This is a genomic window from Promicromonospora sp. NPDC023805, from assembly GCF_040639635.1.
Taxonomy (GTDB): domain Bacteria; phylum Actinomycetota; class Actinomycetes; order Actinomycetales; family Cellulomonadaceae; genus Promicromonospora.
In genome coordinates this window covers 1-112,208 of the sequence record NZ_JBFAAH010000007.1, presented here as the reverse complement: position 1 = coordinate 112,208, position 112,208 = coordinate 1, and the positions used below count along the sequence as shown (strand labels likewise).

105 protein-coding genes and 1 riboswitch (1 of these 106 running past the window's edge) are annotated in these 112,208 nt (G+C 70.7%); of the genes, 45 read left to right on the top strand and 60 right to left on the bottom strand.

All coding sequences use genetic code 11. From position 1 onward, the window contains the following. The 9 genes from AB0F70_RS09670 to AB0F70_RS09630 all read right to left on the bottom strand — a co-directional run. On the bottom strand, nucleotides 1–287 hold the beginning of the coding sequence (locus tag AB0F70_RS09670; protein WP_357446793.1) for an alpha/beta fold hydrolase. The gene continues 535 nt to the left of window position 1, outside the view; the window shows 287 of its 822 coding nt (coding positions 1–287); its start codon is at nucleotides 285–287; its stop codon lies beyond the left edge, outside the window. Next, nucleotides 284–1,501 carry a lyase family protein gene (locus AB0F70_RS09665; RefSeq protein WP_357446790.1) on the bottom strand — a complete coding sequence of 406 codons (1,218 nt, stop codon included), beginning with the start codon at nucleotides 1,499–1,501 and terminating at the stop codon, nucleotides 284–286. Before AB0F70_RS09665 ends, AB0F70_RS09670 begins: the two co-directional genes overlap by 4 nt. Beyond that, nucleotides 1,494–2,183 (bottom strand): protocatechuate 3,4-dioxygenase subunit alpha, encoded by a 690-nt coding sequence (gene pcaG, locus AB0F70_RS09660; protein ID WP_357446787.1) that lies wholly within the window; start codon nucleotides 2,181–2,183, stop codon nucleotides 1,494–1,496. Before pcaG ends, AB0F70_RS09665 begins: the two co-directional genes overlap by 8 nt. After that, nucleotides 2,176–2,976, bottom strand: a complete 801-nt coding sequence (gene pcaH, locus AB0F70_RS09655) for a protocatechuate 3,4-dioxygenase subunit beta (RefSeq protein WP_357446783.1) — start codon at nucleotides 2,974–2,976, stop codon at nucleotides 2,176–2,178. The genes pcaG and pcaH overlap by 8 nt, the downstream gene beginning before the upstream one ends. Then, nucleotides 2,973–4,826 carry a TIM barrel protein gene (locus AB0F70_RS09650; RefSeq protein WP_357446780.1) on the bottom strand — a complete coding sequence of 618 codons (1,854 nt, stop codon included), beginning with the start codon at nucleotides 4,824–4,826 and terminating at the stop codon, nucleotides 2,973–2,975. Before AB0F70_RS09650 ends, pcaH begins: the two co-directional genes overlap by 4 nt. Nucleotide 4,827: 1 nt before the next feature. After that, nucleotides 4,828–5,679, bottom strand: coding sequence for a shikimate dehydrogenase (locus AB0F70_RS09645; protein ID WP_357446777.1), 852 nt, complete (start codon nucleotides 5,677–5,679; stop codon nucleotides 4,828–4,830). 49 nt (nucleotides 5,680–5,728) lie between these two features. Continuing rightward, nucleotides 5,729–6,781, bottom strand: a complete 1,053-nt coding sequence (locus AB0F70_RS09640) for a DctP family TRAP transporter solute-binding subunit (protein ID WP_357446773.1) — start codon at nucleotides 6,779–6,781, stop codon at nucleotides 5,729–5,731. A gap of 63 nt (nucleotides 6,782–6,844) precedes the next feature. Continuing rightward, entirely contained in the window at nucleotides 6,845–8,119 is a 1,275-nt protein-coding gene (locus AB0F70_RS09635) for a TRAP transporter large permease (RefSeq protein ID WP_357446770.1), read from the bottom strand. Next, nucleotides 8,119–8,706 carry a TRAP transporter small permease gene (locus tag AB0F70_RS09630; protein WP_357446767.1) on the bottom strand — a complete coding sequence of 196 codons (588 nt, stop codon included), beginning with the start codon at nucleotides 8,704–8,706 and terminating at the stop codon, nucleotides 8,119–8,121. Before AB0F70_RS09630 ends, AB0F70_RS09635 begins: the two co-directional genes overlap by 1 nt. A gap of 173 nt (nucleotides 8,707–8,879) precedes the next feature. Between AB0F70_RS09630 and AB0F70_RS09625 the strand changes: the two genes are divergently transcribed. From AB0F70_RS09625 to AB0F70_RS09585, 9 genes are all read left to right on the top strand, one after another. Further along, the gene (locus AB0F70_RS09625) at nucleotides 8,880–9,872 is read left to right on the top strand and encodes a LacI family DNA-binding transcriptional regulator (protein ID WP_357446764.1); all 993 of its coding nucleotides are present in this window, start codon (nucleotides 8,880–8,882) and stop codon (nucleotides 9,870–9,872) included. A 144-nt stretch (nucleotides 9,873–10,016) separates the two neighbouring features. Beyond that, entirely contained in the window at nucleotides 10,017–11,048 is a 1,032-nt protein-coding gene (locus tag AB0F70_RS09620; RefSeq protein ID WP_357446761.1) for a hypothetical protein, read from the top strand. 103 nt (nucleotides 11,049–11,151) lie between these two features. Further along, nucleotides 11,152–11,718, top strand: a complete 567-nt coding sequence (locus tag AB0F70_RS09615; RefSeq protein ID WP_357446758.1) for a helix-turn-helix domain-containing protein — start codon at nucleotides 11,152–11,154, stop codon at nucleotides 11,716–11,718. Further along, the gene (locus AB0F70_RS09610) at nucleotides 11,715–12,473 is read left to right on the top strand and encodes an ABC transporter ATP-binding protein (protein ID WP_357446755.1); all 759 of its coding nucleotides are present in this window, start codon (nucleotides 11,715–11,717) and stop codon (nucleotides 12,471–12,473) included. The genes AB0F70_RS09615 and AB0F70_RS09610 overlap by 4 nt, the downstream gene beginning before the upstream one ends. Further along, nucleotides 12,470–13,261, top strand: a complete 792-nt coding sequence (locus tag AB0F70_RS09605) for an ABC transporter permease (protein WP_357446752.1) — start codon at nucleotides 12,470–12,472, stop codon at nucleotides 13,259–13,261. Before AB0F70_RS09610 ends, AB0F70_RS09605 begins: the two co-directional genes overlap by 4 nt. Nucleotides 13,262–13,349: 88 nt before the next feature. Beyond that, nucleotides 13,350–14,642 (top strand): glycosyltransferase, encoded by a 1,293-nt coding sequence (locus AB0F70_RS09600; RefSeq protein WP_357446749.1) that lies wholly within the window; start codon nucleotides 13,350–13,352, stop codon nucleotides 14,640–14,642. A 124-nt stretch (nucleotides 14,643–14,766) separates the two neighbouring features. Further along, entirely contained in the window at nucleotides 14,767–15,750 is a 984-nt protein-coding gene (locus AB0F70_RS09595) for a helix-turn-helix domain-containing protein (protein WP_357446746.1), read from the top strand. Between the two features lie 158 nt (nucleotides 15,751–15,908). Beyond that, the gene (locus tag AB0F70_RS09590) at nucleotides 15,909–18,248 is read left to right on the top strand and encodes a hypothetical protein (protein WP_357446743.1); all 2,340 of its coding nucleotides are present in this window, start codon (nucleotides 15,909–15,911) and stop codon (nucleotides 18,246–18,248) included. A gap of 264 nt (nucleotides 18,249–18,512) precedes the next feature. Beyond that, entirely contained in the window at nucleotides 18,513–19,178 is a 666-nt protein-coding gene (locus AB0F70_RS09585) for a lytic transglycosylase domain-containing protein (protein ID WP_357446740.1), read from the top strand. On the opposite strand, the gene AB0F70_RS09580 is transcribed toward AB0F70_RS09585, so the two are convergent. From AB0F70_RS09580 to thiO, 6 genes are all read right to left on the bottom strand, one after another. Further along, complete coding sequence (locus tag AB0F70_RS09580; RefSeq protein ID WP_357446736.1) at nucleotides 19,166–20,050, bottom strand: HAD family hydrolase; 885 nt, start codon at nucleotides 20,048–20,050, stop codon at nucleotides 19,166–19,168. The two genes, AB0F70_RS09585 and AB0F70_RS09580, sit on opposite strands and share 13 nt — an antisense overlap. A gap of 64 nt (nucleotides 20,051–20,114) precedes the next feature. Beyond that, nucleotides 20,115–20,798, bottom strand: coding sequence for a hypothetical protein (locus AB0F70_RS09575; RefSeq protein ID WP_357446733.1), 684 nt, complete (start codon nucleotides 20,796–20,798; stop codon nucleotides 20,115–20,117). Nucleotides 20,799–20,836: 38 nt separating this feature from the next. Beyond that, nucleotides 20,837–22,066, bottom strand: coding sequence for a ThiF family adenylyltransferase (locus AB0F70_RS09570; protein ID WP_357446730.1), 1,230 nt, complete (start codon nucleotides 22,064–22,066; stop codon nucleotides 20,837–20,839). After that, entirely contained in the window at nucleotides 22,063–22,896 is an 834-nt protein-coding gene (locus tag AB0F70_RS09565) for a thiazole synthase (RefSeq protein ID WP_357446727.1), read from the bottom strand. The genes AB0F70_RS09570 and AB0F70_RS09565 overlap by 4 nt, the downstream gene beginning before the upstream one ends. 2 nt (nucleotides 22,897–22,898) lie before the next feature. Next, a complete protein-coding gene (gene thiS / locus AB0F70_RS09560) occupies nucleotides 22,899–23,168 on the bottom strand; it encodes a sulfur carrier protein ThiS (protein ID WP_357446724.1) in 270 nt (89 codons plus the stop codon). Continuing rightward, nucleotides 23,165–24,388 (bottom strand): glycine oxidase ThiO, encoded by a 1,224-nt coding sequence (thiO, locus tag AB0F70_RS09555; protein WP_357446721.1) that lies wholly within the window; start codon nucleotides 24,386–24,388, stop codon nucleotides 23,165–23,167. Before thiO ends, thiS begins: the two co-directional genes overlap by 4 nt. Further along, nucleotides 24,378–24,481, bottom strand: a riboswitch (TPP riboswitch). It overlaps the preceding gene by 11 nt. Nucleotides 24,482–24,572: 91 nt before the next feature. On the opposite strand from thiO, the gene thiE reads away from it, so the two are divergent. After that, complete coding sequence (gene thiE, locus AB0F70_RS09550) at nucleotides 24,573–25,220, top strand: thiamine phosphate synthase (protein ID WP_357446718.1); 648 nt, start codon at nucleotides 24,573–24,575, stop codon at nucleotides 25,218–25,220. Nucleotides 25,221–25,264: 44 nt separating this feature from the next. On the opposite strand, the gene AB0F70_RS09545 is transcribed toward thiE, so the two are convergent. The 5 genes from AB0F70_RS09545 to AB0F70_RS09525 form a co-directional block, all read right to left on the bottom strand. Beyond that, complete coding sequence (locus AB0F70_RS09545) at nucleotides 25,265–27,505, bottom strand: RICIN domain-containing protein (RefSeq protein ID WP_357446715.1); 2,241 nt, start codon at nucleotides 27,503–27,505, stop codon at nucleotides 25,265–25,267. A 111-nt stretch (nucleotides 27,506–27,616) separates the two neighbouring features. Then, entirely contained in the window at nucleotides 27,617–28,978 is a 1,362-nt protein-coding gene (locus AB0F70_RS09540) for a sugar ABC transporter substrate-binding protein (protein ID WP_357446712.1), read from the bottom strand. Between the two features lie 64 nt (nucleotides 28,979–29,042). Continuing rightward, nucleotides 29,043–29,864 carry a carbohydrate ABC transporter permease gene (locus AB0F70_RS09535; protein ID WP_357447040.1) on the bottom strand — a complete coding sequence of 274 codons (822 nt, stop codon included), beginning with the start codon at nucleotides 29,862–29,864 and terminating at the stop codon, nucleotides 29,043–29,045. Nucleotides 29,865–29,956: 92 nt separating this feature from the next. Beyond that, entirely contained in the window at nucleotides 29,957–30,829 is an 873-nt protein-coding gene (locus tag AB0F70_RS09530; protein WP_357446709.1) for a sugar ABC transporter permease, read from the bottom strand. Continuing rightward, nucleotides 30,826–32,943 carry a beta-galactosidase gene (locus AB0F70_RS09525; RefSeq protein WP_357446707.1) on the bottom strand — a complete coding sequence of 706 codons (2,118 nt, stop codon included), beginning with the start codon at nucleotides 32,941–32,943 and terminating at the stop codon, nucleotides 30,826–30,828. Before AB0F70_RS09525 ends, AB0F70_RS09530 begins: the two co-directional genes overlap by 4 nt. 164 nt (nucleotides 32,944–33,107) lie before the next feature. On the opposite strand from AB0F70_RS09525, the gene AB0F70_RS09520 reads away from it, so the two are divergent. Continuing rightward, nucleotides 33,108–34,223, top strand: coding sequence for a substrate-binding domain-containing protein (locus tag AB0F70_RS09520; RefSeq protein ID WP_357446704.1), 1,116 nt, complete (start codon nucleotides 33,108–33,110; stop codon nucleotides 34,221–34,223). Nucleotides 34,224–34,278: 55 nt separating this feature from the next. On the opposite strand, the gene AB0F70_RS09515 is transcribed toward AB0F70_RS09520, so the two are convergent. After that, entirely contained in the window at nucleotides 34,279–34,620 is a 342-nt protein-coding gene (locus AB0F70_RS09515; RefSeq protein ID WP_357446701.1) for a hypothetical protein, read from the bottom strand. 1 nt (nucleotide 34,621) lies between these two features. Between AB0F70_RS09515 and AB0F70_RS09510 the strand changes: the two genes are divergently transcribed. Both AB0F70_RS09510 and AB0F70_RS09505 read left to right on the top strand, forming a co-directional pair. Then, nucleotides 34,622–34,756, top strand: a complete 135-nt coding sequence (locus AB0F70_RS09510; RefSeq protein ID WP_357446698.1) for a hypothetical protein — start codon at nucleotides 34,622–34,624, stop codon at nucleotides 34,754–34,756. Between the two features lie 252 nt (nucleotides 34,757–35,008). Further along, on the top strand, nucleotides 35,009–41,029 hold the full coding sequence (locus AB0F70_RS09505; RefSeq protein WP_357446695.1) for an Ig-like domain-containing protein: 6,021 nt from the start codon (nucleotides 35,009–35,011) through the stop codon (nucleotides 41,027–41,029). Nucleotides 41,030–41,051: 22 nt separating this feature from the next. Here the strand turns inward: AB0F70_RS09505 and AB0F70_RS09500 are convergent, their stop codons facing one another. The 4 genes from AB0F70_RS09500 to AB0F70_RS09485 are packed head-to-tail and all read right to left on the bottom strand — an operon-like array spanning nucleotide 41,052 to nucleotide 44,887. Next, nucleotides 41,052–41,858 carry an ABC transporter ATP-binding protein gene (locus AB0F70_RS09500; protein ID WP_357446693.1) on the bottom strand — a complete coding sequence of 269 codons (807 nt, stop codon included), beginning with the start codon at nucleotides 41,856–41,858 and terminating at the stop codon, nucleotides 41,052–41,054. 10 nt (nucleotides 41,859–41,868) lie between these two features. Further along, complete coding sequence (locus AB0F70_RS09495; protein WP_357446690.1) at nucleotides 41,869–42,894, bottom strand: iron chelate uptake ABC transporter family permease subunit; 1,026 nt, start codon at nucleotides 42,892–42,894, stop codon at nucleotides 41,869–41,871. Then, nucleotides 42,894–43,895, bottom strand: coding sequence for an iron ABC transporter permease (locus AB0F70_RS09490; protein WP_357446687.1), 1,002 nt, complete (start codon nucleotides 43,893–43,895; stop codon nucleotides 42,894–42,896). The genes AB0F70_RS09495 and AB0F70_RS09490 overlap by 1 nt, the downstream gene beginning before the upstream one ends. Further along, nucleotides 43,895–44,887: an ABC transporter substrate-binding protein gene (locus AB0F70_RS09485; protein ID WP_357446684.1), complete on the bottom strand. Its 993-nt coding sequence runs from the start codon at nucleotides 44,885–44,887 to the stop codon at nucleotides 43,895–43,897. The genes AB0F70_RS09490 and AB0F70_RS09485 overlap by 1 nt, the downstream gene beginning before the upstream one ends. Nucleotides 44,888–45,096: 209 nt before the next feature. On the opposite strand from AB0F70_RS09485, the gene AB0F70_RS09480 reads away from it, so the two are divergent. Together AB0F70_RS09480 and AB0F70_RS09475 are read left to right on the top strand one after the other, a co-directional pair. Then, nucleotides 45,097–45,318 carry a hypothetical protein gene (locus AB0F70_RS09480; RefSeq protein ID WP_357446681.1) on the top strand — a complete coding sequence of 74 codons (222 nt, stop codon included), beginning with the start codon at nucleotides 45,097–45,099 and terminating at the stop codon, nucleotides 45,316–45,318. Nucleotides 45,319–45,418: 100 nt separating this feature from the next. Continuing rightward, on the top strand, nucleotides 45,419–45,841 hold the full coding sequence (locus tag AB0F70_RS09475) for a BlaI/MecI/CopY family transcriptional regulator (RefSeq protein ID WP_357446678.1): 423 nt from the start codon (nucleotides 45,419–45,421) through the stop codon (nucleotides 45,839–45,841). Between the two features lie 26 nt (nucleotides 45,842–45,867). On the opposite strand, the gene AB0F70_RS09470 is transcribed toward AB0F70_RS09475, so the two are convergent. From AB0F70_RS09470 to AB0F70_RS09455, 4 genes are all read right to left on the bottom strand, one after another. Further along, a complete protein-coding gene (locus AB0F70_RS09470) occupies nucleotides 45,868–46,521 on the bottom strand; it encodes a DUF5134 domain-containing protein (RefSeq protein WP_357446675.1) in 654 nt (217 codons plus the stop codon). 203 nt (nucleotides 46,522–46,724) lie between these two features. Continuing rightward, the gene (locus AB0F70_RS09465; protein ID WP_357446672.1) at nucleotides 46,725–47,960 is read right to left on the bottom strand and encodes an FAD-dependent oxidoreductase; all 1,236 of its coding nucleotides are present in this window, start codon (nucleotides 47,958–47,960) and stop codon (nucleotides 46,725–46,727) included. After that, nucleotides 47,957–48,154 (bottom strand): ferredoxin, encoded by a 198-nt coding sequence (locus tag AB0F70_RS09460; RefSeq protein WP_357446669.1) that lies wholly within the window; start codon nucleotides 48,152–48,154, stop codon nucleotides 47,957–47,959. The genes AB0F70_RS09465 and AB0F70_RS09460 overlap by 4 nt, the downstream gene beginning before the upstream one ends. A gap of 29 nt (nucleotides 48,155–48,183) precedes the next feature. Further along, entirely contained in the window at nucleotides 48,184–49,395 is a 1,212-nt protein-coding gene (locus tag AB0F70_RS09455) for a cytochrome P450 (RefSeq protein ID WP_357446666.1), read from the bottom strand. Between the two features lie 233 nt (nucleotides 49,396–49,628). On the opposite strand from AB0F70_RS09455, the gene AB0F70_RS09450 reads away from it, so the two are divergent. Then, complete coding sequence (locus AB0F70_RS09450) at nucleotides 49,629–50,279, top strand: TetR family transcriptional regulator (RefSeq protein ID WP_357446663.1); 651 nt, start codon at nucleotides 49,629–49,631, stop codon at nucleotides 50,277–50,279. 62 nt (nucleotides 50,280–50,341) lie between these two features. Here the strand turns inward: AB0F70_RS09450 and AB0F70_RS09445 are convergent, their stop codons facing one another. Next, on the bottom strand, nucleotides 50,342–51,211 hold the full coding sequence (locus AB0F70_RS09445; RefSeq protein WP_357446660.1) for an HAD family hydrolase: 870 nt from the start codon (nucleotides 51,209–51,211) through the stop codon (nucleotides 50,342–50,344). Nucleotides 51,212–51,517: 306 nt separating this feature from the next. Here AB0F70_RS09445 and AB0F70_RS09440 point away from each other — a divergent pair, with 306 nt between their 5' ends. After that, nucleotides 51,518–52,726 carry a helix-turn-helix transcriptional regulator gene (locus AB0F70_RS09440; RefSeq protein ID WP_357446657.1) on the top strand — a complete coding sequence of 403 codons (1,209 nt, stop codon included), beginning with the start codon at nucleotides 51,518–51,520 and terminating at the stop codon, nucleotides 52,724–52,726. 26 nt (nucleotides 52,727–52,752) lie between these two features. Here AB0F70_RS09440 and AB0F70_RS09435 read toward each other — a convergent pair whose 3' ends face one another. The 3 genes from AB0F70_RS09435 to AB0F70_RS09425 form a co-directional block, all read right to left on the bottom strand. Beyond that, a complete protein-coding gene (locus AB0F70_RS09435; RefSeq protein ID WP_357446654.1) occupies nucleotides 52,753–53,286 on the bottom strand; it encodes a flavoprotein in 534 nt (177 codons plus the stop codon). A gap of 156 nt (nucleotides 53,287–53,442) precedes the next feature. After that, a complete protein-coding gene (locus tag AB0F70_RS09430; RefSeq protein ID WP_357446651.1) occupies nucleotides 53,443–54,720 on the bottom strand; it encodes a glucuronoxylanase in 1,278 nt (425 codons plus the stop codon). A 224-nt stretch (nucleotides 54,721–54,944) separates the two neighbouring features. Beyond that, nucleotides 54,945–56,531 (bottom strand): alpha-L-arabinofuranosidase C-terminal domain-containing protein, encoded by a 1,587-nt coding sequence (locus AB0F70_RS09425; protein ID WP_357446648.1) that lies wholly within the window; start codon nucleotides 56,529–56,531, stop codon nucleotides 54,945–54,947. Nucleotides 56,532–56,703: 172 nt separating this feature from the next. Between AB0F70_RS09425 and AB0F70_RS09420 the strand changes: the two genes are divergently transcribed. Next, the gene (locus AB0F70_RS09420) at nucleotides 56,704–57,753 is read left to right on the top strand and encodes a LacI family DNA-binding transcriptional regulator (RefSeq protein ID WP_357446645.1); all 1,050 of its coding nucleotides are present in this window, start codon (nucleotides 56,704–56,706) and stop codon (nucleotides 57,751–57,753) included. Between the two features lie 30 nt (nucleotides 57,754–57,783). Here AB0F70_RS09420 and AB0F70_RS09415 read toward each other — a convergent pair whose 3' ends face one another. Beyond that, a complete protein-coding gene (locus tag AB0F70_RS09415) occupies nucleotides 57,784–59,190 on the bottom strand; it encodes a deoxyribodipyrimidine photo-lyase (protein ID WP_357446642.1) in 1,407 nt (468 codons plus the stop codon). Nucleotides 59,191–59,350: 160 nt separating this feature from the next. Here AB0F70_RS09415 and AB0F70_RS09410 point away from each other — a divergent pair, with 160 nt between their 5' ends. Continuing rightward, nucleotides 59,351–60,142 carry a glycosyltransferase family A protein gene (locus AB0F70_RS09410; protein ID WP_357446639.1) on the top strand — a complete coding sequence of 264 codons (792 nt, stop codon included), beginning with the start codon at nucleotides 59,351–59,353 and terminating at the stop codon, nucleotides 60,140–60,142. Here AB0F70_RS09410 and AB0F70_RS09405 read toward each other — a convergent pair. Next, on the bottom strand, nucleotides 60,124–60,705 hold the full coding sequence (locus AB0F70_RS09405; protein WP_357446636.1) for a DUF2231 domain-containing protein: 582 nt from the start codon (nucleotides 60,703–60,705) through the stop codon (nucleotides 60,124–60,126). The genes AB0F70_RS09410 and AB0F70_RS09405 overlap by 19 nt on opposite strands. A 173-nt stretch (nucleotides 60,706–60,878) precedes the next feature. Between AB0F70_RS09405 and AB0F70_RS09400 the strand changes: the two genes are divergently transcribed. Both AB0F70_RS09400 and AB0F70_RS09395 read left to right on the top strand, forming a co-directional pair. Then, nucleotides 60,879–61,319, top strand: coding sequence for a ribonuclease domain-containing protein (locus tag AB0F70_RS09400; protein WP_357446633.1), 441 nt, complete (start codon nucleotides 60,879–60,881; stop codon nucleotides 61,317–61,319). Between the two features lie 85 nt (nucleotides 61,320–61,404). Beyond that, entirely contained in the window at nucleotides 61,405–61,815 is a 411-nt protein-coding gene (locus AB0F70_RS09395) for a barnase inhibitor (protein ID WP_357446630.1), read from the top strand. A gap of 26 nt (nucleotides 61,816–61,841) precedes the next feature. On the opposite strand, the gene AB0F70_RS09390 is transcribed toward AB0F70_RS09395, so the two are convergent. Both AB0F70_RS09390 and AB0F70_RS09385 read right to left on the bottom strand, forming a co-directional pair. Next, nucleotides 61,842–62,657 carry a hydrolase gene (locus AB0F70_RS09390; protein WP_357446627.1) on the bottom strand — a complete coding sequence of 272 codons (816 nt, stop codon included), beginning with the start codon at nucleotides 62,655–62,657 and terminating at the stop codon, nucleotides 61,842–61,844. Between the two features lie 20 nt (nucleotides 62,658–62,677). Beyond that, nucleotides 62,678–63,568 (bottom strand): SDR family oxidoreductase, encoded by an 891-nt coding sequence (locus AB0F70_RS09385; RefSeq protein WP_357446624.1) that lies wholly within the window; start codon nucleotides 63,566–63,568, stop codon nucleotides 62,678–62,680. A gap of 97 nt (nucleotides 63,569–63,665) precedes the next feature. On the opposite strand from AB0F70_RS09385, the gene AB0F70_RS09380 reads away from it, so the two are divergent. The 3 genes from AB0F70_RS09380 (at nucleotide 63,666) to AB0F70_RS09370 (ending at nucleotide 64,956) form a co-directional block, all read left to right on the top strand. Further along, nucleotides 63,666–64,142, top strand: coding sequence for a MarR family transcriptional regulator (locus tag AB0F70_RS09380; protein ID WP_357446621.1), 477 nt, complete (start codon nucleotides 63,666–63,668; stop codon nucleotides 64,140–64,142). A gap of 72 nt (nucleotides 64,143–64,214) precedes the next feature. Then, nucleotides 64,215–64,535, top strand: coding sequence for an SMR family transporter (locus tag AB0F70_RS09375; RefSeq protein WP_357446618.1), 321 nt, complete (start codon nucleotides 64,215–64,217; stop codon nucleotides 64,533–64,535). Nucleotides 64,536–64,569: 34 nt separating this feature from the next. Next, the gene (locus AB0F70_RS09370; protein ID WP_357446616.1) at nucleotides 64,570–64,956 is read left to right on the top strand and encodes a multidrug efflux SMR transporter; all 387 of its coding nucleotides are present in this window, start codon (nucleotides 64,570–64,572) and stop codon (nucleotides 64,954–64,956) included. On the opposite strand, the gene AB0F70_RS09365 is transcribed toward AB0F70_RS09370, so the two are convergent. Then, on the bottom strand, nucleotides 64,944–65,603 hold the full coding sequence (locus tag AB0F70_RS09365; RefSeq protein ID WP_357446613.1) for a GAF domain-containing protein: 660 nt from the start codon (nucleotides 65,601–65,603) through the stop codon (nucleotides 64,944–64,946). The genes AB0F70_RS09370 and AB0F70_RS09365 overlap by 13 nt on opposite strands. Nucleotides 65,604–65,814: 211 nt before the next feature. On the opposite strand from AB0F70_RS09365, the gene AB0F70_RS09360 reads away from it, so the two are divergent. Beyond that, on the top strand, nucleotides 65,815–66,834 hold the full coding sequence (locus tag AB0F70_RS09360; RefSeq protein WP_357446610.1) for an SGNH/GDSL hydrolase family protein: 1,020 nt from the start codon (nucleotides 65,815–65,817) through the stop codon (nucleotides 66,832–66,834). Between the two features lie 143 nt (nucleotides 66,835–66,977). Here the strand turns inward: AB0F70_RS09360 and AB0F70_RS09355 are convergent, their stop codons facing one another. From AB0F70_RS09355 to AB0F70_RS09345, 3 genes are all read right to left on the bottom strand, one after another. Next, nucleotides 66,978–67,922 carry a glycoside hydrolase family 6 protein gene (locus tag AB0F70_RS09355; RefSeq protein ID WP_357446607.1) on the bottom strand — a complete coding sequence of 315 codons (945 nt, stop codon included), beginning with the start codon at nucleotides 67,920–67,922 and terminating at the stop codon, nucleotides 66,978–66,980. A gap of 187 nt (nucleotides 67,923–68,109) precedes the next feature. Beyond that, nucleotides 68,110–69,900: an ABC transporter ATP-binding protein gene (locus tag AB0F70_RS09350; protein WP_357446604.1), complete on the bottom strand. Its 1,791-nt coding sequence runs from the start codon at nucleotides 69,898–69,900 to the stop codon at nucleotides 68,110–68,112. After that, nucleotides 69,893–71,509, bottom strand: a complete 1,617-nt coding sequence (locus tag AB0F70_RS09345) for an ABC transporter ATP-binding protein (RefSeq protein ID WP_357446601.1) — start codon at nucleotides 71,507–71,509, stop codon at nucleotides 69,893–69,895. The genes AB0F70_RS09350 and AB0F70_RS09345 overlap by 8 nt, the downstream gene beginning before the upstream one ends. A gap of 232 nt (nucleotides 71,510–71,741) precedes the next feature. Here AB0F70_RS09345 and AB0F70_RS09340 point away from each other — a divergent pair, with 232 nt between their 5' ends. From AB0F70_RS09340 to AB0F70_RS09310, 7 genes are all read left to right on the top strand, one after another. After that, the gene (locus AB0F70_RS09340) at nucleotides 71,742–71,975 is read left to right on the top strand and encodes a hypothetical protein (protein WP_357446598.1); all 234 of its coding nucleotides are present in this window, start codon (nucleotides 71,742–71,744) and stop codon (nucleotides 71,973–71,975) included. Nucleotides 71,976–72,120: 145 nt separating this feature from the next. After that, on the top strand, nucleotides 72,121–72,270 hold the full coding sequence (locus tag AB0F70_RS09335) for a hypothetical protein (protein WP_357446595.1): 150 nt from the start codon (nucleotides 72,121–72,123) through the stop codon (nucleotides 72,268–72,270). A 121-nt stretch (nucleotides 72,271–72,391) separates the two neighbouring features. Then, entirely contained in the window at nucleotides 72,392–73,504 is a 1,113-nt protein-coding gene (locus AB0F70_RS09330; RefSeq protein ID WP_357446592.1) for a PhnD/SsuA/transferrin family substrate-binding protein, read from the top strand. Beyond that, the gene (locus tag AB0F70_RS09325; RefSeq protein ID WP_357446589.1) at nucleotides 73,501–74,355 is read left to right on the top strand and encodes an ABC transporter permease; all 855 of its coding nucleotides are present in this window, start codon (nucleotides 73,501–73,503) and stop codon (nucleotides 74,353–74,355) included. Before AB0F70_RS09330 ends, AB0F70_RS09325 begins: the two co-directional genes overlap by 4 nt. Further along, on the top strand, nucleotides 74,331–75,134 hold the full coding sequence (locus AB0F70_RS09320) for an ABC transporter ATP-binding protein (protein ID WP_357446586.1): 804 nt from the start codon (nucleotides 74,331–74,333) through the stop codon (nucleotides 75,132–75,134). Before AB0F70_RS09325 ends, AB0F70_RS09320 begins: the two co-directional genes overlap by 25 nt. Next, on the top strand, nucleotides 75,131–76,492 hold the full coding sequence (locus AB0F70_RS09315) for an LLM class flavin-dependent oxidoreductase (protein ID WP_357446583.1): 1,362 nt from the start codon (nucleotides 75,131–75,133) through the stop codon (nucleotides 76,490–76,492). Before AB0F70_RS09320 ends, AB0F70_RS09315 begins: the two co-directional genes overlap by 4 nt. A 1-nt stretch (nucleotide 76,493) precedes the next feature. Further along, nucleotides 76,494–77,567 (top strand): LLM class flavin-dependent oxidoreductase, encoded by a 1,074-nt coding sequence (locus AB0F70_RS09310; protein ID WP_357446580.1) that lies wholly within the window; start codon nucleotides 76,494–76,496, stop codon nucleotides 77,565–77,567. 42 nt (nucleotides 77,568–77,609) lie between these two features. Here AB0F70_RS09310 and AB0F70_RS09305 read toward each other — a convergent pair whose 3' ends face one another. Continuing rightward, complete coding sequence (locus AB0F70_RS09305; RefSeq protein WP_357446577.1) at nucleotides 77,610–78,020, bottom strand: hypothetical protein; 411 nt, start codon at nucleotides 78,018–78,020, stop codon at nucleotides 77,610–77,612. Nucleotides 78,021–78,054: 34 nt separating this feature from the next. Between AB0F70_RS09305 and AB0F70_RS09300 the strand changes: the two genes are divergently transcribed. Further along, nucleotides 78,055–78,639 carry a LysR substrate-binding domain-containing protein gene (locus AB0F70_RS09300; protein WP_357446574.1) on the top strand — a complete coding sequence of 195 codons (585 nt, stop codon included), beginning with the start codon at nucleotides 78,055–78,057 and terminating at the stop codon, nucleotides 78,637–78,639. Nucleotides 78,640–78,720: 81 nt separating this feature from the next. Here the strand turns inward: AB0F70_RS09300 and AB0F70_RS09295 are convergent, their stop codons facing one another. The 4 genes from AB0F70_RS09295 to AB0F70_RS09280 all read right to left on the bottom strand — a co-directional run bounded on the left by AB0F70_RS09295 (nucleotide 78,721) and on the right by AB0F70_RS09280 (nucleotide 84,547). After that, the gene (locus tag AB0F70_RS09295; RefSeq protein ID WP_357446571.1) at nucleotides 78,721–81,366 is read right to left on the bottom strand and encodes a family 78 glycoside hydrolase catalytic domain; all 2,646 of its coding nucleotides are present in this window, start codon (nucleotides 81,364–81,366) and stop codon (nucleotides 78,721–78,723) included. A 23-nt stretch (nucleotides 81,367–81,389) separates the two neighbouring features. Beyond that, nucleotides 81,390–82,295, bottom strand: a complete 906-nt coding sequence (locus AB0F70_RS09290; protein ID WP_357446568.1) for a carbohydrate ABC transporter permease — start codon at nucleotides 82,293–82,295, stop codon at nucleotides 81,390–81,392. Next, nucleotides 82,292–83,107 carry a sugar ABC transporter permease gene (locus AB0F70_RS09285; RefSeq protein ID WP_357446565.1) on the bottom strand — a complete coding sequence of 272 codons (816 nt, stop codon included), beginning with the start codon at nucleotides 83,105–83,107 and terminating at the stop codon, nucleotides 82,292–82,294. The genes AB0F70_RS09290 and AB0F70_RS09285 overlap by 4 nt, the downstream gene beginning before the upstream one ends. A gap of 159 nt (nucleotides 83,108–83,266) precedes the next feature. Next, on the bottom strand, nucleotides 83,267–84,547 hold the full coding sequence (locus AB0F70_RS09280; RefSeq protein WP_357446562.1) for an extracellular solute-binding protein: 1,281 nt from the start codon (nucleotides 84,545–84,547) through the stop codon (nucleotides 83,267–83,269). A gap of 246 nt (nucleotides 84,548–84,793) precedes the next feature. Between AB0F70_RS09280 and AB0F70_RS09275 the strand changes: the two genes are divergently transcribed. Continuing rightward, complete coding sequence (locus tag AB0F70_RS09275; protein ID WP_357446559.1) at nucleotides 84,794–86,197, top strand: RICIN domain-containing protein; 1,404 nt, start codon at nucleotides 84,794–84,796, stop codon at nucleotides 86,195–86,197. Nucleotides 86,198–86,253: 56 nt separating this feature from the next. Here AB0F70_RS09275 and AB0F70_RS09270 read toward each other — a convergent pair whose 3' ends face one another. From AB0F70_RS09270 to AB0F70_RS09230, 9 genes are all read right to left on the bottom strand, one after another. Then, a complete protein-coding gene (locus AB0F70_RS09270; protein ID WP_357446556.1) occupies nucleotides 86,254–87,321 on the bottom strand; it encodes a LacI family DNA-binding transcriptional regulator in 1,068 nt (355 codons plus the stop codon). Nucleotides 87,322–87,523: 202 nt separating this feature from the next. Beyond that, nucleotides 87,524–87,901, bottom strand: coding sequence for a metal-sulfur cluster assembly factor (locus tag AB0F70_RS09265; protein ID WP_275007227.1), 378 nt, complete (start codon nucleotides 87,899–87,901; stop codon nucleotides 87,524–87,526). A 10-nt stretch (nucleotides 87,902–87,911) separates the two neighbouring features. Continuing rightward, entirely contained in the window at nucleotides 87,912–88,391 is a 480-nt protein-coding gene (sufU, locus tag AB0F70_RS09260; protein WP_357446552.1) for a Fe-S cluster assembly sulfur transfer protein SufU, read from the bottom strand. A 43-nt stretch (nucleotides 88,392–88,434) separates the two neighbouring features. After that, on the bottom strand, nucleotides 88,435–89,805 hold the full coding sequence (locus tag AB0F70_RS09255; RefSeq protein WP_357446549.1) for a SufS family cysteine desulfurase: 1,371 nt from the start codon (nucleotides 89,803–89,805) through the stop codon (nucleotides 88,435–88,437). Nucleotides 89,806–89,847: 42 nt separating this feature from the next. Continuing rightward, nucleotides 89,848–90,618, bottom strand: a complete 771-nt coding sequence (gene sufC, locus AB0F70_RS09250; protein ID WP_357446546.1) for a Fe-S cluster assembly ATPase SufC — start codon at nucleotides 90,616–90,618, stop codon at nucleotides 89,848–89,850. A 37-nt stretch (nucleotides 90,619–90,655) separates the two neighbouring features. Continuing rightward, nucleotides 90,656–91,000, bottom strand: a complete 345-nt coding sequence (locus AB0F70_RS09245) for a non-heme iron oxygenase ferredoxin subunit (protein ID WP_357446543.1) — start codon at nucleotides 90,998–91,000, stop codon at nucleotides 90,656–90,658. Next, nucleotides 90,997–92,214 carry a Fe-S cluster assembly protein SufD gene (gene sufD, locus AB0F70_RS09240; RefSeq protein WP_357446540.1) on the bottom strand — a complete coding sequence of 406 codons (1,218 nt, stop codon included), beginning with the start codon at nucleotides 92,212–92,214 and terminating at the stop codon, nucleotides 90,997–90,999. Before sufD ends, AB0F70_RS09245 begins: the two co-directional genes overlap by 4 nt. Nucleotide 92,215: 1 nt before the next feature. After that, complete coding sequence (gene sufB / locus AB0F70_RS09235) at nucleotides 92,216–93,652, bottom strand: Fe-S cluster assembly protein SufB (RefSeq protein ID WP_357446537.1); 1,437 nt, start codon at nucleotides 93,650–93,652, stop codon at nucleotides 92,216–92,218. After that, nucleotides 93,652–94,416: a helix-turn-helix domain-containing protein gene (locus AB0F70_RS09230; protein ID WP_357446534.1), complete on the bottom strand. Its 765-nt coding sequence runs from the start codon at nucleotides 94,414–94,416 to the stop codon at nucleotides 93,652–93,654. Before AB0F70_RS09230 ends, sufB begins: the two co-directional genes overlap by 1 nt. 299 nt (nucleotides 94,417–94,715) lie before the next feature. Here AB0F70_RS09230 and AB0F70_RS09225 point away from each other — a divergent pair, with 299 nt between their 5' ends. The 6 genes from AB0F70_RS09225 to AB0F70_RS09200 all read left to right on the top strand — a co-directional run bounded on the left by AB0F70_RS09225 (nucleotide 94,716) and on the right by AB0F70_RS09200 (nucleotide 102,076). After that, on the top strand, nucleotides 94,716–96,296 hold the full coding sequence (locus AB0F70_RS09225) for an RNA-guided endonuclease TnpB family protein (protein ID WP_357446531.1): 1,581 nt from the start codon (nucleotides 94,716–94,718) through the stop codon (nucleotides 96,294–96,296). Nucleotides 96,297–96,367: 71 nt separating this feature from the next. After that, the gene (locus tag AB0F70_RS09220) at nucleotides 96,368–97,396 is read left to right on the top strand and encodes an ABC transporter ATP-binding protein (RefSeq protein WP_357446528.1); all 1,029 of its coding nucleotides are present in this window, start codon (nucleotides 96,368–96,370) and stop codon (nucleotides 97,394–97,396) included. Continuing rightward, a complete protein-coding gene (locus AB0F70_RS09215) occupies nucleotides 97,393–98,190 on the top strand; it encodes an ABC transporter permease (protein WP_357446525.1) in 798 nt (265 codons plus the stop codon). The genes AB0F70_RS09220 and AB0F70_RS09215 overlap by 4 nt, the downstream gene beginning before the upstream one ends. A gap of 128 nt (nucleotides 98,191–98,318) precedes the next feature. Next, nucleotides 98,319–99,545, top strand: coding sequence for a S8 family peptidase (locus AB0F70_RS09210; protein WP_357446522.1), 1,227 nt, complete (start codon nucleotides 98,319–98,321; stop codon nucleotides 99,543–99,545). Nucleotides 99,546–99,768: 223 nt separating this feature from the next. Then, complete coding sequence (locus tag AB0F70_RS09205) at nucleotides 99,769–100,971, top strand: S8 family peptidase (RefSeq protein ID WP_357447037.1); 1,203 nt, start codon at nucleotides 99,769–99,771, stop codon at nucleotides 100,969–100,971. 181 nt (nucleotides 100,972–101,152) lie between these two features. Continuing rightward, a complete protein-coding gene (locus AB0F70_RS09200) occupies nucleotides 101,153–102,076 on the top strand; it encodes a COX15/CtaA family protein (RefSeq protein WP_357446519.1) in 924 nt (307 codons plus the stop codon). Nucleotides 102,077–102,134: 58 nt separating this feature from the next. Here AB0F70_RS09200 and AB0F70_RS09195 read toward each other — a convergent pair whose 3' ends face one another. Both AB0F70_RS09195 and AB0F70_RS09190 read right to left on the bottom strand, forming a co-directional pair. Then, nucleotides 102,135–102,839 (bottom strand): response regulator transcription factor, encoded by a 705-nt coding sequence (locus AB0F70_RS09195; RefSeq protein ID WP_357446516.1) that lies wholly within the window; start codon nucleotides 102,837–102,839, stop codon nucleotides 102,135–102,137. After that, nucleotides 102,836–103,699 carry a histidine kinase gene (locus AB0F70_RS09190; protein WP_357446513.1) on the bottom strand — a complete coding sequence of 288 codons (864 nt, stop codon included), beginning with the start codon at nucleotides 103,697–103,699 and terminating at the stop codon, nucleotides 102,836–102,838. Before AB0F70_RS09190 ends, AB0F70_RS09195 begins: the two co-directional genes overlap by 4 nt. Nucleotides 103,700–103,831: 132 nt before the next feature. Between AB0F70_RS09190 and AB0F70_RS09185 the strand changes: the two genes are divergently transcribed. The 3 genes from AB0F70_RS09185 to AB0F70_RS09175 are packed head-to-tail and all read left to right on the top strand — an operon-like array spanning nucleotide 103,832 to nucleotide 106,094. Continuing rightward, nucleotides 103,832–104,581 carry an ATP-binding cassette domain-containing protein gene (locus AB0F70_RS09185; protein WP_357446510.1) on the top strand — a complete coding sequence of 250 codons (750 nt, stop codon included), beginning with the start codon at nucleotides 103,832–103,834 and terminating at the stop codon, nucleotides 104,579–104,581. After that, nucleotides 104,578–105,366 (top strand): ABC transporter permease, encoded by a 789-nt coding sequence (locus AB0F70_RS09180; protein WP_357446507.1) that lies wholly within the window; start codon nucleotides 104,578–104,580, stop codon nucleotides 105,364–105,366. Before AB0F70_RS09185 ends, AB0F70_RS09180 begins: the two co-directional genes overlap by 4 nt. Next, nucleotides 105,363–106,094, top strand: a complete 732-nt coding sequence (locus AB0F70_RS09175; protein ID WP_357446505.1) for a hypothetical protein — start codon at nucleotides 105,363–105,365, stop codon at nucleotides 106,092–106,094. The genes AB0F70_RS09180 and AB0F70_RS09175 overlap by 4 nt, the downstream gene beginning before the upstream one ends. A gap of 17 nt (nucleotides 106,095–106,111) precedes the next feature. Here the strand turns inward: AB0F70_RS09175 and AB0F70_RS09170 are convergent, their stop codons facing one another. Then, the gene (locus AB0F70_RS09170) at nucleotides 106,112–107,287 is read right to left on the bottom strand and encodes an FAD-dependent oxidoreductase (protein ID WP_357446502.1); all 1,176 of its coding nucleotides are present in this window, start codon (nucleotides 107,285–107,287) and stop codon (nucleotides 106,112–106,114) included. Nucleotides 107,288–107,355: 68 nt separating this feature from the next. Between AB0F70_RS09170 and AB0F70_RS09165 the strand changes: the two genes are divergently transcribed. Continuing rightward, entirely contained in the window at nucleotides 107,356–108,036 is a 681-nt protein-coding gene (locus AB0F70_RS09165) for a TetR family transcriptional regulator (protein ID WP_357446499.1), read from the top strand. 133 nt (nucleotides 108,037–108,169) lie between these two features. After that, entirely contained in the window at nucleotides 108,170–110,131 is a 1,962-nt protein-coding gene (locus AB0F70_RS09160) for a glycoside hydrolase family 48 protein (protein WP_357446496.1), read from the top strand. A gap of 92 nt (nucleotides 110,132–110,223) precedes the next feature. On the opposite strand, the gene AB0F70_RS09155 is transcribed toward AB0F70_RS09160, so the two are convergent. Then, nucleotides 110,224–111,213 (bottom strand): hypothetical protein, encoded by a 990-nt coding sequence (locus AB0F70_RS09155; protein ID WP_357446493.1) that lies wholly within the window; start codon nucleotides 111,211–111,213, stop codon nucleotides 110,224–110,226. A gap of 63 nt (nucleotides 111,214–111,276) precedes the next feature. Continuing rightward, a complete protein-coding gene (locus AB0F70_RS09150) occupies nucleotides 111,277–111,987 on the bottom strand; it encodes a DUF4230 domain-containing protein (protein ID WP_357446490.1) in 711 nt (236 codons plus the stop codon). Between the last annotated feature and the right edge of the window lie 221 nt (nucleotides 111,988–112,208).

Sequence of the window (112,208 nt, the reverse complement as noted above, 5' to 3'; positions counted from 1 at the left end):
CCCCCGGAGTCGCCGCGCCGTGCCTGCGCCCGCTCGACCACGCCGAGGACGGCGGTCGCAAGGTCGCCGACGGTGAGCCCGTCGAGCTCACCAGGCGTGGGCGACGGGGCGGTGCCGTGGCCGGGCAGGTCCCAGCCGACCACGTCGAGATCAGCACCCAGCAGTCCCGCCACGTCGGACCAGAGCGCCGCTACCGAAGTGCCCAGCGAGGGCCCGAGGACCAGCAGCGGACGCGTCGCGTCACGCAGCGTGAGCTCGACGGCACCCAGCCGGGGCCGCACGGTCACGGCTCCTCGCTCGGCCGGCCGAACCGGCCGAGCACCCGGTCCACCACCGCGGCGGCCGCCGCGACGTCGGGCGCCCGTCCGACGTCGGTCAGGCCCTCGCGCAGGTTCCGGTCCACGGCGTCGGTGTCCACCTCGAGACCCTCCAGGAGCTCAGCGACCGCATGCGCCGACGCCACGGTGTGCCGGGCGAGCTGCTGCAGGGCGGGCCACTCGGCGTGCCACGCGCCGTCGGACCGCTCGTCGACGGCGAGACCTGCTGCCGCCAGCACCTGCGCCGCCAGGTGCGGTGCGGCGATCGCCGAGCGCCGCACCAGCACCGACAGCACGGGGTTGCGTTTGTGCGGCATCGCCGACGACGCCCCGCGGCCCGGCGCGGGCGGCTCCCGCAGCTCGCCCACTCCGGGCCGGACCCCCTGCAGGACGTCGTTCGCTACCTTGCCGAGCGCCGCGCACACCTCCGCGAGCGCCGAGGCCAGCCGGACGAAGGGCGTGCGCGTGACGTGCCACGGGCCGGGGCCGACGGGTAGCCCGAGCTCGTCGCCCCAGGCCTCGACCAGCGCGAACGGGTCGCAGTCGGCGACGGGGTCGCCGTCGGCCAGGTCGCTCACGCCGGACAGCTCGCCGGCCGCTCCGCCGTAGGCCAGCGGGAGGGCCTCTGCGGTCTCCGCGAGGAAAGCCCGGGCCGGGTCGAGGCCCTGGAGCCAGCCCGCGAACCGGGCGCCCAGCGTGGTCGGGACGGCGGCCTGGGCGAGGGTGCGGCCGAGCGTCGGCCGGCCGCGGTGGTCCTCCGCGAGGCGGGCTGCGGCGGTGACGGCCCGTCGGAGGTCGGCGTCGGCGTGGCGTGCCGCGTCGCGGAGCAACAGGACGAGGGCCGTGTCGAGCACGTCCTGCGATGTCAGCCCGGCGTGCACGAGCGGGGCGAGGTCAGGTCCCGCCGCGTCGCGCAGCTCGGCGACCAGCGGGATCACCGGATTGCCCCCGCCGGCGCTCGCGCGGGCCACCCGGGTGGCGAGGGCAAGCGCGACCTCGTCCGGACCGGCCAGGCGTTCGACGACGGCGTCCAGCCCGTCGCCGCCTCGATGCCTCGTGAGGACGCGCACCCATGCAGCCTCGGTGCGCAGCATCGCGCGCAGCACCGCTACGTCGTCTGTCATCGCGGCCGGGGACCCGGGGCCGAGGTCCGCGCCGGGGGTGAGCAGGCCGACGTCAGGCATCGATGCCGTCCTGTCCGGCCGCGGCGGCCGGATCGCCGGCGAGGGCGTGCGTGCGGACGTGCGCGCGGTCGTACGTGAGGAACACGGTCTCCTCCTCCCCTGGTGGTCCGCCCTGGAGGCGGATGTCGAAGCGCAGCGAGCAACTGACGCCGTAGCGCAGCGCGCCGTCGGCCTCGCCGCGTGCGAACAACGTGGCCCGTCGCTCGGGTTCGAGCGAGGCGAGCAGCGGGTCCTGGCCCGACGCTCCGGCATCCGGCAGGTAGGCGCGTGTGAACAGGCGGTCCTGCAGGCCGCGCGCGAAGACGGTCACGGCGAAGAACGGTGTCCGGCCCGGCTCGGTAGCGCCCGGGCGCAGCGTGCGGAACCAGTACCCGCCCTCGCGGTCGGTCTCGGCGCGGCCCCAGCCGGTGAAGGTGCCGTCGCGCAGGATCGAGCCGCTCCGGCGCACGACGGCGCCCGCCGGGTCGGCCTGCCAGATCTCGATCAGCGCGTCGGGGACCGGCGCGCCCGCGCCGTCGTACACGGTCCCGTGCAGACGGACGGCGCCCGGGGTGCCCGCCTCGACCAGCTCGTTGCCGTGCGGGTAGGGCAGCGCGTAGCCGAAGAAGGGGCCGACGGTCTGGCCGGGTGTCGGTGGCAGCAGGGGCTTCGGCGACAAGGGCTTCGTGGCGGGCTCACTCATCGCCGTCCTCCGGTTCGGTCCAGGTGCGGTGCGACCCGGTCAGGACGATGTCCCAGCGGTATCCAGTGGCCCACTCGTGCTCCGAGACGTCGTGGTCGTAGGCCGCAACGAGCCGGTCGCGGGCTCGGGCGTCCTGGATCGACTGGTAGATCGGGTCCAGGGCGAAGAGCGGGTCCCCGGGGAAATACATCTGGGTGACGACACGCTGGGTGAGCTCCCGCCCGAACAGCGAGAAGTGGATGTGCGCGGGGCGCCACGCGTTGAAGTGGTTCTTCCATGGGTACGGGCCGGGCTTGATCGTCTGGAACCGGTACCAGCCGTCGTCGTCGGTCAGCATCCGCCCCACGCCGGTGAAGTTCGGGTCGATCGGCGCCGGGTGCTGGTCGCGCTTGTGGACGTACCGGCCTGCGGCGTTGGCCTGCCAGACCTCCACGAGCTGGCGGCGTACCGGTCGGCCCTCCCCGTCGACCACCCGGCCGCGCACCACTATCCGCTCGCCGATCGGCTCGCCGTGGTGCTGGACCGTCAGGTCCGCCTCGAGCGCGCCGATGTCCCGCTCGCCGAAGACCGGGGCGAACAGCTCGATCGTCTCCGGGTCGGCATGGTGCAGGTCCTTGGTCGGATGCCGCAGCAGCGAGCTGCGGTAGGGCGGCCAGTCGAGGCGCGGGCCGGACTCCGCCGGCGCGCCGCGGTCCAGGCCCTGCTCGTAGGCGCGGTGCGCGGCCTCGATCTCGGCGCTGAGCCGCGCCTGCGAGTCGAGCGCCGGGGGCGGTCCGGAGGCGTCCGGCGTCATCGTGTCCCCCTGTCGAGCCGGTCCTGGGCGGCGAGCAGGACCGGGGTGTTGTCTCCCGCGTAGACGTCGTACCCGCCCACCCGCTGCACCACCTCGAAGCAGACGCGGCCGATGCGCGGCGTGTAGAAGTGCCAGAACTCGCCGGTCACTGACCGGTCGAACATCAGCTGGTGCTCGCGCAGGAGGGCCAGCGTCGCCTCGTCGAGCCCGAACCTGGCTCGCAGGTCGTCGTAGTAGTTGTCCGGCACGGGCACCGGGCGGAGCCCCCGGTCCCGGGCTCGCCGGGCGACCGCTACGACGTCGGTGCAGGCCAGCGCGATGTGCTCGGGATGCGACACCCCGACGGGCGCGACGTTCAGAGAGATGCGGACCGCGCCGCTCGGGGTGCGCATCACCTGGCTGCGGACCAGGCCCTGCGGTCCGGCGGCCTCGGTAGCCGTCGGCTTCTCCAGCCCCAGCACGCTGGTGTAGAACAGCACCGCCTCGTCGTGGGCGTCCCAGCCGTGCGAGACGTTGACGTGGTCGATCCCGGTGATCTCCCCCGCGCCGCCGGTCCGGCCGCGGTCGAACTCGGCGGCCCAGGCGGGCTCCTCGCCCGCCGCCGTCCGGTCGCGGCGGTCGTTGAGGAACACCTCCAGCCCGCTGGGTGCCACGAACCCGGCGAGGTCCTGCTCGCCGTCCTGGGTCCTGCGGGGGGCGGCGCGGACCGCCAGGGCGCGGGCCCGGTCGCCGGCCACCGCGGCGTCGGCCACGCCGAAGCCGATGCCCGCCAGGTGCGGGTCCAGGTCCCGCGCGTGCTGCTCGTTGAGCACTATCCGTGCGTCGCCGGACGACCACAGCCGGACCGGCTTGGTGCGGTGCTGGCCGCTGAAGGTGAGGCCGATCTGGTCGAGCAGCACCTCGACCCCGCTCGTGTCCTCCGCCTTGATCTCCACGTAGTCGTACCCGGTGGGCACGTCGACGTCGGCGATCCGGTGGAGGCTCGCCCGGCCGTCCCCGCCATCCCTGGTGGCAGCGGGCTCGCCGTCGTCGGCCAGGAGCCGGGCCGCCCGGTCCTCGAGCCAGACCAGGGAGCGCAGCGCGTGCTCGGCGGTCCGGCCGGTGTCGGTCTGCCGGAAGACGTCGTTGAAGACCTCCAGCGAGAGCGGGCCGGTGTAGCCCGCGCGGACCAGGTGGGTCACGAACCGGCCGAGGTCCCACACGCCCTCCCCCGGGAACAGGCGGTGGTGCCGGCTCCACGAGAGCACGTCCATGGTGAGCGCGGGCGCGTCGGCGAGCTGGACGAAGAAGATCTTCTTACCGGGGATGTCCTCGATGCCGGCCGGGTCGTGCCCGCGGGAGAGGATGTGAAAGCTGTCGAGGCACACCCCGACGGCCTCGTGGTCGGCGAGCTGCACGATCCGCCAGGAGCGGCGGTAGTCGTCGACGTACCGGCCCCAGGCCAGCGCCTCGTACGCGACCCGGATCCCGAAGGATGCGGCGAGGTCGCCCAGGCGGCGCAGCTGCTCGGCGGCGACCTGGTCGGAGCCGACGGTCGCCGTGCCCACGTTGCTGCAGACCAGCACGGTGCCGATACCGAGGCGGCGCATCGTCGTGAACCGTTCCCGTGCCCGGCGCAGGTTCTCCTCCAGCAGGTCCGGGGTGACGCCCTCGAAGTCCCGGAAGGGCTGGTAGAGGTCGAGGCTCAGGCCGAGCCGGTCCGCGAGCGCCCGGATCTCCTCCGGGCTGCGGTCGTTGACGACGAGGTCGGGCTCGAAGATCTCGACGCCGTCGAACCCGGCGTCGGCGCACGCGTAGAGCTTGTCCTCCAGGCTGCCGCTGAGGCAGACGGTGGCGATCGACCGGCGCATGTCAGCCCTCCGTGACGAGCTGGTCGAAGTGGGCGTGCATCCGGTCGACGTCGGGTTCGAGGCCCGTGATCAGGCGCAGGCTCTCCACCGCCTGGCCGACGGCCATCCCGCCACCGTCGAGCGTCGGCAGGCCGCGGGCCCGTGCGCGCCGGAGGAGCTCGGTATCCAGCGGCCGGTAGACGACCTCGGCGACCCACGTGTCAGGGCCGAGCCGGTCGACGTCGAACGCGACACCCGGGTGCTCGGCCATGCCCACCGGCGTGACGTGGACGACGCCGTCAGCCCGGGGCAGCCAGGCGTCGAGCGAGCCGCCGCTGCCGCGCAGCGCGCCTGAGAAGCGGTCGACCATCGCCTCGACCGCCGCCGGGACGACGTCGTGCACGACTACCGGGTCGAACCCGAGGTCGAGCAGCGCCGACGCGGTGGCGAGCCCGGCACCCCCCGCGCCGACCTGGAGCACCGTGCCGCCGGACCGGCCACCGGACCGACGGTCACCGAGAAAGCCCTCCAGGGCGGCGCGGAAGCCGGTGACGTCGGTGTTGTGCGCGGTCCGCCGGCCGTCACCGAGCAGCACCAGGTTGGCGGAGCCGAGACGGCGCACGACCGGGCTGAGGTCGGCCACGTGGCCCAGCACCGCCTGCTTGAACGGGTGGGTCACGTTGGCCGCGTCGAAGCCTGCGGCCTCCAGCCGTCGCAGCTCGGCGCCCAGGTCCACCTCGCGGCGTCCGCTGAGGTCGACGGTCCGGTACTCGTAGTCCAGGCCGAGCCGCCGCGCCTCCTCCATGTGCAGCGCGGGCGACAGCGACGGCTTGATGCCGTTGCCGAGCAGGGCGACCCGGTAGCCGCTGCTCATGGCGCGCCCGTCCTCTGCGCTCGTGGTACGGGCGCTGGTGGTACCGGCGTCACTGTGCGGAGCCCCGGATGGCCTCGTAGACGGCCAGCGAGTCGCCCTCGAGGTTGGCGCGGAACCACTCGTCGGTCTGCTGCGCGAACGCCTCCTGGTCGACGTCGTCGACGATCTCGACGGAGCCCTCCTGCACCCACTTCTCGAGGATCTCCCGCTCGGCCTCCTCGACACAGCCGGGCATCTGCTCGACGGCGGCCGCCACTGCCGCCTCGAGCGCGGCCCGCTGGTCGTCGTCCAGCTCCGAGTCGAAGGTCGGCGCGGCCACTATCAGGTTCGAGTTCTGCCCGTGGTCCGACATGCTCACGTAGTCCTGCACCTCGACCAGGTTGCTGGCGGAGATGTTGGTCAGCGGGTTCTCCTGACCGTCGACCACGCCCTGCTGCAGGGCCAGGTACAGCTCCTCGTAGGCGACCTCGGTGGGTTCCGCGCCGAGCGCCTGCGCGTTGAGCAGGTGCTGCGCGGACCCCGGGAAACGCATCCGCAGCCCGTCGAGGTCTTCGGGCTCCCGGATCGCCTCGTTCGCGGTGAACTGCCGTGCGCCGGCCGACCACGCGCCGAGGATCGACACGCCCCCGGAGGCGTCCTTGAAGTCCTGCTCCAGCTGGTCGGCCGAGCCGTCGGTGAAGAACCGGACCAGGTGGGCGCCGTCGTCGAACACGTAGGTCGCGTCCACCACCCCGGCCGGCTCGTAGACGGCGGCCAGCGCCGAGGCACCCTGGATGTCGATGTCGACGTCGCCCGACTGCACCGACGCGATCCGGTCGGCGTCCCCGCCGAGCTGGCTGTTGGGGTACACCTCGACAGTGAGGCCGACGTCGGCGGCCTCTGCCTCCTCCTTGATGACCTCGGCGCCACAGGTGTGCTGCGGCTGGTCCTCGGTGTAGCTGTGGGCGAGCGTCAGCTCGACCTGGCCGCCTCCGGCGTCCCCGCCGGGGTCGTCACCAGCGCCGCCGCAGGCGGTCAGCAGCACCAGGGGCAGGGCCACGGCCGCGCTCGCCGCGGCGGTCCTGGAGCGATGCAGTCTGGAGCGGTTGTGATAGAGGTTCATGACGGGTCCTCTCGGTTCGTACCGACGTCGTCGTCGGCTGGGTTGAAGGAGCGAGCAGAGCAGCTAGAGCCCGAGCTGTGCCGGCAGCCAGGTGGCGATGCCGGGGAAGAAGATGATCAGCAGGCAGACCAGGATCAGCGGCACGATGAAGGGCAGGACGCCCCAGAAGACCTCGCCGACCGGTACCCGCTGGGTCGAGCTGAGGACGAAGAGCACCGTGCCGACCGGCGGCGACAGCAGCCCGATCATCAGCGAGATGATCATCACGACGCCCAGCACGAGAGGGTCCACCCCGAGGGCCAGGGCGATCGGCATCAGGATCGGCACGACCAGCACGAGGATGGGCGTCGCGTCGCCCACCGTGCCGAGCACCAGCATCAGGAGTAGGACCAGCAGCAGGAAGACCGTGCCGTCGTCGGTGATCCCGAGCACGAGCTGGGACAGCGCCTGCGGCACGCGCTCCAGGGCGAGCACGTACCCGAGCAAGGCGGCCGACGAGACGATGAGCATGATCGATGCAGTGCTGAGCGCCGTCTCGACGAAGATCTTCGGCAGGTCCCTGACCTTGAGCTTCCGGTACCCGAAGCCGAGCGCCATCATGTACGCGGCGCCGACCGCCGCGGCCTCGGTCGGCGTGAAGAGCCCGCCCAGGATGCCGCCGAGGATGACCACCGGCGCCCCGAGGGGCAGCACCACGCGCTTGCCGGTCTCCGCGACCCGCGCCCAGGAGAACCCGATGTGCCGGATGTCGGGCTGGCGGCGCACCAGCAGGAACACCACCACGCACAGCCCGAGCACCATCAGCAGCGCGGGCACCACGGACGCGGCGAACAACGCACCCGTCGAGACCGCAGCTATCCCGGCGAAGATCACCGCCGGGATGCTGGGCGGCATGACCGGCGCGATGAGCGCGGACGCCCCCACGACGCCGAGGCCGAACCGCCGGGAGTACCCGGCGCGCAGCATCGGCGGGATCTCGACCTTGCTCAGCGCCGCGGCATCGGCCACCGCGGACCCGCTCATCCAGGAGAAGCCGAGGCTGACGCCGACGCTCACGTAGCCGAGCCCGCCGCGGACCCTGCCGAACAGCGCGAGGGCGAAGTCGAAGAGCCGGTCCGCGATGCCCGCATGGTTGGCGACCACACCGAGCAGGATGAACAGCGGGACCGCCAGCAGCACGAAGTTGCCTGTCGCGTCGGCGACCAGCCGCATGGGCAGCCCGAGCGACTGGCCCTCGAGGAGCAGGTAGCCGAGGCCGGGACCGAGGAAGGCGAACGCGACAGGGACGCGCAGGGTCAGCAGCGCCATGATCGTCACGACGAGCAGGAGCGAGGTCATCACGGCACCTCGACTTCCGTGGCGTCTCCTGTGGCGGGCATGCCGAAGCGGGCGACCCGCACCGTGCCGACGGCGGCCCTGATCGTCGCGCTCACCAGGCCGATCAGCGCTATCCCGTACACCCAGGACATCGGCAGGCCGAGCGCGGGCGAGGTGAGGAAGCCGGCCGAGTACACCAGCTCCCAGCACGCCCAGGCGAACGCACCGGCGATCAGCGCCACCAGGGCCATCGCGAAGGTCTGCACCACCCGCACCACGACAGGGCTGGGCAGGGTGTCGATCAGCTCGATGGCGATGTGGCCGTTGCGGGTCACGAGCACCCCGGCCGCGACGAACGTCAGCCAGATGAGCGCGAACTGCGACAGCTCGCCCGCCCAGACGATCGACGGCACGGGCAGGTAGCGCTGCGCCGCCTGGAACAGGATGAGCCCGAAGATCATGGCCGCGGCGAGGCACGTGATGCCGAGCTCGACGGCGGTGAGCAAGCGGACGAGGCTACCGATGCCCCGTCTCGTGCCGCGCTCCCCCGGCGGACTCTCAGCCAGGTTCTCCGGCGGGTTCTCCGGCGGGTTCTCAGCCGGGCTCATGCGTGGTTCACGTACATCGTGACGGTCCCCTTCCGTCCGGCAGCACACAGCGGTGTGGTGCGGTCATCACCACACGTCGGCGTGTGGCGTCGTCACTGCGGCGACAGTAGAAACCGCCCGACAACTTGTGCAAGCAGTTGCCAAAATTGCCGCGCGTATGGCTAGATGCCCAGGTGCAGCCCACGATCTACGACGTCGCGAAGGCGGCGGGCGTGGCCGCGTCGACGGTCTCGCGCACCTTCAACAAGCCCGGCCGGGTCAACGAGGCGACCCGGCAGCGGGTCCTCGCCGCCGCGTCCGAGCTCGGGTACCAGCACAGCCCGCAGAACCGCGCGCTGCCGGGCGGGCGGCACCGCACGATCGCGATGGTCCTGTCCGACATCACCAACCCGCACTTCTTCGAGCTCATCCGCGGCGCGGAGCAGCGCGCCAGGGCGTCCGACGTCACGCTGGTCATCGTCAACGCCGAGGAGTCGCAGCGGGTCGAGGAGGGCCAGATCCGCGACCTGGCCCCGACCGTCGACGGGTTCGTCCTCGCAGCGAGCCGGCTCGCCGACGACGACCTGGTCGCCCTGGCCGGCAGGCACCGCGTGGTCCTGCTCAACCGTGAGCTCACCGGCCTGACCAGCGTGGCGCTGGCCGTGGGCGCGGGCTGCCAGCAGATCCTGGAGCACCTGGCCTCGCTCGGCCACCGGAGCCTCACCTACTGCGCCGGACCGCCCGGTTCCTGGATGGGCGCCGTGCGGTGGGCGGCGCTGAGCGCCGGGGCCGAGGAGCACGGCATGACCGCGCACCGGGTCGGCCCGTACACGCCGAACGTCGCGAACGGCGGGGTCGCGGCCGACGGCGCGCTGCGCACCGGCGCTACGGCGATCGTCGCGCACAACGACCTGCTGGCGTTCGGCGTCATCCGCAGGCTCACGCAGCGCGGCGTCCGCGTGCCCGACGACGTGAGCGTGGTCGGGTTCGACGACATCTTCGCCGCCGACTTCGTCCACCCGTCGCTGACGACGCTCGGCGGGCCGGGCGCGCATGCCGGCCGGCTGGCCGTGGAGCTCCTGATCGACCAGTTCGCCGGGCGCTCGGTGCAGGACGCCGAGCAGATCAGGCTGCCTACCGAGCTGGTGCTGCGCGAGTCATCGGGTCCGGCGCCGCGCGAGTCCTGACGGCGTCGTCCTGCTGAAGATCCTCATGATCATCTTGACCGCGGGACACCACCGGCCACAGATTCGATCCCGATTGGCCCGGCGCTCTCACGCCGTCGCGCACCGGAGCTCGACGGCGGGCGCCCGGGCCGGACTGGAGTCGTCGTGGAACCGAACCGCGTGGACCGAGCTGGATCGAACCGAGCGAGACCGAACCGGCCGGCATCGAACCGAGATCCCGGGCTGGACCGGCGCAGCCTGCTCCTGGGCGCGACGGTGCTCGGCTCAGCCGCCGCCCTGGGCATCGCCGCCCCGGCCCGAGCGGCGGTGCCGGGCTTCCCGTCCTTCACCCGCCTCGGCGCAGCCATGGACAGGTCGGCGCTCGCCTACAACCCCACCGACGAGATCATCTTCCCCTCGATCCTGCACGTCGCCGGGAGGGTGCCGAACCCGTTGGGCGCCTGGTACATGTACTACGCCCCGCACGACCCGCCCGGCGGGATCTGCCTCGCGTACGCCGACTCCCTCGCGGGCCCCTGGCGGGAGCACCCGGGCAACCCGATCATCGCCCGCACCTGGTCGCCGCACTACTCCGTCAGCCACGTCTCGAGCCCGCACGCGGTCTGGAACGCCGCCGACCGCAGGGTCTACCTGTACTTCCACGGGGAGAACACCACCACCAGGGTGGCCACCTCCGCCGACGGGCGCGGCTTCGCCTACGGCGGCACGGTGCTCACCACGGGGATGCTGCCGTCGAACGTCAGCGAGGCCTCCTACGCGCGGGTGTTTCCCCACCCCTCCAGGCCCGGCATGTACGTGATGCTGTTCATGGGCAACCAGGCGGGGACCCGGAAGATCTTCATCGGCTGGTCGCAGCGGCTGGCCTCGGGCTGGCAGTTCAAGCCCGACCCGCTGATCTCGCCCGCCGCGGGCGAGGGCGGCCAGCTCTCCGGGGCCCACTACTGGTCCCGCAACGGCGGCGGCCACGTGGTCTACCACAGCGGCAGCGGCTCGATCCACGTCGCCCACGTGGGCACGAGCTTCGACCGCGAGAACCACCTCGGTGTCCTGTACACCGAGCCGGTGGCTACCCGGGCCGCGGCGCCGAGCTTCGCCGAGGAGGGCGGCCGGCTGCACATGTTCTACGAGGCCGGCCAGCGCGGGAACACCAACATCGCCATCGCGCGCGCGAACTGATCACTCTGCTCCGGCCCGGCCCGAGGGGGCGCCGGGCCGGAGCGGCGACGTCCCGGGCCCGACAGGCCTTGGCCGCGCCAATGTTAGTGACTAACATTATGGGATGGTCACACCCCGCACCCTCCGGACCAGGGCCCGCATCCTCGATGCGGCGCTCGATCTCTTCGAGCGCCAGGGCTACGACGCCACGACGGTGAACCAGATCGCGGAGGCCGCCGGAGTCACCCCGATGACGTTCTTCCGGCACTTCCCGACGAAGGACGCCGTGCTGGTCACGGATCCGTACGATCCGCTGATCGCTGAGGCCGTCGGCGCCCAGCCGACCGGTCTTCCGCCCTTGGAGCGCACCCGGCTCGGCCTTCTCGCCGCCCTCGGCGACATCACGCCCACCGAGGACTCGACGGCGAGGCGCCGCGTGGCCCTGGTCGCCACCTCCCCTTCGCTGCGCGCCGCGATGACGATCAGCACCGAGGCCACCCAGGACGCCATCGTCGAGCGGCTCGTGGCCGACGGCGTCGATCGCCTCGACGCCGCGATCTCAGCGTCCGCCTGCCTGGCCGCCACCACCGCGGCTCTCCTGGCCTGGGGCTCCGCGCCCAGCGACGTCACGCTCGCTCGTCTCGTCCGCCGCGCCCTGGCACAGCTCGCCCCGGCAGGAGCGGCCTCATGACGGCGCCCGCCCTCCAGCTCGACGACGTCTCGCACACCTTCGACGGCAGAGCAGCCCTCGACCGCCTCACGCTGACCGTCCTGCCCGGCCGGGTCACGGCTCTGATCGGCCTCAACGGCGCGGGCAAGACGACAGCGCTGCGCGCGCTGACCGGCCGCCTGCGCCCCACGTATGGCGTGGCCAGGATCCTCGGCCACGACCCGGCCGGCATGCCCGTGGACACCGCCAGACGGTTCGGCCACGTGGTCGACACGCCGTTGGTCTACCCGGAGCTGACCGTTACCGAGAACCTCCGCTGCGCCGCCCGCCTGCACGGCCTGGCGCGGCACGCCGCCGCAGCAGCCGCTGACGCCGCCGTCGGGCGGATGGGGCTGGACCCGTGGCGCCACACCCGGGCCGGCGCGCTCTCGATGGGCAACCGCCAGCGCCTCGGGATATCCGGCGCGACCCTCCATCGACCCACGGCGCTGATCCTCGACGAACCGACCAGCGCCCTCGACCCGCAAGGCGTCGTCCTGGTCCGCGAGCTGGTCCGCGGCCTGGCCGACGACGGCGCGGCGGTCCTCGTCTCGAGCCACCACCTCGACGAGGTCGCCCGGGTCGCCGACGAGATAGTCGTGCTGCACGGCGGGCGCGACGTCGGGCGGCTGGAGCCCGGGGGCACGGATCTGGAGCAGCGGTTCTTCGCCATGGTCCTCGATGCTGACACCCGAGCAGCGGACTCTCGCAAAGCCGGCAGCGGGAGCCTGACGTGACCGCCGGAACCGCGCTCCGCGCCGCCCTGGCCGTCGAGACGCTCAAGCTGCGCCGTTCGACCGTCGCCCGCGTCGCGACGGCACTGCTCGTGCTCCTCGTTCCGCTCGGCAGCGTCGGGATGGTCGCGCTCGCACGGTCACCGCAGGCCGTCGGTCCGACGGCGGCCAAGCTCGCCGACTACGCGGCCGGCGATCTCGCCACGACACACCTGCTGGTGTGCGGCCAGGTCCTCTCGGTCGCCGCCCTGGCCGCCGGCGGGTTCTTCGTCGCCTGGTCGTTCGGGCGCGAGCTGGAGAGCGGCACCGCCGGGGCACTGTTCGGGCTGGCCGTGCCGCGCGGCACCGTCGCACTGGCCAAGTGCCTGGTCGCGCTGGCCTGGATCACGTCGTGCGTGGTGCTGGCCGTCGCCGTCACGACGGCTGCCTCGGCGCTCGTCGCCGGGGTATCGGGCGATTCCTTCCCGACCTGGGCAGGGGTGCGGAACGCCGTCGCCGCCGGGCTGCTCGGCGGTGGCCTCGCCCTGCCGTTCGCCTGGGTGGCGACCGTGACACGCAGCCAGCTCGGCACGGTGGGCGCGCTGGTCGGCATGGTCGCGCTCACCCAGATCGTGGTGCTGCTCGGCGGCGGCACCTGGTTCCCCTACGCCGCGCCGTCCCTGTGGGCGGGCATGGGCGGGGCGGACGCCGCGGCCGCCGTCGGCCCGCCTCACCTGATGCTCGCCGCCGCGATGGCCCCGCTCGGCGCCGCAGCGGTCGTCAACGCCTGGCGGCGCCTGACGAACGTGTGACGCGGGTGATGGGGAGGTCTACAGTCATTACTGGTGTGCCGGGAAGCCTGGTCGGCGGTCATTTTGTCGACCCTGAAGGAGCTTTCCGATGAAGGCGCTGATCATGACCTTGGGCACCCGCGGTGACGTACAACCGTTCGTGGCGCTGGCGCGGGCACTGGAGACCGCAGGCCACGAAGCGGTCCTGTGTGCGCCGCACCGCTTCGAGCAGCTCGTCACAGGGAACGGCGTGACATTCGCGGGCGTCGACGACGGCCCGCTGCGACAGCTCGACACCCCGGCCGAGGCCGGCGAGGCGTTCGGGGGCGGCCTCCGGATGCGGCTGCGGCAGATCCGCGAGATGCCCTCGATGTTCGACCAGGTCCTGGGCGACTCCTGGCAGGTCGCCGCCCACGGCGCCGGCAAGGGTGCGGACGTCGTCATCCACAACGGACAGATCCTGGCCGGCCAGCACGTCGCCGAAGCACTCGGGATCCGGGCGGTCCTGGGCCTGCCGCTACCGATGTACGTCCCGACGCGCGAGTACCCGTGGCCGGGCCAGTCGCTGCCGTTCGGCCTGCCGGGCCGGCTGAACCGAGCCACGTTCGGCGGGATGCGGCTGCCCGCGGCGATGTTCGGCCGCGTGATCGACCGCTGGCGCCGGGACGCTCTGGGCCTGTCGCGCAGGCGGGGCCGGCACGATCCGACGGTGCGGCCTGACGGCGGGCCGGTCCCGGTCCTGCACGCCTACAGCCCGGCTGTGTTACCCCGACCCGAGGACTGGCCCGCAGGGGCCGAGGTCACCGGGTATTGGTTCCTCCCACCCGAGCCCCGGCTCCCGGACGTCGTCGAGGAGTTCCTGGCGGACGGAGCCGCACCGCTGTTCGCCGGGTTCGGCTCGATGTCGGGGCTGGCTCCGCAGACGAGCACCCGCGCAGTCGTCGAGGCCGCGGCCCTGACCGGCAACCGGCTGGTGATGGCCACCGCCTGGGGCGGGCTCGACGCCGAGGCGGCGCGCGCCGCGGCCGACGAGCACCGCGTGGAGCTGCTCGTGGTGGGCGACGTGGACTATCAGCGGCTGTTCCCGCGGATGGCCGCCGTCGTGCATCACGGCGGAGCGGGCACCACAGGCACCGCGTTCACCGCCGGACGGCCCCAGGTCGTGTGCCCGTTCGTAGCCGACCAACCCTTCTGGGGGCGCGTGACCCACGCGCGCGGCGTCGCCCCGACGCCCCTGTCCCAGCGCAAGCTCACCGGACCGGCGCTGGCCGGGCGGATCGCCGAGGCGTGCGCACCGGCGGCGACGGCCGCTGCAGCAGAGCTCGGGGCTCGCATCTCCCGGGAGCGGGGCCTGGACCGGGCGGTCGCCCGTGTCGAGCGCGCCGCCGAGGCCGGTCGCTGACCTTCGAGCCGGCGCACGCGGCAGCGAAGGTCTACAGCGATGTACTACCGCTCAGGATCTCGCCTCTCTACAGTTCGCGCGGGAGCGCGCCGCCGTGAGAGCCGGAACAGTCCTGGGGGGACCTGTGCTTCGCATTCACTTCTCTGCCACCGACCTGGTGCGCACCCGCGTGGGGACCCGGCTCGACCCGATGTGGGAGCTGGTCCTCAGCGTCCACCAGGTGGCCCGGCCCGAGTCGTACTTCGGCTCGTGGAGCAGGCTCGCCCGGCGCAGGCTCGTCCAGGCCGGGACGATGCGCGACGCGGAGCTGCTCGCGACGCTGACTCCCGCGCGCGGCTACTTCCCCGACTTCCTGACACCCGCGGCCCTGCCGACGGAGTTCGAGGCGGGCGTCGAGACAGTGCTGTCCACCGGCAAGCAGCGGCTCCGGGCGGAGGTCGGCAGGCTCGACGGCGGCAGAGGAGCCGGGCCGTGGCTCGACGACGTGGCGGCGGGCCGCCCCGCCGCGCTGCACCGGCTCGGCGTCGCCATGCGGCGCTACCACCGGACGGTGGTGACGCCGCAGGTCGACCAGGCGGCAGAGATCACCGGCCGCTGGGTGGCCGGCCTGGCGCACCGGACGCTCACGCACGGCGTCGACGCGGTGCTGAGCACGCTCGGCCCGAGGACCCGCTGGCGGGCGCCCGTCCTGGAGATCGACTACCCCGTGACCCGGGACCTGCACCTCGGGGGCCGCGGACTCTCCCTCGTCCCGACCTTCTTCGGCATCAACCACCCGATCACCCTCGCCGACCCGGAGCTGCAGCCCGTGCTGGTCTACCCGGTCAGCCGCGAGCCGTTCTGGCGGCCCGACCGCGACCCCACGGACCGGCCGCAGGCCGACGCCCTGAGCGAGCTGCTGGGCCCGACCCGGGCGGCGGTGCTCCGGGTACTGGACACCGAGCTGTCGACCACCGCCCTCGCGGCACGGACCGCCGCCTCACCCTCCAGCGTCAGCCGGCACACCGCGGTGCTCCGGCGATCCGGGCTGATCACCACCTGGCGCAGCGGCACGAGCGTGCTGCACATGCGCACCACCATGGGGAACGACCTGGTCCACGGTCGCTGACCGTCGGGGGCCCGGCGGCGGGCGTACGGCAAGGCCCGTGACAGGGCGTTGTGGCAAGGCTTTGCGCCAGGGTGCATTTCGTTGCCGTGACCGGACACATTTCCTACGTTGCGTCTGCCCGAATTCACCCTTTCCGACCCACGGAGACGCAGCCTGTCATGAACCTGCCCCAGACCCGAGATCCAGCGCCCGCGCGGCGCCGGCGGCGCGAACGCCGTAGAAGGCCCCTGCTCCGCGTGGTCGCCATCGGCGTCACCGCCGCCGTCAGCGGTACCGCCATCGTGCCGGTGTACGACGCGCCGGACGCGGTGGCGCACTCGCACACGGAGTTCTGCTCGGAGCTCGTCGGCCAGTCCGAGGAGTACATCTACGAGGAGTTCCCCGAGGAGGGGGCGGAGCCGGTCGAGGCCGAGGCCGAGAACTACACGTACGACACCGAGATGGACGCGATCCTCGACTCCTACGTGGAACCGACCAGGGAGTACCTGGACCGGGTGCCGGACGAGTGGGCGGCCGATCCGATGGACAGCACAAAGCGCCTCGAGTGGAGCTACAAGACCCATCTCGCCGGGAACCCCGACGCTCGGTTGTCGTGGGACCAGTGGAAGGGCCTGTACGGGAGGGTCAACGATGACCAGAGCAGGGGCCTGGCCTACGAGCGGACTGCACTCTCCACCCTGTTCCCCTTGGACACCGCCGACTGGCTGTGCCGGGACACCCGCCTGGAGAACGGCCAGACGACGAGCGCGGTGAACAACCGGACTCGCCAGTTCATCAACGTCTCCCCCGGAAACACGATCTCGACGGCCCGGCTCAACTCGTACAAGGACCTGACTACCGCTGGCTACAAGGCGCATCACGTCTTCAGCACCACGCCGAGCACGACCACGGCGCAGCAGGTGCGGGCCTCCGGAGCCACCTACTCGGTCACGCGGGCGACCGGGTCGAACCCGCCCCCGCCCCCACCCGGCGGCGGCGGACCGTTCAACCCGTCTTGCCCTCCTGGGCGAGCATGCGCGCCCGCGAAGCCGAGCGGCGGTGCCGTGAACTCCCTGGCGCGCAACTCGGGCACCAGCGCGAGCAACGCCGCAAACCTGCGCACCGCCGGCAACCAGCTCATGAACTCCTCGCCGCGCCAGTTCCGGCCGCCGTTCCCCCTGGGTGGCATCGACTGGACATCCCTGGAGCTGCGCTATGTCTCCGACGACCCGAGCGCGCAGGAGTTCGACTACGCCTTCTCCGCCGCCGAGATGCCGGAGGGCGCCGACCCCTCGTTCGGCGGCGAGGCCGTGCTCGACCTGTCCTCGGACGCGCTGTTCACCTGGCTCGCCCTCGAGCGGGACCAGTTCTGGGTGAATCTCAACCCCGACCAGCCCGAGACGATCATCGACGAGCAGTTCGCGACGACCGAGGCCGGCCGGGTCCTGCTCGAGTCGGACTTCGAGCTCAAGAGCACCCTCTACGACAACTTGAACCCGGAGACCGAGTCGGGGCGCGAGTTCTTCGAGTCGCTCGAACGCGGCCCGAACGGCGAGCTCTGCTGGGGCTCGCACCGCATGTGGATCGAGCCGCTACCGGCGTCCGCGAGGGAGGACGGCGACCAGCTGTACATCCTGGACTCACCACTGAACGTCCAGATGGAGCCTTTCGAGGTCTCGGCGCCTCCGGGGTCGGGACCCACCTGTGAGGAGCTCGTGCCCGAGGAGGTCCTGGACCGCAACCTCCAGCGGCTCATCGACCGGATGGTCCCGCTGATCGAGGAAGCGGTCAACACCGCCCCGGAGTACGCGGACCTGCGCCGCGTCTACACCGCCCGGATCGCCGCGGAGTGGCTGCGGCAGCGCGACGCCGTCCGGCCGGGTGCGTTCCACGACATCATCAACAGCGGCGACGTGTCGCAGTGGCCCGTGCAGGAGGGCTGGGACCCGCAGGACGTGTACGACGAGTTCATCGAGGCGACGAAGACCGTGCAGTTCCGCTACGAGTACGAGCACGGCGGCATGGACTACTACATGGACGTCACCGGCGGCATCGCATTCCCGGACGCCCCGCGCGACCCGATGCCCGCCGCACAGTTCGAGCGGGAGCACGCGACCCTGCCCGAGAGCGTGCAGGACGCGAAGTACGAGGCGGTCGCCGACCGCGACGTCGACCCGGAGGCGGACGCCGGGACCGCCTGGCTCGGCGGCGGCACGCTGCCCGAGCCGGACCCCGACCCGGAGCCGACCCCCACGCCCACGCCGACCCCGACCGACGACGGCCCGGGTGACGACGGGCCCGGCACCGACCAGCCCGGTGACGACGCGCCAGGTGACGGCTCGGACGACCGACCCGGCACGAGCGAGCCCGCCCCGGACGCCGCGGACCGTCCGGACGACGGGGAGCTGGCCGCTACCGGGTTCTCAGGCGGCTGGCCGATCTGGGCGGCGCTCGTACTGGTGCTGGCCGGCGCGACCCTGATCGCCCTGCGTTCCCGGCTCCACGCGAGACAGCGATAGCACCGCCCGTCCTTCCCGCCGGCCCGCGTCGGCGGGAAGGACGGCACCTGCCGAGAACGCGCACGTTTGTGGGAGGTCCTGTCGGGGTATGCCAGATCGGTCTCACCTGGCCATAGTCTCGGGGAAAGCACGGCGAGCGCCAGGGGGCCATCGCCTGCCGGCCGGTTCCCCAGACCTCGGAGACGCATCATCACTCGAAGAGCAAGTACTTGGACCGTCCCGCTCGCGGCCGCGCTGCTGCTGACCGGCTGCGGCACGGGCGGGATGACGTGGCCGCCGGATCTCGCCCACGCGCCCGCGCCGCTCCAGCAGCTTCCCGAGGCGGCCGGCCGAGGCGACGTCGACGAGGTCCCCCTCGCGGAGCTGGCGCACGCGGGCTGGCTGGCGGACGCCGCGGAGCGCACCGAGATCCCGCCACGCGCCCTGGCGGCCTATGCCGGCGCGGCCCTGCGGCTGGCACGGACGCAGCCGGAGTGCGGCATCGGGTGGAACACGCTCGCGGGTGTCGGCATGGTCGAGTCGGTGCACGGCACCTACCTCGGGGCGCGCACCGGCGACGACGGCACGGTGCGCCCGGCGATCATCGGCATCCCGCTGGACGGCAGCGAGGGCGTCATGGCGATCACCGACACCGACGACGGCGAGCTCGACGAGGACGCGGAGTGGGACCGCGCCGTCGGCCCGATGCAGTTCATCCCGGCCACCTGGGCGGACCATGCGGAGGACGGCAACCTCGACGGGGAGGCCGATCCGCACCAGATCGACGACGCGGCCCTGACCGCCGCCCACTACCTGTGCGAGAGCGGCGGCGACGTCACCACCGACGACGGGTGGGCCACCGCGCTGGCGGCCTACAACCGCTCGGTGTCGTACGCCAACGACGTGGCAGACCTCGCCGGGTCGTACGCGGAGCAGCCTCAGGCCTCGTGACGCGCGGTCAGCGTGCGGAGGACCGTGACGACGCCGTGCTCGTGCAACGTCCCGGTGACCTCGTCCGCGGCATCGACGACGGCCACCGGCGCGTGGCCCATCGCGACGCCGCGAGCCGCCCACGCGATCATCTCCAGGTCGTTGACGCCGTCGCCCACGGCTACGGTCCGCCTCGGGTCGACGCCGATCCGCTCGCGGATCCGCTCGAGTGCCGTCGCCTTGCTCACGTCGCGCGGCGTGACGTCCAGCCAGTCGGGGCCGGCCGGGGTGGGGGTGACACCCAGCGCGCGCAGCGGCCCGATCAGGTCCAGGGCGCCGGCGCCCCGGAGGATGACGCGTGACGCGGGCACGTCCCACAGGTCCGGGTCGGGGACGCTGCGCTGCTCCCCGTTCACCAGGCTCGGGTCGAAGAACCGGTTGACCCGGTAGCCCCAGCCGATCTCCTCGACACCTACCTGGACGGTGGGGAGGGCAGCGCGAGCGAGGCGGATCACCGGCTCGACGTCGAAGGCGTGCACCGTCTCGAGCCGGAACCCGCCGGACAGGGCAGCACCGACACGCGCGACCACCGCGCCGTTGGACGCGACGACCCAGCCCGGGTCGATACCCAGCCGGCGGGCGACGGGGAGAACACCGACCAGGGACCGGCCCGAGGCCAGCACCACGTGGTGCCCGGCCCGCCGCACGTCCTCCACTGCTTCGACGGTCACGGCAGGGACGGTCATGCCGCCCGCCGACAGGGTGCCGTCGATGTCGAGCGCGATCAGGGCGCCGGCCGCGGCGTCCCTTCCAGGAAAGGTCCCGGGAACGGGCACAGTCGCCCGCTGCGGGTCGGTGGAGGACGGCGTCACGGTACCTGTCGTCGGCGTCATGCCTCTCAGACGCTCTGGGCGACCGGATGTCACAGCACTTCCCGGATCGCTCGGCCCGCGGCGGTCAGACGAAGGTCCAGTTCGGCATTCTCGAACCCTTCGGGAGCTGTGGTGCGCCCGGGCCGTACACCCAGTTGACGTCGGCGGGCCCGGTGAGGTCGCGCATCCGCCACGGCATCTCGTCCCCGTCCCGGAGGACGGGTTCCAGCCTGGTGAGCAGCCCCGTCATGAGGTCGCTCCCACCGCGCACGACGGCCTCGACCGGCATGTCGGGCGAATCGACGCTCTCGCCGCCGACAAAGAACCCCGGCGGCGGGGAGACCGGCACGAAGCACCCATTCGCCAGGCGGAGCACCAGCACCCGGTAGCCGTGCCGGGTCGCCGATCTCGTTGCGGAGCCGCCGGAGGCGCGGGTGCCGAACCAGACGTCGGTCACGTCGCGGAGGTCGACGGTCACCTTGTCCCCCCGGCCGAGGTACAGGTGGTCCTCGGTCAGGCGAAAGTGCGCCCGGTCGATGAAGCGCACGATCTTCGGGTGCGCCCAGAGGACCGCCAGAACGATGGCGGCGATCCAGAGCGTGGTACCGACCACCCTGAGCACGGGTTGCGCGGGGGAATCCCCGAGCGCGATGAGCGGCACCACGATCACCAGAGCGCCTGCCATGGCACCGAGGTTGCCGGCGGCGACGTACAGGAACCAGAACGTCGGCCAGCCGAAGAGACCTGGCCTTACCTGGGCGAGCGTCATACGGATGATTATGACCCTATTTGCGCGCTATTTGCACCCTATTTGCTCACGATTGACTCCCGTAGCCACGCGTCCATGCCGCCCTCGACCGACCGGGCGTCGAGCCCTGTCTCGCGCAGCTGCCGGGCCACGCGGCCCGACCGGGCCCCCGACTTGCACAGCACGTGCACCGGGCGGCCCGCCGCCCAGGCCGCGACGTCGTCGAGCACGGCCCCCGCGCCGTCACCGGCGAAGGCTCCCGAGGGGACCGGCCGTGCGCCCGGGAGCGCGGCGAGCTCGATCTCCCAGGGCTCGCGCACGTCGAGCACAGCGGGCTCCGAACCGTTCGCGCGCAGCGCCGCCAGCTCCCCCACCGTCGTCCGCGCCGTGCTCGCCGCACCGTCCGCGGGTTCCGAACCGTCCGGCAGCAACAGCCCGCAGAACACCGCGTACGGGTCGGCGTCGCCGGTACCTGTGCCGGTGCCGGCCAGCAGCGCCGTGACGGGTGCCCGGGCCGGATCGCGCCGGACGGTGAGGTGCCGCCAGGTGAGGGCCAGTGCGTCGTACGTCGCGAGCCGCCCGAGCAGGGTCTCGCCCAGCCCGGTGACGAGCTTGATCGCCTCGGTCGCCATCACCGAGCCCAGGGTCCCGCACATCGCGCCGAGCACGCCGCCCGTCGCGCAGTCGGGCGAGGCGCCCGCCGGTGGCGGCTCCGGGAACACGTCCCGGTAGGTCACGCCCTCCACGCCGGCCGGTGGAGCGCCCCAGAACGTGGCGACCTGCCCCGTGAACCGGTAGATCGCGCCCCAGACGCACGGGATGCCCAGCACCTCCGCGGCGTCGGAGACGAGATAGCGGGTGGCGAAGGCGTCGGTCCCGTCGAGCACCAGGTCGTAGCCGGAGAGCACGTCCAGCGCGTTGGCGGCGGTCAGCCGCTCCCGGTGCTCGACGACGTGGACGTGCGGGTTGACCTCCGCGACCGTCGCGCGCGCCGACGCGGTCTTCGGCGATCCCAGGTCCGAGACGCCGTGGACGACCTGACGCTGCAGGTTCGACGTCTCGACGAGGTCGTCGTCCACTATGCCGAGCGTGCCGACGCCCGCCGCGGCGAGGTAGAGCAGCGCAGGGCTGCCGAGGCCGCCCGCGCCCACCACGAGCACTCGCGCGCTCGCCAGCCGACGCTGCCCCTCGGTACCCATCCCGGGCAGCACCAGGTGGCGCGCGTACCGGGCCAGCTCGTCACGGTTCAGCTCGCGGCCGGGCTCGACGAGCGGCGGCAGAGCGGTCACAGCGCCAGGTCCAGGTTGTCGCCGACGGCGACCAGGCCGCCGACCGGGGACGACGCCAGCGCGCGCTCCCGCCGCGGCGGCCGGCCCGCGCGGGCCGCTGCGTACCCCGCCTCGACCGCGAGCCGCATCGCGTGCGCCATCCGCACCGGGTCGGCCGCGCGGGTCACGGCGGTCGCGAGCAGGACGCCGTCGCACCCGAGCTCCATCGCGAGCGCCGCGTCCGACGCCGTGCCGATCCCCGCGTCCAGGATCACCGGGACCGAAGCCGCGCCGGCGATCGCCTCGATGTTGCGCGGGTTGGCGATGCCCAGCCCCGAGCCGATGGGCGAGCCCAGCGGCATGACCGCCGCACAGCCGACGTCCTCCAGGCGGCGTGCGGTGATCGGGTCGTCGTTGGTGTACGGCAGCACGGTGAATCCGTCGTCGACGAGGATCTTGGCTGCTTCGACGAGGCCTATGACGTCGGGCAGGAGCGTCACGTCGTCGGCGATGACCTCCAGCTTGACCCAGTTCGTCGCGCACGCCTCGCGGGCGAGCTGCGCGGTGAGCACCGCCTCTCGCACGGAGAAGCAGCCGGCGGTGTTGGGCAGGGCGCGGATGCCCAGGCGCTCGAGCAGCCCCCAGACGGACGGGTCGCCGGCGGCTGCGGGGTCGGCCAACAGCCGGGGCCGGGACACGCGGCGCATCGCGACGGTCGTCAGCTCGGTGCCCGACGCCACGAGGGCGTCCTCCAGGGCGAGCAGGCTCGCCGCTCCCCCGGTGCCCATGACCAGGCGTGATCCGAGCGTCGTGCCCGCGATGGTGAACGGTGTGTCGTTGGTGCTCAGCATGTTCAGCCTCCCTGCACGGCGGTGACTACCTCGACGCGGTCGCCGGGCCGGACGTACGTGGTGCCCCAGGCGCTGCGCGGCACGACGGCGTCGTCCAGCGCGACTGCGACGCCGCGCGGTGCGCCGTCGACCACGAGGCCGGGCAGCAGGCGGGCGACCAGGTCGGCGATCGGCAGCGGGCCGTCGAGCGGGTACGGCTCGCCGTTGACGACGGCGGCGCCGGGCGCCCCGGGAGCCTGTGCTCCGGTGGTGGCGGACGGTGCTGGGGTCATGCTGTGCCTCCTCGTTCAGTCGTGGGTGCAGTCCTGGGTGCAGTCGTGTCTGCGTCGGCGAACCGGCGCGGGTCGGCGTACCGGGCTGCTGCCTCGACGGCGGCCCTGACCTCCGGCCGGCCGTTCGCCCCGCTGAGCGCCCCACCCAGCGCCTCGTCGACGGCGGCCGCCGTCAGCGGGGTGAGCAGGATGCCGTTGCGGTAGTGCCCCGTGGCCAGGCACAGGCCGTCGGCCGCCCAGCCCAGGAGTGGTGCGTTGTCCGGGCTGGCGGGCCGGGACCGGGTGACGGCCTCCAGGAGGACCGCGTCGTCGAGCTCTGGCAGCAGGGCCCGGACGTCGCGCAGCAGCGCGAAGACGTCGCCGGCGCGGGTCAGGTGGTCGTCGTCGCGCTCGTCCGACGTCGCACCGACGACCAGCTCACGCCGCCCGTCGGGCCGTACCCGGCGGGGCACCGCGTAGACGGGGCGGCCTTGCACGGTGCCGCGCACCACTACCGCGGGCGACCGGTCGGCGGCGGCGTCCAGGCGCAGGGTTGTGCCGGGTACGGCCCTGGTGGGCGCGCCCGCGTACAGCGACGCGCTCGCGTGGCCGGCGGCCAGGACCACGGTCCCCGCCGTGTATGTGGTGCCCGTACCGTCGAGCGCGCCGACGACTGCGCCGTCCGCCCAGGTCAGCGAGACCGCGGCGCGGGGCACGAGGGTCGCCCGCGCGGCAGCAGCGGCGAGCGCCGCATGCACCGCACGCGGGTCCACCTGGTGGTCACCCGGGACCCACGCCGCACCCGCCACCCGGGCCCCGACACCGGGCTCGCGCCGCCGCGCCTCGGCGGGCGTGATCTCCGCCGAGGCGAGACCGAGCTCCCGGTGCAGGGCGAGCGTTCGGCGCAGCTCGACCAGGTCGTCGCCGTCGTAGGCGAGGGCGAGCGTCCCTGCGGTCTCCAGGCCGACGGCGCCCGCCGGCAGCCCCGCCGCGCGTTCGAGCGCTTCGGCGAAAGCCGGCCAGAGCGCGAGCGAGGCGGTGCCCAGGCGCGCCTGCGCCTCCTCCCCGAAGCCCGCCTCCATGACCGGCGCGAGCATGCCCGCGGCGGCGTGGGTGGCGCCGTCGCCGGGCGACGGATCCAGGACGACGACGCTCGCCCCGGCCTCGAGCGCACGCCAGGCAGCGGTCAGGCCGATGACGCCCCCGCCGACGACAAGGACGTCGCACGCGTGACTGCTCACGTGTTCTCCCTTCGCTGGCATGACCCAGATCAGGTTCGACGGTCGGCGCCCTGCGCCCTCTCAGCCCCGTCCGGGGCTCCCGTGCACGCGACAACCATAACCCCGCCCGGCAGCCGCTCCGGGACACCTGTGCACGAGGCGTCGCGGGACCGGCCTGTCGGTGCGTCGACCTAGAATCCCGCCCATGGACCCCCGCACCCGGCTCGCCGACGCCCGCCTGTACCTGTGCACGGACGCCCGTCAGGACACCGGCGACCTGGAACCGTTCCTGCACGCGGCGCTGGAGGGCGGCGTCGACGTCGTCCAGCTCCGGGACAAGTCCCTGGAGACGGCACGCGAGACGGAGCTCCACGCGCTCGTCGCCCGGGTGGCCGCCGAGCACGGCGCGCTGTGGGCGGTCAACGACCGGGCCGACATCGCGCGGCTCACCGGTGCGCCCGTTGTGCATATGGGTCAGGGTGACCTGCCGTCCGGCGCGGTGCAGACCCTGCTGGGCGACGGCCCGGTGCTGGGCCGCTCGACCCATTCCCTCGACCAGGCGCTGGCCGCCGAGGCCGACCCCCGCGTCGACTACTTCTGCGTAGGACCCGTCTGGACCACGCCGACCAAGCCGGGCCGCGCCGCCGTCGGCGTCGACCTGGTCCGCGACGTCGCCGCCAAGGAGCCGGCCACACCCTGGTTCGCCATCGGCGGGGTCGACGACGCCCGCCTGGACCAGGTGCTCGACGCCGGGGCCCGCCGCGTCGTCGTCGTGCGCGCCATCACGCAGGCGGACGACCCGCGGGCCGCGGCCGCCGGTCTGCGTCGCAGGATCACGAACGCGGACCGGTAGCGCGCGGCCCCAGGGCCGTCCGGGGCCAGCAGGTCGTCAGGCCGTCACGACGTGACGCGCTGCCAGGCCTGGTTGGTCCCGCCGGTGCACGTCCACTGCTGCGCCTTCGCGCCGTTCGCGGTGGAGAACGCGGCGACGTCGAGGCACTTGCCGCTGTTGCGGTTGACGAGCTGGACGTGCCCGGCGGCGACCGCCTGGACCCGCCACTGCTGGTTGGTACCGCCCGTGCACGTCCACTGCTGGACCGTCCCGCCGTCGGCGGTCGAGCCCGCGTTCACGTCCAGGCACCGGTCGCTGGCGCCGTTCGTGAGCTGGACGTAACCGCCGGCGACCGCCTGGACCTGCCACTGCTGGTTGGCGCCGCCGGTGCACGTCCACTGCTGGACGATGCCGCCGTCGGCGACCGAGCTCGCGTTCACGTCGAGGCACTTGCCGCTGTTGCGGTTCACCAGACGTTCGGGCCGCTGCTCGACCAGCGTCCAGTCCTGCGAGCCGTCCGAGGCGGCGGCCTGGAGCGTGAGCTGACCGCCCGCGGTCGCCCCGGTCAGGTACAGCCCGGTGCTCGCGGCCGCCTGCAGCCGGGTGTACCCGTCGCTGGTGGTGACGCGGTTCCAGATCCCGGACTCCGTGTCGTCCACCCACTGACCGACCTTCTGGCCCGCGGACGGCGTCCCGGTCCAGATGCCCGCTGCCCGTCCGCCGGACTTGTTGAGCAGGGCCACCGCCCCGTTGGGCTTCGTGACGACGTGCCAGAACTGCGTGTCGCCGTCGGACGCCGAACCGGCCGCCTCCAGGACGACGTCGGGGACGTCGGCGTTGCCGATGTTGGCGTCGTTGCTGTGGTTGCCCGTGCCGATCACCTGGCCGGTCTTCCGGTTGACGAGCTGGTAGTACGCGCCCGCCGAACGGCCGAGGTCGACCTCGCCGTACCGGATGACCGCGTTGGCGGCCGGTCCGCCCCACGCGCCCTGGAGGATGGCGACCCGTCCGGTCCGCGTGACGTACTGCAGGGTCCTGCTGTAGCCGGAGCCGACGGTGGTCTGGTACTCGGTCCACTGGCCGGTGCTCGAACCGGTGCGGTTGACCCAGACGTTGCCGCTGTGGCTCGCGTTGTAGACGATCCGGCCGTCGGGCAGCGGGATCATGACCGGGCTGCCGCCGGTCGCCAGCCCGCGTGAACCGCTGGTGACCCCCAGGGCCTCGACCCCGGTGCCGTCGGCGTCCCCGTCGGCGAAGAACTTCGTGGGGTCGCTCGCGATCTTGTACCGGGTGTTCGTCCCGCCGGCCCAGTACTCGAAGGTGAGCAGCCACTTGCCGTCGCTCGTCGGGGCGATGGTGGTCATGCCCGGCCGGCCGCCGCCGATCAGCGACTTGCCGCCGACGGTCTCCCGGATGCCCGCCACGTCGATGACCGGGGCGCTCCACGCGGCGCTCGTGCCGTCCCACGTGCGGTGGACGAGCACCTGGCCGTGCGAGTCGGGCGCCGTGTCGTTCGCCGGGTCCAGGGTCGCGACGCCGGTGGTGGCGTCGTAGCCGAGGTAGTCGTTCTCGTCCGAGTAGTAGGTGACGAGCTTGCCGTCCCGCACGATGAGGAACGGCTCCCAGACGGGGTCCACCTGCCGGTACGTGTTGGCCACGGCGACGTTCGTACCGATCGATCCGGCGCTCCCGCCCTGCCAGCCGCCCTTCGCGATGACGTTGAGCACCTTCCACGTCACGCCCTGGTCGGTGCTGGAGAACAGGGCGAGCGCCATGTCCTTGCGGTCACCGTCGTTGGTCGGCGTCCAGCTCGGGTCGGCCGCCTTGTGCTCCGTGTAGTAGTGGTCCTCACCGGTGACGACGCTCGCCATCACCAGGGTGCCCGACGCCAGGTTGCCGACCTTCTGCGGCAGCACGTAGAAGTACGGGCTCCCCCAGTTGCTCGTGTACTTCGCGTAGGCGGGGTCGCTGGAGAGCTCGGCCGGCGGCCGCACCGCCGAGAGCGCCTGCCACGTGGTGCCGTCGTCGTCGCTCTTGTAGACGGGCAGGGTCTCGCCGACCGCCGAGCCGCTGGTCGGGTTGACCGTCGCCTTCTCGAATCCCATGACGAGGCGGCCGCTGGGCAGCTCGGTGGACTTCGGGTAGACGGCGCAGTTGCCGCGCCCCTTGAGGCACTTGTCGGAATCGGTCAGCTGGTACACGATGCCGCCGGTGGGCCGATAGGCCTGCGCGATCGCGGACGGCACCAGCACCGTCACGAGCACCGTGAGAAATGCGGTGAGGACGAGCTTGGGTCTGGACGTCATGCCCCCTCCTCGGGGATGTTGTCGGCTGCCCGTGCAGCGCTGCACGGGCAGGTGGTACCGCGCGGCGTCAGCCGTTGACGCCGCGCGCACTGCGCGGCATTACTTGTTGAGTTACTTGTTGACGCCGAACCCCTGGGCGGTCCCGTACGCGACGATCTGCTCCTGCCAGGCCTGCAGGCCTGCGTTGAGGTCGCTGTGGTCCGTGTAGGCCGCGCCCACCGTGTCCGGGAAGACGCTGTTCGCGTAGACCTGGAACGGCAGGTACTGCCAGTCCGGCGCGACGTTCTCGGAGGCCTCGACCAGCACCTCGTTGATCTTCTGGCCGCCGAAGTACTCGGGCTCCTCCGCGAGGAACTCCGGCGAGCTGAGGTGCGCGGTGGTCGAGGGGAAGCCGCCCTGCTCCAGGAAGACGTCGACGCTCTCCTCGGAGCTGTTCAGCCACCGCAGGAACGCCGCAGCGAGCGCTGGGTTGTCGGACTGCTTGATCACGGACTGGGCGCTGCCGCCGTTCTCGGCGGTCACCGCGGAGCCGTCGTAGCTGGGCAGGGGTGCGACCCGCCACTTGCCTGCGCCGTCGGGCACCGAACCCTCGAGGATGCCGGGCATCCACGCGCCCGTGACGATGCTGGAGATGGTGCCGTCACCCAGCGCCTTCCACCAGTCGTCGCTCCAGGTGGGGATGTCGGCGAGCAGGCCGGGCTCGACGAGCTGGTTCCAGGTGTCGGCCCAGAGCTTGGTGCCCTCGTCCTGCAGGTTGACGGTCACGTCGGTGCCGTCGGTCACGTAGGGGTGGCCGCCCGCCTGCCAGATCAGCGGCTGCGCGAAGCCGGGGTCGCCGGCGTCGTTGGTGATGTACTTCGACGGGTCGGCGGTGTGCAGCTTCTCGGCGGCGGCGATGTAGTCGTCCCACGTGGTGGGGACGTCGATGCCGTGCTCGTCGAAGATCTCCTTGTTGTAGAGGAGGACCATCGGGCCCGAGTCCTGCGGCAGGCCGTAGAGCGCGTCGTCGGCGGCGACGGCCGACCACGTGGAGGCGGTGTACTGGTCCTCCAGGTCGCCCAGGCCGTAGGCCGACAGGTCGAGCAGGCTGTCCGAGAGCACGAACTGCTGCAGTGCGTAGTACTCGATCTGCGCGACGTCGGGGGCGCCGGAGCCCGCCTTGATCGCGTTCTGCAGCTTCGTGTACTCGTCGGTCGCGGTGCCCGCGTTGACGACGTCGACCGTGACGTTCGGGTACTCCTTCATGAACGCGTCCGCCTGCGCCTCGCCCGAGGGGGTCCACGTCCAGTAGGTGAGCTCGCCGCCCTTCTCGAGGGCCGCGTCGAGGTCGGCGGCCGAGCCGGCCGGGGCGTCGGCGCCCGGGGCATCGGCGGAGCCGCAGCCGACGAGGGTCACGGCAGTCAGCGCCGCGGCGGCGAGTGCTGCCGCGGCCTTGGTGCGGGTGGTGCGGGTGGTACGTCCTGCTCTGGTCATGGTCTTTCCTTCACGTCTTTGTGGTGGGTGAGGGTGAGGCAGTGTGGGTAAGGACGGGTGTCGGCTACTGCTTGACGCTCCCGGCGCTGAGGCCGGACTGCCAGAAGCGCTGGAGGAGCAGGAAGATCACGACGATCGGCACGATCGTGATGAGCGAGCCGGTGACCACGAGGTTGAAGATCGGCTCGGCCGCGACGCCCGCCGCCTGCGCGCTCCACTGGTTGAGCCCGACCGTCAGCGGGTACCAGTCCGGGTCGGTGAGCATGATCAGCGGCAGGAAGTAGTTGTTCCAGGTCGCCACCACGGAGAACAGCGCGACCGTGACGATGCCCGGGGCCAGCAGGCGGATCGAGATGGTGAAGAAGGTCCGCATCTCCCCCGCGCCGTCGAGCCTCGCGGCCTCCAGGAGCTCGGTGGGTACCGAGTCGATCGTGTAGACCCAGATGAGGTAGAGCCCGAACGGGCTGATCAGCGACGGGATGATGATCGACCAGGGGGTGTTGGTCAGTCCGATCTGGCTGAACAGCAGGAAGGTGGGCACGGCGAGGGCGGTTCCCGGCACGGCCACGGCGCCCAGCACGACGGCGAAGTACGCGCCGCGCCCCGGGAACCGGAACTTGGCCAGGCCGTAGCCGGCCAGCGTCGCGAGGAACGTCGCGCCACCGGCGCCGACGACCACGTAGAGCAGGGTGTTGCCGAGCCAGCGCAGGAAGATGCCGTCGTCGTGAGTGAGGGTGGCGACGATGTTGTCCCACAGGGCGAAGGAGTGCCCGAACGAGAGCCCGAACGTCGAGAACAGGTCGGGCTGGGTCTTGGTCGCGTTGACCACGAGCCAGACGATCGGCACGAGCGCGTACACGAGGAACAGGACCATGAGCAGCGTCATGGCGACCGACTTGCGCGGGCTGGTGACCGAGTAGGGCCGGCGGGCCCGGCCTGAGCGGGCCTTGACGTTGATGGTGCGCAGACCGGTGGACATCAGCGGTCCTCCTTTCGAGAACCGCGCATCTGCACCACGTAGGCGATCACCGCGGTGATGACGCCCATGATGATCGCGACGGTGGCCGAGTAGTTGTACTGCTGCCCGGCGAACGACAGGTTGTACGCGTACATGTTGGGCGTGAAGCTGCTGGTGATGACGTTGTTCGCCAGCGGCTGGAGCACGTTCGGCTCGTTGAAGAGCTGGAAGCTGCCGATGATCGAGAAGATCGTCGCGATCACTATCGCCCCGCGGACGGCGGGCAGCTTGATGGCCCTGACGACCTGCCAGCCCCGGGCGCCGTCGATCTCGGCGGCCTCGTACAGCTCGGTGGGGATCGTCTTGAGGGCCGAGTAGAAGATCACCATGTTGTAGCCGACGAACTCCCACGTGACGATGTTGCCGATCGACGCGGTGATCCACTGGCGCGCGAACGGCTGGAGCACGTTGCCGCCGAGCCACTCGTTGATGCTCGCCGTCAGGCCGAAGTTGTCGCTGTACAGGAATCCCCACATGAGGACCGCGACGACTGCGGGTACCGCGTAGGGCAGGAACACCACCACGCGGAACAGCCCGGTGGCGTACAGGCGCGCGCTGTCGATGGCCAGGGCCGCGACCATGGCGAGGACCAGCATGATCGGCACCTGGATCAGCAGGAACCCGAAGACCCGCCCGAACCCCTCCCAGAAGCTCGGGTCCTGGAACGCCGTGACGTAGTTGCCGAGGCCGACAAACCGGTTGCCGCCCACCAGCTGGTTCTGGAACAGGCTCAGCCAGAGCGCGTAGACCAGCGGCGTGATGAACACGAAGACGAACACGAAGGCGAACGGCCAGGTGAACAGCCAGCCCGTCCAGTCCCTCTTCCGGCTCATCGGCCGGCCTCGTCGACGAGCGTCCGGCAGCCCCACGGCCCGAGGGTGAGGTGCGATCCGGTGACGTGCGCGGTGTCGGCACCTGCATCCCGGACGTCGGAGGAGAGGACGAGCCGCTGCTCGCCCCAGCCCCAGTTGAAGACGAACCAGACGCGTCGCCCGTCGGGCAGGGTGCCCGAGGACACCGTGACGGCCGGGTCGCGGTCGCCCGCCAGCAGGTCGCCGATCCCTCGGGGCGCGGCCCACCGCACGACGGCGGTCGCGAGCGCGGGCGACGGGACCGTGCCGACGGTAGTGACCCGTCCGCTGCCGTGCGGGTGCGTGACCACGGCCGGGAAGTGGCCGAACCGTGGGTGCTCGTACGCGGCAAGGGTCTGGGCGCCGTCGGGGATCAGGCCGTCGACCCAGCGGCGCGCGGACGCGTCCGCGTCCAGGACGAGCGGGCTGCCTTCGGTAGCCACCACCTTGAGGTCGGTGTCGAGGTTGGAGAACTCCTCGTACCAGACGCCCGCGGCGTCGTGCAGGCCGTCGGGTGCGACCGCGACGCGGGCGCGCGCCTCGTCGTCGGCGTAGGCGGTGCGCGGACCGAGGATCAGGTGACCGCCTGCGGCGGCGTACCGGCGCAGCAGGTCCAGGTCGAGGTCGGTGGTGATGTACAGGCCGGCCGCGACCAGCACCGGGAAGCGGCGGGCCAGCTCCTCGGCGCCCAGCTCGTGCGCCTGCGGCAGGTGCAGGATGCGCGCCTGCCGGCCCGCGTCGGTCACACCCCGGTAGAAGGAGTCGACGATCTGCTCGTACGACTCGTCCTCGGCCTGCCCGTCGGTGGCGAGCGGGGGCATGAACTGCAGGGCGAAGCGGCTGGCGTTCGACCAGAGGATCGCGACGTCGGCGTCGGGCTCGTACCCGTCGAGCGTGGTCCCGAGGCCGGCGAGCTCGTTGCCGATCTCCGCGATCTCCGCGTAGACCCGGCCCGGGCGGAGGCTGTGCGGCAGCACGCCGCCCCAGTAGGTCTCCGCGCCGTACGGCAGCGTGTGCCAGTGCCAGTACTCGATCATCGCCGCGCCGCGGGAGATGAAGGCGTAGGCGGCCTGCTTGAGCTGGCCGGGGTACGGCGGGTGGTTGGCGTGCGACGCGTCGATGGCCTGCGCGTTGGTCTCGGTGACGAGGTAGCGGGCCTGGCGCGAGGAGTACATGCGGTCGGCCTGACGCAGCAGCCCGGCCACGCCCGTGGTGTTCCAGTAGTTCGGCTGGGCGAGGCTCATGCTGGCGTCCAGATGGTCCTGCATGCCGTAGTACGGGTTGCCGGACAGCACGTCGAGGTGCCTGCCGAGCTGCTCGTCGTCGAGCGCGCGCCGGGGGTACTGCAGGCAGGTGGTGACGAACTGGCCGGGGCTGCGGTACTCGCCCACGATGGCCGCCTGCCAGGCGATGAACTCGTTGGTGACGTCCGCCTGGTAGCGGCGCCAGGCCAGGTCGTACTGGGGGAACGAGTTGCCGTCGGGCCGCCACAGCTCGTCCCAGTCGGCCAGACGGTGCGACCAGTAGGTCAGGCCCCACTCCTCGTTGAGGGTCTCGACGTCGCGGTACTGCTCCTTCAGCCGCCGCACGAACCGCGTGAACGTCCCGTGGTTGTGGATCAGCTCGAGGCCCGGCTCGTTGTCGACCTGGTAGCCGATCACCGCGGGGTGCGAGGCATAACGACCGAGGATCGCGCGGATCACCCGCTCGGCGTGGAAACGGAACGCGGGGTGCGAGTAGTCGACCTCCTGGCGGGCACCCCACGGGATCGGCTCACCCGTGCGCCGTTCGGCGGCGATCTCCGGGTAGGCGGTCTGCAGCCACGGCGGCACCGCGTAGGTGGGCGTGCCGATGATGACGTCGATCCCCCGGGCTCCTGCGGCGTCGAGCACCGGTGCGAGCCATTCGAGGTCGAGCTCGCCGTCGCGCGGCTCCCACGTCGACCAGACCGACTCCCCGACGCGGATGACGTTGATGCCCGCCGCCACCATCAGGTCGAGGTCCTCCTGCAGGCGGCCGTGGCGGTGGTACTCCGGGTAGTACGCCACGCCGAACAGCATGTGGCGGGGCGGGGCGGGGCGGTTGTGCAAGTCCATGAGGCAGCTACTCCGTTGTCGTGCGCTGGAACTCGGGTGACGCTAGTGCCAAATGTGACCGGTCACAATGCCCCGAGACCAACTTGTTACCGGTCACATACATCGAATCGGTACTACCGCGCCCTACCGTGGGACGATCCGAGCTCGCCGACGAAGGAGACCGAATGCCTCACGGCACCGCACCGCTGGAGACCGGCGAGGCGCGGGACGCGCCCCGGGACGACCTGTCGTCCGAGGTCACGCCCGGTGCCGGCACGGTCGCCGCATCAGCCGAGGAGCTGGGGCGGCCCGCGACGATCCGCGACGTCGCGGCACTGGCACGGGTGTCGCACCAGACGGTGCACCGGTTCCTGCAGGGTTACGAGGGCATCCGGCCGACGACCCGCGAGCGTGTCGTCGAGGCGCTCGCCGCCTTGGAGTACCGCCCGAACCTGACCGCCCGCTCGCTGACCACCGGGCGGTCGATGCGGATCGGCGCGCTGACGCACGAGCTCGACCAGTTCGGCCCGAGCAAGATCATCCAGGGCGCCGCGCAGGCTGCCCGCGACGCCGGCTACGTGCTCGACATCCTGAGCCTCGACATGGGTGATCCGGAGGAGATCGACCAGGCGCTGCAGACCGTCACGCAGCACGACCTCGCCGGCGTGCTGGCCCTCGCCTCGACCGACCACATGGCGCAGGCGTTCGGCGCCGCGAACTTCCGGGTGCCCGCCTTCCTCGCGGGCGAGGAGGACGAGTTCGCGAGCCACCATCCCTCACAGCTCACCACCGTGGGGTTCCCCGCCCTCATCGACCACCTGGCTGAGCTCGGCCATCAGCGCCTGCTGCACGTCGCCGGCCCCACCGCCTGGTCGGCGGCCCGCAACCGGGCCCGCGCCTTCGAGGCCGCCGTCGCCGCCCACGGCCTGGTGTCCGTCGGGGTCGTGCACGGCGACTGGACCGCACGCTCGGGATACGAGGCCATCGCGGCCCTGCCGGCACGCCTCGACTTCACGGCAGTCATCGCAGCCAACGACCAGATGGCGCTCGGGGCGCTCCTCGCCCTCCGGGAGCGGGGCGTGCGGGTTCCAGAGGACGTGAGCATCACGGGAGTCGACGACATCCCCGACGCCGCGTACTTCTCTCCCCCGCTCACGACCCTGCGGGTCGACTTCGTCGCCCAGGGGCGCCGCGCCGTCGAGCACCTGCTGGCACGCATCGCCCAGCGCGAGCCCGCGGACGACGAGGCCCTGATCTCGCAGCTCGTCGTGCGCCGGTCCACCGGCACGGCGGCTCCGTAGCGCGAGCGGTCGATACGCGCCTACGTCGGCCCCGGCCGGCGCTCCGTCCTGGTGTTCACCGTGCGAGCAGCGAACGCAGCTCGTCGGCCGCGTCCGTGGCGTCGAGCAGCCGGGCGCCGTCGGGGAGCAGGACGAGAACTCCCAGATGTGCCCGCGCTGCGATCCGCGCCTGCTCCCAGACCAGGACGATCTGGAGAATGACCGCCTGGTAGGCGTAGTGGTCGCCACTTCTGCGCGGCTTCCCGAAGCGGCGGTGGAGCTCCTTGTCGATCTGACTCTGGGCTTGTTCACGCCCGAGCCCGATACCGGTGAACGCCGCCACGAACGTGCCGGCGGCGAGCGCGACGATCTCCTCGCCCAGCAACGCCTCGACGCCCGAGTCCGTGGTGTCGGTCACGGTGTCAGCGCTCGTCCGCTACGGGCAGGCTGCGCCGTCCGACGACAAAGCCGGCCGCGGCAGTGCCCAGCAGAACGAGTCCGAGAACGGCGAGAAGCGGGACGACGCCACGTACGGCGCGCCCCCGACGGGGTAACGGAGGCGGGGTGGCTGTCATGTCGCTCATCCTCCCGGCGCAGGTCGCAGAGGGCAACCGTCGTTCACGGCCGCCAGCGGGACAGAAAGGTCATTCCGGGTAGTTCTCCCCATCGATTTCGGCGACTTTTCACCTTTGTACTCGGTAGGGTGCTCCGGTTGCGCCTGTGTGGACCGTCCGGGCGAGCAATCTTTCGTGGAATGGGGAGGACGCATGAGCCTGGTCTCACGCGCGTTGAAGGACCGTCGATCCGTGGTGTCGACCAGTGTGGTGACCCTCTTCGGGGTGGGGCTCCTGAGCTTCGCGCTCCTGTACGAGGGCGAGTCGACAGCCGACGTCGAGCTGAACGACGCGGGCGTCTGGGTGACGCGGACCGCGCAGGGCGAGCTAGGCCGGTTCAACTACGACGCGAAGGCCTTGGACGGCGTCCTGCTGGCCAGCTCCGGAGCCTTCGACGTGGAGCAGGACGCACAGCGCGTCCTCCTGAACAGCACGAGCAGCTTCTCCGCGAGCCCGGTGAACCCGGGGCAGCTGGTGCTCGACGGCACGATGAAGCTTCCCCCCGGCGCGCAGGTCGCCTCGGGCGCCGCGACCACCGCCGTCTACGACCCGGAGACGGGCAAGGCCTGGGTCCTCCCGTTCGGCTCGACCACCTTCGACGAGAACAAGCTCGAGCCCACGGTCAAGGCAGGATCGGGCGGCAAGCTCGCCGTCAGCAACGACGGCACGGTCCTCCTTGCCGTCCCGAGGGACAGCAAGCTCTACACGATCCCCACCAGCAAGCAGGGCGTCGCCGAGAGCGTGGACGAGGTCAGCCTCCCCCTCGGCGCCGACGCCGAGGCCCAGGTCTCCGCGGTGGGTGACGAGCCGGTGGTGTTCGACCAGAAGTCCGGGACCCTGGTTCTGCCGGGCGGCGAGACGGTCAAGGTGGCCGAGGGGGCACAGGGCACGCTGCAGCAGCCGTCCGGCGAGACCGACAACGTGGTGGTCGCGACCCTGAAGGGCCTGGTCGTCCAGCCGCTGGCGGGCGGGACCCCCACCCTTCACTCGCTGAAGGGCGGGGCGTCGAGTGTCGCGTCAGCCCCGGTGCAGCTCGGCGGGTGTGTCTACGGTGCCTGGTCGGGACCCGGTCAGGTCGTCCGGGAGTGCGCGGGCAAGGTCAACGACGTCCAGCAGGTGCTTGCGGGGGCGGACGCCTCGACCAACCTGGTCTACCGCGTGAACCGTGAGGTCATCGTGCTGAACGACGTCGCGAACGGTCAGCTGTGGATGGCCGCCGACGACTTCGAGCTGGTCGACGACTGGGACTACACGGAGCCCAAGAAGGGCGATGGTGACAAGACCGAGTCGGAAGAGGCCACCGCGATGCAGGTCGACCACTTCGTGGCCGACCGGAACAAGGCCAACAACACGCCGGTGCCGGAGAAGGACTCGATCGGCGTCCGGCCCGGCCGCACCACCGTGCTGAACGTCCTGGGCAACGACATGGACAAGGACGGCGACGTGCTGACGGCCTCGGTCGCCACCGTGCCCGAGGGCATCACCGTCAACCGCGTGCTCGGCGGAGCGGCCCTGCAGGCCGACGTGCCCGACGCCGCGACAGGTGAGACCACGTTCACATACCAGGTCGACGACGGTCGCGAGAACGGCACGGCGATCGCCGACGCCACGGTGCGGGTCGTGCCGCTGACGGAGAACAACCCCCCGGTCCAGCCCGACGGCGAACCCGTGCTCCAGGTGGGCCAGGACCGGCTGGCCAGCATCAAGGTGCTGCCCTACTTCCAGGACCCCGACGGCGACGACCTCTACCTCTCCGACGCGACGACCGCGGACCCGCTGGACGAGGTGCGGTTCCGCCCGGACGGCACCGTCGAGTTCCGTGACGGCGGCAGCGCCACGGGCCTCAAGGTGGTCGATATCCGGGTCTCGGACTCGGAAGGTGACGCCTTCGAGGGCAAGATGCACGTGGACGTCGTCGCCGCCAACGTCGCGCCGGTTCCCGTCCAGGACCACGTGACCGTGCTGACCGGCGAACCGGTCACCGTGAAGCCACTGGTGAACGACCACGACGCCAACGACGACAAGCTGCGGCTGACGAGTGTCGCCGAAGCGGCCGGAGCCGGCATCACGCAGAACACGACGGCGGGGAGCTTCAAGTTCCGGAGCGACCAGGCCGGCTCGTACGACGTGCCGTACTACATCTCTGACGGCGTCGAGCAGACGATGGGCCTGGTGCGGGTGGACGTGCTGGATCCGCCGGAGCAGGCGGGTGCGCCGGTCGCCGTCTCGGACCAGGTGCTGCTGCCGACCGGCGGCTCCGGCCTGGTCGACGTCCTCGCCAACGACACCGATCCCGCGGGTGGCGTGCTGGTGGTGCAGGGCGTGAACGTGCCCACCGGTGCTCCGGTGAACGTGTCGGTGCTGAACCACCAGATCCTGAAGGTGTCCGAGATCAAGCGGCTCGGCGAGCCCGTCCTCGTGACCTACCGGGTCGCGAACGGCTCGGGTACGGTCACGGGCCAGGTGCGCGTGGTGCCCATCCCGACGTCCGAGCAGATGCGGCCGCCGGAGGCGGGTCCGGACGAGGCGACCGTGCACGTCGGCGACGTGGTGACCATCCCGGTGCTGAAGAACGACAGCCATCCGGACGGCCTGGCGATGAAGGTCACCGACGAGCTGCAGGAGGCACCGCCGTCCTCGCTCGGCGAGGCGTTCGTCTCCGAGGACACCGTGCGCTTCCGGGCCGGCCAGAAGGCCGAGGTCGTCCATGCGGTCTACGAGGTCGAGGACGCCAACGGCCAGAAGGACTCCGCGCAGGTCACGATCACCATCAAGGACGAGCCGGAGAACACCGCCCCGCAGCTGCCGGACATCGAGGCACGGGTGCTCAGCGAGGGCATCGTGCGGATCCCGCTGCCGCTGGACGGGACCGACCCGGACGGCGACCACGTGACGCTCAGCTCCATCTCGGCTGCGCCCGGCAAGGGCACTGCCACGATCGTGGACGGGGCCATCGACTACCAGGCCTCGGACACCACGGGCTTCGACACCTTCAGCTACCAGGTCACCGATACCCGCGGAGCGATCGGCCAGGGCGTCGTCCAGGTGGGTATCGCGGCACCCCCGGCGTCCAACCAGGAACCGCAGGCGATCGACGACGAGACCACGGTCCGGCCGGAGCGCACCGTAGCCATCCCGGCGCTGCTCAACGACTCGGACCCGGACGGCGACCAGATCAGCCTGGTCGCCAAGGGCTTCGAGGGCACCAAGGACCTTGAGCCCAAGGCCGTCAAGGACGACGTCGTGATCACCGCGCCCGGCAAGGCGGCCCCGTACTCGTTCTACTACGGGATCCAGGACAGCTATCAGGCGGGCACCAGCGGTGCGATCACGCTGAACGTCGACCCGGACGCACCGCTGCTGCGCCCCATCGCGTACGACGACGTGGTGACGGCCGACAACGTCGAGGGCTCCTCCAGCGTCACGGTGAAGGTGCTCGACAACGACTCCGACCCCGACGGGGTGGGGGCCGACCTGGACGTCACGGTGGACCCGGGCCTCGAGGGTGTGACGGTCACCGACTCGAACGCGATAAAGGTCCAGCTCACCGAGGACGCCCAGGTCATCACGTACACCGTGACCGACATGGACGACCAGGAGGCCAAGGCGTTCGTTCGGGTGCCGGGCAACCAGGCACGTCCGCACATCAAGCCGGGCCTGGATCCGCTCAAGGCCTTCAGCGGCGACCCGCTCACCATCGAGCTCAAGGACTACGTGGTGGTCCGGGAGGGCCACAAGCCGCGCATCACCAAGGACAACACGGTCAAGGCCGTGGCGGGCAAGGTCGCGATGGTCGACGCGGACACCGTCGTGTACACCTCCGCGGAGGACTACGCCGGGGCGGCGTCGGTCAGCTTCGAGGTGACCGACGGAACCGGCCCCGACGACGCCAAGGGCCTGACCGCGGTGCTGACGCTGCCGATCGACGTCGTCCCCTCGAACAACCAGCCGCCGAAGATCACCGGTACCCCGGTGCTCGAGGTCGCGGCTGCCGAGACAGCGACGGTCGACCTGTCGCGGTACGCCACTGACCCGGACAAGGATCCGCTGACCTTCGCGGTCGAGAGCAAGAGCGGGATGGAGATAGAGGTTTCCGGCGCGACGGTGACCGGCGGGGTCGACGGCGCGGCGGTCCCGAAGGGCACGGTCGTGCAGCTCCCGATGACCGTCTCCGACAACAGGAACCCGGCCGTCCGCGCCGAGCTGACCGTCAAGGTGGTGCCGTCCACCCGGCCGGAGGTGAAGACGACCGATGACAAGGTGCCGAATGCGCACCAGGGCAAGCCGTCGACGGTCCCGGTCCTGGAGAACGACTCCAACCCGTTCCCCGATACGCCGCTGAAGGTGGTCGCGGCGGCCAGCGAGGCGGGCGGCGGCAAGGTGTCGTTCACCGACTCCGCCGTGGTCGTCACTCCCGACGACGGCTTCACCGGCGTCATGACGGTGCGGTACACGGTGCAGGACGGCACCAAGGACCCGGACCGCCAGGTCGACGGCTTCGCGATGCTCACCGTGCTGGGCAAGCCCGACGCTCCACGTGCGCCCCGCATCGAGGAGGTACGTTCCGAGACCGTGGTGCTGAGCTGGGACCAGCCCAACAACAACGGCGCCGAGATCACCAGCTACACGCTGCGCACCAACACCGGTCAGGAGCACAGGTGCGCCACGACCACCTGCACGTTCGACGGGCTGAAGAACAACGTGAAGTACAGGTTCACGGTCGTCGCGACCAACGAGGTGGCCGACTCGGCGCCGTCACCGGCATCCCGCGAGGTGCGGCCCGACGAGAAGCCGGAGAAGCCGGAGCCGCCGACGCTCAAGTTCGGCGACCAGAAGCTGACGGTCTCCTGGAAGAACAAGGCGTACACGGACCGGTCCCCCATCGAGTGCGTCAACCTGGAGATCAGCCCGCCGCCGACCGACAACGTGACCCAGAAGACGTGCGAGACCACCAGTCCGGTCGTCTGGACGGGGCTGCAGAACGGCACCGCATACACGGTGCGCGTCCAGGCGAAGAACGAGGCGGAGCAGCCGTCGGACTGGAGCGACCCGTCCGTGCCGGAGACCCCCGCCACGAAGCCCGCCCAGCCGATGGCGCCGACCACCACCCGGAAGGAGACCGCTGCCGGTGGTCAGATCATCGTCGGATGGCAGGCCCCGGCCAACAACGGTGACGCGATCAGGCGGTACTACCTGACCGAGTACCGGGACGGGACAAGGACCAGGACCATGACGGTGACCGGCAACGAGAAGACCATCCAGGACCTGAGCACCGAATCTGCCTACAAGTACACGATCGTGGCCGAGAACAAGGCGGGTAGGTCGCCGGTCAGCGCGGAGTCCGCCCAGACGGTGCCGCACGGCACACCGGACCAGGTGGGCACCCCGACGGCCAGGTTCGGCTCGAGCACCGACGGCCAGGTGGAGGTTCTGTGGAACCGCACCAGCAACTTCTACGGCGCGGGCGGGTACTACAACGTCCGGGCCAACGGGGGGGAAGCCCAGCACGCGGGCACCGGGACGTCGTACACGCACAAGAGCCTGGCCAACGGGACGTCGTACACGTTCCAGGTGCAGGCCTGCAACGCGCACACCTGCTCGGAATGGTCGGCCTCGTCGAACGCGAAGACACCGTACGGTCTACCGATCCAGCCGACGATGGTCGCCACCGCCGGGATCGGGAACGTGTCCTTCACGTGGGACGCGGACGGCTACAACGGCGTGAACACCAAGGTCGTGGTGTCAGGGGCGATCGACAGCACGGTCAAGGCCGCCACCAGGACAGCGCCCGGCAGCCCTGGTCAGACCCTGCAGGCCTGCGTCACGGTGACCGACGACTACGGGAAGAGCAAGCAGGCCTGCGACTCGAAGCAGGTACTGAGCCCGAGGGCGTGGGTGACCCCGGCGAGCAGAGGGCCGAACAACAGCAGCCGCTACTGGGTAGTGAACTGGGAGGGCTTCGACGCGACCAGCGAGGTCGCGTGCTGGGCAGGTGACACGTCGCCCGACGGGCCGCGGGAGTGGCACGACATCCACGAGAGGTCCGATGGGACGCATCCCATGACGTTTGACGAAAGCCCCAAGTACCCGATGAACGGTGCCTCGGGCTCGAGACAGCTCTCCTGCTGGATGGGCCGGAGCTACAACGGGACGGAGGTCGCGTTCATGGTCGACGGTGTCCGGTACGAGACCAGGATCTGGAACGCCGGCTGACGAGCGACCGGGGCTCGCGCGACTACCGCGCGAGCCCCGACCGGTGCCGCCCCAGCGGGATCACGAGCGGCGTGCCGCTGCGCGGATCGGTGATCACGTCGCACGGCAGGCTGAAGACGTCCTCGACGATCTCCGCGGTCACCACCTCGTCGGGGGTGCCCTCGATGACTATGCGTCCGTTCTTCATCGCGATGAGGTGGTCGGCGTAGCGGCAGGCGAGGCTCAGCTCGTGCAGCACCATGACTATCGTCTTGCCCCGGTCGCGGTTGAGGTCCACGAGCAGGTCAAGCACCTCGATCTGATAGTTCACGTCCAGGAACGTCGTCGGCTCGTCGAGCAGGAGGATGTCGGTGTCCTGCGCGAGCGTCATGGCGATCCACACCCGCTGACGCTGTCCGCCGGAGAGGTCGGCGACCAGGCGGGACACGAGCTCGGCCGTCCCGGTGGCCTCCAGCGCCTCGTCGACGGCGGCGTCGTCGGCGGGGGTCCAGCGGCGGAACCAGCCCTGGTGCGGGTAGCGGCCGCGGCCGACCAGGTCGCCCACGGTGATCGACGACGGCGCGACCGGCGACTGCGGCAGCAGGCCGACCAGGCGCGCGAGGTCGCCCGACCGCATGCCGTGCACGGGAACGCCATCGAGCAGCACCTGACCCGCACGCGGGGTGAGCAGCCGGCTGAGGCCGCGCAGGAGCGTGGACTTGCCGGAGGCGTTCGCGCCGATGATCGCCGTGATCGCGCCGGCGGGTATGTCCGTGGACAGCTCGCGCACGATGTCGGCGCCGTCGTAGCCGAGCGTGAGCCCGGCCACCTCGAATGAATGATCGCTCACGCGCCAGCTCCTATCTCTCGGTACGGCTGTCGGTACGGCTGCCGTTCCGGATCAGCAGCCAGGCGATGTACGGGGCGCCGGTGAGCCCCGTGACGATGCCGGTGGAGATCGGGTACGGCAGCAGGTGCTGCGCGACGACGTCGGCCGTCTGCACGATGATCGCGCCGACCAGGGCCGCGGGCAGTACCCGGTCACCGGCCAGGCCGAGCAGGCGGCCGGCGATCGGTCCGGCCATGAGCGCGACGAAGGCCAGCGGCCCCGCGGCGGCCGTCGCGAGGGCGACGAGCACCACGGCGCACCCGAGCTGCACGGCGGTCTCCGCCTGGGGGCGCACACCCAGCCCCCTGGCGCCGTCGGCGCCGAGCTCCAGCACGCCGAGCCGGCGCGAGAGCGCCATCAGGACGGGAATGACGACGGCGCAGCCGATCGCCAGGCCGATGATCTCGCCCTCCCCCGCCATGCCCACCGAGCCCACGAGCCACGTCATCGCGGCGCGGGCGTCGGAGATCTCGGCGCGGGAGACGAGGTACCCGGTCACGGACTCCAGCATCGCGGCCACGCCCACGCCGATCAGGATGAAGCGGTAGTCCGCGATGCCGCCGCGCCACGCGAGCAGGTAGACGGCAGCCGCCGTCACGAGCGCGCCGGCGAGGCTCGCGACCGACAGCCCGAACCCGCCCGCGCCGAAGAGCACGACGCCTGCGACGGTCGCGCTGCTGGCACCGGCCGAGATCCCGATGATGTCGGGAGCCGCCAGCGGGTTGCGCAGCACACGCTGGAAGATGCTGCCCGCCGCCCCGAGCGCGAGCCCGACCAGCACCGCGGTGACCGCGCGGGGCAGCCTCAGCTCCCGCACGATGAAGTCGACAGAGGGCTCAGCGGACAGGCCGAGCACCGAGCGCAGGACGTCTACCGGGCCGAGCAGGTAGCTGCCGAGCATCATCGAGCACACGAAGACGCAGGCCGCAACGACCGCGAGCGCCGCGGTGACGACGAGGGCGCGGCGCGTGCGGGCGCGGCGTTCGAGCCGGAACATCACAGCTCCACCCCGCGCCGCAGGCGCACTATCGCGATGAAGACCGGCGCCCCGATGATGCCGAGCACCACGCCTACCTGCAGCTCGCCCGGTGACGCCACGAGCCGCCCGACGATGTCGCAGAGCAGCAGCACGAGCGGTCCGAGCACGAGGCTGTAGGCGAGGATCCAGCGGTAGTCCGGCCCGGTGACGAGCCGCACGAGGTGCGGCACCATGAGGCCGAGGAACGCGATGGGTCCGCATGCGGCGGTCGCGGCTCCGCACAGGACCGCCACGACGGCGAACGTGATGATCCGGTTGCGGCGCACGTGCTGTCCGAGCGAGACGGCGAGGGCGTCGCCCAGCGCCAGCAGGTTGAGCTGGCGGGCGAGGAACATCGCGACGATCAGCCCGATCACGATGTAGGGCCCGACCTGCAGGACGACTGGCCAGTACCGTCCGGCGAGCGCGCCGACCTGCCATACGCGCAGCTCCTCGAGCGCGTCCGTGGAGGAGAGCACTATCGCCGACGTGATCGACGAGCAGACGGCGGTGACGACCACGCCGGCGAGCGCCAGCTTGATCGGCGTCGCGCCTTCCCTGCCGAAGGACGCGATCGTGTAGACGGTCGCGGTGGCGGCGCCCGCGCCGAGGAACGCGAGCCAGACGTTCGCGCCGCCGGCCTGGTCGCCCAGGACGAGGATGCCGGTGACGACGGCGACGGCGGCGCCCGCGTTGATGCCCATGATCCCGGGGTCGGCAAGGGGGTTGCGGGCGACGCCCTGCAGGAGGGTGCCGCTGACCGCGAGGGCGGCTCCGGCGAGCACCCCGAGGACCGTGCGGGGCAGCCGCATGTCGAGGATGACCGTCAGGTCGCTCTCGGCCAGGTCCGCGATGTTGATGGTGCGTGAGCCGAGCATTACCGACGCGGCGCAGACGACGAGCAGCGCGCCGGCGGACAGGAGCAGCCCGCCGGCGATGAGTGCGCTGCTCCGTCGGGGGCGGGTGGCGACTGCCGTCATCAGTCGGTGAGGTTCTCGTCAGCCTCGTTGACGAAGTCCGTGAGGTTGCGCAGCTGCTCGGTGTAGTCCGGGTAGGTGTGCAGCCAGTAGGCGGGCCAGGACGTGTAGGCGCCTGCCGCGTAGGCGGTGATGTCCTTGGCGATCGGCTGTGCGTCCAGCGTCTCCTGGTTGGCCGGGTAGCTGCGGTCGTCGAAGAGCAGGACGTCCGGCTGGTAGGAGTCGGCGTTCTCGAAGCTGAGGCTCTCCCAGTAGGGGAACTCGGGGTCGGGCTTCGCCGGGTCTATCACGTCAAGGCCCCACGACTGCAGGTCGAGCAGCTCGGGTGCGTGCTCGGGCACGGCCACCGCGTAGGTGTCCTCGTACGGGCTGATCGCGAGCGCCGTCAGCCCGGGCTTCGCGGCGACGGCGGCCTCGAACTCCTCGACCGCCGTGTCGAACTCGGCCCGCTGCTCGTCGATCACCGAGGTGTCCGCCCCGAGCGACTCGGCCAGCTCGGCGTAGCCCTCGATCAGCTCGACTATCGAGTCGCCCTGCGCTGCGCCGACGACGGGCGCGAGCTCCGCGAGCTTCTTGCTGGACTCCTCGACCCCGTCCTCGAGGCCCGAGTACCCGCCCTCGGCCGGCCACCAGTCGCCGACGATGAGGTCCGGCGCGAGCCCCGCCGCCTTCTCGACGTCGATCTTGCCCCACTCCTCGCCGAGGATCTCGACTCCCTCGAAGTCGGCGCCCTGGAGGCCGACGTCGCTGTCGATGTCGCCGTCCGCGTAGATCCCGACGGGCTTGATCCCGAACTCCATGAGCACCTTGGCCGCGTAGGCGTGCGCGATGATCCGCGTGGGCACCTCGTCCGCGGTGTAGGTCTCGCCGTCGCCGGAGGTGTAGCTCCACGCACCGTCGCCGGACGCCGCGTCGTCAGGTGCGGCGCTGGTGCACCCGGTCAGCAGCGCGACACCGACGGTGAGCGCGATGGGGAGGAGCCGAAGTCGGCGCATGGGCAAGCCCTTCCAAGAGAATTGGGAGTAAAGCAAGGCTTACCTTATCTCGGCGACAAAGCGGATTTGTCCCATCCACCCTTGCGCCCGCGTATCACGCCGCTATCTTGACGTCTTGTAGAGATGTACGTGACCCTCGTAGAGGGCATCAGCCCGGCACCACGTCCGTTCCGTTCCATCCCGTGCACGTCCAGGCAAAGGAGACAACGATGAGCGACAACCCTCAGCTTCTTCACGTGGCCACGTTCTGCGGCAAGTGCGACTGCGGCTGCCCTGAGCTGTTCGTCGACCCGAGCGCCGAGCCCGAGAAGCAGATAGTGATCACCGACGACTTCGGCCAGCGGATCCAGATGAGCCACGACCAGCTCGCGGACCTGGTGGAGCAGGCGCGCAGCGGCGCGCTGGACGCGACGGCGCTCCAGCCGGCCTGACGGCGGGCCGTTCCGCCCGGGATCCCGGTCGACGCAGAGGTGGCTGCCCACGAGCGAATGGGCCGCCACCTTTGCAGTATGGTCCTGCCAGGAGGACCACATGTCAGGCAGGGCACGGGCCGGCAGGACCCCGGCAGGTAGGACCCGCGAGCGCGGACAGCTCGAGGCGGAGGTCATGCGAATCCTCTGGAGCCACGAGGACGCGATCGGAGCGAGAGTCGTCCAGGAGAGCTTCGGGGACGAGCGCGTCCCGGCCTACACGACGCTCCTGACGGTGCTCGACCGCCTCCAGAAGAAGGGTGAGGTCGTCCGGATCGCGACCTCCCCGCGGAAGGTCCGCTTCCGGCCCACCCGTTCGGACGGCGAGCGCGCGGGAGCGGCCATGCTGTCCGTGCTGGAGAGCACCGGCGACCGTGAGGAAGCGCTCGCCCAGTTCGCGGACCACCTGACCGCGCGTGATGCCGAGATGCTGGAACGCGCGCTACGGCCGCGACACGCCCCGAGCCAGCAGCGCGCCGGCTGATCAGCCGCCCGTAGGTCCCAGCCAGGTCAGCCCGCGAGCATGAGCCAGCACATCGCGGCCATCCCGAAGCTCATCGCGGAGCTCGCCAGCAGGTCGGACCCGGCGTGGCCCCGCACCGAACCGCCGCCGCGCAGATGCCGGAGCAGACCGACCAGGAAGACCGTCCCGCCGACCGCGAGGGCCGCGAGCAGCAGCGAACCACTGACCGTGGACCAGGCGCCCAGCTGCGCATGAGCCACCGCGTGGTCCGTGTGGTTCCCGGGCCCCGCCCCGTGTCCCGTCGCGTGTCCCGTCGCGTGTCCCGTCGCGAGCGTCCGCGACGCCGTCAGGCCGGGGTGCATGACCACCACCGCCCAGACCATCGCCAGCATCATGACGGCGTGCACCGTCTGGGTCGCGGGGCTGTCATGGTGGCCGGCCCGCGGGCGTCCCGCCGTCGGGCCGCGCGACAGGGCATCGGCCTGATGCCAGCCGGCGGCGGCGGCGAAGAACACCGCGGCCAGCACGAAGAAGGTCAGCTGCGGCAGCGCGGGCAGCCGGACCCACCACGGCCACACCATCGCGACCATGACGAGGTTCATGCCCAGGTGGCACAAGGAGCCGGCCACGGCGAACGCCCGGCGGCAGGCCACGAGGCGCCACAGGGAGTGCGCGCCGAGCGCGGCGAACAACACTGTCACGATCCACTGCACGACTGGGTCGGACGACACTGGCGCCCCCGCGTTCTCGACTAGCGACAACAGCGATCAAACCGGGGCGACAGTACCACGTGATGTAGAGATGGCGTCGAGATGAGGCAGGGACGACGCCGGCGACGTCAGCCTCGGCCGGCGAGCCAGATCCTGATCGACGCCGGGACCGCGCGCCGCGAGCACGACGGGCGTCATGACACCATCTGCGCGGCGAGGGCCAGCGCGTCGGCGACCTGCTGGCGGTGCACCCGGGTCTGCTTGGGCATGTTCCAGCCGAGGACGCCGCGGGCCACTCCGCCGCTACGGCACAGCGCCACGAACCGGCGCGCGGCCGGGTCGCCCTCGACGACCTCGATCTCGGCGTCGGCGGGGATGAGTCCGTGGACCATCACCTTGACGTCGTACTGGTCGGTCCAGAAGTACGGGACGGGGACGTACGCCTGATCGGCGCCCAGGATGTTCGACGCGACCGCCACCGCCTGCTCGGTCGCGTTCGTCCGGTTCTCCAGCCGCAACAGGGTGTCCAGGCCCAGGTGCCGCCACCGAGCCACGTCGCCGACAGCGTAGATCCCCTCGGCGGCCCGGCACATCGCGTCGCACACTATGCCGTTGTCGACTGCCAGGCCGCTGCCGGCCAGCCACTCGGTCGCCGGGATGCCGCCGATGGCGACGACCACCACATCAGCAGGGAGCTGCTCGCCGGTCTCGAGGACCACTCCGACCACGCGGCCGGCCTCGCCCGCCAGCCCGCTCACCCCGGTGCCGAGCCGCAGCCTGACGCCCCGCTCGGTGTGGAGGTCCCCGAGCAGGCCTCCGGCCCACGGGCCGAACTGGCTCTCCATCGGGACGGACTGCGGCCCGGCCAGGGTGACGTCCAGGCCGAGGCCACGGCCGGTCGCCGCGACCTCGGCACCGAGCACCCCGTCGCCCACCACGACCAGCCGCCGGGCGGTCGCGAGCTCCGCACGCAACGCCACGGAGTCGTCGAGGGTGCGGATCACGTGCACACCCGCCAGGCGGTCCTGGCCCGACGGCGGCTCTGCGGGCTGTGCCTCTACAGACTCTGCCTCCACAAGAAGAGTCCTGGCGTGGACACCGGTGGCGATCACTATCGCGTCGGCGCCGAGTGCGCGGCCCGACTCCGTCCGGACCGTGCGGTTCGCGACGTCCAGGCCGGTGGCCCGGTCGCCGAGCACGAGGTCGGCGTCCAGCGCCCGCAGCGCCGGTTCGGGCCGTAACTGCGCACGGCCTGCGTCCCACGCCCCGGACAGCACCTGCTTGGAGAGCGGCGGCCGGTCGTACGGGAGGTGACGCTCGCCCCCGAGCAGCGTGAGCCGCCCCCCGTACCCCTTGCGGCGCAGCGCCTCGGCGGTGGTCAGGCCGCCCGCCGAGGCGCCGACGATCAGGACGCTCCCCGGCGTGCTCATGGCTCGATCAGGCTGATCGCGGCTGCCGGACAGACGCTCACGGCCTCGCGGACCGCGTCGTGCTGGTCCGCGGCGGGGGCCTCCTCGAGCAGCACCACTATGCCGTCCTCGTCGCGCTGGTCGAACACCTCGGGGGCGATCAGGACGCAGGTCCCCGCACCACAGCACTTGTCTTCCTCGACCATGACCTTCATGACGCTCCTTCGTTCGATGTCGATGTCCGTCACCACTGCACAGGGAGCTTGCTCAGGCCGCCGACGGCGAGCCCCTCCACCCGCTCCAGCTCGTCGACGCCCACCGCCAGCTCCAGCGTCGGCAGCCTGCGCAGCAGCGTCTCCAGAGCGACCTGGAGCTCGGTGCGCGCGAGAGCCTGGCCGAGACAGGAGTGGGCGCCGGCACCGAATGCGAGGTGCGGGTTCGGGCTCCGGGTCAGGACGAGCTCGTCCGCGTCGGCGAACGCCGCCTCGTCCCGGTTCGCCGCGGCCATGCTGCACATGACCGTCGTGCCGCTCGGCACGGCGACGCCGGCCAGCTCGATGTCGGCGTCGATGTAGCGCGTCATCCCGACCCCGGCGTTCGCGTCGAAGCGCAGGGCCTCCTCGACCGTGGACCGGACGAGCTTCGGGTCGGCTAGGAGCCGCTCCCAGCGAGTGCGGTCCGCGAGCAGCATCGCGATCATCTTGGTGATCATGTTCGCGGTGGTCTCGTGCCCAGCCACGAGCAGCGCCACGCCGGTGGCGACCAGCACCGCGTCCGACAGCGGCTCGCCGCCGTCGTCCGTGGCGACGATCAGCTCGCTGAGCAGGTCCTCGCCCGGGGCCGCCCGCTTCAGCGCGACATGGTGGGCCATGTATACGTTGAACTCGGCCATCGCGGTGGCCATCTCCTCCTGCGTGTAGCGGGTCATGCTGAGCATGCAGTCCGACCAGTGGGAGAACTTGTCCCGGTCGGAGTCGGGGACGCCGAGCATGTCGCAGATGACCCAGACCGGGAGCGGGAAGCCGAAGGACGCCTTGAGGTCGGCCGGGCCGCCGTCGGCCACCATGGCGTCGATGAGCTGGTCCGCCATCGCCGTCATGCCCGGCCGCAGTGCGCCCATCCGCTTCGCGGTGAACCACTTGCCGACCAGGCGCCGCCAGGACAGGTGGGCCTCACCCTCCTGCGGCAGGACGGTCGCCATCTCGCCGCCCATGATGCCGCCGTCGTCGGTGTCGGCGACCCGGGCGGCGCCCTTCTTGCCGGTCCCCCGGCCGAACCGCGGGTCGGACAGGATCGCCTTCACGTCGTCGTAGCGGGTCACGAGCGAGGCGGGGTCGCCGGAGGCGAGTCGCACGTGGGCCACCGGGCACTTGGAGCGCAGCTCGGCCCACTCGGCGGGCGGCTCCAGGGCTTCCTTCGAGGTGAACGGAAAGCTCGGGATCTGGGTCTCGGTCATGTGCGGGACCTTTCCGTGGGGGGTCGCGGGTCAGAGTCGGGAACTTCACCCTGCGGGTCCCAGTACAGCGATCAAGCTGGATTAAGTCAAGCGACTGCTTTAACTTGAGAAGGTACTGGTCCTCCCCTGGAAGCACCCGATGGTCCCCGGGCGACGTCGCGGCCTTCCTGCCCCGCCGCACCCAGCTCGATAAGCTATAGCCCTCAACGAACAACGCGAGACAAGAGGTAACAGTGCAAGACAAGCCGACGCGGGCGGACAAGGTCGCCCAGACCCGCGAGCGGATCCTCGACGCCGCCGAACAGCTCTTCGCCGAGCACGGCCTGTCCAATGTGTCCAACCGGCAGATCAGCGAGGCCGCCGGCCAGGCCAACAACTCCGCAGTCGGCTACCACTTCGGTAGCAAGTCCGAGCTGATCAAGGCGGTCGTCAGCCGCCATGTCGTACCCATGGATCAGATTCGTGCACGGCTCCTCACCGAGCTGGGCGACGAGCCCGACGTACGGGACTGGGTGGCCTGCACCGTCAAGCCGATGACCGAGCATCTCGGTTCCCTCACCAGCCCAACCTGGTGGGCCAGGCTCGTCGCCCAGATCATGACCGACCCGAGCCTCTACCTCGCCGAGCTCGACGAGTCGACGACGTCGGACTCCGGGCGCGAGAGCGAGGACGGCCTGCGCCGCAGCCTCCCGGGCCTGCCGGACGACGCGTACGAGGAACGCGAGAGCATGGTCCGCAACCTCGTCATCTACGCCTGCGCCGACCGCGAGCGGGCGCTCGCGGTCGGCAGCCCGACGGCCCGTCCCACCTGGGACACGACGGCGGTCGGCCTGATCGACGCGATAACGGCAATCTGGCAGGCACCCGTCACGCCGATCGACTGACACAGGCCCACGGTTGCGAGCTTGCGGCCGGGCAGAGTGCTGGGCACTGCCCAGCCGCAAGTTCAGCGGGTGCCGACGGTGTCGGCGTTCGCTCCACCCGACCGTGTCTCGTCCGCGTGGTCCTCGTCGGGCTGGGCCAGGGATTCCAGGATCAGGGCGGCGCCATCGTCCTCGACGCTCCTGGTGGCGTAGTTGGCGGCGAACCGGACCAATGCGGGCGCGTTACCCATGGCGACGCCGCGCTCGGCCCAGCTCAACATCGAGATGTCGTTCTCGCTGTCCCCGATGGCGACCGTCCGGCTCTTCGGGATGCCGACTTCACGGCGGAGGGACTCCAGCGCAGTCGCCTTGCTCACCCCACCGGGAGTGACGTCGACCCAGTCCGGCCGGGTCCGGGTGGCGGTCATGCCGAGGGCGCGGATCGACGGCACGAGGTGGGAGGCGTTCACTCCGTAGATGGCGAGGCGCGGGGTTGATCCCGTCCACAGGTCGTCGGGCTGGGCCACCTCGACCTGGACGCCGCCCAACTCCTCGGGCGGGAAGAAGGTCGAGACGTGGTAACCCTCACCCACTATCCCGGCCGCGATCCGCAGGTCAGGGCGGACGACGGTCACGAACTCCACGACTGCCTTCGCATCAACCGTGTGGATCCCGGTCACCTCGTACCCGCCACGGTCCATCCTGGCAACGACAGCGCCGTTCGAGGCGACGATGTGCCCGTCCGCGATCTCGAGGAGGCGAGCGGCGTACAGCGCACCGGACAAGGAACGCCCCGTAGCGAGCACAAGCTCATGCCCGGCGTACCGGGCGGCTCGTATCGCGCCGAGGACAGCCGAGGTTGGGTTCTGGCCTGTCACAAGGAGCGTCCCGTCGATATCGAGCGCTACCAGCCGCCGCGAGACCGTCTGCGCACCCGGTTCAGTTGCGGTCACCAGGCCGATCCCACTGTCCGGAGGCTGTCGGCCACGATGCCCATTGCGAACGTCAGCAGATCTGGCGTCCTCGGTGTCGCGCCCTGATCGTGGAATGGAAGGCCCATCGTTGCTCCCTCTACGCACCCGTCGTCAGCTGTGCTGATCGTGGGCCCGCATGATCGCGGGCCGTCCAGATCCACTTTCAGCGTCCCCGAAGGCCCGGAAGTGACACGCCCGTGTGTCACCTGGCGCTCAGCACTCGGCTCGACCGAGTCGGGGGCTAGGCTCGCCAAGGTCACGGCTCCTGGAGCGGGGATCGGAACCATGAACGACGACGAAGCGATCGGCCGGCGCATCGCGCACTTTCGCAAGGCACGCGGAATGACGCAGGTTGCCCTGGCGCAGCAGGCGTCGATCAGCCTGTCTTTGCTGCGGAAGGTGGAGCAGGAGTCGCGAGAAGCCACTCCGGTCCTGATCGCCGCTGTGGCGAAACCTCTCGCGGTCGACGTGACGACCTTGACCGGACAGCCCTACGACCTCGCTGGTCCGCACCGCGACGTGATCCACGAACTGATCCCGCCAGTCCGGCGCGTCCTCAACTACTGGGATGTACCGCCTGCCCTCGAGACACCACCTCGTCCCGCCGCCGAGATCCTGGCGGACGCACGTGCCGTGGCTCACTTACGGCAAGCGGACCGCAACGTCCAGGCACTCGCACGAGTACCAGCTCTGCTGATGGAAACGACAGCCGCCATCCACACAGCTTCAGCGGCAACGGACAAAGAGCAACTGTTCGACGCCATGGCCACGATGCTGCACCCGACCATGTCCATCCTGCACGCCACCGGCTACGACGACCTGGCCACGATCGTTGCCGACCGCATCGCTTGGACAGCAGCCCAGTGGGGCAATCCACTGGCGGTTGGACTTGCCGCTCATACCCGCACGTCGTCGATGCTCCGGCACGGGACCTACGACGTCGGGCTGCGACTGATCGACAGCGCCCGAGCCGTGCTCGACTCCGCGCCCCACCGAGACGACGCAACGCTGCGAATGATCGGCTCACTACACCTGCGGTCCGCGGACCTGTCAGCACGCGCAGGAAGTGCCGCTGGGGCCAGCGCCCACATCTCCGAGGCACGCGATATCGCTGAGCACCTAGGGGTCGAGACGGACCACCTCTGGCGCAATCTTGCGTTCGGGCCGACGAACACTGCGTTCCACGACGTGGCGACCGCGATCGAGCTCGGCGACGGGGCTCGAGCTCTTGCCGTTGCTCGTGAGCTCCGTATCCCTGACGGGTTCCCGCCCACTCGGACCGGGCACCACTTCATGGACATCGCTCGGGCCTATCTCTGGCAGGGCCGCCATGAACAGGCGCTGGCGAGCCTTCAGCGGGCGCGGCAACTTGCTCCGCAGCAGACACGCCATCACCCCACCACCCGTGAGGTGCTCCGCATGCTCGTCCGTGCGCACCGGCACACAAACAAGCCGCTCGCGCGATTCAACGCCTGGATTGGCGCCGGCGGCTGACAGTCCGCGGCAGGAGAAGCGGCGTCCTACGTGCTCGCGGGTGTCAGCGTGTCGAGGATCGCTTCCCACGGAAAGTCGTCCGCTGCACCGTCGCCCGACTCATGCGGCTCGCTCGGGCCGATCACGACGTTCACGCCCCATTCCTTCAGGACGGCCAGGCTTCCCTGGTAGGTCGGGTGGTCGGCGAACTTGACGTTGATGTACGGCCCGGCAGTGATCGGGATGTTGCGGCCGACCTGTTCGGCCAAGCGGGTCAGGACGTAGGTGTCCGCGATCCCAAGTGCCCATTTCGTGAGCGTGTTATAGGTCGCAGGGGCCACGATCACGGCGTCCGGGTCGGGCAGCGAGTAACCGACAGTGGTGTGGAAGTCCGTCCGTACCGGACGCCCCAGGAACTCCGCGATCTGCTCCATCGCCTCGGGGAAACTACTCACCGCCTGATCGGTGGCCAGAACGTGCACCTCCCAGCCCCGCTCAACAGCCAGCGGCAGGAGCCGTGACGGTACCTGCCGGGTCGCTCCAGCGGCAGTCACCACGACGTACAGCACACCCAAGCTCATGCTTCCGAGGCTACTGCGTCCCGACTCGTAGCCGGTCCGTGGCCTGGCACGCAGATCCGTGGCAATTCGGCAGACCAAGGGCCGCTGACCTGGCGTTACGCCAGCCTCAACGGCCCTAAGTCGGTGGAGCTGCGGGGATTGGAACCTCAAGCTTCTCTACTCGGTGACGAACGTCCTGATGCTCTGCGCCGGGAGCTCCGTGTTGAACGAGCCGTTCGTCATGACCACCCTGTTGTACGAGGCGAGCGTCCGGTTGGCATCCGTCACCCAGGTCGAGAACGCGCCGGAACCCGCGCCCTCCACGCTGACCGGCAGGTAGACCCCAGCGGAGGTCTTGTTGATCGCGACGATCACGAGCTTCGAGCCGTTCGTGAACGCGGTGACGAAGACGTTCGACTCGGGGTTCGCGGTCGCCGTGACACGCCAGTAGCCGGGGCGCACCCACTTCGAGAAGTGCGCCATGTTCGCGCCACGCTTGCTGATCTGCCCGTCCTCGCGCATCGGCCCGTACGAACGGCGGATGTACCACCAGACGTACGCCTGGAACCGGCCGTGCAGGAGGGCGTTGTGCATGTTCTCACCGGTGGCGAGCGCCTGCGGCCACAGGTCTCCCGAGTCACTGCTGTTGGGGTGGTAGACCTCCGTCATCCACAGCTCCTTGCCCGCGCCCTTCTGCGCGAAGAGCGGGTAGGCGAGGTCCGCGGTCGGGGTGCCGTACAGGTGCGCCCCGAGGATGTCGACGTTGGCCAGGGCCGCGGGGTCGTTGAGGATCGGGTCGGAGAGGTTCTTCCGGTACTGGAACGACTCCGGCGCGATGACCCTGGCGTCGATAGTTCCGGCGTTCTCGCGGAGGAACCGGACGATCTCGGCAGGCGTCCACGCCGTCCAGTCGTGCGCGTAGTCGGGTTCGTTCTGGACGGAGATCCCGTAGAGGGGCACGCCGCGGTCGCGCATGTAGCGCACGAAGTCGTTCAGGTGCCGGGCGTAGTTGCCGTACTGGTCGTAGCGCAGCCGCTTGCCGCCGGAGAAGGTCTCCGTCATCGACGCCGGCGGGTTCCACGGCGACGCGAAGACCTTGGCCCCGAGCTCGGTCGCGCGCTTTGCCGTCGCGACCTCTCCGGCCCACCGTGCCGAGTCCTCGTGGACGGGGATGCGCAGGATCGTGAAGCCGAGCTGGCCCGCGCCGTTCCCGAACGCCGTCTCACGCTGTGCCGCCGTGAGGTCGCTGATCCAGGCCGTGTGGTTCATGCCGCCGAAGCCTTGGATCGTCTGCTGCCGGATCGACGGCTGGACGAGCACCTGGGCCGCGGCGGCCGGCTGCGCCGACACGAGGCCGACCGTACCCACCGCCGTGGTGGCGGAGAGCGTGAGGAAGGCCCGCCTGCTGACGGGGTCGAAGCGCGGCTCGTCGGTTCTCCTGGGAAGCAGCATCATTGCCCTCTCTGTCGTCGGAGCGCTGTGAAACGTTATCCACGCGGCCCCACCGCTCGTCGTCGAGCGGTGGGCGCGTACCTCACGGACGGCCGGGCTCCGTCACCCGGATACTTCTGTCGAACGGTACGGCGGGCACGATACGCCGCCTACCCGCCGGACGTCGACCATGGCGTCGGCCAGGACGACGATCCGGCGGCGTCGATCAGCAGCGTCACTCATCGGTGTCAGTCGTCGGCACCCAGCTCCAGCGCGACGGTGACGTACGAGTGCGCGGGCACGTCGAGCTCGAGGCCGCGCGGGTGCCTGCGGATCTCCTCCAGCTTGCGCGGCGCCACCGCCTCGGGCTGCTCGGGCGTGTTGTGGCCGTGCAGCTCCGGAGCGGTCAGGATCTGCGCCGAGAAGCCGACGACGTCGCGGCCGCGCAGGTCGAGCACGACGGTGCGGGCCTGGGCGGCGTCGAGGTGGGACAGCGAGACGTGCGCCGTCGAACCCTTGGTGGACGCGGAGGCCGAGAGGAGCTGCATCTCCTTGCCCTCGACCGATCGCGTAGCGGCCGGCGCGACGACGTGCGCGGCGAGCGACGTGGCGTCGTGGTGCGGGGCGTTCATCGCGAAGACGTGGTACGTCGGGGTGAGCACGAGTGCGCCGGTGTCCGGGTCGGTGAGGATCATCGCCTGCAGCACGTTCACCGTCTGGGCGATGTTCGCCATGACCACGCGGTCCGCGTGCCGGTGGAACGCGTCGAAGTGGATGCTGGCGACCAGCGCGTCGCGCAGGGTGTTCTGCTGGTACAGGAATCCGGGGTTGGTGCCGGGCTCGACGTTCCACCACGTGCCCCACTCGTCGACCACGAGGCCCACACGCTTGTTGGGGTCGTAGCGGTCCATCACCGTGCTGTGCCGGGTGAGCAGCTCGTCCATGTGCCCCGCACGGGACAGGGCGAGGTACCACTCGTCCTCGGTAAAGGCGGTGGCGCTGCCCTTGTCCTCCCAGGGACCGGTCATCGTGTAGTAGTGCAGCGAGATCCCCTGGAACGGGCCCGCCGGTCCCTCGGCCCCGTCGAGCGGGCCGAAGGACTTCATGAGGACCTCCGTCCAGTGGTAGTCGGCGTCCGCGGCGCCCGCTGCGATGCGGTACACGTCGTTGCCCGCGTGGTTGCGCACGTACGTCGAGTACTGCCGCGCCAGCGAGGCGAACTGCTCGACCCGCAGGTTGCCGCCGCAGCCCCACGCCTCGTTGCCCAGGCCGAAGAACGGAACCTTCCACGGCTCCTCCCGGCCGTTCTGCCGGCGCAGCGCCGCCATCGGGGAGTCGTCGGCGCGGGTGAGGTACTCGATCCACTCGCTCATCTCCGCCACCGTGCCCGAGCCCACGTTGCCGCTGATGTACGCGTCCGCGCCGAGCAGCTCGCAGAGCGCCATGAACTCGTGCGTCCCGAACGAGTTGTCCTCGACGACGTCGCCCCAGTGGGAGTTGACCATCCGCGGGCGTTCCGCACGCGGGCCGATGCCGTCGCGCCAGTGGTAGTCGTCGGCGAAGCATCCGCCGGGCCAGCGCAGGTTCGGGATCTGGAGCGCCCGCAGGGCCTCGACGACGTCGAGCCGGATGCCGCCGACGTTCGGGATCGGCGAGTCCTCGCCCACCCAGAACCCGCCGTAGATGCAGCGTCCGAGATGTTCGGCGAAGTGCCCGTAGACGTGCCGGCTGATCGTGGGACCCGGCAGGTCGAGATCGATCACTACGCGGGCGGACTCGGCGGGCAGATCGGTGGACAGATCGGCGGGCAGATCGGCGGGCAGCTCAGTGGGCATGGGGAAAGGCCTTCCGGACGGAGGGGGTCGACCGAGGTATCGTTTCCTCAAGGGCCCAGGGATCCGCCTTCATAGCCGGTATTCACTGGTCCTCGTCGATGCGGTAACGATTCCCTCGGTGGATGCGGATGTCAAGAGGCGTCCTGCGGTCGAGACGGTGAGGAAAGTTCGTATGAGTACCGGCCCACGTGCGGTGACCATCGGCGACGTCGCACGGGCGGCGCAGGTCTCGACCACCACCGTGTCGAAGGTGATCAACGGGCTCCCTCGGGTCGCGCCGCGGACCCGCGAGCGCGTGCTGGACGTGGTCGCCGAGCTCGGCTACCAGGCGAATCCCACCGCGCGGAACCTGCGGGCGGGCCGCACGGACGCCATAGGCCTGCTGGTGCCGGAGCTCGACCGGCCGTACTTCGGCCAGCTCGCGACCCGCCTCGCCGACGCCCTGGAGCCCACCGGCAGGCACCTCGTCGTCCAGCGCTCGGGCCTGAGCCGGGCCGACGAGCTCGCTGCCGCCTCGTTCGCCCGCCTCCGCATGTACGACGGTGTGATCATCACCGTCGTCGGGCTCAACCCGCCCGACCTGGAGCAGCTCAACTTCCGGACGCCGGTGGTGCTCGTCGGCGAGCGCCCGCTCCCCCGGACGTTCGACCACGTGATGATGGACAACGTCGAGGGCGCCGCGACCGCCACCGCACACCTGCTCGAACGAGGGTCCCGTCGCATAGTGATGCTGGGCGGGCGGCAGGGCACGACGGAGCAGGACATGCCGACGCTGCGCACGCTGGGCTACTACAAGGCGCACGCCCGCCTGGGTGTCCCGCTCGACGAGCGGCTCGTCGCGCCGGTCCGGCTGCTGGACATGGCGTCCGGTTACGCGGCGGTCCGCCGTCTCGCCGACGACGGCGTCGCGTTCGACGGCATCGTCGCGGCCACCGACGTCGTGGCCATCGGTGCGCTGCGTGCCCTCGGGGACCTCGGGATCCGCGTTCCAACGGACGTCCAGGTCGTCGGGTTCGACAACATCGACGAGACGGAGTTCACCACGCCACGGCTCACCTCCGTCGACCCTGGCAACGAGCAGATCGCCGCCACCGTCCTCCGGTTCCTGGAGTCCCGGATGGCCGCTCACTCGAGCGAGCAGCCCGAGGCGGCGTCCGAGCCGACCGCCGAGGTGACCATCCCCGCGCGGCTCGTGGTCCGGGAGTCGACGCGGCCCGCGTAGCCCCGCTCGCCCGGCGACCAGCCGGCCGGCTCAGCCCGCAGCGCCTCCGGGCTTGCTGCGCTTGGCCTCCTGGACGGCCTCGTAGCGGTCCAGGGCTACCGCACGTTCGTGCTTGTGGTCCACGACGGGCGACGGATATCCGGCCGGCGGGCCTCCTGGCAGTGTCCAGGGCTTGTGCACCGCTCTACCGGGCACGTCCGCGAGCTCCCGGACATAGGTCCGCACGTAGTCGCCGTCCGGGTCGAACCGTTCGCCCTGCAGCACCGGGTTGAACACCCGGAAGAACGGTGCCGCGTCGGTGCCGCTGCCGGCCACCCACTGCCAGCCGTGCTGGTTGGAGGCGAGGTCGCCGTCGACGAGCAGGCGCATGAAGTGCCTGGCGCCCCACCACCACGGCAGGTGCAGGTCCTTGACGAGGAACGATGCGGTGATCATGCGCACCCGGTTGTGCATCCATCCCTCGGCCAGGAGCTGCCGCATCCCGGCGTCGACGACGGGAAACCCGGTGCGCCCCTCCTGCCAGGCGGCGAACAGCCGGTCGGCGTCCGGCCCGGAGTCGGTCTCGAGCGCGTCGAAGGCGCGGTCGTAGTTACGACGAGCGGAGTCCGGGCGCTGGTCGAGGACGTCCGCGTAGAAGTCGCGCCACGCGAGCTCGTTGCGGTACGACCGCGCCCCGTCCGACGTCCGATCCGCGAGGTCGGCGAGCAGGGTGCGGGGATGCACGCAGCCGTACTTCAGGTAGACCGACATGCGTGAGGTACCGGGCTGGTCCGGCCGGTCGCGGCCCTCCGCGTACTCCTGGAGATGATCCTGCAGGAACTGCTGCCAGCGGCGCCTCGCCGCCGCCTCGCCGGGCTCGGGCAGGTCCGCGTCGACGGCGGGCGGGGCGGGCACCGCCGCCGCCCGCACCCCGACCGTCGCAGGGTCGATCCAGTCCAGGGAGCCGGCTCCGGTGTCTGCCGGGGCGCGCCAGCCGTGGTCGGCCCACGCCCTGCTGAACGGGGTGAACACGCGGTAGCGGCCGCCGTCCCCGGACCGGACCCGGCCCGGCGCCACCGCGTAGGGAGAACCGGTACGCACCAGCTCGCGATCCTCCTCGGCCAGCGCACGCTCCACTGCACGGTCCCGGTCCTGGCCGTAGGGCCCGAAGTCGGCAGCGATGTGGACCGTCCCGGCGCCGACCTCGCGGGCTACCTGCGGGACGACGTCCACCGGGTCTCCCTCGACGACCAGGAGGCGGCCGCCAAGGCTCTGGTTCAGCTCGCGCAGGCAGCCGTACAGGAACCACAGCCGTGCCTCCCCCGCGGGCTTGAGCAGGTGCGGGTCGAGCACGAACAGGGCGAGAGCGGGCGAGCTCTCGCCGACGGCGAGGAACGTGGGCTGGTCGGCCACGCGGAGGTCGCGGCGGAACCACACCAGGGCCGGGGACTCGGTCATGTCCGCACCAACGTAACCGTGACACGTGCGTGCTGCCATCCGCGTCACTAGGCCGGACCCGGCAGCGGCGGACCCGGCAACGGCGGAGTGAGATCGTGCGGGCGGCAGGGCTCAGGGCGACACTGGAGGGCCACCGTCCCGAACCTCGCCGGAGCCGCTCATGCGCCGTGTCACCGCCGACCGCGGCCTCGTGACGCCTGAGTGCACGCCGACCGTGTCGGTGGTCGTCCCCGTACGCGACGACGCGCGGGAGCTGGACGTGTGCCTGTCCCTGCTCGCGCGCCAGACCGTGGCGCCGCTGGAGGTCGTAGTGGTCGACAACGGTTCGACCGACTCGTCCGCCGCGGTGGCGCACCGCTGGGGCGCCGTGGTGGTCGGCGAACCGCGCATCGGGATCCCCGCCGCGGCGGCGACCGGGTACGACGTCGCAAGAGGCGCGGTCATCGCGCGGCTCGACGCCGACTCCCGGCCCGGCCCACGGTGGGTGCAGACGGTGGTGGAACGGATGTCCGCCGATGAGGGCCTCGACGCGCTCACCGGGACCGGCAGCTTCTACGACGCACCACGGGGCCTGCGGACCGTTGCGTCGGTCGCCTACCTGGGGTCGTACTACGCGCTCTGCCACCTCGCGGTCGGGCACACCGCCCTGTGGGGGTCGTGCATGGCGATGCGCTCCAGCGCGTGGCGAGCCGTACGCCAGGACGTCGTGCGCGACGACTCGGAGGTGCACGACGACCTCGACCTGGCGTTCCGGCTCGGCCCGCACCGACGCATCCGGCTCGACCGCTCGTGGCGGGTGGGGGTGTCCGCGCGCAGCCTGCGCGGGCGGCGGCAGCGACGTCGGCGCCTCGATCGCGCCTGGCACACCCTGCGCATCAACTGGCAGGTCTCACCTCCGTGGGAGCGGTGGCGACGCCGCTGGCCGCTGCCCGGTCAGGTCCCCGCGCCGTGAGGGCGGCGTACCGAGATGCCGGTGGTGAGCTTGGTCGGGGCGTCCAGGCCTGCGTCGTCGTCGACCCCCACGCCCAGCCGGTCCACCAGCTCCCCGCCCAGCCATGCGGTGGCGCCCGAGATCCCGAGCGCCAGCAGGCCGAGGACGAGCGCCGCGGCGCTCGGAACGTTGTTCTCGGCCCCGGTCCGCAGCAGCCAGCTGACGAAGAACACGACGAGCACGACGAGGTTCCCGATGCCGTGCAGGAACCCGATGCGCCTGGCCCGGGTACCACGAGGGATCGCGAGGTAGTCGATCAGGCCGAACACCGCCGCGACGACCCCCATGACGAGGCCTGCCGCGATCATGAGATACGACGCGGAGGCGAACCGGACGTCGTCGGCCACCAGACCGATCACGTCGAAGACGACAGCGGTCGCGAGCAGCCCGAGCGGGAAGACGATCAGCTGCTGATGGACCGCGTGTCCCGCGGCCTTGGCTCTGCTCTCCATCTCGCACCCTTCCGACGTGACGAGCCCGCCGGTCGACGGCGGAGTCAGCTTCTGCTGAGCTGGCACGTTCACGCTAACCACGTCTGCCGCCACTCGCTCGACCTGGGCCGATGGGGCAGGCTCATGCATCTCGGCCGGACAATACGGACAGGTAAAATTCACCCGCACGTGGGTGTGTCGTCGGGTCCGCGTCGAGTAGGCGGGCCAGTATTCCCCCCGGTAGTCCCAACCGAGAGGGGAACAACGTGTCCGAGAACCACAGCACCGCGTCCATCCAGAAGCACAGCGCCGTGTCCACGATGCTCAGGATGCTCGTCGTCCTGACCGCCATGGTCGGTTTCGTCGCCGGCGGCGTCACCGTCGCGCAGCCGGCCGACGCGAGCGTCTTCAACTCCTGCACGCACAGCGGCTGCGCGGAGGCGTACTCCTCGAACTCGATCTGGAGCTCCAAGGGCTACCCGAGCACGCGCGGCTGGGTCAGCTGGCCGAACGGCCAGTGCAACTTCGCGGGCGGCGTGCACCGCAACTCCGAGGGTCAGCTCCCCGCCGGCCACTCCTACCTCGAGTTCGACGTCACGCCGCGTGCCTGCAACGCCGCGCGGCAGTCCTACCGGCTCATCCTGGACCGCACCAACGGCGACCTCTACTTCTCGCCGAACCACTACGGCGACTTCTACAAGATGTGACCTGGCCCGTGTGCTGCGTCCGGCCCTGTCAAGGGCCGGACGCAGCGCACGGACCCGGCTCTGAGCGGACGGATAGCCTCGGACCATGACTCGTGACCTCCCCGTGCTCGTCGTCGACGGGACGCGGTTCGGCGACCTCGACGGCTTCGCCAGTGAGTTCTCCCGGCTGCTGAGCGGGTACACCTGGCGAGGGAACCTCGATGCCCTCAACGACGTGCTCCGCGGGGGGTACGGGACCCCCGACGGCGGCTGGACGCTGAGGTGGGTCGCCTCGGAGGCGTCCCGGGTGGCGCTCGGCCACGCGGAGACGGCCCGTCGGCTGGAGCGGCTGCTGCCCGGCGTCGATCCGTCGAACCGCGCGGCCTTCGAGGCGAGGCTCGATGCGGCGCGACGAGGCGAGGGCCCGACGCTGTTCGACGAGATAGTCGCCATCGTCCGCGAGCACGGGCCCGGTGGCTCGGAGTCCGCGGACGGGATCCTGCTCGAGCTGAACTGAGGTTCGGCCCGAGGCCCGCGGCCGGATCAGGTCAGGTGATCGAAGTCGCCCCGGGCCCACGCCGCGTGCCGCTCCGCAGAACGCAGCACGACCTCGCGCGCGTCGACGGGGATGGCGCCCCGGAAGTTGTTGTAGAGCCTGTCGAACTCGAACCGCCTGACGTGGTGCGCGATCCGCAGCACGACCGCACCCGAGAGCGGGATCCGGTTCGGGTAGCTGCGCATGAACGAGACGGACGTCCGGTCGGGGTTGGCGAAGATCGTGTCGCCGCCCAGCAGCACGCCCTTGCCCGAGGCCCCGGCCGCCCAGTGCGCCACCGTCGAGCCCGGGAAGTGCCCGCCGGGCTGGCTGAGCGTGATGCCGGGCAAGATCTCTCGGTCCTCCTTCCAGAGCTCGACGGCGTCGTCGGACCGGGCGAGCCAGCCGGCGTCGGCCTCACTGACCAGGACCGGGACGCCGTCGAGCCGGCGGCTCCACTCGACCTGCACCCCGTACATGTGCGGATGGCTCGCCACGATGTACGCCAGCCCGCCCATACCGTGGACCGCGGCGACCGCCGCGTCGTCGAGGTAGGCCGGGACGTCGAACATCAGGTTGCCGCCGGCGGTGCGGACGATCTTCGCGGTGGGGCCGATACCGACGTCGGGCATGGTGGTGAGGCCGTACAGGTCGGGCTCGAGCTCCTCGACGGCGATGCTCTGCCCCTCGGCAGCGAGCTCGTCGAGGGTGGTCCAGCGCTGCCCGTCGGCCGGCACCAGCTCGCGCTCGTCGGCGCAGATGGCGCACACGGCGGGCCGCTTCTCGTGCTCGACGCCGCACCTGGCGCAGATCCAGAACGTCACGCGACAGCTCCCCTCGCCCGCTACAGCAGGCGTCCGCCGGTCACACCGATGCGGTCGCCGGTGATGTAGCTCGACTCCTGGGACGCGAAGAACACGTACGCCGGCGCCAGCTCGGCGGGCTGGCCGGGGCGGCCCAACGGCGTGTCGGCGCCGAACTGCTCCACCTTCTCCTCCGGCATCGTGGCGGGGATCAGGGGGGTCCAGATCGGCCCCGGCGCCACCGCGTTGACGCGGATGCCTTCCGGCGCGAGCTGCTGCGCCAGCCCCTTGGTGAAGTTGAGGATCGCCGCCTTGGTCGTGGCGTAGTCGAGCAGCTGGGGGCTGGGCTCGTACGCCTGGACCGACGTCGTGTTGATGATCGACCCGCCCTCGGGCAGGTGGTCCAGCGCGGCCTTGGTGATCCAGAACAGCGCGTAGACGTTGGTCTTCAGCACCCGGTCGAGCTGGTCCGTCGTGATACCGCGCAGCCCCTCGTCCTGGGACATCTGGTACGCGGCGTTGTTCACGAGGATGTCCAGGCCCCCGAGCCCGTCCGCCGCGTCGGCGACGAGCCGGCCGCAGAACTCCTCGTCCCGGATGTCGCCCGGCAGCAGCACCGCCTTGCGGCCCGCGTCCTCGACCCAGTGCGCCGTCGTCCGGGCGTCCGGCTCCTCCTCCGGCAGGTAGGAGATCGCGACGTCGGCGCCCTCGCGCGCGAACGCGATCGCCACCGCTCGTCCGATGCCGGAGTCACCGCCAGTGATCAGCGCCCGCTTGCCGTCCAGCCGGCCGGATCCCCGATACGTGGACTCCCCGTGGTCCGGCTCCTGCGACATGTCTCCCGTACGGCCGGGCGGCTGCAGGTCGTCCGCCGGCTGCTCCGGCTGCGGGTGCTGGGTGGTGGGGTCCTGCGGCGTGGTCTGGTCCGACATGTGTCACTCCCCTGTCGACTTCGGGCGGAGCATCCAGCATGCAAGGAGCGGCGTCGACTCGCACCAGAACTGGCGAAGGGTGTGCTAGGTTACGTGCATGCACATGCAGGCACCTTCGAGCGGGCCGCTCCTGGGAGACATCAGCACCGCCTGGTCGAAGGTCGCCGCCTTCACCTCCGCGGTGGACGCGAGCCTCGACCGGTGGCTCTCGGACACCTATCGAGTCGGGCTCACCGAGTTCCGTGCCCTGGCCCTCGTCAGCCACGCGTCCGACAAGGAGCTGCGTGTCAACGATCTCGCACAGCAGGTCGGCCTGAACCAGAGCTCGGCGACGCGCCTGGTCAGCCGCCTGGAGACAAAGGGGTACATGCGCAGGGACCTCTGTGAGGACGACGGCCGCGGCGTCTATGCGGTCATCACCGAACAGGGCGAGGCGCTGGTGCAGCGTGCGCGGTCCCCCTACGAGGATCGCGTCACCGAGCTCCTGACCTCCGCCTCGACCCATTTCCCGAACACGGACACGGCGCAGCTCGGGCGCGCCCTCCAGGACGTCGAGGCGCTGCTCAAGCCCTGAGTCGCAGGCAGGCGCGTCGGCCACACCTTGACCCCACATACATGCATGTACAGACATTGAAGGTTGGTCACCATGAGCTGGCTCTACCTCGGCATCGCCGTCATCTTCGAGGTCGCTGTAGGCCTCGCCGCAGGCAAGGCTGAAGGCTTCAAGAACGTTCCGTGGACGATCGGCACGCTCGTCAGCGGCGCGATCGCCACCTTCTTCCTCAGCCTCACCCTGCTGACCTTCGACGTCGGCGTCGGATACGCCCTGTGGACCTCGCTGGCCGGCGTCGGGATCGTCGTCGTCGGCGCGCTCTTTCTCTCCCAGCGACTGACGTGGCAGAAGCTCCTGGGCATCGCCGTCGTCATCACCGGTGTCGTCGGACTCAACCTCGCCGGAACCGCGTAAGCCCACCCGCCCGACCACCGTAGGGACGCATCTGATGACTACCACCACACCCGTATCGGCACCGACGTCCACCCGTGGACGGACCGGCTCCTGGCTGGCTCTGCTCGTGGCCGGCTTCTTCGAGGTCGGCTACGCCCTCAGCGTGAACGGAAGCGAGGGGTTCACCCATCCCCTCTGGTCGACCGTCGCCATAGTGTTCTTCCTGTTCACCCTGTTCTTCCTCAGCGTCGCCCTGAAGAGGATCGACGTCGGGATCGGCTACGCCGTGTGGGCAGGCATCGGCGCGGTCGGCGCCGCACTCCTCGGCCCGGTCTTCTTCGACGAGACCCTGACCCTGGTCAAGGCGTTCTGGTTGGCAGTCATCATCGGCGGAGTCGTCTGGCTGAAGCTCTCCGACCGCGCCACGCCCTACTCCTCGTGAGAGAACACCAGACGCCGGTCATGCACGTCCGCCACGACCGACAGCAGGCTCGTCGACCGGGAGAAGGCGTGCGCCCGGATCACCACGAGCGCGTCGTCCGGGCTGACCCACAGCTGAGCGGCGACCATCCCGATGGCCTGGTTGAGCTGGTCGTCCTCGGTCCAGTCGGGCCCTCCGCCGTCCTCGTACAACGACGCCGCGACAGCGTCCGCGATGAACTGCAGGTCCTGCGCGCTGCGGCCTTCCGGATCGGCCGTCACATAGAGGCTGAACGCCCCGACGACGCCGCCGCCCGCCCGCATCGGCACCGCGTAGAGCGTCACCGCGCCGCCGGCCGACTCGGCCAGCTGGGAGAAGACGGAGTACTCGTCCGCGCCGTCGATATGCATGACCACCAGCCGGTCCTCGGCCATCGCCCGTTGCACGGGGCCCTCACCCAGGATCTTCTGCAGCGGCTCGAGCTCCTCGAAGACACCCGGGGTGCTCACCGCCACCCGCTCCCCCGACGCCGTCGAGAGGGTGAGAGCCCCGCCCTGCGCCCGGAAGGTGTCCACGCACGCCTCACACAGCCGCATCGACAACGGACGCTCGATATCGGCCTTGGCGAGCGACCGTGCGAACGAGGCCAGAAGCTGCGTCGGATCCACTGTGCATCACCCCCCTAGGCCACCCCAGTCTCACATCACACCGCTCCGGTCGCATGGCGCATTTCGCCTGCCTGCGGGTCACAGGTCCAAGGGTCTTACGAAATCTTGGGGATTTCATTTGTTCGACATTGCGTTGTTTGCGTTAAATCTCCTATAAAGGAAGCGATCGAGTCACGCTGGAGTGACTCGGCGGACCTTTGGGAGCAGCCCCATGAAGCTACGCCTGTTCCGCATCGTCGCCGTCATGGCGGCGACAAGCCTTGCCACGGTCGGGCTGGTGACGACGTCGGCCCTGCCGTCTTACGCCGCCGGCGAGTCCTACGTCGCCCTTGGCGACTCCTATTCCTCGGGCACCGGCACGAGGGCCTATATCGCCGACGGCACCCAGTGCCTGCGCTCGGTCTACGCCTACGCCAGCCTGACCGCGGCAGCCAAGAGCTACACCCTCAACCTCCGGGCCTGCTCGGGAGCAGTCGTGGCCGACGTGGCGAACACCCAGCTCAGCGCCCTGAGCTCGAGCACGAGGTATGTCACCATCTCGGTCGGTGGCAACGACGCCGGATTCGCCGACGTACTCAGCGAGTGCGCCCTCCCGGCGTGGGCGAGTGACTGTGCCGGGACGGTCGCCGCGGCGCGTGCGTTCATCTCCAACACCCTCCCGAGCCGGCTCAGCACGCTCTACGCCTCCATCAGGACGAGGGCGCCCGACGCGAAGGTGGTCGTCGTCGGCTACCCGAAGATCTTCATGGGTGAGGACTGCAACCTCGCGACCTTCTTCAGCCCGGAGGACCAGACGGCGCTCAACAACGCCGTCGTGCTCACCAACTCGGTCACCTCGACGGCCGCCTCCGCCAAGGGGTTCACCTTCGTGAACCCGGTCAGCCGGTTCACCGGCCACGCCGTGTGCGACTCGACCGAGTGGATCAACGGCTACTCGAGCCCACAGCAGGAGTCCTTCCACCCCAACCGCCTCGGCCACGCCAGCGGCTACACCCCGCTGGTCAGCGGCGTCCTGACCGGCGCGAGCGTCAGCGTGACCAGTGAAGTGCTCGCCGAGGCCGAGGACGGCGCTGCAGAGCAGGCGAATCTTCAGCGGAAGTACGCCGACGCCGACCGCAAGATCAAGCCGAAGCTCTTCCAGCCCCCGACCAAGGCTGGTCTGGAGGAACTGGCCAAGGAGAGGGGCATCGACTTCGACGCGTGGTGGGCCGAGGTGGGCAACGAGGCCTGATGGACTCTCGAACCTAGCCGGGCGACAGTTCGCGCAGGGCGGCGTCGGTGGAGCTGATCGCCAAGATCTCCTCCGCTGCCGACGGCGCCCTGCGCGAGGTGCGCCTCGACGCGGTCACCCAGCCGATCGGTCCAGGGCGTGGGTCATGAGCCGTCGATCAGCCGGACCGCGAGACCAGGATCGAACGTGCCGGCCGGGACGGACGGTGCGGTTCCGCACGGCCCGTCGGAGACGCCGGGGGTCTTGACCCACAGGCGCATCTCCGCGCCGCCGCCGCTCTGTGCGGTCACGCCGAGCCTGCGGCCGGCCGGGTTGCACCAGCCGTCGCCGTGACCGTTGCCGTTGCGGCTGGTGTCGACGACGAACGGCTTCGTCGCACCGAGGTAGCCGTTCACCGAGCTCGCGTAGCTGATCGACTCGCTGGTCGTGTAGAAGTTCGAGACGTTCACCGAGAAGCCGCGGATGTTGCCGATCCCGGCCTGGTTCAGCCGATAGGCGATCGTCGACGCGTTGGTCCAGCCCGCGTTCCCGGCATCGAGGTAGGCGTAGGTGTTCGGTGCCTTCTCCAGGAACATCTGGGTCGCGTAGAGCAACATGCCGAGCCGTTCCTCCTTCTGCGTCTGGGACATGCAGTCCATCCCGTTCAGCGCGTCCGGCTCGATGATCACCACTGCCGGCTTGCTGCCGATCCCCGCCGCGAAGCTGGAGATCCAGGTCCGGTACGCACTGACGCTGCCCGCACCACCACCGGAGTGGCCCGCGCAGATGTCCCGGTCCGGGATGTTGTAGGCGACCAGGACCGGCAGCTTGTCCTGCCCGTCCGCCGCTCCGACGTAGCCGGCCACCTTGGTGCCGATCGCGGCATCGTTGCCGAACCAGCGGGCGATCGGCTTGGACCCGATCGAGGTCTGGATCCGGAGCGCCCGGGCATCACCGGAGTTGTTGCGGGCCCAGGTCGCGGGCAGCGAGTCGGGATTGACGTAGAAACCACTGGTCAGACCGACCGGGTCGGCCGCCGCAGCGGGTGCGGCCGGCAGCAGGACGATGGTCGCCGCCAACACCGCGGCGAAGGTCTTCAGGATGCGCATTCCGGAGTCCTCTCTGACTCCCGAGCCCTTCCTCGTTGAAGGACTCCCGTTGGCGAGACGGTGGGCCACCCGCTACAGCCACGTCAATTCATCAGCGCCCTTCCGAGCAAGAACGATCGTGCCGGCGTAGCGCCCATCCACGTCACGACACGGCGGTGGCTCGCTCTCGGACGGGCGCCGCCGTCGGTCAGGGCCGATCGTCCGACGGCGGTCTCGAGGATCCCGAGTGCCACGCCTGCCAGAGCCTGCCGTAGGCGCCTCCCGCGTCGACGAGCTCGTCGTGAGTGCCGAGCTCGACGATCTCGCCGGCTTCCATGACAGCGATCCGGTCGGCGTCGTGCGCCGTGTGCAGCCGGTGGGCGATCGCGATGACCGTCCGGCCGTGCAGCACGGCCGCCAGTGATCGTTCTGTCCGTCGGGCGCTCCCGGGGTCGAGCTGTGCGGTGGCCTCGTCCAGGATCAGGGTGTGGGGATCGGCGAGCGCGACTCGTGCCAGGGAGAGCTGCTGGGCGCGGGCGCCGTCGAGGGTGATGTCGTGGCCGACCTCGGTGTCCAGCCCGTGGGGCAGGTCGACCACCCACACGGCACCGACCGCGTCCAACGCGGTGTGCAGCTCCTGATCTGTCGCGTCCGGCCGTGCGATACGCAGGTTGTCGCGCACGGTGTCGTGGAAGACGTGATGGTCCTGAGTGATGAGCACTACGTGCTCGCGCAGGTAGTCGGGCGGCAGGTCGGCGGCCGGTACACCCCCGATGGTCACCGAACCGGTGTGCGGCCGGTCGAGCCCGGCGAGCAGACGCGCGAGCGTCGACTTTCCCGCTCCGGAGGTTCCTACGATGGCCAGCCGCTCTCCGGGCTCCACCAGCAGATCGATCCCGTGCAGTACGTCGCGCGCTCCCGTGTAGCTGTAGTGAGCGTTGTTCACCCGGATGCGATCACCCTGCTCCTCGTCGCTGACGTCGCGACCCCCGGTGTGCGGCTGGGGCTCCGCGTCGGAGACGTCCGCCACGCCTTCGACTCGTGCGTAGGAGGCGGCGGCACCTTGGAGCTGCTCGACCGAGAACATCAGGGTCTCGAGCGGGCCGACGAGCTGGCGCAGGTACACCGTCGCGGTCACCACGACGCCGAGGCTGACCAGGCCGTCGGCGTACAGGATGCCGCCGATCAGCAGCACTCCGATCACGGGGAGCGCCAACGAGATCTCGGCCCACGGGAACAGGACAGTTCTCAGCCACAGCGTCCGCAGGTTCGCGGACCGCGCCCGAGTGATGGCGGCTTCCGCCGCCTGTCCCCGACGGCGTTCCAGCCCGAGCAGCTCGATCGTGCGAGCGCCCCTGGCGGTGCCGGCGACGACGTCGGCCAGCTCCCCGCGGGCCGCGGCGGCCTCCAGGTAAGCGGGTCTGGCGCGGTGCAGGTACCAGCGCACCGCCGTTCCGACACCGATCAGGCAGACGAGCCCGCACAACCCGAGCCGCGGGTCCAGGACGAGTACCGCGACCATGAGGAACAGGGCGTGGACGACCGCCACTAGAACTTCGGGTACCGCGGACCGCAGGGTCATCGCGACCAGGGAGGCATCGGTGCTCCCGCGCGCGATCAGATCGCCGGACGGCAGATGGTCCGCGACCCGTGGTGGCAGCGCCAGGACTCGCCGCAGGAATCGTTCACGGACGCGTGCCGCAGTACGTTCACCGAACCGGTAGCCGAGCTTGAGCGCCCACCACGAGAGCACTGTCTGCGCGATGGTGAACAGCAGCGCGCCGAGGGCCAGCCGGTCCACCGCGCTGAGCACATCAGCGGGTCCGGCCTGGATCGTGTCGATGATCCGGCCCAGCAGCCACGGGCCGGCCAGCCCTGTCGCCGAGGCGAGTCCGTTGACCACGACCACCGCCACCACAGCGCGGCGGTCCGCGCCCAGGTCACGGACCACCGCGGCCCGGACGCTGCCGGAACCCGCAACCGGCAGCTGCCTACTCATCGGCCGCGCCCTTGGCCCCGTCGCTGCCCTGGGGGCGGGACACCAGCTCGCGGTACTCGGGATCGCTGCGCAGCAGCTCGACGTGCGTCCCGACCGACGAGACCCGGCCGTCGACGAGGACGATGACCTCGTCGGCGCGGTCCAGCACGAGCGGCGACGTCGTCGTGATCACCGTCGTCCTGGTACGCCTGGCCTCGCGGAGCCGGTCGATCATCGTCGCTTCGGTCTTCGCATCGACCGCCGAGGTCGGGTCGACGGCGAGCAGGACGTCCGGCGCGGCGTACACGGCCCGAGCAAGACGGATGCGCTGCCGCTGCCCGCCGGAAAGATCACTGCCGCCGGCGGCGATCGCGGAGTCCAGACCGCCAGGCAGCGCTTCGACCACATCGTCTGCCACGGCCACGTGGAGGGCCTCGCGCACCCGGCTCTCGTCAGGATCCAGGCGTCCCGGGACGAGGTCGCGGACGCTGCCCGCGAATACCTCGGCATCGTGGTCGGCCACGACCATCCGGCTCCTGAGCTCGTCGCGGGCGACGCGGTCGATCCGTACGGCGGCCCACGTCACGCCCGATTCACGATCGGCGCCAAGGTGCCCGAGCCGCTCGATCACCGCGGTTGTCTCCCCCGGGCGCGCTGCCACCAGCACCGTGAACAGGCCGGGACGAACGGTGACGCCGGACGCTGGATCGACGAGCGGGCCACAGCCCGGTGGCAGCGAGGCCGGATGACCGTCGCCGTCCTGAGCGACCGGCAGCTCCAGCAGGCCGATGATGCGCCGAGCCGCCACCCGGGCGCGAGCGATGTCCCCACCGCTCTCGATGAGCGACGCCACAGGAACCACCAGCACCGCGACATAGCCGTAGACCGCGACGACGTCACCGATCGTGATCTCCCCAGCCGCGGCCAGCCGCGCCGACAACCAGACCACGACCGCCAGGAACAGCGCCGGCAGACCGCCTGACAGCGCGCCGACCCAGCTGGAGGGTCCGGCGACCCGATAGCCGCGATCCACGAGTCCTTGTGACTGCAGCTCGTAGCGCTCGGCCACGAACGCCTTCCCGCCGAGGCCGTTGAGCACGCGAAGGCCGCCCAGCACATCGACGAGCCGGGTCGTCAGCCGTCCCTGGTGCAGGCGGTACTCCCCACCCGTTCGCTCGATGCGTTGCAGCAGAGGACCCACAGCGACTGCGAGCAGCGGAACCCCTGCGAGGATCACGGCAGCCAGCAACGGTGAGATGGTGAACAGCATGACCGCGACGACGGCGTAGGCCACCACCGCGCCGATACCAGGCCCCGTGACGGTCAGCGCCTGCGCGACGATCTGGACGTCGGTGATGCCGATCGTCACGACCTCCCCGGCGCTCACCCGACGCGGCAGCGAGGCACCCAGGCGGGACGTGTGCCATACCGTCGCCCGGACCGAGCGGAAGGACGCATCCATCCGGACCTTGGTCATCGTGCGGTGCCGGGCGATCGCCAGCAGCGCGTTCAGCACGCTGACCGCCAGAAGGACCCCCGTCCAGCCGGCGACGACGACGGCGTCGCGGGCGACCAGTCCGTCGTCCACCACACGGGACAGCACCCAGGGCGGGATCGCGAGGCCGACCATCCAGCAGATCCCCAGCGCCGCACCGGAGGCGACGCGTCCTGCCTGCGATCGAACGAGCCAGGCGAGGAAACGGAAAGGGCCCCTCAGGTCACGGGCCGTCGGGGGCGACCAGGTCTCGGTCGTACGGTCCAGCCAGTCGCGAAGGCGCGCCATGCGTCACCCCCGTCGCTCGGCACCGTTGCTGGCCATCCGACAGATCCTCGCAGCAGCACGTCGATAGAGAAACCCATTTGTGATCGGCTTCACAAAGGACCCCGACGACGACGGCGGCCAGCACCGCCTGGTCGTCGGGCACCCGCGGGCCCGCGCGGTGGGGTCCATGAGCACGAACGCCATGCACGCTCTGCCGTACACGCCGCGCGGCGCGTTCGGCTCGGTCGCCGTGTGGTTGCGCCAGATGCTGGCCGCTCGCCGCAGGCCCAGCTCCAGCAGGACGTCGTCGAGCTCGTCGCCGCCCAGCAGGTAGCCGTACGGGTTGTGGTGATCGCAGGCGCGAGTGTCCAGATAGTGAGAGCTATGACCCGGACTCTGGTCAAGCTCCGAGCTGGCGCCTATACCTCGGCCTCATCAGGAGAACGACATCACGAGAACGACGTCGCGAGGAGCGCACCATGACCGCACAGCCCGCCGTGAACCTCGGCCTGTACGCGCTGGAAGACCTCCTGATGCGGCACTGCGGATCCGACGACGGATACCGCACCTGTCCGCCGGTCCGCACGGACCGCATCCACCACCGCACCGGTGACCGCACGGACCTCTGACCGCTCGCCCGTCACCTGACCGGGACCTCTCGCCCGAGATCCCACGAACAGCCCTGAGTCTCGGACCTCCCGACCGGCAGGGCCGCCCCGCCATACCCAAGAACTGACGATCGGACGACCCATGCCCCACAGACCTGCCGGCGTGGCCGCGAGCCGCGCGACCACCCACCGCCGCGCGACCACGACCACAGCCCTCGTCGCCGTCACGGCCCTCGTCCTGCTGGCCTCCGGCTGCGCCGCAGGCGCGGAGGCCAACGTCCAGGGCGGCCTCTCCCCCGCTGCGGCGCTGCCCACCGAGGTCCCCGCCGGTACGACCCTGGCGATCGGCGACCCGACGACGCAGAAGGCGTTCGAGCTGGCCGGCGACGAGATCGACTCGGACTTCGACTTCGAGATCGAGTGGGCCAACATCTCCGGCGGCCCGCAGACCATCGAGGCGTTCAACGCGGGTGCCCTGGACATCGGCGCGGTCGCCGAGATACCCCCGATCCATGCCGCCTGGACCGGCCTCGACGTGCAGATCTACGCCTCCCAGTACCGCCAGGACTGGCAGGAGTACCCGGTCTACGAGCTCGCGGGCGCTCCCGGCGTGGAGCTGGACGACTTGTCGGACCTCCGCGGCAAGAGGATCGCGTTCAGCCCCGGCCAGGCCCAGGGATCGCTCGTCCTGAAGTCCCTGCGATCGGCGGGGCTCAGGCAGGACGACGTCGAGCTGGTCGAGCTGCCCTCCACCGGCGACGTGTACCCGACCGCGCTCGCGGCAGGCGAGGTCGACGTCGCCCCCGTCGGCGGCACCGCGCTGCTGCGCTACCTCGACAAGTACGGGGCCGACGGCGCCACGTCGCTCCGGCACGGCCTGCGGGACGACCCCAGCCATCTCTACGGCCCGACCGACGTCGTGCGTGACCCGGCCAAGGCGGCCGCTCTGCGCCAGTACGTCGCCGCGTGGGCCCAGGCGCGGGTGTGGATCTACGAGAACCCCGAGATCTGGAAGGAGAAGTACTACGTCGAGGACCAGGGCCTGACCGACGACGACGCGCAGCACCTCATCGACACCGCGGCAAGGCCCGAGGTCCCGTCCGACCTCTCCGACGGGATCGAGCGCACCCAGGAGACGATCGACCTGCTCGCCGAGGAGCTCGACCGGCCGGCGCTGCAGGCCGCGGATCTCTTCGACGAGCGGTTCGGCCCGGTCGCGGGCGAGGCCGCCGAGCAGGCCTGGGGCACACAGTGACCGCCCTCGTCCAGACGAACCGAGTAGCCCTCGAGCGTCCGGTACGACAGCCGGCGACCGACGTCCGCCCCCGGATCCGCCGTCTCGGTCTGCGCAAGCCGGTGCCCCTGGCGGCCGGCTCGGGCATCGTGCTGCTCCTGGCGGTCTGGACAGTGGGCTCGGCCGCCGGACTCATCGACCCCCGCGTGCTGTCGGCTCCGTGGACGGTGGTGACAACGGGCGTGGACCTCGCAGTGGACGGCAACCTCCTGGAGAACCTGTGGGTCTCGCTGACCCGGGCCGCGCAGGGGCTGGTCTGGGGCGTGCTGGCCGGGGTCGTGCTCGCCCTCCTCTCTGGCCTGAGCCGCATCGGGGAGGCACTCCTCGACGGACCGATCCAGGTCAAGCGCGCCGTCCCGAACCTGGCCCTGCTGCCGCTGCTCATCCTGTGGTTCGGGATCGGCGAGGAGATGAAGGTGATCACCATCGCGCTCGGCGTGTTCATCCCGATCTACATCCACACCCACAACGGGCTGCGGTCGATCGACAAGCGGTACGTCGAGCTCGCCGAGACCCTCCGCCTCGGGCGCCGCCAGTTCGTCACACGCGTCGTCCTGCCCGGTGCGCTGCCCGGGTTCCTGCTCGGCCTGCGCTTCGCCGTGACCGGCTCGCTGCTCGCGCTCGTCGTCGTCGAGCAGGTCAACGGCACCGCCGGGATCGGCTACATGATGGAGCTCGCGCGCACCTACGGGCAGACCGAGGTCATCTTTGTCGGCCTCGTCGTCTACGGCGTCCTTGGCTACACCGCGGACTACTCCGTCCGGCTGCTGCAGAGGAAGGCGCTGACATGGCGACGCACGCTGGAGGACTGACCGCTGCCGGCACCGGAGACGGTGCCCACCTGGACGTGCGCGACCCGGCCGACGGCCGCCCCGCCGTCGTCGTGCGCGACCTGGTGCGGACCTACGGGACGCCCGCCGGGGTGCTCAACGGGCTCGACCTGGAGATCGCCGAGGGCGAGTTCGTCGCGATCCTCGGCCGGTCCGGGTCCGGAAAGAGCACCCTGCTGCGGGCGCTCGCCGGGCTCGACCACGACGTCCACGGGTCGGGGCAGGTCCAGGTGCCGCGCAACGTGTCCGTCGTCTTCCAGGACTCGCGGCTGCTGCCCTGGGCGCGGGTGCTCGACAACGTGGTGCTGGGGCACGAGGCCGCGCCGAACGAGGCCCGCGCGGCCGGCCGCGCCGCACTGGCCGAGGTCGGGCTCGGCGGACGTGAACGGGCCTGGCCGAACGAGCTGTCGGGCGGTGAGCAGCAGCGGGTGTCGCTGGCCCGGTCGCTGTCCCGCAGCCCGGAGCTCCTGCTCGCGGACGAGCCGTTCGGCGCGCTCGACGCGCTGACCCGGCTGCGCATGCACGACCTGCTCCGCGACCTGCTCCGGCGGCACCGGCCGACCGTCCTGATGGTCACGCACGACGTGGACGAGGCGATAGTGCTGGCCGACCGGGTGGTCGTGCTCGACGCGGGGCGCATCGTGCTGGAACGCCGTACCCCGTCCGCCACGACGCACGACGCCGTCGACCAGGACACGCACCGCACACTGCGCGCCGAGCTGCTCGACGCGCTCGGCCTGGACCGAGAGGACACCCCATGACCACGAACCACCGCCCCGGACGACTCAATCTCAACGCCTTCCTCATGAGCAGCGGCCACCACGAGGCGTCCTGGCGTCTGCCGGAGAGCAGCCCGGACGCGACCGGCCACGACATCGGCCACCTGCGCCGCCTCGCCCAGATCGCGGAGCGCGGGCGGTTCGACTCGATCTTCTTCGCGGACGGGCCGGGGCTGCAGGGCGACGTGGGGCGCCGTCCGGCGGGGACCCTTGACCCGCTCATCGTGCTCACCGCGATCGCGGCGGCGACCGAGCGGATCGGGCTCATCGCGACGGCGTCGACCACCTACAACTCGCCGTACAACCTGGCGCGGCGGTTCGCCTCGATCGACCACGTGTCCGCGGGCCGCGCGGGCTGGAACGTGGTGACGACGGCGGGTCCGGAGATCGCCCGGAACTTCGGCCTGGACGACCAGCCCGCGCACGCAGAGCGCTACGCGCGGGCCGCCGAGTTCCTCGACGTCGCGTTCAAGCTCTGGGACTCGTGGGAGGACGACGCGATAGTCGCCGACAAGGCCGCGGGCGTCTGGGCCGACAGCGCCAAGATCCATCCGCCGGAGCACGTCGGGCAGTACTTCTCGGTCGCCGGGGCGCTCAACGTGCCGCGGTCGCCGCAGGGCCGGCCGCTGATCGTGCAGGCGGGGTCGTCGGAGGACGGCAAGGACCTCGCGGCCCGGCACGCGGAGGCAGTCTTCACCGCCCACCAGAGCCTCGGGGACGCCCAGGCGTTCTACCGGGACCTCAAGTCGCGCGCCGTGGCCGCCGGGCGGGACGCCGACGGGGTGCGCGTCCTGCCCGGCATCGTGCCGGTGATCGGCGCGACCGAGGCCGAGGCCCTCGCGAAGGAGCGTGACCTCGACGAGCTCATCCTGCCCGAGTACGCGCAGCGCCAGCTCGCCCGCACGCTACGGCTGGCGCCCGAGGACCTGCCGCTGGACCGCGAGCTGCCGGCCGACCTGCCCGACGAGGACGAGATAGAGGGCGCCAAGAGCCGCTACACGCTGATCGTGCAGCTCGCGCGGCGCGAGCGGCTGACGGTACGCCGGCTCATCGGGCGGCTCGGCGGCGGGCGCGGGCACCGCACCTTCGCGGGCACCCCGGAGCAGGTCGCCGACGCACTGCAGGAGTGGTACGACGCCGAGGCCGCCGACGGGTTCAACATCATGCCCGCCGCGCTGCCGTCCGGCCTGGAGCAGTTCACCACGCACGTCCTGCCGATCCTGCGCGAGCGCGGGCTGTTCCGCAGCGAGTACGAGGGCACCACCCTCCGCGAGCACTACGGGCTGGCCCGCCCCGCCAACCGGTACGCCACGCTCCAGCGCACCACGACGGGAGCCTGACATGGCCGACGACATCCTCTGGTACATCCCCAACCAGACCCACCCGGGCCACCGCGGGGACGACGCCACCGCTGGACACAACAGCCTCGACACGCTGACCGAGCACGCCACGCAGCTCGAGAGGCACGGCTGGGACGGAGCCCTGCTGGGCACGAGCTGGGGCCGCCCGGACACGTTCACGGTGGCCACCGCGCTGGCCGCGCGGACGACGACGTTCGAGCCCCTCGTCGCCGTCCGGCCGGGGTACTGGCGGCCGGCCCACCTGGCCTCGGCTGCCGCCACGCTGGATCACCTGTCGGGCGGGCGCGTGCGCCTCAACATCGTGTCGGGCCAGGACGACCTGGCCGCGTACGGCGACGCCGAGGGCGACCAGGCGGACCGGTACGCGCGCACCAAGGAGTTCCTGCAGATCGTGCGGCGGCTGTGGACGCAGGAGTCGGTCACCTATGCGGGCGAGCACTTCCAGGTCACGGACTCGACGCTGGACCTGCGCCCGGCGGCCCGTCCGGGCCGCCCCCATCCGCGGCTCTACTTCGGCGGGGCGTCGGCGGCGGCCGAGCGGGTCGCCGCCACGGAGGCGGACGTGCAGCTCTTCTGGGGCGAGCCGCTGGACGGTATCGCGGAACGGATCGGCCGCCTACGCACCCTGGAGACGCAGCTGGGGCGCGAGCACGCGCCGCTGGAGTTCGGCCTGCGCATCACGACGCTCGTGCGGGACACGACCGAGGAGGCGTGGGCCGATGCCGAGGCGAAGGTCGCCCAGCTCACCGCCCGGGCGGACCACGAGCAGCCGGGTGGTCGCCGCTGGGGCAGCCCCTCCGCCGTCGGACAGCGGCGGCTGCTGGAGCTGGCCGAGCGCGGCGACGTCCTGGACGACATCCTGTACACGGCTCCGGGACGAGCCGGGGGCGGCGGTGCCGGGACCACCTGGCTCGTCGGGACGGCGTCCGAGGTCGCCGAGGCGTTGCGGAAGTACGAACGGCTGGGCGTGACCCACTTCGTGCTGTCCGACACCCCGTACCTGCCCGAGATCGAGCGTCAGGGATCGGAGCTGGTGCCCTTGCTCCGCGGGTAGGCACCTGGTCGGTCGGGCGGCAGCTCCCCGGCTCGGGGACCCTCAGGACGCCACTGTGATCGCGAACGGAGCGAGTCCGCGCGCCGCAATGAGATCGGGGACGAACAGGACCATCGCCTCCGGGCCGCGGGCGGTGCGGATGCCACCCAGGTCGAGGATCGAACCATGGCGCCACCCGAGGTCGTGCAGCAGCCCGGTGACGGTGGCCTTGGCGTCGGCGTGATCTCCGGACACGAACACCGTCGCAGGTGTGCTCAGGCTGCCGGGGTTCGCCATGACCGTGAACAACATGGTGTTGAGTGTCTTCACGACCTTCGTGTCCGGGAGGGCTTCCTGCAGCTTCTCCCCCAGGCTGGAGCCCGGATAGGTCAGCGTCCCTGGCATCCCGTTCTCGCCACGCTCGACCCCGTTGCTGACGTCGACGAGGATCTTGCCGGCAAGCTCCTCCCTCATTGCCGAGAGACGCTCCAGGGAGGTTTCGCCCGGGGTGGCATTGAGGACGAACGTCCGCATCCGGTTCCTCGCCGAGACCAGCACCGACACGGAAGGGCTGCGCACCGGACGCACAGACATCGAGATCGGGTCGACCGCAGGGACCACCGCAGACGTGGAATCGCGGACGATCGCCACGAGCAGCTTCGTCGTCGCGATGCGCAGCGACCACCCCCTGGCCGGCGAGCCGGTCACCGCCGCGGCGTACGCCGCGGCCACGCACGTGAACGTCTCCCGGCGCGGACGACTCGCGGACCCTGTCGACGACGCTCTCCGCGAGCTGAACCTTGTCCGCACGGTGAGAGCGACCGCGCCTACCAGCACCGCCGCCCTGCGCATCGTCCACACCACAGGCTGCGTGACGACCGTTCCCGAGTGGTTCTGCCAGCAGGACATCGACGCACTCGGCCTGACCACCGCGCCTCTGCCGCTCGCGATACCCGAGCTGTCCCTCACGGTCAGCTGGCACGCGCGCAACAGTGGAGACGCCGCCCACAGCTGGATGCGCGACACGACCGTCGCAGAGCTGCGTGCGCTGGTGAGCGACCAGCCTGGTCACGCAGGGGACCCACACGCCTGATCGGGTCGCTCGGCGGTGAGCAGCGGGAGGTCGAACTCGGGGTCATGGGTGAGGACGCACATCTGCCCTGGATCCCGGGGATCACGGGGAACTGGGCGCTCCTACGGGACGCGGGGTCGGCAGCAGCAACGAATGTCGACCAGGGTCGAGGTCCCGGACCGGCAGCCCAGGAAGCTCGAGCACGCCCGCAGCCCCCGTCGGCACCACGAGTTCGATCTGAAGGCCATCGACACCGTGTTCCCACCGGATGGAGGCGCGCCCATAGGGAGTCTCATGAGCCGCGGTCGCCCAGAGCAATCCGCTCTCGACCCCAGGTCGGAACCTGATTCGGCGCCATCCGGGCTCGGCGCAGGCGATCCCGGCGACCTCACGGTGCATCCAGTCGGCAACCGCACCGAAGGCGTAGTGATTGAACGAGGTCATGTCACCCGGGTTCACCGACCCGTCCGGGAGCAGGCTGTCCCAACGCTCCCACACCGTCGTGGCACCCATCGTGACCGGATAGAGCCAAGAAGGCACCGTGCGCTGCTGGAGGAGTGCGTGAGCGGTGTCCCGGTGACCCGTCCTGGTCAGGGCGTCCAGCAGCACCGGGGTTCCCAGGAAGCCGGTCGTGAGGTGATGGCCCGCCTCTTGCACGAGGACCGCCAGACGGTCCCCCGCCGCCGGTAGCTCGTCCTCGTCAAAGAGGCCGAACATGATCGCAAGAGCGTAGGCGGCCTGGGAGTCGGAGGCCAGACGGCCTGGCCCGGTCCGGTATGCCGTACGGAATCCGCGCCGTGCGGCGGCTGCCCGCGCCTCGAGCTCTGCGACGTCGTCCGGCCGGACCCGCTGCGCGGTGGCGGCGAGCACGTCGGACGAACGAGCGTAGTAGGCAGTAGCCACGAGGTGGGGGTCCGTGAGCCCTCTCGCGGGGTCGTCCGGGGGCGCCGAGGGATCGAGCCAGTCCCCGAGCTGGTAGCTCTGGTCCCAGACGTGATGCTCGCCGGCAAGTCGGTTCTGGAGATCGGCCCAGGCACGCGCACTCGTGTACTGCCGTTCCAGTACGCCGGTGTCGCCGAAGCGTTCGCCGAGCGTCCAAGGGATCTGTACGGCCGCGTCGCCCCAGCCTGCGCCGGGCCGTGGAGGAGTCCATTGCTCCCCGCCGGGTATGGCGGGCACGTACCACGGCACGGTGCCGTCGGGCAGCTGTTCCGCGCTGACGTCCTGGAGCCAGGAGGACAGCAGCCCGCCGCACTGGTACAGGAAGGTGCTGGTCGGGGCGAAGACCTGGATGTCGCCTGTCCAGCCGAGGCGTTCGTCGCGCTGTGGGCAGTCGGTGGGCAGGTCGACGAAGTTGCCACGCATGCTCCACACGACGTTGTCGTGCAGTCGGTTGAGGTCGGCGTCCGACGTCTCGAACCATCCAGTCCGTCTCATGTCGGTGTGGAGCACCCGGGCCCATATCGCGCCCTGGACGTCTCGGTCACCCCACCCGGTGATCTCGGCATACCGGAAGCCGTGGATGGTGAATCGTGGTTCCCAGCTCTCAGGACCGTCGCCTCGCAGGGCGTAGGAGTCGGTCGAGTACGCGCCGCGAAGGGGCCGGGTGCAGAGCTCGCCGTCGTGGTCGAGGACTTCGGCGTGCCGGATGCGGATGACGTCGCCGGGACTCCCCTGCACCGATATGTGCAGGCGACCGACGAGATTCTGGCCGAAGTCGAGGACGATCCGTCCGTCGGCACGACGATCGACCGCAGTCGGGTGCAGCTCTTCCGTGCACCGCACTGGTGGGCCGAGCGGTGCGACGAGGGTCGTGAGGTCGATCCGTCGTGGGCCGACCGGCGTCCACTCCGGGTCGCCGAACCCGGGACTGGACCACCCGCGCGGCTCTGTGGCGGCGTCATGATGTTCGCCCTCCAGCAGCCCGCTCGACTGGATGGGGCTCCTGGCGCAGAGCCATGACTCGTCCGTCGCGAACACGAGACGCCGCCCGTCCGACAGCGTGACCTCCAGCTGGGCCAGGTACGCGGTCTGGTCGCCGTAGAGGTCGACGTGTCCCCCGTCGAAGCCCAGCCGACCTCGGAACCAACCGTCCGCGAGCCATGCCCCCATCGCATTCCGACCACTCCGAACCAGGTCGGTCACGTCGTAGCTGTAGTAGCGAAGCCGGCTGCGATAGCTCGTCCAGCCCGGCGAGAGCTCGTCGTCGCCTACTCGGGCGCCGTTGATCTCGGCCTGGTAGAGACCGTGTGCGGTCGCATACAGCCGCGCTCGTACAACGGTTCCAGTGATCTCGAACTCGGTCCTGAGGAGCGCAGGGGGCCGAGCGTCCTGGGAATCCTCGCTCCAGCCCACGCCGATGGGGGTCGCTACCCAGTCCGAGGGCTGGAGCAGGCCGGCCTCGATCGTGGTGGGGGGACTCCACTCGCTCCGGTCACCGCCCTCACCCCACACACGCACCGAGAGCTCACCACGGTCCCGTGACTCGAGGGCCTCGAACGGCCAGGCGACCAGCACGGAGTCACCCGTCACGATCTCGTGGAGCCAGGTCCGTCCGTTGAGCTGGAGCCGCAGCTCCACCCCGACCTGTGCCCATCCCGACGGGGCGCTCGTGACCCAGCTGACACGCGGCAGCGCTTCACCGATCCCGAACGGGACACGGTGGTGCTCGATGGTCGGTCGATGAGGCCGCGCCGCGGTCAGGCGCACTTCATCTGTCCGGATCTGGGCATGGGGATGCTGAGGCATCGGTTCTCCGGTCATTGGTCGGGTCAGCCCTTGACGGAGCCGGCGGTCAGGCCCTTCATGACCCGCTGGTTGAGGAACAGGTACAGGACCAGCACCCCGAGGACGTTGATGCAGATCGCGGCGAAGAGCGGGCCGTAGGCGGTCTGACCGAACTCTCCGGAGAAGGTCAGGAGCCCGACCTGGATGGTCCGCAGGTCCCGTCCGGTGATGAAGGTCAGCGCGATCAGCAGGTCGTTCCAGATGAAGAAGAACTGCACCAGAGCGACCGTGAACACCGCGTTGCGCACCATCGGGAATCCGATCGACCAGAAGGACCGGAGGACGGAGGCCCCGTCCAGCGCCGCGGCCTCGAACACCTCGCGAGGCACTGCCCGGAAGTACGTCGCCATCATGAAGACGGTCAGAGGTAGCCCCGTCGCGGTGTAGGTGATGATCAGGGGCCAGAGCGTGCCCGCGAGCCCGAGCTCGAAATAGGCGGTGAAGAGTGGCAGCAGGATCATCTGACCCGGGACCATGATCCCGACCAGGAAAGCGAGGAGCACCTGGTTGCGCCCTTTCCACACCAGCACCTCAAGTGCGAAACCGGCCGCCACGCCGAAGACGATGATGAGAGCCAGGGAAGGCACTGTGGCGAGGAGGCTGGTGCGGATGTACGAGCCGACGTCGCCCTCGGTCCATGCCGCGACGTAGTTGTCGAAGTTGACCTGCGACGGCAGCGCCCAGCTGGGCTCGGTGAGGAACTCGTTCTGGGTCTTGAAGGAGCCGAGGACGAGCCAGACCAACGGATAGATCTCGATCACCAGCAGTACGGCGACCAGGATGCGGACCGGCAAGGCGCGCAAGATCTTCGAGATCCGGCGCGTCCTGGCTGTCACGGCACGGGGCGTTCTTGCCGTTGCGTCGACCGTGAAGGTCTTGGTGGCGCTCATCGTGCTGCCTTCGTGATGTCGTCGCGGGAGCTGCGGAAGATCAGGAGCGTGACTCCAAGGCACAGGACCGTCAGCACGAGCGCGATCGTGCTTCCGTAGCCGTACTCGCCGTAGGTGAACGACGTCTGGAACATGTACAGCGTCAACGGGGTGGTCGAGTCCCCGGGTCCGCCGTTCGTCAGGGCCAGAACGGAGTCGAAGACCTTCAGGGTGCCGTTGATGCTGAAGATCACCGAGGACAGCAGAACGGGGAGCGACAGGGGCAGGACTATGTGCCGCACGAGCCGCCAGCCGCTGGCGCCGTCGAGCCGTGCGGACTCGATGACGTCCTCGGGGATGTCGACGAGACCGGCGTACAGCAGCACTGCGTAGAAGCCCATCGAGCGCCAGATGTCCATGATCACGATCACCCAGAAGGCCGTCTCAGGGCTGCCGAACCAATCGACGCTCGCGATACCGAAGACGTTCAGCAGCTCGTTGACGAGCCCGTCCCTCGGCGCGATGGCGAACAGCTGCTGGAACATGAGCGCAACGGCGACCGTCGGCAGGACGACAGGGAAGAACACGAGGGTTCGCACGATCACCGAGGCCCGCCGCAACGCGAACACATAGAGCAGAGAGAGCAGGTACCCGAGGAGCACCTGACCGACGGTGATCACGATCGCGTACCTGATCGTGAAGCCGAGCGCCGAGAGGATCCGTGGGTCACCGGCGAGTGCGGCGATGTTGTCGAACCCGACGTACTCGAAACCGAAGAGGGCATTGCCGTCGAAGAGCGTGAGTGCGAGCGACCACAGCACGGGCGCCAGCATGACGAGTGTGTAGACCAGTAGTGCTGGCCCGAGAAGGATGGCGATCGCTTTCCGATCGCCGAGGACGTTGTGCATGAGTCTCTCTACCTAAGCCGCAGGTCGGGGCGGCGACGCCTGGTGGCGCCGCCGCCGGGTGGCACCCGGAACGACACCGGTCGACTACTCCGAGTCGAGGTCGGCCTGAACCTTGGCCATGAACTCCTCGGCGGAGAGAGCGCCGGTCACGAGGGGCGCCGCGTTCTGCTGACTCGTCGTCGTCGCCTTCGCACCGAACAACGCCTCGAACCACAGCGTGCTCTCGGTAGTGCTGGAGATCGTGTCCTGGACGAGCTCCGTCAGCGGCGGGACGCCGCTCACCTCGTCGTTGACCGTGAAGCCGGAGATCGTGCCCTGCTCACCGAGCGACGTCGAACCGTAGTTGTCCACGATGCATCCGAGCCACGCGCCCACCTCCTCGTTGTAACCGTTCGCGGAGACCGCGATCGGCAGGCCGACGTTGGCGGGAATCTGGTCGGCAGTGCCTGCTCCGCCCTCGACCTCGGGCAGCGGGAAGAACCCGATGTTGTCCTCGCCGATCTGGTTCTGTGCCGGATCGTTGAACGCTCCGAGCGCCCAGCTGCCCATGTAGAACATCCCGGCCTCGCCGGTCAGGAACTGCGCGACAGAGGTGTCGTAGTCGATCGACCCGACGCCTTCACCGAAGTAGCCCGCTGCGCCGAGGTCCGCGATCGCCTGAGCGGCGGCCACGTACTCGGGATCGGTCAGCTTGGCCTCGCCGTCAGCGACCTCCTGGAGCGCGTCGGGGCCGAGCTCGCGATAGAGGTAGCCGCTGACGAGACGGGTGATGGGCCACCCCTGCTCGCCCGAGGCCGAGAGTGCGGTGACACCGGCAGCGTCGAGGGTCGCAGCGGCGTCGACGAACTCGCTCCACGTGGCGGGCACGTCGATCCCGTTCTCCGCGAAGAGTTCCTTGTTGTACCAGACGCCTTCGATGTTGAACTGGTAGGGCAGCACGATGAGCCCGCCGTACAGGTTCTCGATGGTCGAGATGGCCGCCGGCTCGATGCCGTCGCGCACACCGAGGTCGGTGAGGGCCTGCTCCAGGTCGAGCGTCTGGCCCGCTTCATCGAGCTGCTTGGTGACGACGGGCGACCCGCTCGCCGCGAACTGCGCGGGGAGCGCATCCTGCCCGCCGCGGAGCTGCAGCTGCTGGTCGAGCCCGGACTGCGGGGTCGTCTCGATCTCGAGCGGCAGGGCGCCGTTCTCGGCCGAGCACGCGTTCTCGCTGAGCGAGGTGAGGGCGTCCTGCACGATCTGGTTGTCGTCGTTGATGAGCAGCCCGAACGAGTCGACACCACCGTTGCTGTCTGCGGCACTGCCCGAGCCACCACCTGCGCAGCCGGCAAGGGCCACCACGATCGTGGCGACGGCCGCGGTCATCCCTGGTCGCCATGAGCGACGCGTGCGTCGGTTGTCCACAATTCCTCCTTGAAGTGCAGCACACGCTCGATTGAAGCGCTTAAAGGCTGACCTTAGGCCGATCCGCGAAAACGTGTCAACCGCGTTCACCCGCGATCGCGGGGGTCAACTCAGGGTCTTGTTGAAACGCTTAACACCCAGTAGCGTCCCGCCCCGTGTGCGAGATGCCGCACACGCCGTACATACGGGGACAAGGGAGTCACACCGATGAGACATGCCTTCGGACGCGCGCACACCTGGTGGATCACGACGCTCGTCACCATCCTGTCGCTGGTAGCGGCGGCGCTCACCGCTACGCCGGCAGCCGCCCTCACGGGACAGACCCGGTTGCACGACCCCACTGTGATCAAGGTGGGCAGCTGCCACTACGCCTTCTCCACCGGGTTCGAGAACGACTCCCAGAACCCGTCGGGGTCGATCACTATCTACCGCACGTGCGACTCGACAGCGGCGACCGGCTGGACCAAGGTCGGCAACACGTGGTCGTCGACGCCCGCGTGGATCACGCAGGAGCTGGGTTCGACGCCACCGAACATCTGGGCCCCGGACGTCAACTACTTCGACGGCGAGTACCACCTCTACTACGGCGCCTCCCTCTGGGGCACCGCGGATGCGGCGATGGGACTGCTGACCGCGACCAATCCTGCTGGGCCCTGGACCGACCGCGGGATGGTGACCGACGTGAACTACCCGATCGACCCCGATGTGGTCCGGGGCGGGGACGGAAGGCTCTACGTCTCCTGGGGATCCTGGACAGGAGGGGCCAGCTACCTGCACGTCCTGGACGAGGGCACCGGCAAGCTCTCGACATCGGACCACAACCTGTGGAGGGTCGCCACGGGCGTCGAGGGCGTCTCGATCGTCCAGGACGGCGGCTACTTCTACATGTTCGGCTCCAAGGGCGCGTGCTGTTCGGGGACGAGCAGCACCTACTACACGGTGGTTGCCCGAGCGACCTCCGTCACCGGCCCCTACTACGACCAAGCAGGGCAGGACATCGCCAACGGCGGCGGGACGGTCGTCATGCGTGGGGCCAGTCCACGAGTCGCTGCCGGCGGCGCCGACGTCTACGCGGACGGGTCGGCGAAGTACCTCGCCTACCACTACTACGACGCCGCGAATGGCGGGCGCGAGACCTTGGACGTTCGACCGCTGACCTTCAGCGGCGGCTGGCCCGTTCTGGGCACTGCGCTAGGCAGAACCGACGTGGTGATGCAGGTGCAGCACAGCTCCATGTGCCTCGATGTCTGGGAGCAGAGCACTCAGAACAACGCCGCGGTCAACCAGGGCAACTGCAACGGGGGCGCCAACCAGGGCTGGCGCCTCGTGGCGAGCGGCGGAGCCCACCAGATCGTCAACGTCAACAGCGGCAAGTGCCTGCAGCCGCAAGGAGCGAGCACCACCGCCGGAGCAGCGATGGTGCAGGTCGACTGTGCGGGCGTGTCCGCCCAGCGCTGGACCATCACCCCGACCGTCGGGGCGTACGCGTCCGTCCGAAACGCGGGATCAAACCTCTGCCTCGAGGTCTACGGAAGCTCCGGCACGAACGGGGCAGCCGCGAGCCAGTGGTCGTGCAACGGTGGCGCCAACCAGAACTGGCTGCGCGGCTAGCGGCGGTGGGGCGTTGAACGGGAGTCCTGTTCAACGCCCCATCCCGTCCCTGGCGGTCAGGCGCCCTTGGCCCTGAGCAGCTCAGTCGATGACGCACCGAACGTGCTGTCCCGAGCAATGAGAGACGGGTGGAGAACCACTGTCCGATGGCGATGCACGCCTGGGTCCGCCGTCATCTCCTCGATGAGGAGCTCCGCTGCTGCCTGCCCCATCTCGACCCCGGAGAGCTGCACTGTCGTGAGCGCGACCGGACCGCCCTGTGCAGTTCGGTTGTCCTCGCAACCGACAACCGAGATGTCCTGTGGAACGCGCGCCTCGGTCTCGAGCCGGAGCCCTTCGATCAGGCCGTTGCCGAGCTCATCGGCCACGGCGACCACGCCGTCGGGCAGATCTCCGAGCCGGCGCGCGGAGAGATCGCGCGCGACGCTCAGACCGTTCGGGAACTCGAGCCCTCCGGCATCGATCTCCTCGAGTGTGACGCCCGGCGCCGACTGCACCGCACGCCTGACGCCTGCACGGCGCGCCTGCACGGGCTGGTAGTACTCCCGTCCAGCGAGGAATGCCAGGCGGCTTCGCCCCCCTTCGATCAGGTGGCGTGCCGCGAGGTAGCCCACCTGCTCGTTGTCCACAAGGACCGTGCAGCAGTCGACGTCCGGCTGCTGGAAGTTGAGGACGACAATCAGGCGACCGTGAGCACGGATTCTCTCGATGCCCGACCGAGAGTCCTCCATGGGGGCGAGGAGCACGCCCCTGACACGGGCCTCGTCGAACAGGTCGAGATAGTCGTCCTGACGGCGGAGATCGCACGCAGCGTTCCCGAGGAGCAGTCGGAGCCCGGAGGCATCCGAACCCTGCTGGGCGCCGTGGGCCATGTCGACGAACAGAGAGTTGTCGAGGTCCGCAAGGACCATACCGACCGTGCTGGCCGATCCGGTAGCGAGCGATCGGGCGACGTCATTGCGCACGAACCCCAGCTCCCCGATGGAAGCCCGCACACGTTCGGCAGTCGCCGCAGCGACCTTCTCAGGGCGGTTGATGACGTTCGACACCGTCGCGATCGAGACGCCGGCGTGCCGCGCCACATCGGACATGCTCGGGTTGATCTTCGCCCTCGGCACAGGCATCCAGCCTCCTTCCAGTGAGCAGAGGGTATAACGCATCGACCTCTACAAAACGCGGACGAGGCTGCGACTTCCCGGAGCGGTCGCACTTCGTTTAAGCGCTTAATCCTAGCGCACGCGGTTTCGTCACCCAATCGCCCAGTGAGTGCGGCGGGCGACGGGAACGGGCTCCAGACAGTCTGGCGTGCATGGAACCCGTTCCAGCTCAGACGTTGAACCCGAGCATCCGCAGCTGCTCCTTGCCGTCGTCCGTGATCTTCTCCGGACCCCACGGCGGCATCCAGACCCAGTTCACGCGGAACCCGTCGACGATGCCCTCGAGCGCCTGCGCGGTCTGGTCCTCGATCACGTCCGTCAGCGGGCAGGCCGCCGACGTGAGCGTCATGTCGATGGTCGTGTGGTTGTTCTGGTCCACCTGGATGCCGTACACCAGGCCCAGGTCGACGACGTTGATCCCCAGCTCGGGGTCGATCACGTCGCGCATCGCTTCCTCGACGTCCACCGCAGTGGTGGGCGACGGGCCCACTCCCTCAGCGGGAGCGGCCGGGGCTTCCTGCCCGACCTCGGTACTCGCCTCAGTCATCGGTCTCTCCTCAGCTCGTTGCCAGCGCGCCACTGCGCGCCAGCGAGTCCTTGAGCGCCGCCCAGCCGAGCAGCGCGCACTTGATTCGCGCGGGGTACCGCGACACACCGGTGAACGCTGTCGCGTCTCCGAGGGCGTCCTCCGCGGCGTCGTCGTCCAGGCCCTTGCCGCGGGACGACATCAGATCGTGGAACAGGCCGTCGAGCCGCGCCACCTCGGCCAGGGGCGCACCCTCGACCAGCGACGTCATGACCGACACCGATGCCTGGGAGATGGAGCATCCCTGCCCCTCCCACGAGACGCCCGCCACCGTGCCCTCCGGCGTGACGTCGACCCGGAGGGTCACCTCGTCGCCGCAGGTCGGGTTCACCTGGTGCGACTCCCCCGCGAGATGTCCCTCCACCGACGCCAGGTCGACGAGCCCGTGGCCCACCGGACGCTTCGCGTGGTCCAGGATCACCTGCTGGTACATCTGCTCGAGCGTGCTCACGACGCTGCCTCTCTCACTCTTCCGAACGGCCTTGCGGAGGTTCTCATTCTGCTCCGAAGAACGCGCGGACCCCTGCCAACGCTTCCCGGAACGCCACTACCTCTTCGACGGTCGTGTAGACCGACGCCGACGCGCGGGCCGTCGCCGCGACGCCGAACCGGCGGTGCAGCGGCTGCGCGCAGTGGTGCCCCACGCGGACGGCGATGCCCTTGTCGTCCAGCACCTGTCCGACGTCGTGCGCGTGCACGCCGTCGACCACGAATGAGACGACCGCCAACCTGCTGATCTCTTCACCCGCCCCGTCCGCCCTCAGCGGCCCGATCACCCGGACGCCCGGGATCTCGGCGATCTTCAGCATCTCGGCGGCCAGCTCGGTCTCGTGCCGGGCGACGCCGGCCATGCCGAGCTCGTCGAGGTACTGGGCCGCGCACCCCATGCCGACCGCCTGGGCGACCATCTGGGTGCCCGCCTCGAAACGCTGCGGGGGCGGCGCGTACGTGGTGCTCTCCATGGTCACGACCTCGACCATGGACCCGCCGGTGATCGTGGGCGGCATGGCCTCGAGCAGCTCGCGCCGCCCGTACAGCGCGCCGACGCCGGTCGGGCCGAGCATCTTGTGCCCGCTGAACGCGGCGAAGTCGACGCCGAGCTCGTGGAAGTCGACAGGCATGTTCGGCACGGACTGGCAGGCGTCGAGCACCGTGAGGGCGCCGACCCGCCGAGCCGCCGCGACGAGCGTGGCGACCGGCGCGACTGCTCCGGTCACGTTCGACACGTGCCCGAAGGCCAGCACCTTGGTGCGCTCGGTGACGAGGGCGTCGAGGTTCGACAGGTCGAGCCGGCCGTCGTCGCCCACCGGGATCCAGCGCAGGACGGCGCCCGTGCGGGCGCACAGCTCCTGCCACGGCACGAGGTTCGCGTGGTGCTCCGCCTCGGTGACGACTATCTCGTCGCCCGGCGCCAGCCGGAAGCGCTCTGCCGCCTCGCCGCCGCGACCCAGAGTCGCATTCGAGAAGGCGTAGGCCACCACGTTGATCGCGGCGGTCGCACCCGGCTGCCAGACGATCTCGCCTTCGTCGGCCCCGACGAACGCCGCGACGGCTGCCCTCGCCTGCTCGAACGCCTCTGTGGCCTCCTCGGCGAGCTGGTGCGCACCGCGGTGGACCGCGGCGTTGCGCTGCTCGTAGAAGTCCACCTCGGTGTCGAGCACCACCTGCGGCTTCTGGGAGGTCGCGGCGGAGTCCAGGTACACGAGGGTCTGACCGCCCCGCACCGTGCGCTCGAGCAGCGGGAAGTCCGCGCGGACGGCGGCCAGCTCGGTCGTCGAGAGCTGCGTCTCGACAGGCCCGGCTCCCGCGATGGCGGCGGCCAGCGGTTCCTGGTTGCCCGGTCGCACGGTGGCGGTGGTGGTCATGGTCTCCCCCTTGCAGAAGATCGGCAGAGCGTCAGCGGTGGATCAGGCCGAGACCGTCTTGTTGTTGACGAGGTACCGGTCGTAGCCCTCTTCCTCAAGGCGGTCGGCCAGCTCGGAGCCGCCCTCCTCGGCGATCTTGCCGTCGACGAAGACGTGCACGAAGTCGGGCTTGATGTAGCGCAGGATGCGCGTGTAGTGCGTGATGAGCAGGATGCCGATGTCGGTCTGCTCCTTGGCCCGGTTCACGCCCTCGGACACGATGCGCAGCGCGTCGACGTCGAGGCCGGAGTCGGTCTCGTCGAGCACCGCGAAGCGGGGCTTGAAGAGCTCCATCTGCAGGATCTCGTGGCGCTTCTTCTCGCCACCGGAGAAGCCCTCGTTCACGGAGCGCTCGGCGAAGGCCGGGTCCATGCGCAGGTTCTCCATCGCGCCCTTGACCTCCTTGCCCCACGTGCGCAGGGGCGGGGCCTCGCCGGAGATGGCGGTCTTGGCGGTCCGCAGGAAGTTCGCGACGGACACGCCGGCGACCTCGACCGGGTACTGCATGGCGAGGAAGAGACCGGCGCGAGCGCGCTCGTCGACCTTCATCGCCAGGAGGTCCTCGCCGTCGAGCGTGGCGGTACCCGAGGTGACCGTGTACTTGGGGTGGCCGGCGAGCGCCGACGCGAGGGTGGACTTGCCCGAGCCGTTGGGGCCCATGATGGCGTGGGTCTCACCGCTGGCGATGGTCAGGTCGACACCGTGCAGGATCGGCTTGGGGCCTTCCTTGGTCTCGACGCTGACGTGCAGGTCGCGGATCTCGAGGGTGGGCATATCGATTACTCCAGGGTTGCTTGCGAAGTCAGAAGATTCAGGAAACGGGCACGGTGGCGTCGATGTCGACGAGCACCTTGTCGCCGTCGACGGTCACCGGGTAGACGGGCACGGGGCGCACCGCCGGAAGCTGGATCGGCTGACCGGTCCGCAGGTCGAACTGGGAGCCGTGCAGCCAGCACTCGACCAGGCAGCCCTCCACCTCGCCGTCGGACAGCGAGACCGCACCGTGGGAGCAGATGTCGGAGATGGCGTGGAAGTTGCCGTCCGCGTCACGAGCGACGGTCACGGGCACCGGGGCGCCGTCGGCGCCGTCGAGCTCCACGAGCATCGCCTCCTCCGGTCCCAGGTCGTCGGTCATACAGGCCAGCTGCGCGGTCATGCGGTCGGTGCTCCGGTGATCACGCTCATCGACTTCTCCAGCTCGGCCTCGATGGAGGCGAGCAGGCGCTCCTCGACCGACGGGACGCCGATCTCGTGGATGAGCTCGGCGAAGAAGCCGCGCACGACGAGCTTGCGCGCCTCGGTCTCGGGGATGCCGCGAGCCTGGAGGTAGAAGAGCTGCTCGTCGTCGAACCGGCCGGTGGCGCTGGCGTGGCCGGCGCCGGCGATCTCGCCGGTCTCGATCTCGAGGTTCGGCACCGAGTCCGCGCGTGCGCCGTCCGACAGGACGAGGTTGCGGTTGAGCTCGTAGGTGTCGGTGTTCTCGGCGGCCGCCCGGATCAGGACGTCACCCACCCAGACTGTGTGCGCGCCGGCACCCTGCAGGGCGCCCTTGTAGGTCACGCGGGACTTGCAGTCCGGTACCGCGTGGTCGACGAAGAGGCGGTGCTCCTGGTGCTGGTTCGTGTCCGCAAAGTAGAGGCCCACCATCTCGACCTCACCGCCGGGGGCAGTGAACTCGGCGTCCGGCGTGACGCGCACGACGTCGCCGCCGAACGTCACGACGACGTGCTTGAGCTTCGCGTCGCGGCCGATGCGGGCCCGGTGCGAGGAGGCGTGCACGGCGCCGGCGGTCCAGTCCTGGACGCTGACGACGGTGAGCTGCGCGCCGTCCTCGACGACGATCTCGACCGTCTCGGCGAGCGTGCCGCTGCCGTCGTGGTCCAGGACCACGACTGCCTCGGAGTGCCGCTCGGCGCGGACCAGCACGTGGGCCGCCGTCGCGTCCTTCGACACGCCCGTCAGGCGCACGGAGGTGACGTCGGAGGCAACCGCCTCCTTGGGGATGGTCACGATCGTGGCCTGCTCGAAGGCGTTCCACGCGGTGACCGCCGTGCGGTCACCGGGCTTGCCGGCGGTGCCGAGACGAGCGTCGTCGCGGCCGACGGTCTCCACGGTGACCTCAGGGGCCGCGGTGACCTGGACCGTGACGCCCGAGGCGCCGAGCTCGGCCTGGAACAGCGGCTGGAGGCGGTCCGCCGGGGAGAAGCGCCACTCCTCCTCGCGACCGTTGGGGACGGGGATGTCCGCCAGGTCGAAGGACGTGAGGCGCTCGGCCCGTGAGCCCTGGGGCTTGACGGTGCCGTGCGAGTGGGCGCCGTCGGCAACGGCGCGCGTGTGATCTGTCTTCAGATCAGTGGTAGCAGTCGTCATATCAGCCGACGGACCCTTCCATCTGCAGCTCGATGAGGCGGTTGAGCTCGAGCGCGTACTCCATGGGCAGCTCACGCGCGATGGGCTCGACGAACCCGCGCACGATCATGGCCATGGCCTCGGTCTCTTCCATGCCCCGGGACATGAGGTAGAACAGCTGTTCCTCGCTCACCCGCGAGACCGTGGCCTCGTGCCCCATGGACACGTCGTCCTCGCGGACGTCCACGTACGGGTAGGTGTCGCTGCGGGAGATCTGGTCCACCAGCAGCGCGTCGCAGAGGACGGTGGACGCGGAGTGCTTTGCGCCCTCGAGCACCTGCACCAGACCGCGGTAGGACGTGCGGCCGCCGCCGCGCGCCACGGACTTGCTGACGATCGACGACACCGTGTTCGGCGCCGCGTGCACCATCTTGGCGCCGGCGTCCTGGTGCTGACCCTCGCCGGCGAAGGCGATGGACAGCGTCTCGCCGCGGGCGTGCTCGCCCAGCAGGTAGATCGCCGGGTACTTCATGGTGACCTTCGAGCCGATGTTGCCGTCGACCCACTCCATCTGGGCGCCCTCAGCGGCCGTGGCGCGCTTGGTGACCAGGTTGTACACGTTGTTCGACCAGTTCTGGATCGTCGTGTAGCGAACGCGGGCGTTCTTCTTCACGATGATCTCGACGACGGCCGAGTGCAGGGAGTCCGACGTGTAGATCGGCGCCGTGCAGCCCTCGACGTAGTGCACGTACGAGCCCTCGTCGGCGATGATCAGGGTGCGCTCGAACTGGCCCATGTTCTCGGTGTTGATCCGGAAGTAGGCCTGGAGCGGGATCTCCACGTGCACGCCCGGCGGCACGTAGACGAACGAGCCACCCGACCACACGGCGGAGTTCAGCGCGGAGAACTTGTTGTCGCCGGAGGGGATGACCGTGCCGAAGTACTCCTGGAAGAGCTCCGGGTAGTCGCGCAGGCCCGTGTCGGTGTCGACGAAGATGACGCCCTGCTCCTCCAGGTCCTCACGGATCTGGTGGTAGACGACCTCGGACTCGTACTGGGCGGCGACGCCCGCGACGAGACGCTGCTTCTCCGCCTCGGGGATGCCGAGCCTGTCGTACGTGTTCTTGATGTCGTCCGGCAGGTCCTCCCAGGAGGTGGCCTGCTTCTCCGTGGAGCGCACGAAGTACTTGATCTTGTCGAAGTGGATGCCCGACAGGTCGGAGCCCCAGCTCGGCATGGGCTTCTTGCCGAAGAGACGCAGGGCCTTGAGCCGCTGGTTCAGCATCCACTCGGGCTCGTTCTTCAGAGCCGAGATGTTGCGAACCACCTCTTCGCTCAGGCCTCGCTGCGCGGACATGCCCGCAGCGTCGCTGTCGTGCCAGCCGTACTCGTAAGAGCCGATGCTGGCGATGATCTCATCGTCGGAGCGCTGCTCTGGCGCTTGCGTTTCTGCGCTCATCACTTTCCTTCGGTGGGGGTCTTCGCGGGGTGGTTCAGGGGGATGTTCACAGGCAGGTTCACGGGGATGTTCGTGGTGCACGCGTGCGCACCGCCCGCGATGGTCGCGAGGCGTTGGACGTGCGAGCCCAGCAGCTCGCTGAACGCGCGGGCCTCCTGCTCGCACAGCTCGGGAAACTCCTCGGCCACGTGCTGGACCGGGCAGTGCCCCTGGCAGAGCTGCACCGCACGGGCGACCGTGCCGGCAGTAGGACCGCTCAGCGGCGCCGGGACCGGCCGCACGGAGGCGGCGTAACCGTCGGCGGAAAGCAGCTGGACGAGCTGGGCGGCGCGGCCCTCCGCGGTGTCGGCGGTGAGATGCGGCGCGTAGCTGCGGGCGACGGCGTCGAACCGCTCCTTGGCGAAGCCCGCCACCGCCTCGCTGCCGCCCGTCTCGCGCAGGAACCGCAGGACCTGCCGCGCGATCTCCTGGTAGCCGCCGGCGAGCTCGGACTGGCCGCCGCCCGTGACGACGTAGCTCCGGGCGGGGCGCCCGCGGCGGGGCACGCCCGAACGTGAGGCCTCGTGGACGGCGATCTTGCCGTCCTCCTCCAGGAGGGTCAGGTGCCTGCGCACGGCGGGCGCCGTCAGCTCCAGGACGGCGGCGAGGGCGCCGGCGGTGACCGGGCCTCGGGAAGCGACGAGCTCGAGCACGCGCCGACGTGTGGTGCCGTCGGTCTCGTGGCTCGCCACGTGGCCCACTGCTACCTGTGCCGCTGCGCTCATGCTGGTCACCTCCCTCACGTCGGTCCGGGGGCAAACTTCACCCTCGGTGTGCACGCCTCGTAGACGCCAATGCTTTTGAGAACATCCTTGTTCCCTAATTCGAGATGCGCAAGGAAGGCGAACCTCAGTTCGGCCCGATCGCGACACATCTCACACGTGTGGTCCACACCCAGGTCACGTCGTACGACGACGGTCCGCGCGCCGCGTCTTTTGGAATTGGTTGTGGTGCGGTGGCGAGCACTTCCCGACATGTAGAACAGGTGTGCGATGTTGTGAGAGGTGGGTGGCAGGATGCCCGCATGCCCAGGCACACGTCGTTCCGGTTCTGTCTCGACCCGTCGGTCGAGCAGGAACGCATGCTGTCTCAGCACGTCGGAGCGGCGAGGTTCGCGTACAACCAGGCTCTGCGCCTGCACAAGGATGCCCGCGCCGTCGCCGAGCGCAGGCAGGGCTCCTCGCCCGAGGTCACAGTGGGGGTCGTGCCTGACGGCGACCAGCATGCACCCGGCAACGTGCCTGGCACTGTTCGGGTGCCGCGGACGGGGTTTGATCTGATCAAAGCGTTCAACACCTGGAAGCGGTCCGAGGCAGCCGGGCGCCGGCTTGTCGTCGACGCGTCCAGGACGGCGCGGGTGGAAGTGACGGGTCTGGTTTGGCGGGAGCAGGTGCTGGCGCAGGTGTTCGAGGAAGCCTGCGTCGACCTCGGTCGCGGACTGAAGGCGTGGACCGACTCCTGCACCGGCGCCCGGAAGGGACCGAGGGTCAGGTTCCCGCGATTCAAGAAGAAGAGTCCAACCGGTGGGTCGTTCAGAGTTCGGAACCAGATAGGCAGGGGCAGGCCGAGTGTTCGTGTCGGGGATATCGACGCCGGCGATGGAAGGCGCATCAGATCGGTGACTCTCCCGAAGATCGGTGTCTTGCGGGTGCGGGAGTGCACTCGACGGTTGCGGAGGATGATCGCTACCGGGCGTGCCCGGATCCTGTTCGTGACCGTGTCGCGTGGCGCGAGCCGGTGGTGGATCTCCATCACGGTGGAGGCCGCGGACTTGCATCCCGCAGCACGCCACGCATCCCAACAGGCCCAGTCCGGTAAGAGCGACCCGCAGTCCGCCGGAGACGGCGAGAAGGGTTGGATAGGTGTAGATCGTGGCCTGCACGCCCTGGCCGTCGCCGGATCGTCCGACAGCACCGAGGTGCTACGGGTCACCAACCAGCGCGCCTTCCGGCGTGGCCTCCCGCGGCTACGCCGCCTGTCCAAGGCGGTGTCCCGCAAGAAGAAGGGATCAAAGAACCGCAAGAAGGCTGTCGTGCGTCTGGGACGGCAGCATGCCCGGATCCGTGACCGTCGTCGCCATGTGCTGCATCAGGTGTCCAACCAGCTGGTCAAGAACCACGCCCGGCTGGTCCTGGAAGACCTGAACATCACCGGCATGAAGGCCAACCGCAAGCTCTCCCGCGCGATCAGCGACGCGGCGTGGGGTGAACTCGCCCGGCAGATCACGTACAAGCAGGCCTGGCGCGGCGGGCAGGTCGTTTTGGCGGACCGGTGGTTCCCGTCGTCCAAGACCTGCTCGTCCTGCGGGACTCTTCGTAAGGATCTGACGCTCAAGGACCGCACTTTCGAGTGCCGCGAGTGCGGGCATGTGATGGATCGGGATCTGAATGCCGCAGTGAATCTCGCCGCCTGGGCCGAGAACCACAACCCCACCGTCACCGATGGTGCGGGGCGTGGTGCCGCCTGGGCCGGGGACCGTCAAGCAGCCGGCCCCGTCAACAACGCCCACCGACAGGACACCCCCACCCGCGACGACTCTCGTAATCGTGGCGGTAAGGGACTGGATGACGTGGGAACCAACCCTCATACCGCACCCGCGGCCTGAGGGTTGGACGCCCGAGAAGGGCGGTGTTCCACAAGCCATTCGGCTTCTGAAACACGCCGTACGATTGTGCGGTGCCCTTGTCCGACGCGCCCGCGATCGACTCCGCCCAGGCGGCCACCGCAGGCGCCACCCCAGCCAGCGCCGCCGGTGCGGCCGACGGCGACCACGCGGTCGCCGTCGAAGTGCGCGGCCTCGTCAAACGCTACGACGGCCGCGCGGTCGTGGACGGGCTCGACCTGGTCGCCCGGCAGGGCGCCGTCACCGCCGTCCTTGGCCCCAACGGCGCGGGCAAGACGACGACCATCGAGTGCTGCGAGGGCCTGCGCTCCCCCGACGGCGGCACCGTCCGCGTGCTCGGCCGCGACCCCGTAGCCGACGCGCGCGCCCTGCGCCCCCGCGTAGGCGTCATGCTGCAGGACGGCGGCCTCCCCACCGGGGTGCGCGCGCTGGAGCTGCTGCGGCACGTCGCCGCGATGTACGCCAGCCCGCGTCCCGTGGACGAGCTCGCCGAACGCCTGGGCCTGCACGGTTTCGCCCGCACCACGGTGCGCCGCCTCTCGGGCGGGCAGCGTCAGCGCGTCGCCCTCGCGGCCGCGGTGGTCGGGCGGCCCGACGTCGTCTTCCTCGACGAGCCCAGCGCCGGCATGGACCCGCAGAGCCGGCGCGCCGTCTGGGACCTGGTGCGCGAGCTGCGGGCCGACGGCGTCGCCATCGTCCTGACTACCCACCTCATGGACGAGGCCGCCGACCTGGCCGACCACGTGCACGTCGTCGACCACGGCAAGGTCATCGCGTCCGGCAGCGTGCGCGAGCTGACCGACGGCGGATCCGGACCCGGTTCGGTACGCATCGAGGCCACCCCGGGCCTGGACCTGACCCCGCTGCTGACCACCCTCAACACCCCGTTGAGTGCTGAGGCGTGGGTGGGGTCCGAGAGCGAGGCCGGGGTGTACACGCTGACCGGGGCGGTGGATCCCGCCGCGCTGGCGGTCGTGACCGCCTGGCTCGCCGAACGCGGCGTGCTGGCCCGGTCGGTCAGCACCGGCCGCCGCACCCTCGAGGACGTCTTCCTCGACCTCACCGGAAGGAACCTGCGATGAGCAGCCCGCGGGTCGCCGTCCGACAGGCTCGGACGCCTGCCGAGACCCCTGCCGCCGCGCCGGCCCTCCGCCGGATCGCCGCCCAGGCCTCCTTCGAGACGCGCGCGATCCTGCGCAACGGCGAGCAGCTGCTCGTGACGATAGTGCTGCCCGTGCTGGTGCTGGTGGGCCTCGTGCGCACCTCGTTCCTCGACCTCGACACGCAGGGGTACACGCGTATCGACTTCGTGACGCCGGGTGTGCTCGCGCTCGCCGTGATGTCGACGGCGTTCACCTCCCAGGCCATCGCCACCGCGTTCGACAGGCGCAACGGCGTGCTGCGCCTCATGGCCACCACCCCGCTGGGCCGCGGCGGGCTGCTGGCCGGCAAGGTGCTCGGCGTGCTCGCGGTCGAGGTGGTGCAGGTGATCGTCATCGCGGGCGTCGCGGTGGCCCTCGGCTGGCGTCCGGAGCTCGGCGCACTGCCCGCCGTCGTCGGCGCTGGGCTGCTCGGGACCGCCGCGTTCACCGCCCTCGCGCTGCTGCTGGCCGGGACCCTGCGCGCCGAGGGCGTGCTCGCCGTGGCCAACCTCGTGCTCGTGCTGCTCACGGTGGGCGGCGGTGTGCTGCTGCCCGCCGAACAGCTCGCCGGCCCGCTGGCGCACGTCGCGGTGCTCCTCCCCTCGGGAGCGCTGGGCGAGGCGATGCGCGGCGCCCTGCTGCACGGATCCGTGCCGCCGTTCTCCGTGGTCATCCTGCTGGGCTGGACCGCCGCGCTCGGCGCCGGCGCTGCGCGGCTGTTCCGCTGGCACTGATCGGTCTGCCCTGTCCGGGTAAATACCTACCCGAGGCCCATACGCCGAAGGTATGACCACTTCGTGGGGTTGGCGGGTGAAATTTGCGCCTTTAGGGTCCATTTCACCTACGCTCCCCAGGAGGCAACGTGACTTCCACCCACAACAACCGCCGTCGGCTGATCGCCGGTGCGGGCATCGCGCTCGCACTCGCGGTAGCCCCGGCAGCCGCGGCAATGGCGTCGTCGACACCCGCCACATCAATCGACGCGGCACCGGCGCCCGTCGCGGGCGCGCTGATCGAGGACTCGTACATCGTCGTGCTGAAGGACGGCGACGTCGCCAAGGCCGAGGTCCGGAGCACGGCCAGCGGGCTCGTGAAGAAGTACGGCGGCGAGGTCCGCCACTCGTACACGAACGCGGTGCGCGGCTTCTCCGCGTCGATGTCGCCCGGCCAGGCAAAGAAGCTCGAGGCCGACCCGTCCGTCGCGTACGTGGAGCAGAACCGCGTGATGACGGCGACCGACACGCAGTCGCCGGTCCCCTCCTGGGGCCTTGACCGCATCGACCAGGCGGCGCTCCCGCTCGACGACTCGTACACCTACGGCAGCTCCGGCACGGGCGTGACCGCGTACATCGTCGACACGGGCATCCTGACGACCCACGAGGACTTCGGTGGCCGCGCCGTGAGCGGCATCGACACGGTGGACGGCGACGACGACGCCACCGACTGCGCCGGACACGGCACGCACGTGGCCGGCACCGTCGGCGGCACGGAGTACGGCGTCGCCAAGGACGTCTCGCTCGTGGCGGTCCGCGTGCTCGACTGCGGCGGCTCGGGCAGCTTCGACGGCGTCATCGCCGGCATCGACTGGGTCACCGCCGACCACGCCGCCGGCGAGCCGGCGGTAGCCAACATGTCGCTCGGCGGCGGCTTCTCGCAGGCGGTGAACGACGCGGTGTCCGCGGCCGTCGCGGACGGCGTCACGTTCGCCCTCGCCGCGGGCAACGACGGCGGGGCCGACGCCTGCGACGGCTCGCCGGGCTCCACCCCGGAGGCCCTCACCGTGGGTGCCGCCGAGGACAACGACGCCCGCGCCGTCTACTCGAACATCGGCACCTGCGTCGACATCTTCGCGCCCGGCACCGACATCACGTCGGCCTGGTACACCAGCCCGACCGCCACCAGCACCATCAGCGGCACCTCGATGGCCACGCCGCACGTCGCGGGCGCCGCGGCCCTCGTGCTGGGTGGCAACCCCGCCGCCACGCCCGCCGAGGTCGGCGCCGCCCTGACGGGTGCGGCCCTGCAGGACCTCGTCACCGACCCCGGCACCGGCTCGCCCAACCTGCTGCTGAACGTCAGCGGTCTCTGAGGGCCGCCCGCGCACCGCACGTGCCGGACCCTCAGGCCGCTGAAGGCGACCTGAGGGTCCGGCGCGGCCCCCGTCCGCTGCCGCACAGCCGCCCGGTCCGGTTCGAGTAAAGACCCACCCAAGCCCCCATATATGAAGAGTATGACCTTTTTGTGAGGTATGCGGGATGAAATTGCCGATTTAGGGTCACCTCACCTACATACCCCAGGGGGGCAACGTGACCATGCACAGCAACCGCCGTCGGCTGATCGTCGGCACCGGCATCGCAATCGTCCTCGCAGCGGCACCGGCCGCAGCGGCGATGGCGTCGACACCACTGGAGCTGGCGTCCGCGCCGGTCGCCGGCGCCGCGGTCGAGGACTCGTACATCGTCGTGCTCAACAACGACGTCGCCAGGACGCAGGTCAGGAGCGCGGCCAGCAGCCTCGTGCAGGAGTACGGCGGCAAGGTGAACCGCTCGTACAGCAACGCCGTGCGCGGGTTCTCGGCGACGATGTCCGCGGCGGACGCCAAGCAGCTCGAGGCCGACCCGTCGGTCGCGTACGTCGAGCAGAACCAGGTCGTGACGGCGACCGCCACGCAGACGCCCGTGCCCTCCTGGGGCCTGGACCGCATCGACCAGCGGGCGCTGCCGCTCAACAACTCGTACACCTACACGAGCACGGGCGCCGGGGTGAAGGCGTACATCATCGACACCGGCATCCTGACCACCCACCAGGACTTCGGCGGCCGCGCGATCCACGGCAGGGACACCGTGAGCAACGACAACAACGCCACCGACTGCCAGGGCCACGGCACGCACGTCGCGGGCACCGTGGGCGGAACGTCCTACGGTGTGGCCAAGAACGTCACGCTCGTCGCGGTCCGCGTGCTCGACTGCAGCGGCGGCGGCACCACCGCAGGCGTCATCGCGGGCATCGACTGGGTGACCGCCGACCACGCCGCCGGCCAGCCGGCCGTGGCCAACATGTCGCTCGGCGGCGGGTTCTCGCAGGCCCTGAACGACGCCGTCGCCAGGTCGATCGCGGACGGCGTCACCTACGCGGTCGCCGCAGGCAACGAGACCGCCACCAACGCCTGCACCCGTTCGCCCGCCTCCACCCCGGCGGCGATCACGGTCGGTGCCACCACGAGGACGGACGCCCGTGCCTCGTACTCGAACATCGGCACCTGCGTGGACATCTTCGCGCCGGGCTCCGACATCACGTCGGCCTGGTACAACAGCACCACCGCCACCAACACCATCAGCGGGACCTCGATGGCCACGCCGCACGTCGCGGGCGCCGCGGCCCTCGTGCTCAGCGCCAACCCCGGCGCCACGCCGGCCCAGGTCGGCACGACGCTGAACAACGCCGCCGTGACGGGCGTCGTGACCAACCCGGGCACCGGTTCGCCCAACCGGCTGCTGAACGTCACCGGTCTCTGACGATCCAGCCGGCCCCGTAGACGTCAGGCGCCCCGATCACTCAGGTGACCGGGGCGCCTGACGCGTCCGTGCGCGCCATGTGGACGGCTGTGGTGTTCCTGACAGCTCGTCGGCTCAGGATCACAGCGATTCCGGGACCCGCGCGGGAGGCGGCGCAGTCGTCGGCCGCTAGCGTTGGGGGGTGACCGCAACCGCCGCCCCCACCTCCTGGTTCGCCGCGCTCTCCGGCCGCGTCGACCGCTTCCGCCACTGGACCCGCGCGATCCTCCTCGCGAACCTGGTGGGCCAGATCGCCATCATCGGCACGGGCGGCGCCGTGCGCCTGACCGAGTCGGGCCTGGGCTGCTCCACGTGGCCGCAGTGCGAGCCCGGATCCTTCACCCCGCAGTTCCACGAGGCCACGACCCTGCACCCGTACATCGAGTTCGGGAACCGCACGCTGACGGGCGTGCTGGGGATCATCGCGGTGCTGCTCGCGGTCGCGGTCTGCACGGACCTCAAGCGTTCCGCGTCCTACCGCGTGCTCGGCCTGGTGCCGATAGTGGGCGTGCTGATGCAGGCCGTGATCGGTGGCGTCGTGGTGCTCCTGCACCTGCACCCCGGCTGGGTGTCGCTGCACTTCGGCGTCTCGGCCGGGCTCGTGGCCGCGTCGCTGTACGTGCTGCACCGGCACGGCGAGGGCGACAGCGCCCCGACCCTGGTGGTCGGGCCGCGCGTGCGCGCCCTGGCCTGGACGCTGGCCGGGCTGACCGCCGTCGTCGTCGTGCTCGGCGTCCTCACCACGGGCGCCGGCCCGCACAGCGGCGACGCCGAGGTGGGTTACCGCATCACCATCGACCCGGCGCTGCTGACCAGGTGGCACGCCGCAGCGGTGTGGGCGTTCCTGGTGGTCCTGGTCGCCTACCTGGTGTCCGTGCGCGGCGGGCCGACGGCGGTGCGGCGGGCCGCCCTCATCCTGCTCGGGATCACGCTGGCGCAGGGTCTCATCGGGTACGTGCAGTACTTCACCGACCTGCCCGAGCTGCTGGTCGGGCTGCACATGATCGGCGCGGCGGTGCTGATCGCCGGTACGACCCGGGTCGTGCTCACCACGCGGGTGCGGTGAACCCTGCCGGTGGTCGCTGGTGCGACCAGCCTGGCCGTGGACCTGTCCGCTCGTAGGCCTACTCCCCCGTGCTCCGTTCCGTACGGGCCCCGACCAAGCCCTGCTCGTACGCCGCGATGACCAGCTGCGCCCGGTCCCGGGCATGGAGCTTGGCGAGCAGGCTGCCGATGTGGGACTTGACGGTCCCCATCGAGATCGTGAGCGTTCGCGCGATCTCATCGTTCGAGAGTCCGCGACCCACCTGCGTCAGCACCTCCCTCTCGCGATCGGTGAGCGTGCCCGGCCCACGTCCTGCCCGGGGCTCCGTCGAGGCGTCACGCGGCGCACCTCGGTCGACGTAGTGCGCGACGAGGCGGGTGAGGATGCTCGGCGCGAACAGCGACTCACCGGAGTGCGTGCGCCTTACCGCGTCGACGAGGCGGGCGGGCTCCGCATCCTTGAGGAGAAACCCGCTGGCGCCGGCTCGGAGGGCGGCGTGCACGTACTCGTCGAGCTCGAACATGCTGAGCACGAGCACCCGGGTCAGCCCGAGGGCCGGGTCCTCGACGATGCTCCGGGTCGCCTCGATGCCGTCGCCGTCGGGCATCCGGATGTCCATGAGCACGACGTCGGGCCGCAGCAGCCCGGCGTGCCGGACGGCGCCTTCCCCGGTGCCGGCCTCGCCCACGACACTGAGGCCCGGCGCACCGTCGATGACGATCCGCAGGCTGTGCCGGATGAGTGGCTGGTCGTCCACGACGAGCACGCCGACCGGGGCGGTCAACGGCTCACCTCGTCCGGCAGCCGCGCGCTGACCCGGAACCCGGGCCCTACCGCGTCCGCGCGCAGCGTGCCGCCGAGGGTGGCGACCCGCTCGCGCAGGCCCGTGAGGCCCTGTCCGGCACCGGGGTGCGGCTGCCAGCCGGGCACCGGGCCGTCGTCCTCGACGGTCACCGTCACCGCTTCGCCGTCGCGTCGCACCTCGACACGCGCACCGGCAGGTCCCGCATGTCGGGCGGTGTTGGCGAGCGACTCGCGGACGATCGCGCACACAGTCAGCTGCACCCCGGCCGACACGTCGCCGAGGTCCGCGACAGCCAGGTCGGCGGTGACGCCGCCGACCCGGGCCGCCTCGACGATCCCGCTCAGGTCCGCCAGGGTCTCGGCGGGCCTGAGCGGCACGGCCTCACCGCCCGGCGTCCGCAGCACCCCCAGCATGCGGCGCAGCTCGGTGGTGGCCGCACGACCAGCTCGTTCGATGTCCGCGAGCGCCCGGGCACGTTCCGCGTCGCCCGACGCGCCGTCCAGGGTGCGGGCGGCCGCTGCGCGCACGGTGATGAGGCCGAGCCCGTGGGAGGCGAGGTCGTGCAGATCGCGGGCGATGCGGAGGCGTTCTGCCTGCGCGGCGCGTTCGGCGGCCCACGCAGTGAGGTCCTCCTCGTAGGCGCTGCGCTGCTGTCCGGAGCGGAGCAGCGCCCAGATCAGCACGACGAACGCGATGACGCCGGAGAGCAGCACCGAGGTCACCACGGCGACTGGCTCCTCGACGCCTACGGTCGCCAGCACGAGGACGACAGCCGCGAGGACGAGGGCCGCGGTGAGCCACACCCGCGAGCGCAGCACGGGTCGAGCAGTCGGTTCCACCCGGCCGAGTCTAGGTTTCCGTCCCGTGCCGCACATCGGCCCTGGGTCCGACGGACCACGGTCTGACCGACCGGCTCGAAGTCCTGCCCTGGGTCCGATGACGGGGTGGGTCCGGGCGGCTGGGATGGGTGCATGCTTCTGATCGAACAGCTCGTCAAGCGCCACGGGTCCCGTACCGTCCTGGACCGGATCGGCTTCGAGGCCCGGCCGGGGCGGGTGACCGCGTTCCTCGGCCCGAACGGGGCCGGCAAGTCCTCGACGCTCCGCATCCTGCTGGGCCTGGACCGGGCGGACGGCGGTCGCGCCCTGGTCGGTGGGCGCCCGTACCGGAGCCTGCGAGATCCGCTGCGCACCGTCGGGTCGATGCTCGACGGGTCCGGTGCGCACCGGTCGCGGACCGCGCGGGACCATCTGGCCTGGGTCGCGCGGAGCAACGGGATCCCGCGCCGCCGTATCGGCGAGGTCCTGGAACAGGTAGGGCTCGCGGACGCCGGACGGGTCCGCGTCGGGCGGTACTCGCTCGGCATGGGCCAGCGGCTGGGGCTGGCCGCTGCGTTGTTGGGCCGGCCCGAGGCGCTCGTGCTCGACGAGCCGGTCAACGGTCTGGACCCCGAGGGCATCCGCTGGATCCGTGGCCTGCTGCGCGGGCACGCCGACGGCGGAGGGACCGTGCTGCTGTCCAGCCACCTCATGAGCGAGGTGGCCGGGATCGCGGACGACCTCGTCGTGGTCTCCGGCGGACGTATCGCCGCCGCGGGGACGCTGGACGAGGTGACCGCGGGGTACGCGAGCCTGGAGGACGCGTTCTTCGCACTCACGGGTCGTGAGCCCGGTCTTGAGCCAGGTCGTGAGCCCGGCCGTGAGCAGGGGGCAGCCCGATGAGCTTCTGGAACACGTTCACCGCGGAGCTGCGCAAAGCCGGCACACTGCCCGCGAGCTGGGTCGCGGTCGCCGTGACGCTGTTCGGATCGGCCGGGGTCACGGTGCTCAACGCCGTCGCGGCCCGCACGGCGCTCGACTCCGGTGCGCAAGAGTCCCAGGGCTTCTTCTCCGCGTTCGAGACCGCGTATGCGGCGGTCCCGCTCGGCACCGTCGGCGCGGTGGTGCTCGGCGTCGTCGTGATGAGCAGCGAGTACGCCGCGAACAGCACCGACGCCGGGGGCGGGCGCCAGGTCACCGCCACCCTGGCCGCGAGCCCGCGGCGGGCCGTCCTGCTCGCCGCGAAGGCCCTGACAGTGGTGCTGTTCGTCGGGCTGACCGCCGCTGCCACCATCCCGGCCTGTATCGGCGTCGCCCGCCTCGTCATCGGCTCCGGCCCACCGGAGACCGTCGGCCTCGACGACGCGCTGGTCCGGTCCGTCGGCGCCACCCTCTACTGGGCGCTCACCGGACTGATCGCTCTCGCGATCACCACGCTCGCCCGCAGCGGCATCATCCCGCTCGTCGTCCTCATCGCGAACAGCTCGGTCGTCTCGTTCTCGCTCCTGCTGACCCATGTCACCCCGCTCGCCCACTGGCTGCCCGACCTGGCCGGCAGACGCCTCTTCGTCGGGTTGCCCACTGTCGACGGCGGACTGGACGCAGGGCCCGGCGCACTCGTGATGGGCGCCTGGACGTTCGCCCTGCTTGCAGTGGCCGGCATCGTCTTCTCCCGGCGGGACGCATGACCGGGAAGCGCCTCGCTCACATCGCCGTCGCCGAGCTCGGCAAGCTCCGCACGCTGCCCGTCGCGGTCATGACGACGGTCGGCACCGCGGTGATCGGGGCGCTGGTCGCCGCCGCCCTCACCGCGCAGCTCGTCGACCACGGCCTGCCCGCCTCCGCCGCCGCGGTCACGGCTCAGGCCGTCCCGTTCCTGCAGATCGGGCTGATCCTGCTCGGCGTCCTCCCGATGTCCCACGAGCACGACGGCGGCCAGCTCCGCACTACTCTCACCGCAGTCCCCCGGCGCGGCCTGCTGCTCGCCGGGAAGAGCATCGCGACGCTCCTCTGTCTGGCGCTCGCGGCCTCGGCGGCGGTGGGCGGGGTAGTGGCCGCTACCGCGCTCACCGGGCGGCTGCTCGACGCGCCCCCGGCCGAGGACGTCGCAGGGCAGCCGGTCGTCGGCGCCGCCGGCTACCTGGTGGTGGTAGGGCTGCTCGCTCATGCGGTCGCCCTGCTGGTCCGGAGCCTGATCCCCGCGCTCGTCGGGACGCTCAGCCTTGTGCTCATCGTCTCGCCGCTGCTCGCAGGGCTCACCCGGCATGCCCGCTGGCTGCCCGACCGGGCCGCCAGGGAGCTCTACGACCCGACCGACGCGGTGCTGACCGCCGCAACGGGAACGCTCGTCATGCTCGCATGGATCGCGCTGGTCGGCGGGATCGCGGCCGTGCTGTTCGTCCGGCGTGACCCGTGATCATGCTCCGTCCCGACTCAGCGAACCGTGGGCAGCGCCGGCGGCGTCCAGCTCGCGAACCGCGCCATGCCGTCGAGCATCAGCCGCGCCGGGACGACACTGAGCGCCGCGTTGCGCAGCCCGACGAGCGCCGGGTTGCCCAGCTGCTCGCCGAACCGCGCGCTCGCCCACGCGGAGCGCAGCACGCCAGCGGTCCGCGGCCGGCGCACCCGGTCGTAGTGAGCGAGGCCCTCGACGACGGAGTCCGCGCCCGAGACGGACGCCGCGAGCACCACCGCGTCCTCGATGCCCTGACCTCCGCCCTGGCCCACGTTCGGCGGCATGGCGTGCGCGGCGTCGCCCACCAGTGCTACCCGGCCGCCGGCCATGCGCGGGATCGGCTTGGGGAACCCGTAGAGATCAAGCTGCTGCACCTGCTCGGGCCGCGTTGCGGCCAGGACCTCGGGGATGGGGTCGTGCCAGTCGGCGAATACGGCGCGGGCGGCGGCCAGGTCGACGGCGGGGTCGCTCGTCGGCCGGCCCACCGGGCCGACCTGGGTCCCGTACCAGTACAGCCGCCCGTCGCCGAGCGTGATCAGGCCGAACTCACCACCCGGACCCCAGGTCTGGGACATCTCGGTGACCCCTGGGTTGTCGAGCACCGCGAGCCATGTGGTCGACCCGACGTAGACGGGCTCCGCGGCGTCGGGAGCGATCGCCGCCCGCAGGCGCGACCGGACGCCGTCGGCCGCGACCACGAGGTCCGCGCTCAGGGTGGAGCCGTCCTCGAGGGTGACCGTCGCGGGCCGAGCGGTGTCGCCCGGGTCGACCGCGACGGCGGACGCGCCGTAGGTGACGGCCAGGTCGCCGAGCCCGCCGAGCAGCGCCTCCTGCAGGCTCGGCCGGTGGAACGCGATGGCCACGGTGCCGAACCGCGCGGCGATCTGCTCCGGCGAGACGTGCACCAGCGTGCGTCCCGCGCCGTCCCTGAGCGTGCCGGGATAGGTCCGCTCACCGACTGCGCGCACCGCGTCGCCGACTCCTGCGGCGTCCAGGCCGCGCAACCCGTTGGCGAGCAGGACGATGCCCGCGCCGGTGGTGCGCGGCTCGGACGAACGCTCCAGCACCTGGACGTCCCATCCGCAGCGCAGCAGCGCGTTGGCTGTCGTGAGCCCTGCGATTCCCGCTCCGACGACGATTGCGCTCTTGGACATGAGGCCTCCTCGGCCGATCACCTTTACCACTACGCTCGTAGTAGTACTCATGGTGCCATACTCGGACAGTGCCTCGTTCCAACCCCGCTCGACGCCACAGCCTCACCGACGCCGCCATCACACTGCTCGCGTCGGACGGTGTGCACGGGCTCACCCACAGATCCGCCGAGCGGGCTGCCGGCCTGCCCGCCGGGACCGCCTCCAACTACTTCCGCAACCGCGAGGAGCTGCTGGTCGCGGCGGCAGAGCGGATAGTGGAGCTCCATCTGGCCGAGATGGCCCAGGCCGACGCCGCAGCCGTCGAGCAGGCCGCCCGGCATGCCCCTGGCGGGCCGACACCGGAACTCGCCGAGCTGATCGGCATGTCGCTGGAGGTCGCTGCCTCGGCGCACCGCGACCGGTACCTGGCGGTCTTCGAGCTGCTGCTCGAGTCCCGGCGTCGCCCGGCACTCACGGCCGCGCTGGCCCGGCTCGCCGGCGGGGCCGCCGGCTTCACCGGCGACGAGCACGCACAGCTCGGTCTCGACCTGCCCGCCCGGGCGGTACCCCTGCTCGTCGCGCTCTACGGCGGCGCGCTGTTCACGCTCGTCACCGGCCCGGGCGGCGCGGGCGGCCCAGGTGACGCAGGCGGCCCGGGCGGCCAGACCGGGCCGACGGCGCGCGACCTGGCCCGCGCGATAGTCGCCGGCGTGCTGGCCACGACCGCCCCGGACGAGGCCGACCGCGACGCCCCTGGCGCCGTCGGCTGAACCCGGCCCACGCACCTGGCCGCCGGTGTGAATCGGTTAAGTCCGTTGCCCGCACCGACCGGCGCGACGACCGTCGGAGGAGCGCTCACGCCGCGGGCGCCGTTTCGGCGACGCACGCATCGGAGGCCACGCCATGAACCCCCGTGCGACGACCGGGGAGTACGCCGACCGGTTCCTGGCGATGTACGAGAAGATGCACGACCCCGCCAACGGCTACTTCTCCGCGCAGGGCATCCCCTACCACTCGGCCGAGACCCTCCTGGTGGAGGCCCCCGACTACGGCCACGAGACGACGTCGGAGGCGTACAGCTTCTGGCTCTGGCTGGAGGCCTCGTACGGCCAGATCACCGGCGACTGGGACCCCTTCAACAACGCCTGGGACACGCTCGAGGCGTACATGATCCCAACCACGGAGAACCAGCCGACCAACGGCGCGTACAACCCGGCGTCGCCCGCCACGTACGCCCCGGAGCACAACCACCCGAGCGCCTACCCCGCGCGGCTCGACTCGGGCGTCTCCGTCGGCCAGGACCCGATCGGCGCGGAGCTCCGTGAGACCTATGGCACCAGCGAGATCTACGGCATGCACTGGCTGGCCGACGTCGACAACGTGTACGGGTTCGGCGCGGCCCCCGGCTCCTCCGAGCTGCTGGGCCCGGACTACGAGGGCACGTCGTACATCAACACGTTCCAGCGCGGCCTGCAGGAGTCGGTCTGGGAGACCATCCCGCAGCCTGCCATCGACGACTTCTCCTACGGCGGGCCCAACGGCTACCTGGACCTGTTCACGGGCGACGCGAGCTACGCCCGCCAGTGGAAGTACACGAGCGCACCGGACGCCGACGCCCGCGCCGTCGAGGCCGTGTACTGGGCCAAGCAGTTCGCGAACGAGCAGGGCGCGGGCGGCAAGATCTCCGCCACCGTGACCAAGGCGTCCAAGCTGGGCGACTACCTGCGCTACTCCCTGTTCGACAAGTACTTCAAGGAGATCGGCGGCGAGTCGACAGGCTGCGCGGCGGGCTCAGGACGCAGCTCGGCGCACTTCCTGCTGTCCTGGTACTACGCGTGGGGCGGCGCCCTGGACACGAGCGGACCGTGGGCGTGGCGCATCGGCTCATCGCACGCGCACTTCGGCTACCAGAACCCGCTCGCGGCCTATGCCCTGTCCACCGACGCCGACCTCGTGCCCGCCTCCCCCAGCGCCCAGGACGACTGGTCGACCAGCATGGACCGGCAGCTCGAGTTCTTCCGGTGGCTGCAGTCCGCCGAGGGCGGTATCGCGGGCGGCGCCACCAACAGCGTGGACGGGGCCTACGGCTCGCACCCTGCGGGCACGCCGACGTTCTACGAGATGGTGTACGACGAGGCGCCGGTCAACCACGACCCGCCGTCGAACCAGTGGTTCGGCATGCAGGCGCGGGGTGTCGAGCGGATCGCGCAGCTGTACCACCAGACGGGTGACGAGCGCGCGCGGTCCGTCCTCGACAAGTGGGTGCTCTGGGTGCTCGACGAGATCACCGTGACCGCCGACTCGTGGCAGGTGCCGTCCGAGCTCTCGTGGAGCGGCGCCCCGGACACGTGGAACCCGGCCGACCCCGCGGCCAACACGGGCCTGCACGTCGAGGTCACGTCCCATGGGCAGGACGTCGGCGTCGCCGGGGCTCTCGCCCGCGCGCTCATCTACTACGCCGCGGCCTCGGGCGACCAGCAGGCGGCCGACACCGCCAAGGCGCTGCTCGACGCCATGTGGGAGCAGAACAGCGACAAGAAGGGCGTCGGAACCGTCGAGTCCCGTGCCGACTTCGCGCGGTTCGACGACGAGTACCAGCCCGGCGGCAACGGCGTCTACGTGCCGGGCGGCTGGACGGGCATCAACCCGAACGGCGACCAGGTCTCGTCCGGCGTCTCGTTCCTGGACATCCGGTCGTTCTACCAGGACGACCCGATGTTCCCCGAGGTGCAGGAGTACCTGGACGGCGGCGACGTCCCGCAGTTCACGTACCACCGGTTCTGGGCCCAGACCGCCGTCGCGACGGCCATGGCGGAGTACGACCGCCTCCTGGGCGCAGGCGCCCGATTATCCCGACGGCGATAGACCTCTGGCGAGGTAGTCACTCAGCGCGAGCCGAGTGACTACCTCGCCAGATGTTTACGTGTCTACGTCGGGTGGACGGAGACGGGGCAGTGTCAGACCTCCGGGACCCAGAGGTCCTCACCGTTGGGGGGCGTGCCGACGGCGCCGACGGAGACGGGCACCGGCGCGGCCTCGGGCAGGTCGCCCAGCGCGCGCTGCGCCACGGCACCCGACGAGAAGTTCGCGTAGCACTCGGGGCAGTACCAGTCGGGCGTCGGCACCGGGGTGTCGAAGCCGCCGTACACGACGTCCGGCTCGAGCTTCATGTTGTCGTGGATCGCCTGGCCCCACACGATGCGCTTGGTGGCGCCGCGCTGACCGCACGACGGGCACGACGGACGCATCCGCGCACGCTGCGACAGCACCGCGTGCGGGTGCAGCAGCGCGTGGCACGGCTCGCACAGCAGGAAGGTCTGCTCGATGAGCTCCGCGAGGGGGCGCTCGCCGGTCTCGCCGAGGTGGGCGCCGTCGTCGTGCGGGTGCAGCTGCATGACGTCGACGAACCGCTCGCACGAGGCGCAGCGCTCCTCGCGGCGCAGGTCGGTGCCCGCCACCTGCTTGTGCCCGAGCAGGCGCAGGACGTGCAGGTTCGGCGACAGCTCGTCGGTCTCGCAGTTGCCGGCGTCGAGCGTGCCGGTGGCGCCGTGCTTGTACTGGTGGGCGATGCCGTCGAGCACCAGGCGGGCGTGCTCCTGGGGCAGCCAGCCGGACGACCGCGCGTAGGCCGCGGCGCCGTTGAAGAGGTCGTCCCAGACGACGGGCTTGTCCGGGCCGAACACCTCGTCGCTGACCCAGTCCTCGCCCTGGCTGGCGCCCATGAGCTCGACCGCGGCAACGATGCCCGGCTCGGAGCCCACGACGGTGACGACGACGTCGCCGCGCTGCGGGCCGTCCGCGCCGCCAGGCAGACGGTGCTCGTGGCTACGGCTCGCGATGGCGACCGCCTCGCCCAGCCAGTCCTCGGACCAGTTGAGGTAGACGGACGGAACGAGCCACGCCGGAAGGGACGATACGTTGGGAAGCATGTCGGGTTCGCTGGTCACGCGGGGAGAATAGCGCAGCCCGGTGACGTCGTTATGACAGTCCCGGTACGCGACCTCCCGGACTTACCGGAACTCGACCACTACCTGGTCGAAACCGGACGCGGACAACATCACCTCAAGGGTCTTCACCGTGTTCGCCCGGGCGCGTTCGTCCAGGTCGGACTCCTCGGACGCGGCCGCTATCTGATCCTGCGCCGCGGCGAGCGCCTCCTGGCGCGCGTCGGTGTCGGTATCGAAGAAGTCACCCACCCGGTCGACCAGGCCACGGTCCTCCGTCAGGGCGCGGCTGGTGTCGAGATCGATACGCGGCTCGGCGAGCTCCGGCTCGGGGAGCGTGACCGATACCGTCGTGCCGTCGTCCGAGATCTCTATGGCTTCCTCGGTGAGGCCGGCGAAGTCCACGTACGCCTCGACCGAGCCGTTCACCACGAGCACGGTGCGCTCCCCCGCGACCCAGCCGGGCACGTACTTGACGTCGCGCTCCAGGTCGACGAGGACCTCGTACTGCGCCTCGCCCGCCACGAACCGCGCGAGGTCCTTCATGCTGAGCAGGACGGGACGCTCGGAACGGTCGACCTCGCTCGTCGTGAACGGGTTCAGCCCTTCCACGAGCACCCGCCAGAACGCGTCGCGGAAGTCGTCGCGCAGTGCCGACAGCACGCCGAAGACCGCCGCCGCGGCCAGCGCGAGGCCCACGAGGAACCCGAAGACGCCGGCGAGCCAGGAGGGCATGCGGCGTCGCGCGGGCTTGGTGTCGGCGTCGGTGCCAGTCATCCCGGTGCCAGTCAACGCAACCGCCCCCTTAGGGAGATATGTCCGAATATCTCGTGGAGTCACACGCTAGCGGCACCCACTGACACTCGCTGCGTGGGCGGGAGATCGGCCGGTCGCTCGGCCACGCCGACGACTTCGGTCGGTTGCCTCGAGATCGGTCGGTCGGCCCGGAGGACGTCTTCTCGTGGGCGACGCCGGGGCGCGCCTACGCTGGAGAGGTC

Coding starts and splice junctions, on each gene's coding strand:
- AB0F70_RS09170 (WP_357446502.1), bottom strand. CDS start 107,287: ATGTCCAAGAGCGCAATCGTCGTCGGAGCGGGAATCGCAGGGCTCACG.
- pcaH (WP_357446783.1), bottom strand. CDS start 2,976: ATGACGCCGGACGCCTCCGGACCGCCCCCGGCGCTCGACTCGCAGGCG.
- AB0F70_RS09575 (WP_357446733.1), bottom strand. CDS start 20,798: ATGACGCTCGCCCAGGTAAGGCCAGGTCTCTTCGGCTGGCCGACGTTC.
- AB0F70_RS09495 (WP_357446690.1), bottom strand. CDS start 42,894: ATGTTCCGGCTCGAACGCCGCGCCCGCACGCGCCGCGCCCTCGTCGTC.
- AB0F70_RS09375 (WP_357446618.1), top strand. CDS start 64,215: ATGAGCTGGCTCTACCTCGGCATCGCCGTCATCTTCGAGGTCGCTGTA.
- AB0F70_RS09245 (WP_357446543.1), bottom strand. CDS start 91,000: ATGACCGCGCAGCTGGCCTGTATGACCGACGACCTGGGACCGGAGGAG.
- pcaG (WP_357446787.1), bottom strand. CDS start 2,183: ATGAGTGAGCCCGCCACGAAGCCCTTGTCGCCGAAGCCCCTGCTGCCA.
- AB0F70_RS09465 (WP_357446672.1), bottom strand. CDS start 47,960: ATGAGCACGCCGGGGAGCGTCCTGATCGTCGGCGCCTCGGCGGGCGGC.
- AB0F70_RS09540 (WP_357446712.1), bottom strand. CDS start 28,978: ATGACCAGAGCAGGACGTACCACCCGCACCACCCGCACCAAGGCCGCG.
- AB0F70_RS09350 (WP_357446604.1), bottom strand. CDS start 69,900: ATGAGTAGGCAGCTGCCGGTTGCGGGTTCCGGCAGCGTCCGGGCCGCG.
- AB0F70_RS09565 (WP_357446727.1), bottom strand. CDS start 22,896: ATGCTGAGCACCAACGACACACCGTTCACCATCGCGGGCACGACGCTC.
- AB0F70_RS09425 (WP_357446648.1), bottom strand. CDS start 56,531: ATGCCCACTGAGCTGCCCGCCGATCTGCCCGCCGATCTGTCCACCGAT.
- AB0F70_RS09310 (WP_357446580.1), top strand. CDS start 76,494: ATGGCCGACGACATCCTCTGGTACATCCCCAACCAGACCCACCCGGGC.
- AB0F70_RS09485 (WP_357446684.1), bottom strand. CDS start 44,887: ATGCGCCGACTTCGGCTCCTCCCCATCGCGCTCACCGTCGGTGTCGCG.
- AB0F70_RS09430 (WP_357446651.1), bottom strand. CDS start 54,720: ATGATGCTGCTTCCCAGGAGAACCGACGAGCCGCGCTTCGACCCCGTC.
- AB0F70_RS09415 (WP_357446642.1), bottom strand. CDS start 59,190: ATGACCGAGTCCCCGGCCCTGGTGTGGTTCCGCCGCGACCTCCGCGTG.
- AB0F70_RS09520 (WP_357446704.1), top strand. CDS start 33,108: ATGCCTCACGGCACCGCACCGCTGGAGACCGGCGAGGCGCGGGACGCG.
- AB0F70_RS09355 (WP_357446607.1), bottom strand. CDS start 67,922: ATGCGCATCCTGAAGACCTTCGCCGCGGTGTTGGCGGCGACCATCGTC.
- AB0F70_RS09535 (WP_357447040.1), bottom strand. CDS start 29,864: ATGACGCTGCTCATGGTCCTGTTCCTCGTGTACGCGCTCGTGCCGATC.
- AB0F70_RS09455 (WP_357446666.1), bottom strand. CDS start 49,395: ATGACCGAGACCCAGATCCCGAGCTTTCCGTTCACCTCGAAGGAAGCC.
- AB0F70_RS09545 (WP_357446715.1), bottom strand. CDS start 27,505: ATGACGTCCAGACCCAAGCTCGTCCTCACCGCATTTCTCACGGTGCTC.
- AB0F70_RS09665 (WP_357446790.1), bottom strand. CDS start 1,501: ATGCCTGACGTCGGCCTGCTCACCCCCGGCGCGGACCTCGGCCCCGGG.
- AB0F70_RS09385 (WP_357446624.1), bottom strand. CDS start 63,568: ATGTCGGACCAGACCACGCCGCAGGACCCCACCACCCAGCACCCGCAG.
- AB0F70_RS09600 (WP_357446749.1), top strand. CDS start 13,350: ATGAAGGCGCTGATCATGACCTTGGGCACCCGCGGTGACGTACAACCG.
- AB0F70_RS09225 (WP_357446531.1), top strand. CDS start 94,716: ATGCCCAGGCACACGTCGTTCCGGTTCTGTCTCGACCCGTCGGTCGAG.
- AB0F70_RS09335 (WP_357446595.1), top strand. CDS start 72,121: ATGACCGCACAGCCCGCCGTGAACCTCGGCCTGTACGCGCTGGAAGAC.
- AB0F70_RS09215 (WP_357446525.1), top strand. CDS start 97,393: ATGAGCAGCCCGCGGGTCGCCGTCCGACAGGCTCGGACGCCTGCCGAG.
- AB0F70_RS09330 (WP_357446592.1), top strand. CDS start 72,392: ATGCCCCACAGACCTGCCGGCGTGGCCGCGAGCCGCGCGACCACCCAC.
- AB0F70_RS09530 (WP_357446709.1), bottom strand. CDS start 30,829: ATGAGCCGGAAGAGGGACTGGACGGGCTGGCTGTTCACCTGGCCGTTC.
- AB0F70_RS09160 (WP_357446496.1), top strand. CDS start 108,170: ATGAACCCCCGTGCGACGACCGGGGAGTACGCCGACCGGTTCCTGGCG.
- AB0F70_RS09480 (WP_357446681.1), top strand. CDS start 45,097: ATGAGCGACAACCCTCAGCTTCTTCACGTGGCCACGTTCTGCGGCAAG.
- AB0F70_RS09650 (WP_357446780.1), bottom strand. CDS start 4,826: ATGCGCCGGTCGATCGCCACCGTCTGCCTCAGCGGCAGCCTGGAGGAC.
- AB0F70_RS09280 (WP_357446562.1), bottom strand. CDS start 84,547: ATGACCGCGGCCGTCGCCACGATCGTGGTGGCCCTTGCCGGCTGCGCA.
- AB0F70_RS09320 (WP_357446586.1), top strand. CDS start 74,331: ATGGCGACGCACGCTGGAGGACTGACCGCTGCCGGCACCGGAGACGGT.
- AB0F70_RS09615 (WP_357446758.1), top strand. CDS start 11,152: ATGGTCACACCCCGCACCCTCCGGACCAGGGCCCGCATCCTCGATGCG.
- AB0F70_RS09295 (WP_357446571.1), bottom strand. CDS start 81,366: ATGCCTCAGCATCCCCATGCCCAGATCCGGACAGATGAAGTGCGCCTG.
- AB0F70_RS09635 (WP_357446770.1), bottom strand. CDS start 8,119: ATGACCTCGCTCCTGCTCGTCGTGACGATCATGGCGCTGCTGACCCTG.
- AB0F70_RS09420 (WP_357446645.1), top strand. CDS start 56,704: ATGAGTACCGGCCCACGTGCGGTGACCATCGGCGACGTCGCACGGGCG.
- AB0F70_RS09380 (WP_357446621.1), top strand. CDS start 63,666: ATGCACATGCAGGCACCTTCGAGCGGGCCGCTCCTGGGAGACATCAGC.
- AB0F70_RS09315 (WP_357446583.1), top strand. CDS start 75,131: ATGACCACGAACCACCGCCCCGGACGACTCAATCTCAACGCCTTCCTC.
- AB0F70_RS09590 (WP_357446743.1), top strand. CDS start 15,909: ATGAACCTGCCCCAGACCCGAGATCCAGCGCCCGCGCGGCGCCGGCGG.
- AB0F70_RS09290 (WP_357446568.1), bottom strand. CDS start 82,295: ATGAGCGCCACCAAGACCTTCACGGTCGACGCAACGGCAAGAACGCCC.
- AB0F70_RS09435 (WP_357446654.1), bottom strand. CDS start 53,286: ATGAGCTTGGGTGTGCTGTACGTCGTGGTGACTGCCGCTGGAGCGACC.
- AB0F70_RS09640 (WP_357446773.1), bottom strand. CDS start 6,781: ATGAACCTCTATCACAACCGCTCCAGACTGCATCGCTCCAGGACCGCC.
- AB0F70_RS09150 (WP_357446490.1), bottom strand. CDS start 111,987: ATGACTGGCACCGACGCCGACACCAAGCCCGCGCGACGCCGCATGCCC.
- AB0F70_RS09185 (WP_357446510.1), top strand. CDS start 103,832: ATGCTTCTGATCGAACAGCTCGTCAAGCGCCACGGGTCCCGTACCGTC.
- AB0F70_RS09395 (WP_357446630.1), top strand. CDS start 61,405: ATGACTCGTGACCTCCCCGTGCTCGTCGTCGACGGGACGCGGTTCGGC.
- AB0F70_RS09270 (WP_357446556.1), bottom strand. CDS start 87,321: ATGCCTGTGCCGAGGGCGAAGATCAACCCGAGCATGTCCGATGTGGCG.
- AB0F70_RS09205 (WP_357447037.1), top strand. CDS start 99,769: ATGCACAGCAACCGCCGTCGGCTGATCGTCGGCACCGGCATCGCAATC.
- AB0F70_RS09580 (WP_357446736.1), bottom strand. CDS start 20,050: ATGACGCCGACGACAGGTACCGTGACGCCGTCCTCCACCGACCCGCAG.
- AB0F70_RS09585 (WP_357446740.1), top strand. CDS start 18,513: ATGACGTGGCCGCCGGATCTCGCCCACGCGCCCGCGCCGCTCCAGCAG.
- AB0F70_RS09460 (WP_357446669.1), bottom strand. CDS start 48,154: ATGAAGGTCATGGTCGAGGAAGACAAGTGCTGTGGTGCGGGGACCTGC.
- AB0F70_RS09275 (WP_357446559.1), top strand. CDS start 84,794: ATGAGACATGCCTTCGGACGCGCGCACACCTGGTGGATCACGACGCTC.
- thiE (WP_357446718.1), top strand. CDS start 24,573: ATGGACCCCCGCACCCGGCTCGCCGACGCCCGCCTGTACCTGTGCACG.
- AB0F70_RS09410 (WP_357446639.1), top strand. CDS start 59,351: ATGCGCCGTGTCACCGCCGACCGCGGCCTCGTGACGCCTGAGTGCACG.
- AB0F70_RS09370 (WP_357446616.1), top strand. CDS start 64,570: ATGACTACCACCACACCCGTATCGGCACCGACGTCCACCCGTGGACGG.
- AB0F70_RS09345 (WP_357446601.1), bottom strand. CDS start 71,509: ATGGTCGGCCTCGCGATCCCGCCCTGGGTGCTGTCCCGTGTGGTGGAC.
- AB0F70_RS09610 (WP_357446755.1), top strand. CDS start 11,715: ATGACGGCGCCCGCCCTCCAGCTCGACGACGTCTCGCACACCTTCGAC.
- AB0F70_RS09645 (WP_357446777.1), bottom strand. CDS start 5,679: ATGAGCAGCGGCTACCGGGTCGCCCTGCTCGGCAACGGCATCAAGCCG.
- AB0F70_RS09525 (WP_357446707.1), bottom strand. CDS start 32,943: ATGGACTTGCACAACCGCCCCGCCCCGCCCCGCCACATGCTGTTCGGC.
- AB0F70_RS09630 (WP_357446767.1), bottom strand. CDS start 8,706: ATGAGCCCGGCTGAGAACCCGCCGGAGAACCCGCCGGAGAACCTGGCT.
- AB0F70_RS09175 (WP_357446505.1), top strand. CDS start 105,363: ATGACCGGGAAGCGCCTCGCTCACATCGCCGTCGCCGAGCTCGGCAAG.
- AB0F70_RS09490 (WP_357446687.1), bottom strand. CDS start 43,895: ATGACGGCAGTCGCCACCCGCCCCCGACGGAGCAGCGCACTCATCGCC.
- AB0F70_RS09360 (WP_357446610.1), top strand. CDS start 65,815: ATGAAGCTACGCCTGTTCCGCATCGTCGCCGTCATGGCGGCGACAAGC.
- sufC (WP_357446546.1), bottom strand. CDS start 90,618: ATGCCCACCCTCGAGATCCGCGACCTGCACGTCAGCGTCGAGACCAAG.
- AB0F70_RS09180 (WP_357446507.1), top strand. CDS start 104,578: ATGAGCTTCTGGAACACGTTCACCGCGGAGCTGCGCAAAGCCGGCACA.
- sufB (WP_357446537.1), bottom strand. CDS start 93,652: ATGAGCGCAGAAACGCAAGCGCCAGAGCAGCGCTCCGACGATGAGATC.
- thiS (WP_357446724.1), bottom strand. CDS start 23,168: ATGACCCCAGCACCGTCCGCCACCACCGGAGCACAGGCTCCCGGGGCG.
- AB0F70_RS09265 (WP_275007227.1), bottom strand. CDS start 87,901: ATGACTGAGGCGAGTACCGAGGTCGGGCAGGAAGCCCCGGCCGCTCCC.
- AB0F70_RS09230 (WP_357446534.1), bottom strand. CDS start 94,416: ATGAGCGCAGCGGCACAGGTAGCAGTGGGCCACGTGGCGAGCCACGAG.
- AB0F70_RS09255 (WP_357446549.1), bottom strand. CDS start 89,805: ATGACCACCACCGCCACCGTGCGACCGGGCAACCAGGAACCGCTGGCC.
- AB0F70_RS09440 (WP_357446657.1), top strand. CDS start 51,518: ATGAACGACGACGAAGCGATCGGCCGGCGCATCGCGCACTTTCGCAAG.
- AB0F70_RS09475 (WP_357446678.1), top strand. CDS start 45,419: ATGTCAGGCAGGGCACGGGCCGGCAGGACCCCGGCAGGTAGGACCCGC.
- sufD (WP_357446540.1), bottom strand. CDS start 92,214: ATGACGACTGCTACCACTGATCTGAAGACAGATCACACGCGCGCCGTT.
- AB0F70_RS09305 (WP_357446577.1), bottom strand. CDS start 78,020: ATGAGGGAGGAGCTTGCCGGCAAGATCCTCGTCGACGTCAGCAACGGG.
- AB0F70_RS09285 (WP_357446565.1), bottom strand. CDS start 83,107: ATGCTGGCGCCCGTGCTGTGGTCGCTCGCACTCACGCTCTTCGACGGC.